General features: G+C 33.5%; 88 protein-coding genes, 6 tRNA genes and 1 riboswitch (2 of these 95 only partly in view). Of the genes, 64 read left to right on the top strand and 30 right to left on the bottom strand.

Going from position 1 to position 115,343, the window contains the following annotated elements; all coding sequences use genetic code 11:
* The 11 genes from MPR_RS13645 to fabV form a co-directional block, all read left to right on the top strand.
* Window positions 1-3,961 carry the 3' portion of a beta strand repeat-containing protein gene (locus MPR_RS13645; RefSeq protein WP_139177121.1) on the top strand. The gene continues 2,933 nt to the left of window position 1, outside the view, so the window shows 3,961 of its 6,894 coding nt (coding positions 2,934-6,894); its start codon lies off the left edge, out of view; it ends in the stop codon at window positions 3,959-3,961.
* A gap of 57 nt (window positions 3,962-4,018) precedes the next feature.
* Entirely contained in the window at window positions 4,019-5,311 is a 1,293-nt protein-coding gene (locus tag MPR_RS13640) for a T9SS type B sorting domain-containing protein (protein ID WP_041893431.1), read from the top strand.
* 8 nt (window positions 5,312-5,319) lie between these two features.
* Entirely contained in the window at window positions 5,320-6,252 is a 933-nt protein-coding gene (locus tag MPR_RS13635) for a PorP/SprF family type IX secretion system membrane protein (protein ID WP_041893427.1), read from the top strand.
* 25 nt (window positions 6,253-6,277) lie between these two features.
* Complete coding sequence (locus MPR_RS13630) at window positions 6,278-8,248, top strand: OmpA family protein (protein WP_041895550.1); 1,971 nt, start codon at window positions 6,278-6,280, stop codon at window positions 8,246-8,248.
* A 1,019-nt stretch (window positions 8,249-9,267) separates the two neighbouring features.
* Complete coding sequence (locus MPR_RS13625) at window positions 9,268-10,539, top strand: T9SS type B sorting domain-containing protein (RefSeq protein ID WP_041893425.1); 1,272 nt, start codon at window positions 9,268-9,270, stop codon at window positions 10,537-10,539.
* Window positions 10,540-10,552: 13 nt separating this feature from the next.
* Window positions 10,553-11,485: a PorP/SprF family type IX secretion system membrane protein gene (locus tag MPR_RS13620; protein WP_041893420.1), complete on the top strand. Its 933-nt coding sequence runs from the start codon at window positions 10,553-10,555 to the stop codon at window positions 11,483-11,485.
* A 35-nt stretch (window positions 11,486-11,520) separates the two neighbouring features.
* Window positions 11,521-13,512 (top strand): OmpA family protein, encoded by a 1,992-nt coding sequence (locus tag MPR_RS13615; protein ID WP_041895548.1) that lies wholly within the window; start codon window positions 11,521-11,523, stop codon window positions 13,510-13,512.
* A 299-nt stretch (window positions 13,513-13,811) separates the two neighbouring features.
* Window positions 13,812-15,092, top strand: coding sequence for a T9SS type B sorting domain-containing protein (locus MPR_RS13610; protein WP_041893418.1), 1,281 nt, complete (start codon window positions 13,812-13,814; stop codon window positions 15,090-15,092).
* Between the two features lie 13 nt (window positions 15,093-15,105).
* The gene (locus MPR_RS13605; RefSeq protein ID WP_041893414.1) at window positions 15,106-16,038 is read left to right on the top strand and encodes a PorP/SprF family type IX secretion system membrane protein; all 933 of its coding nucleotides are present in this window, start codon (window positions 15,106-15,108) and stop codon (window positions 16,036-16,038) included.
* Between the two features lie 352 nt (window positions 16,039-16,390).
* Entirely contained in the window at window positions 16,391-18,433 is a 2,043-nt protein-coding gene (locus MPR_RS13600) for an OmpA family protein (protein ID WP_041893412.1), read from the top strand.
* 174 nt (window positions 18,434-18,607) lie between these two features.
* The gene (gene fabV / locus MPR_RS13595; protein WP_041893409.1) at window positions 18,608-19,801 is read left to right on the top strand and encodes an enoyl-ACP reductase FabV; all 1,194 of its coding nucleotides are present in this window, start codon (window positions 18,608-18,610) and stop codon (window positions 19,799-19,801) included.
* Window positions 19,802-19,864: 63 nt separating this feature from the next.
* On the opposite strand, the gene MPR_RS13590 is transcribed toward fabV, so the two are convergent.
* Window positions 19,865-22,321, bottom strand: a complete 2,457-nt coding sequence (locus MPR_RS13590) for a hybrid sensor histidine kinase/response regulator (RefSeq protein ID WP_041893407.1) — start codon at window positions 22,319-22,321, stop codon at window positions 19,865-19,867.
* A 369-nt stretch (window positions 22,322-22,690) separates the two neighbouring features.
* On the opposite strand from MPR_RS13590, the gene MPR_RS13585 reads away from it, so the two are divergent.
* Complete coding sequence (locus tag MPR_RS13585; protein ID WP_041893405.1) at window positions 22,691-23,512, top strand: hypothetical protein; 822 nt, start codon at window positions 22,691-22,693, stop codon at window positions 23,510-23,512.
* Between the two features lie 60 nt (window positions 23,513-23,572).
* Here the strand turns inward: MPR_RS13585 and MPR_RS13580 are convergent, their stop codons facing one another.
* Window positions 23,573-24,712: an acyl-CoA dehydrogenase gene (locus tag MPR_RS13580; RefSeq protein WP_006258677.1), complete on the bottom strand. Its 1,140-nt coding sequence runs from the start codon at window positions 24,710-24,712 to the stop codon at window positions 23,573-23,575.
* 234 nt (window positions 24,713-24,946) lie between these two features.
* Here MPR_RS13580 and MPR_RS13575 point away from each other — a divergent pair, with 234 nt between their 5' ends.
* The 14 genes from MPR_RS13575 to MPR_RS13500 all read left to right on the top strand — a co-directional run bounded on the left by MPR_RS13575 (window position 24,947) and on the right by MPR_RS13500 (window position 34,344).
* The gene (locus tag MPR_RS13575; protein ID WP_041893403.1) at window positions 24,947-26,035 is read left to right on the top strand and encodes an anhydro-N-acetylmuramic acid kinase; all 1,089 of its coding nucleotides are present in this window, start codon (window positions 24,947-24,949) and stop codon (window positions 26,033-26,035) included.
* A gap of 347 nt (window positions 26,036-26,382) precedes the next feature.
* Window positions 26,383-27,102 carry a MotA/TolQ/ExbB proton channel family protein gene (locus MPR_RS13570; protein WP_025124723.1) on the top strand — a complete coding sequence of 240 codons (720 nt, stop codon included), beginning with the start codon at window positions 26,383-26,385 and terminating at the stop codon, window positions 27,100-27,102.
* Complete coding sequence (locus MPR_RS13565; RefSeq protein WP_025124722.1) at window positions 27,102-27,497, top strand: ExbD/TolR family protein; 396 nt, start codon at window positions 27,102-27,104, stop codon at window positions 27,495-27,497. The genes MPR_RS13570 and MPR_RS13565 overlap by 1 nt, the downstream gene beginning before the upstream one ends.
* Window positions 27,498-27,499: 2 nt before the next feature.
* A complete protein-coding gene (locus MPR_RS13560; protein ID WP_006258673.1) occupies window positions 27,500-28,315 on the top strand; it encodes an energy transducer TonB in 816 nt (271 codons plus the stop codon).
* 16 nt (window positions 28,316-28,331) lie between these two features.
* On the top strand, window positions 28,332-29,549 hold the full coding sequence (locus tag MPR_RS13555; RefSeq protein ID WP_041893401.1) for a bifunctional folylpolyglutamate synthase/dihydrofolate synthase: 1,218 nt from the start codon (window positions 28,332-28,334) through the stop codon (window positions 29,547-29,549).
* Between the two features lie 92 nt (window positions 29,550-29,641).
* Window positions 29,642-29,719, top strand: a tRNA-Val gene (locus tag MPR_RS13550).
* Window positions 29,720-29,761: 42 nt separating this feature from the next.
* Window positions 29,762-29,836: transfer RNA gene (locus tag MPR_RS13545), tRNA-Val, on the top strand.
* Between the two features lie 30 nt (window positions 29,837-29,866).
* Window positions 29,867-29,941: transfer RNA gene (locus MPR_RS13540), tRNA-Val, on the top strand.
* A gap of 30 nt (window positions 29,942-29,971) precedes the next feature.
* Window positions 29,972-30,046: transfer RNA gene (locus tag MPR_RS13535), tRNA-Val, on the top strand.
* A 30-nt stretch (window positions 30,047-30,076) separates the two neighbouring features.
* A tRNA-Val gene (locus MPR_RS13530) sits at window positions 30,077-30,151 on the top strand.
* 910 nt (window positions 30,152-31,061) lie between these two features.
* Entirely contained in the window at window positions 31,062-32,054 is a 993-nt protein-coding gene (locus tag MPR_RS13520) for a DUF6266 family protein (protein WP_041893397.1), read from the top strand.
* A gap of 140 nt (window positions 32,055-32,194) precedes the next feature.
* Window positions 32,195-32,584 carry a hypothetical protein gene (locus MPR_RS13515; RefSeq protein ID WP_041893394.1) on the top strand — a complete coding sequence of 130 codons (390 nt, stop codon included), beginning with the start codon at window positions 32,195-32,197 and terminating at the stop codon, window positions 32,582-32,584.
* Window positions 32,585-32,632: 48 nt separating this feature from the next.
* Window positions 32,633-33,019 (top strand): hypothetical protein, encoded by a 387-nt coding sequence (locus MPR_RS13505; RefSeq protein WP_235280453.1) that lies wholly within the window; start codon window positions 32,633-32,635, stop codon window positions 33,017-33,019.
* 62 nt (window positions 33,020-33,081) lie between these two features.
* On the top strand, window positions 33,082-34,344 hold the full coding sequence (locus MPR_RS13500; protein WP_041893391.1) for a hypothetical protein: 1,263 nt from the start codon (window positions 33,082-33,084) through the stop codon (window positions 34,342-34,344).
* Between the two features lie 79 nt (window positions 34,345-34,423).
* Here MPR_RS13500 and MPR_RS13495 read toward each other — a convergent pair whose 3' ends face one another.
* Together MPR_RS13495 and MPR_RS13490 are read right to left on the bottom strand one after the other, a co-directional pair.
* Window positions 34,424-34,972 carry a YbhB/YbcL family Raf kinase inhibitor-like protein gene (locus MPR_RS13495; RefSeq protein WP_041893389.1) on the bottom strand — a complete coding sequence of 183 codons (549 nt, stop codon included), beginning with the start codon at window positions 34,970-34,972 and terminating at the stop codon, window positions 34,424-34,426.
* Window positions 34,973-35,060: 88 nt separating this feature from the next.
* On the bottom strand, window positions 35,061-35,897 hold the full coding sequence (locus tag MPR_RS13490) for a helix-turn-helix domain-containing protein (protein ID WP_041893387.1): 837 nt from the start codon (window positions 35,895-35,897) through the stop codon (window positions 35,061-35,063).
* A 409-nt stretch (window positions 35,898-36,306) separates the two neighbouring features.
* Between MPR_RS13490 and argS the strand changes: the two genes are divergently transcribed.
* The 4 genes from argS (at window position 36,307) to MPR_RS13470 (ending at window position 42,691) form a co-directional block, all read left to right on the top strand.
* A complete protein-coding gene (gene argS, locus MPR_RS13485) occupies window positions 36,307-38,085 on the top strand; it encodes an arginine--tRNA ligase (protein ID WP_006265894.1) in 1,779 nt (592 codons plus the stop codon).
* A 62-nt stretch (window positions 38,086-38,147) separates the two neighbouring features.
* Window positions 38,148-39,608, top strand: coding sequence for an SGNH/GDSL hydrolase family protein (locus tag MPR_RS13480; RefSeq protein WP_041893383.1), 1,461 nt, complete (start codon window positions 38,148-38,150; stop codon window positions 39,606-39,608).
* Window positions 39,595-41,025: a LysM peptidoglycan-binding domain-containing protein gene (locus MPR_RS13475; RefSeq protein WP_041893379.1), complete on the top strand. Its 1,431-nt coding sequence runs from the start codon at window positions 39,595-39,597 to the stop codon at window positions 41,023-41,025. The genes MPR_RS13480 and MPR_RS13475 overlap by 14 nt, the downstream gene beginning before the upstream one ends.
* Window positions 41,026-41,029: 4 nt before the next feature.
* Window positions 41,030-42,691 carry an MBOAT family O-acyltransferase gene (locus tag MPR_RS13470; RefSeq protein ID WP_041893377.1) on the top strand — a complete coding sequence of 554 codons (1,662 nt, stop codon included), beginning with the start codon at window positions 41,030-41,032 and terminating at the stop codon, window positions 42,689-42,691.
* A 63-nt stretch (window positions 42,692-42,754) separates the two neighbouring features.
* Here MPR_RS13470 and MPR_RS13465 read toward each other — a convergent pair whose 3' ends face one another.
* Complete coding sequence (locus tag MPR_RS13465; RefSeq protein WP_041893374.1) at window positions 42,755-43,228, bottom strand: DUF4265 domain-containing protein; 474 nt, start codon at window positions 43,226-43,228, stop codon at window positions 42,755-42,757.
* Window positions 43,229-43,347: 119 nt separating this feature from the next.
* A complete protein-coding gene (locus tag MPR_RS13460) occupies window positions 43,348-44,322 on the bottom strand; it encodes an SMP-30/gluconolactonase/LRE family protein (protein ID WP_041893371.1) in 975 nt (324 codons plus the stop codon).
* A gap of 254 nt (window positions 44,323-44,576) precedes the next feature.
* Here MPR_RS13460 and MPR_RS13455 point away from each other — a divergent pair, with 254 nt between their 5' ends.
* From MPR_RS13455 to MPR_RS13445, 3 genes are all read left to right on the top strand, one after another.
* A complete protein-coding gene (locus tag MPR_RS13455) occupies window positions 44,577-45,704 on the top strand; it encodes an SPFH domain-containing protein (protein WP_041893369.1) in 1,128 nt (375 codons plus the stop codon).
* Window positions 45,705-45,810: 106 nt separating this feature from the next.
* Window positions 45,811-46,899 (top strand): hypothetical protein, encoded by a 1,089-nt coding sequence (locus MPR_RS13450; protein WP_041893367.1) that lies wholly within the window; start codon window positions 45,811-45,813, stop codon window positions 46,897-46,899.
* Window positions 46,900-46,901: 2 nt separating this feature from the next.
* Entirely contained in the window at window positions 46,902-47,342 is a 441-nt protein-coding gene (locus tag MPR_RS13445; protein ID WP_041893364.1) for a hypothetical protein, read from the top strand.
* Window positions 47,343-47,394: 52 nt separating this feature from the next.
* Here MPR_RS13445 and purL read toward each other — a convergent pair whose 3' ends face one another.
* Entirely contained in the window at window positions 47,395-51,066 is a 3,672-nt protein-coding gene (gene purL, locus MPR_RS13440; protein WP_041893361.1) for a phosphoribosylformylglycinamidine synthase, read from the bottom strand.
* A 141-nt stretch (window positions 51,067-51,207) separates the two neighbouring features.
* On the bottom strand, window positions 51,208-51,948 hold the full coding sequence (locus tag MPR_RS13435; RefSeq protein WP_041893359.1) for a glycosyltransferase family protein: 741 nt from the start codon (window positions 51,946-51,948) through the stop codon (window positions 51,208-51,210).
* A 102-nt stretch (window positions 51,949-52,050) separates the two neighbouring features.
* Here MPR_RS13435 and MPR_RS13430 point away from each other — a divergent pair, with 102 nt between their 5' ends.
* Window positions 52,051-52,755, top strand: a complete 705-nt coding sequence (locus tag MPR_RS13430; RefSeq protein WP_041893356.1) for a polysaccharide deacetylase family protein — start codon at window positions 52,051-52,053, stop codon at window positions 52,753-52,755.
* Here MPR_RS13430 and MPR_RS13425 read toward each other — a convergent pair.
* The 6 genes from MPR_RS13425 to MPR_RS13400 all read right to left on the bottom strand — a co-directional run bounded on the left by MPR_RS13425 (window position 52,747) and on the right by MPR_RS13400 (window position 59,068).
* Window positions 52,747-53,487, bottom strand: a complete 741-nt coding sequence (locus tag MPR_RS13425; protein ID WP_041893354.1) for a glycosyltransferase family 2 protein — start codon at window positions 53,485-53,487, stop codon at window positions 52,747-52,749. The genes MPR_RS13430 and MPR_RS13425 overlap by 9 nt on opposite strands.
* Before the next feature lie 223 nt (window positions 53,488-53,710).
* Entirely contained in the window at window positions 53,711-54,475 is a 765-nt protein-coding gene (locus MPR_RS13420; protein WP_041893351.1) for a glycosyltransferase family 2 protein, read from the bottom strand.
* A 55-nt stretch (window positions 54,476-54,530) separates the two neighbouring features.
* Window positions 54,531-55,274, bottom strand: a complete 744-nt coding sequence (locus MPR_RS13415) for a glycosyltransferase family 2 protein (RefSeq protein ID WP_041893348.1) — start codon at window positions 55,272-55,274, stop codon at window positions 54,531-54,533.
* Window positions 55,275-55,434: 160 nt separating this feature from the next.
* Window positions 55,435-57,303, bottom strand: a complete 1,869-nt coding sequence (locus MPR_RS13410; protein ID WP_082027834.1) for an LTA synthase family protein — start codon at window positions 57,301-57,303, stop codon at window positions 55,435-55,437.
* A 78-nt stretch (window positions 57,304-57,381) separates the two neighbouring features.
* Window positions 57,382-58,197 carry a 2,3,4,5-tetrahydropyridine-2,6-dicarboxylate N-succinyltransferase gene (locus tag MPR_RS13405; RefSeq protein ID WP_041893342.1) on the bottom strand — a complete coding sequence of 272 codons (816 nt, stop codon included), beginning with the start codon at window positions 58,195-58,197 and terminating at the stop codon, window positions 57,382-57,384.
* A 31-nt stretch (window positions 58,198-58,228) separates the two neighbouring features.
* On the bottom strand, window positions 58,229-59,068 hold the full coding sequence (locus MPR_RS13400; RefSeq protein ID WP_041893340.1) for an NAD(P)-dependent oxidoreductase: 840 nt from the start codon (window positions 59,066-59,068) through the stop codon (window positions 58,229-58,231).
* A 197-nt stretch (window positions 59,069-59,265) separates the two neighbouring features.
* Here MPR_RS13400 and MPR_RS13395 point away from each other — a divergent pair, with 197 nt between their 5' ends.
* Window positions 59,266-60,129: a helix-turn-helix domain-containing protein gene (locus MPR_RS13395; protein WP_041893338.1), complete on the top strand. Its 864-nt coding sequence runs from the start codon at window positions 59,266-59,268 to the stop codon at window positions 60,127-60,129.
* A 104-nt stretch (window positions 60,130-60,233) separates the two neighbouring features.
* On the opposite strand, the gene MPR_RS13390 is transcribed toward MPR_RS13395, so the two are convergent.
* Entirely contained in the window at window positions 60,234-60,491 is a 258-nt protein-coding gene (locus tag MPR_RS13390) for a hypothetical protein (protein ID WP_041893335.1), read from the bottom strand.
* Between the two features lie 636 nt (window positions 60,492-61,127).
* Between MPR_RS13390 and MPR_RS13385 the strand changes: the two genes are divergently transcribed.
* The 4 genes from MPR_RS13385 to MPR_RS13370 all read left to right on the top strand — a co-directional run bounded on the left by MPR_RS13385 (window position 61,128) and on the right by MPR_RS13370 (window position 67,779).
* A complete protein-coding gene (locus MPR_RS13385) occupies window positions 61,128-62,249 on the top strand; it encodes an efflux RND transporter periplasmic adaptor subunit (RefSeq protein WP_041893333.1) in 1,122 nt (373 codons plus the stop codon).
* A gap of 14 nt (window positions 62,250-62,263) precedes the next feature.
* Window positions 62,264-65,398, top strand: a complete 3,135-nt coding sequence (locus MPR_RS13380; RefSeq protein ID WP_006265878.1) for an efflux RND transporter permease subunit — start codon at window positions 62,264-62,266, stop codon at window positions 65,396-65,398.
* 94 nt (window positions 65,399-65,492) lie between these two features.
* A complete protein-coding gene (locus MPR_RS13375) occupies window positions 65,493-66,884 on the top strand; it encodes a TolC family protein (protein ID WP_041893330.1) in 1,392 nt (463 codons plus the stop codon).
* Between the two features lie 541 nt (window positions 66,885-67,425).
* A complete protein-coding gene (locus MPR_RS13370; protein ID WP_041893328.1) occupies window positions 67,426-67,779 on the top strand; it encodes a hypothetical protein in 354 nt (117 codons plus the stop codon).
* A gap of 104 nt (window positions 67,780-67,883) precedes the next feature.
* Here the strand turns inward: MPR_RS13370 and MPR_RS13365 are convergent, their stop codons facing one another.
* Window positions 67,884-68,345: an Lrp/AsnC family transcriptional regulator gene (locus MPR_RS13365; protein ID WP_041893326.1), complete on the bottom strand. Its 462-nt coding sequence runs from the start codon at window positions 68,343-68,345 to the stop codon at window positions 67,884-67,886.
* Window positions 68,346-68,505: 160 nt separating this feature from the next.
* Window positions 68,506-68,693, top strand: a riboswitch (cobalamin riboswitch).
* A 179-nt stretch (window positions 68,694-68,872) separates the two neighbouring features.
* On the opposite strand from MPR_RS13365, the gene metE reads away from it, so the two are divergent.
* Window positions 68,873-71,182, top strand: coding sequence for a 5-methyltetrahydropteroyltriglutamate--homocysteine S-methyltransferase (gene metE, locus MPR_RS13360; RefSeq protein WP_041893324.1), 2,310 nt, complete (start codon window positions 68,873-68,875; stop codon window positions 71,180-71,182).
* Between the two features lie 48 nt (window positions 71,183-71,230).
* Here the strand turns inward: metE and MPR_RS18955 are convergent, their stop codons facing one another.
* Complete coding sequence (locus tag MPR_RS18955; protein ID WP_235280451.1) at window positions 71,231-71,470, bottom strand: hypothetical protein; 240 nt, start codon at window positions 71,468-71,470, stop codon at window positions 71,231-71,233.
* Between the two features lie 494 nt (window positions 71,471-71,964).
* Window positions 71,965-72,798 (bottom strand): AraC family transcriptional regulator, encoded by an 834-nt coding sequence (locus MPR_RS13350; protein WP_041893321.1) that lies wholly within the window; start codon window positions 72,796-72,798, stop codon window positions 71,965-71,967.
* A gap of 79 nt (window positions 72,799-72,877) precedes the next feature.
* On the opposite strand from MPR_RS13350, the gene MPR_RS13345 reads away from it, so the two are divergent.
* From MPR_RS13345 to MPR_RS13325, 5 genes are all read left to right on the top strand, one after another.
* Window positions 72,878-73,828 carry an NADP-dependent oxidoreductase gene (locus tag MPR_RS13345; RefSeq protein WP_041893317.1) on the top strand — a complete coding sequence of 317 codons (951 nt, stop codon included), beginning with the start codon at window positions 72,878-72,880 and terminating at the stop codon, window positions 73,826-73,828.
* A 211-nt stretch (window positions 73,829-74,039) separates the two neighbouring features.
* A complete protein-coding gene (locus MPR_RS13340) occupies window positions 74,040-76,595 on the top strand; it encodes a WG repeat-containing protein (RefSeq protein WP_041895539.1) in 2,556 nt (851 codons plus the stop codon).
* A gap of 252 nt (window positions 76,596-76,847) precedes the next feature.
* Window positions 76,848-77,270 carry a CBS domain-containing protein gene (locus MPR_RS13335; RefSeq protein ID WP_041893315.1) on the top strand — a complete coding sequence of 141 codons (423 nt, stop codon included), beginning with the start codon at window positions 76,848-76,850 and terminating at the stop codon, window positions 77,268-77,270.
* Between the two features lie 350 nt (window positions 77,271-77,620).
* On the top strand, window positions 77,621-77,821 hold the full coding sequence (locus tag MPR_RS13330; RefSeq protein WP_041895536.1) for a hypothetical protein: 201 nt from the start codon (window positions 77,621-77,623) through the stop codon (window positions 77,819-77,821).
* A 218-nt stretch (window positions 77,822-78,039) separates the two neighbouring features.
* Window positions 78,040-78,240, top strand: coding sequence for a hypothetical protein (locus MPR_RS13325; protein WP_041893312.1), 201 nt, complete (start codon window positions 78,040-78,042; stop codon window positions 78,238-78,240).
* 67 nt (window positions 78,241-78,307) lie between these two features.
* On the opposite strand, the gene MPR_RS13320 is transcribed toward MPR_RS13325, so the two are convergent.
* Window positions 78,308-79,234 (bottom strand): bestrophin family protein, encoded by a 927-nt coding sequence (locus tag MPR_RS13320; RefSeq protein ID WP_041893309.1) that lies wholly within the window; start codon window positions 79,232-79,234, stop codon window positions 78,308-78,310.
* 509 nt (window positions 79,235-79,743) lie between these two features.
* On the opposite strand from MPR_RS13320, the gene nhaC reads away from it, so the two are divergent.
* The 11 genes from nhaC (at window position 79,744) to MPR_RS13265 (ending at window position 91,520) form a co-directional block, all read left to right on the top strand.
* Window positions 79,744-81,198, top strand: coding sequence for a Na+/H+ antiporter NhaC (gene nhaC / locus MPR_RS13315; protein ID WP_041893307.1), 1,455 nt, complete (start codon window positions 79,744-79,746; stop codon window positions 81,196-81,198).
* Between the two features lie 553 nt (window positions 81,199-81,751).
* Entirely contained in the window at window positions 81,752-82,390 is a 639-nt protein-coding gene (locus MPR_RS13310; RefSeq protein ID WP_006258628.1) for a peroxiredoxin, read from the top strand.
* Window positions 82,391-82,427: 37 nt separating this feature from the next.
* Window positions 82,428-82,736: a thioredoxin family protein gene (locus MPR_RS13305; RefSeq protein WP_006258627.1), complete on the top strand. Its 309-nt coding sequence runs from the start codon at window positions 82,428-82,430 to the stop codon at window positions 82,734-82,736.
* Window positions 82,737-82,756: 20 nt separating this feature from the next.
* Window positions 82,757-83,014 (top strand): DUF6952 family protein, encoded by a 258-nt coding sequence (locus MPR_RS13300; RefSeq protein ID WP_006258626.1) that lies wholly within the window; start codon window positions 82,757-82,759, stop codon window positions 83,012-83,014.
* Window positions 83,015-83,235: 221 nt separating this feature from the next.
* A complete protein-coding gene (tpx, locus tag MPR_RS13295) occupies window positions 83,236-83,736 on the top strand; it encodes a thiol peroxidase (protein ID WP_006258625.1) in 501 nt (166 codons plus the stop codon).
* 110 nt (window positions 83,737-83,846) lie between these two features.
* Window positions 83,847-86,357: a DNA translocase FtsK gene (locus MPR_RS13290; protein ID WP_041893304.1), complete on the top strand. Its 2,511-nt coding sequence runs from the start codon at window positions 83,847-83,849 to the stop codon at window positions 86,355-86,357.
* 9 nt (window positions 86,358-86,366) lie between these two features.
* The gene (gene lolA1 / locus MPR_RS13285; protein WP_041893302.1) at window positions 86,367-87,005 is read left to right on the top strand and encodes an outer membrane lipoprotein periplasmic chaperone LolA1; all 639 of its coding nucleotides are present in this window, start codon (window positions 86,367-86,369) and stop codon (window positions 87,003-87,005) included.
* 8 nt (window positions 87,006-87,013) lie between these two features.
* Complete coding sequence (locus MPR_RS13280; protein ID WP_041893300.1) at window positions 87,014-88,474, top strand: LptF/LptG family permease; 1,461 nt, start codon at window positions 87,014-87,016, stop codon at window positions 88,472-88,474.
* Window positions 88,475-88,499: 25 nt separating this feature from the next.
* The gene (gene ribB, locus MPR_RS13275) at window positions 88,500-89,633 is read left to right on the top strand and encodes a 3,4-dihydroxy-2-butanone-4-phosphate synthase (protein ID WP_041893297.1); all 1,134 of its coding nucleotides are present in this window, start codon (window positions 88,500-88,502) and stop codon (window positions 89,631-89,633) included.
* Between the two features lie 208 nt (window positions 89,634-89,841).
* A tRNA-Ser gene (locus tag MPR_RS13270) sits at window positions 89,842-89,926 on the top strand.
* A gap of 274 nt (window positions 89,927-90,200) precedes the next feature.
* Entirely contained in the window at window positions 90,201-91,520 is a 1,320-nt protein-coding gene (locus tag MPR_RS13265) for a site-specific integrase (protein ID WP_041893294.1), read from the top strand.
* A 110-nt stretch (window positions 91,521-91,630) separates the two neighbouring features.
* Here the strand turns inward: MPR_RS13265 and MPR_RS13260 are convergent, their stop codons facing one another.
* Window positions 91,631-91,885, bottom strand: coding sequence for a helix-turn-helix domain-containing protein (locus MPR_RS13260; RefSeq protein ID WP_041893291.1), 255 nt, complete (start codon window positions 91,883-91,885; stop codon window positions 91,631-91,633).
* Window positions 91,886-92,100: 215 nt separating this feature from the next.
* Here MPR_RS13260 and MPR_RS13255 point away from each other — a divergent pair, with 215 nt between their 5' ends.
* Both MPR_RS13255 and MPR_RS13250 read left to right on the top strand, forming a co-directional pair.
* Entirely contained in the window at window positions 92,101-92,508 is a 408-nt protein-coding gene (locus tag MPR_RS13255; RefSeq protein ID WP_041893288.1) for a helix-turn-helix domain-containing protein, read from the top strand.
* Between the two features lie 66 nt (window positions 92,509-92,574).
* Window positions 92,575-93,312 carry a hypothetical protein gene (locus tag MPR_RS13250; RefSeq protein WP_235280450.1) on the top strand — a complete coding sequence of 246 codons (738 nt, stop codon included), beginning with the start codon at window positions 92,575-92,577 and terminating at the stop codon, window positions 93,310-93,312.
* Between the two features lie 211 nt (window positions 93,313-93,523).
* On the opposite strand, the gene MPR_RS13245 is transcribed toward MPR_RS13250, so the two are convergent.
* Complete coding sequence (locus tag MPR_RS13245) at window positions 93,524-94,087, bottom strand: hypothetical protein (protein ID WP_052472751.1); 564 nt, start codon at window positions 94,085-94,087, stop codon at window positions 93,524-93,526.
* A gap of 322 nt (window positions 94,088-94,409) precedes the next feature.
* Between MPR_RS13245 and MPR_RS13240 the strand changes: the two genes are divergently transcribed.
* The 3 genes from MPR_RS13240 (at window position 94,410) to MPR_RS13230 (ending at window position 97,964) form a co-directional block, all read left to right on the top strand.
* Window positions 94,410-96,146, top strand: coding sequence for a hypothetical protein (locus MPR_RS13240; RefSeq protein WP_235280449.1), 1,737 nt, complete (start codon window positions 94,410-94,412; stop codon window positions 96,144-96,146).
* 313 nt (window positions 96,147-96,459) lie between these two features.
* Window positions 96,460-97,008, top strand: a complete 549-nt coding sequence (locus MPR_RS13235) for a BfmA/BtgA family mobilization protein (RefSeq protein ID WP_041893285.1) — start codon at window positions 96,460-96,462, stop codon at window positions 97,006-97,008.
* A gap of 2 nt (window positions 97,009-97,010) precedes the next feature.
* On the top strand, window positions 97,011-97,964 hold the full coding sequence (locus MPR_RS13230) for a DUF5712 family protein (protein ID WP_041893283.1): 954 nt from the start codon (window positions 97,011-97,013) through the stop codon (window positions 97,962-97,964).
* Between the two features lie 153 nt (window positions 97,965-98,117).
* On the opposite strand, the gene MPR_RS13225 is transcribed toward MPR_RS13230, so the two are convergent.
* From MPR_RS13225 to tssD, 6 genes are all read right to left on the bottom strand, one after another.
* Window positions 98,118-98,993: a hypothetical protein gene (locus MPR_RS13225; RefSeq protein WP_041893280.1), complete on the bottom strand. Its 876-nt coding sequence runs from the start codon at window positions 98,991-98,993 to the stop codon at window positions 98,118-98,120.
* Entirely contained in the window at window positions 98,986-99,465 is a 480-nt protein-coding gene (locus MPR_RS13220; protein ID WP_041893278.1) for a DUF4259 domain-containing protein, read from the bottom strand. Before MPR_RS13220 ends, MPR_RS13225 begins: the two co-directional genes overlap by 8 nt.
* Before the next feature lie 27 nt (window positions 99,466-99,492).
* A complete protein-coding gene (locus MPR_RS13215; RefSeq protein WP_041893276.1) occupies window positions 99,493-100,146 on the bottom strand; it encodes an Imm26 family immunity protein in 654 nt (217 codons plus the stop codon).
* A 1-nt stretch (window position 100,147) separates the two neighbouring features.
* Entirely contained in the window at window positions 100,148-102,169 is a 2,022-nt protein-coding gene (locus tag MPR_RS18210) for a polymorphic toxin-type HINT domain-containing protein (protein ID WP_052472749.1), read from the bottom strand.
* Between the two features lie 6 nt (window positions 102,170-102,175).
* Complete coding sequence (locus MPR_RS13205; RefSeq protein ID WP_052472748.1) at window positions 102,176-104,425, bottom strand: type VI secretion system Vgr family protein; 2,250 nt, start codon at window positions 104,423-104,425, stop codon at window positions 102,176-102,178.
* Between the two features lie 163 nt (window positions 104,426-104,588).
* Window positions 104,589-104,996, bottom strand: coding sequence for a type VI secretion system tube protein TssD (tssD, locus tag MPR_RS13200; protein WP_041893274.1), 408 nt, complete (start codon window positions 104,994-104,996; stop codon window positions 104,589-104,591).
* 1,036 nt (window positions 104,997-106,032) lie between these two features.
* Between tssD and MPR_RS13195 the strand changes: the two genes are divergently transcribed.
* From MPR_RS13195 to MPR_RS13185, 3 genes are read left to right on the top strand one after another with little or no spacing between them, the layout of a single operon-like run.
* A complete protein-coding gene (locus MPR_RS13195; RefSeq protein WP_041893272.1) occupies window positions 106,033-107,541 on the top strand; it encodes a 3'-5' exonuclease in 1,509 nt (502 codons plus the stop codon).
* Between the two features lie 2 nt (window positions 107,542-107,543).
* Window positions 107,544-108,224 (top strand): DarT ssDNA thymidine ADP-ribosyltransferase family protein, encoded by a 681-nt coding sequence (locus MPR_RS13190; protein WP_041893269.1) that lies wholly within the window; start codon window positions 107,544-107,546, stop codon window positions 108,222-108,224.
* Entirely contained in the window at window positions 108,224-109,762 is a 1,539-nt protein-coding gene (locus MPR_RS13185; RefSeq protein ID WP_041893266.1) for an ADP-ribosylglycohydrolase family protein, read from the top strand. Before MPR_RS13190 ends, MPR_RS13185 begins: the two co-directional genes overlap by 1 nt.
* 183 nt (window positions 109,763-109,945) lie before the next feature.
* Here MPR_RS13185 and MPR_RS13180 read toward each other — a convergent pair whose 3' ends face one another.
* The 3 genes in view from MPR_RS13180 to MPR_RS13170 are tightly spaced (each overlapping or abutting the next) and all read right to left on the bottom strand, a layout consistent with a single transcriptional unit that may run on beyond the window.
* On the bottom strand, window positions 109,946-112,906 hold the full coding sequence (locus tag MPR_RS13180) for an AAA family ATPase (protein WP_041893265.1): 2,961 nt from the start codon (window positions 112,904-112,906) through the stop codon (window positions 109,946-109,948).
* Complete coding sequence (locus MPR_RS13175; protein WP_041893263.1) at window positions 112,893-113,513, bottom strand: ABC-three component system middle component 1; 621 nt, start codon at window positions 113,511-113,513, stop codon at window positions 112,893-112,895. The genes MPR_RS13180 and MPR_RS13175 overlap by 14 nt, the downstream gene beginning before the upstream one ends.
* Window positions 113,510-115,343 carry the 3' portion of an ABC-three component system protein gene (locus MPR_RS13170; protein WP_041893261.1) on the bottom strand. The gene runs 74 nt beyond the window's last position, so the window shows 1,834 of its 1,908 coding nt (coding positions 75-1,908); its start codon lies beyond the right edge, outside the window; the stop codon is at window positions 113,510-113,512. Before MPR_RS13170 ends, MPR_RS13175 begins: the two co-directional genes overlap by 4 nt.

Here is a 115,343-nt window from a genome sequence, read left to right as displayed (position 1 = left end):
TAAGATTGAATTAGGTGGTGCTTTAGATAAAGATACTGTAATAAAAGTACAATCAGGTAAAGAGCTTGCAATCGAAGGTTTACATAACTTAGGAGATAAGGTTGATTCTACATCTGATAAATTAGTTGTGGCTGATGCTAACGGAGTTTTAAAACAAACTTCTACAAAAGATATCATTGCTGATGCAATTGCAAAAGGAAATGATGGAACTCCAGAAAATGAGTTAAAAGCAAAAGGAATTACTGGTACAGGAATTACTGTAACAGGTGGAACTAATGCTACATTAAAAGATGTTACTCTTGCTATAACTCCTGGTACTGCAGGACAAGTAATGATTACTTCTAAAGATGGTTTAACAACTACTTGGATTGATCAAAATGATATCCTTACAAATAACACGACTAACGAGTTGACATCTACAGGGAATACAATGACATCTATAGTTAATGGTGTTCCTTCAAAAACAGCTGATATTGTAAATTCAATTGGAAATTCTCTTGATAAAGACAATAAGTTAGTTACTACTGTTAATGATAAGGCAGGAGAAGGTTTAGATTTAACTCCAGCTATCCAAGCAGGACAAAAAACAACTACAGTAAAAGAAGGTTCTAATAAAGTTACTGTTGTTGGCACAACTACTGGTAAAAATACTGAGTATGTAGTTGATGTTGATGAGGCTAAATTAAGCTTACAAAATATAGGAGGACAGGTTACTAATAACCAAATCCAAGGAGGAAATGAAGGTGATGTATTAGTAAGTACAACTGATGATAAAGGAAATCTTATTACTAAATGGGTAACTAAAGCAGAAGCTACGACAAATAAATTAGAAGTTGTTGGTAACGAATTAGTATCTACAGTAAATGGAGTTGAAGGTAAAACAGATTTAACAGATAAGATTTCTAATGGAATGTTACAGTCTGGTTCTGTTACAGCAGATAAATTAGGAGCAGATGCTATTGATGCAGGTAAGGTTGCTACTGTAAATGCTGATGGAACGGTTAGTTACAAGGAAATTAAAGTAGGAGATATTAAAGATGCTAAGAACATTACTTCATCAACAATTACTGTTGGAGGAGAAAAAGGTTCTACATTAAAAGATGTTACTTTAGAAATAACAGCAGGAACTAATAAAGGAGATGTTCTAGTTACTGGAGATAATGGTAAGGTAGAGTGGATATCTAAAGTAGATGCCACGTCTAATACATTAGAAACTAAAGGAGATAAACTAGTTTCTACAGTTAATGGTAAGCCAGCTGAGTTAAAATTAGAAGGGGATGTAATACTTAAAGACGGTAAAACGGAAGTTTCTAAATTACAAGGAAATGATTTAGTCACTACTAAAGTACAAGATGGAGAAGTATTATCATTTGAAGGTGGTCAATGGATTAATAAAGTACCAACAGTTAACACGGATAATGTAACGAATGGTAAAGCATTAACTTCTACTGAGAAGACTATTGCTATCAAAGGCGAAGGAGCAACAGCTTTATTAAAAGATGTTCAGATTGACGTTGCAGATAATGCAATTACTTCTGCTAAGATTATAGATGGTGAGGTTAAAACAGCAGATTTAGCAGATAAGAATGTAACAGCTGATAAATTAGGAGCAGATGCTATTGATGCAGGTAAAGTTGCTACTGTAAATGCTGATGGAACGGTTAGTTACAAGGAAATTAAAGTAGGAGATATTAAAGATGCTAAGAACATTACTTCATCAACAATTACTGTTGGAGGAGAAAAAGGTTCTACATTAAAAGATGTTACTTTAGAAATAACAGCTGGTACAAATAAAGGCGATGTATTAGTTACTGGGGATAATGGTAAGGTAGAGTGGGTATCTAAAGTAGATGCTACAACTAATACACTAGCTAAAAAAGATGGTACTAATGGAAATACGATTGTTTCTACAGTAAATGGTGTGCCAGCAGAAATCGCTTTAGTTGATAAAGTTGAAAATAAAGTTGATGGAACTACAATTACAACTGTTGTAAATGGAGTAGAGTCTACATCTGTTGATTTGACTTCAGTTATCGAAGCAGGACAAAAAACAACATCAGTTAAAAATGGTTCTGATAAAGTAACAGTTGTTACAACAGGAGCTGGAACAAAAGATAAAAATACAGAGTATACTGTTGATGTTGATGAGGCTAAATTAAGTTTACAAAATATCGGAGGGCAGGTTACTAATAACCAAATCCAAGGAGGTAAAGAAGGTGATGTATTAGTTACTGTAAAAGAAGGTGAAAAAATGATCACTAAATGGATAACTAAAGCAGACGCTACAACAAATAAATTAGGAGTTGTTGGTAATGAATTAGTTTCTACAGTGAATGGTGTAGAGGGAAGAACAGATTTAACAGATAAGATTTCTAATGAAATGTTACAAGGAGGTTCTGTTACTTCAGATAAATTATCTGCAGGTGAAGGGGATGATAATAGAGTAGCTGTTGCTGATAAAGAAGGTAATGTTACATACAAAACTCAAAAAGAAATAATAGAAGGTAATACTTCTAATAAATTAGAATTAACAGGAAATAGTTTAACAAGTACAGTAAACGGAAAATCATCAACTGTTACTTTAACAGACGCAAGTATTGTTTCTTCTAAAGGAATTACAGGTACAGGAATCACTGTAACAGGTGGAGCTAATGCTACATTAAAAGATGTTACTTTAGAAATAACGGCAGGAACTAATAAAGGAGATGTTCTAGTTACTGGGGATAATGGTAAGGTAGAGTGGGTATCTAAAGTAGATGCTACATCTAATACATTAGAAGCTAAAGGAGATAAACTAGTATCTACAGTTAATGGTAAACCAGCTGAGTTAAAATTAGAAGGGGATGTAATACTTAAAGATGGTAAAACAGAAGTTTCTAAATTACAAGGAATAGAGTTAGATGCGAAAGATCCTAAAGTTGGAAATGTATTAGTATTTGATGGAGATAAGTGGGTTAATAAAACACCAAGTGTAGATGCTTCTAATGTTGGAGAAGGTAAAGCTTTATCTTCTACTGAGAACACAATTACAATCTCTGCTAATGGAGCAACGTCATTGTTAAAAGATGTTCAGATTGATGTTACTAATGGAGCTATTAATGAAGATAAATTAGCTACTAATGCAGTTACTTCTGATAAAATAAAAGATGGAGCTGTAACGACAGATAAAATTACAGGAGGAGATAATAACCAAGTATTAACTACTGTAGGTACAGGAGAAAATGCTAAAGTAGAATGGAAAAAACCAACTGTTAATACAACTGATATTACAGGAAAAGGTAACTTAACATCTGCTACAGAGGAATTACTAACTGTTAAAGATGGTACAGGAGTAGTGCTTCAGAATGTTTCTTTAGCTGTGAATGAAGGAAACTTTAATATTTCTAATATGAAAGGTGACTTAACAGTTAATAGAATAGAAGGAGGTAAACCTAATCAGGTATTAGTTACAGAAGGAGATAAAGTAACTTGGGTAGATAATAAAACATTTGTTCAAGCAAACCAAGAGAAAGTAGTAGTTAAGCCAGCGGATGGAAAAGTAAATAACAGTAATGTAATTGTTACTCCTGGTACGAATCCAACAACAGGTGAAAAAGAATACACAGTAGATGTGAAAGCAGCTATGCCTAAAGTATTCTATATGCCTCCAGTAATGTTTGATACGTCTAAACAAGGAAAGGGAAAAACAAGAAACTTATACAATGAGTATGTAGCTATGTTCGGTGGTGCGGGAGCTATAGTAGATACACCTATTGAGGGAACAAGACCTCCAATGGTTCAGTCTGATGCTAGTGCAACTATCCCTGTATACAAGAAAGAAGATTTAAACTTCTTTGTACCATACTATGATCCTGCTGTATTCACTAATGTGAAAGTAGATAAAGATGGTGTATTGACTTATGATATTATCAAGAAAGCAAAATACGGAGCTTTCATGACTGTGGTATTTGTAGTAAAATAATAAACCTAAATAACTGTGCTAGTCTCGCACTAGCACAGTATTTAAAAACTGAAAACTATGCAATCAAAAAAAATATATAAATCAGTTGCCTTATTAGGTTTAGCATTGCCAGCTACAGTAGTAGCACAGCAAGCTAAGAAAGACCAAGTAATGGTAAACCAAGGAAAGATTTCAGTAGCAGAAGGTGGTGTAATGTCTACTATCTATGATTTTGACAATACAAAAGAAGGGTATGTAAAGAATGATGGAACGGTTTATTACTACAGCAACTTTAACAATGACAATATTTACGATCACAGTACAAGTGCCAAAGGTTCAAAAGCTGTGTTCACTCCTTTTGAAGAAGCAAAAGGAGCTCAACATATCACAGGAAGCCAACCTTCTAATTTCTTTGATGTAGTACTAGACAACTCTACTAAAGACATGGCCTTTGACCTAAAGAACGAGGCTAACGTAAGAGGTAGTGTAGACTTTAAAGACGGTATCATTAAGGTAGACTCATTAGCAGGGATGCTAACCTTCCACCAAGGAGCGAAAGCACTTAAGCCTACAGATAGAAGCCATGCAGAAGGATATGTAGAGAAGATAGGTAATGAGGAGTTCCAATATCCTAAAGGAGATAAAGGACTATACCGTTATGCTAGAATCACTGCTCCAGATCATGTAAAGGATGCGTATGAAGGGAAGTATAACTTAGATGATAAGAACTTCTTTAGAGCGCGTAGTGCAAAATCAGGAGTGATTAACTTACTAGATGAGCGCGAATACTGGACAGTAGATAAAGGAAGTGATAATAGTAAAGGAGACATCATGCTGACACTAAGTTGGGATGAGCGTACTACACCTAAAGAGTTATTAGTGAACCCAGAGAAAGAATTACACATCGTACGCTGGGATGCTAAGCAACAACTTTGGGTAGACGAAGGAGGAGTAGTAGATCTAGAGAAGAAAGAGATCACTACGCCTACTAGTGTTAAGGGGTACGGATTCTTTACATTAGCTACTGTGAATACAGACTTGATCTTAGACGGAGATATCGTTATTTATAACCTTGTTTCTCCTGATGGAGATGGTAAGAATGATTACTTCATCATAGATAATATCAACAGATTCCCTAATAATACAGTAGAAATTTATAACCGTTGGGGAGTTAAGGTATTTGACACGAAGAGTTATGACAGTGCAGGTAATGTGTTTAGAGGATACTCTGATGGACGTGTTACTATAAATAAAGGTGAGAAATTACCTACAGGTACTTATTTCTACATCGTGAGTTATGAGTATAAAGACGCTAGCGGTTCGCGTATGATTAAGAAATCGGGTTACCTACATTTAGAAAGCAATAAGTAAGAGAATATATGAATATTCAACAAAACATAAAGAAAATCGGAATCAGCCTATTCGCCTTAGGCTGCTTTTCTCAAATGCAAGCTCAACAAGATCCACAGTATACACAGTATATGTATAATGCTAATATGATCAACCCTGCTTATGCAGGTAGTAGAGGAACGCTGAACGTGTTTGGGATGTACAGAACACAGTGGGTAGGACTAGATGGAGCACCTAAGACAGCGAATGTATCTGTGTCTACACCTCTTGGAGAAAGTGGATTAGGTCTAGGAGTGAACTTTACGAATGATCGTCTAGGAGCGATGGATGAGAATAATATCTCTGTAGATTTAGCTTATGCTATTGACTTAAATGCTGATTATAAATTAGCATTCGGTTTGAAAGGAACAGCTAATCTATTAAGTGTTGATTATACAAAGCTTAATATCCACAATCCTACAGACCCTGTAAGTCAAGAGAATCTAAACAACAAGTTTAATCCAAATATTGGAGCAGGGGTTTATCTATACTCTGACAAAGCTTATGTAGGGTTATCAGTTCCGAACTTCTTGACTACGGATCGCTACGATGATAATGATATCACGACGATGCGTCAGAAGATGCACTTCTACTTAATGGGAGGGTATGTATTCGATGTGAGTGAGAATTTATTGTTTAAGCCAGCCGCTTTAGTTAAGGCAGTAAGTGGAGCACCATTACAAGTAGATTTGACAGCTAACTTTTTGTTGTATGACAAGTTTACTTTAGGAGCGGCTTATCGTTGGGATGCTTCAGTGAGTGCATTGGCAGGATTCCAGGTAAATGATAATTTATTTGTAGGATATTCTTATGACTTTGAGACTACTGCGCTTCAACGTTATAACTCAGGATCACACGAGATCTTCTTAAGATTCGAATTATTTAACCGTCGTAGTACAATTAATGCTCCTCGTTTCTTCTAATAAGAGAGGACTTAAGAAAACAAGTATGAAAAAACAGCTATTGAAAATAAGCTTATTGACAATGTTGCTTTTCGTAGGTATTAGTACTTATGGACAGAAAGTAGCAGAGAAGAAAGCGGATAAAGAATATCAAACCCAAGCTTACGTAGATGCGATCAAGATCTATGAACGCATAGCTAGCAAAGGATACACCAATGCTGATATGCTGAAGAAGTTAGCGGATGCATATTACTTTAATGGAAAATTAATAGAAGCAAATCAGTGGTATACTGAATTGTTTGAAGGTCAATACGAAGATAAAGGTAAAGAAGTGTTACCATCAGAATATTATTATCGTTACGCACAGACACTAAAAGCTGTAGAGAACTATGATAAGTCAAAACTGATGATGGAAGAGTTCTCTAAACTAGAGGCAAACGATTCTAGAGCACAGCTTTTTGAATCTAGTAAAGACCGTTATCTAAAAGAGATAGAAAATAACTCTGATCGATACGAACTAAAGAATATAAGTGTGAACACTGCATATTCAGATTATGGAGCAGCTTTATTAGGAAATCAGTTGATTTATACTTCTGCTCGTAATACAGAACATCAGTCAGGAAAGAGATTACACGAATGGACGAACGAGAGTTTTACAAGTTTATACAGTAGTGTGATTAATGCAGACGGTACTTTTGAAGAACCAGTGAAGTTTGCACCTGAGTTAGACACTAAAGTAAATGAAGCAACAGCTGTATTTACTTCTGACGGGAAGACGATGTATTTTACACGTAATAATACAAGTGTAAAAGGGAAGAGAAGATTAAATAAAGAGCATTCAACTTTATTAAAAATATATAAAGCGACTTTATCAGAAGAAGGTAAATGGGAGAATGTAGAAGAGTTGCCGTTTAACTCGGATAACTATAATACAGCTCACCCAGCTTTAACACCAGATGATAAATGGTTATACTTCTCTTCAGACAGAGAAGGTACTTTAGGACAATCTGATATCTTCAGAGTAGCATTATATCCTACAGGAGAATATGGTAAAGTAGAGAATATAGGGAATAAAGTAAACACAGCAGGTAGAGAGACATTTCCATTTATATCTAAAGATCACTTCTTGTTCTTTAGTTCTGATGGACACCCAGGACTTGGTGGTTTAGATGTATTCGTGACGAAGATTAATGTAGATGGAAGTGTAGGTCAAGTGACAAATATGGGAACACCTATTAATAGTAGCACAGATGATTTTGCATTCTATATTGATAGTAAGACACGCAAAGGATTCGTTAGTTCTAATAGAGTGAATGGTGTAGGAGGAGATGATATTTACTTCTTTATGCAGAAAGTATGTCACCAGAGTCTAGAAGGTATTGTGTTTGATAAAGATACTCAAGAGGTATTAGCCAATGCTAAAGTAACTGTGTATGATAACTCATATAAAGTAATCGGAGAAATTATCACTGATGATAAGGGATATTATAGAATAGATGATCTAGAGTGTAGAGGAAAGTATCGTCTAAAAGCAGTAGCGGATAAGTATAATACTGAAGAAGTAAGTGTACAATTAGACGCTGTAGCTGGAGGAGTTAAAAAACAAGATATTCCTTTAGAGAAAACAGAGAAACCTATTGCTAAAGATGATGATCTATTTAAGAAATTAAAACTGAATCCAATCTACTTTGATTTTGATAAATCAAATATTCGTAGAGATGCATCTATTGAATTAATGAAAGTGGTAGAAGTATTAAAAGAGTATCCTACTATGAAGATAGATGTTCGTTCTCATACAGATAGTAGAGGAAACGATGATTATAACTTAAGATTGTCTGATCGCAGAGCGAAGTCTACAGTACAGTGGATTATCAGCCAAGGTATCGAAGCAAGCCGAGTGACAGGACAAGGATATGGTGAGACACAATTACAGAATAAGTGTAGTAATGGAGTACCATGTACAGTAGAAGAACATCAGTTAAATAGACGTAGTGAATTTATTGTTACAGAATTGTAATATAATGACTTAAGTCTACGTTTATACTATATTATAATTGTTCTTAAAAACAACAAAACAATTTTTTTTTCGACCGATCCTGCTGTAGGATTTAAAACTAACAGCATTAGCCACTAAAAGCTCCCGTAAGGGAGCTTTTTTTATTTGTAGTATTTGCATTGACTATGTTTATCATTTTTGCCTTAAGCCTTGTTATCAGTACATCATCGTGCGATATACTATAGTATTAGAGGTTAATTTGGATGTATTAGACATAAGTAGTATGGTAGCGATCTATTATGAGATTGTGATAATATAATTGATCATATTCCATTTGATACGATGTTTATAGGCTATTGATGGGGTAGTGGTCGCATACTTTTATCCCTTTTTTATGCGAGCAGTATCCCATAACTATGCGACCACTATGCGATCACTGTTGATTAGAAATGTCTCGTCCTACTATAGCTGTACAGTTTTTTTAGGACGAGGCACCTCTTCTTTTTTTTAACCTAATGTCTTGTTAGAGAGTTTTTTATTGGTGGCTTATTTGGTGTGAGAGACATAAAAAGATAAAATATTTCATTAGTTAGAAACTTATGTTCTGTTTACTTAGGGGGATTTCTATATTTTGTTAGCCTTTAGTTTATGGATTTATGCTGAGCAATGTTTTTTAGGGTTTTAAGTGATTGATTGTTTGAATATTAATGTGCTAACCTGTTTGTAAAGCTGTTTTTAGCTTTTTTATTTGGTTTAAGAGTTTGAAAAAGAATGTTTTTCAAATATTTAAATTGTATTAAACAAGTTTTTTGTGTGATTAATAAGCTTTTTTGGATTCAATATGGGGATTGTTTTGATTTAAAATCATTAGAAGTAGAATTTTTTTATTAATAATTGTTTAATCTATAGAATGTTAAAAAATGTTTTTTAATTGATTATTAAATGTTAATTTTATTTTTAATTTTGTTATTTGTTATAATGTTTGCTTTTAGTATGTGTATATCTGTAAATTTTGTATAAATAAGTGTAAAAAAAATGATATGAAAAAAGAGGGTGTATTGAAGTTTGTACTGTTTTCTAGTGTGGTTTTGTCTTTTTCTATGGCATCAGCACAAGAGAAAGCAGAGCTTTATAATACAGGAAAAATGTCCGTATCTGCTAATGAAGTTTTATTTGTAAGTGGAGAGTTTGTTAATAGTACCCAAGGAGATTTTGTAAATTCTGGAGATATCTATTTTTTAGATGATTTTAGTAATACAGGAGCCTTTGTTTTTTCACGTTCAGTTAAGGCAAGTCAGGTATTCTTTGAACAATTGAGTGAAGCTAAAGCAAAACAAAAGATATCAGGGGGAGCAAATTCCACTTTGTTTGAAGATGTAATCTTTAATAGTAATGGAATAGATTTAGAGAATGAAATAAGTATTGCTGGTAAAGCTTATTTTGAGCGTGGTCATGTAGTTGTAAATACTCCATTATCAGGAAGTATTACTTTTTTAGAAAGTTCAAGTGTAGAGGCTGTAGGCGATGAGAGTCATGTAGTTGGTATGGCTGATCTAGATGCAAAAAAAGAAATGGAAATGCCTATAGGTGATGGAACATATTACCGTCCTATTACTTTAGGAGAGAGTAGTGGGTTACAAAATTTATTTCAAACTCAATATAAACGTGTAAATCCTTTAGAAGGTCGAGCACATACTGTTAAGAATGCGATTGTAGATATAAATAATGAGGAATATTGGGAAGTAAAGAATGAAGCAACTAATGGGGCTATCATCTTAACTTTAAGTTGGAATGAACAAACTACACCATCTTTTTTATTGACTAATCCGGAGAAGAGTTTACATATTGTTCGTTGGGATGATAAGGGGTTGAAATGGATTGATTTAGGAGGTATAGTTGATGTGTCGACTAAGACTGTAAAAACTCCTGTTGTAGTGGATGCTCAAGGTGTTTTTACATTGGCATTAGTGGATGCAGATTATAATTCAGAATTAAAGATCTATAATGCAGTTTCACCTGATGGAGATGGAAAGAATGATTATTTTATTATAGAAAATATAGATAAGTATCCTAATAATTCGGTTCAGATTGTAAACCGTTGGGGAAGTAAAGTTTTTGATACGACTAAGTATGATCCAACTGGGGATGGTAATGTTAATGTATTTAGAGGTAAGGCGGAGGGAAAAGGAGTGTTGTTAAGTGGTAATTTACCTTCAGGAACGTATTATTATATAGTGAAGTATGAGGTTCAAACTGCAAAAGGATCAGAATGGATAACAAAGACAGGCTATTTACATTTAGAAAATAACTAGAAAAAAGATTGTAATGAAAATAAGAAAAGGTATACAACTAGGAGTATTATTCTCGTTGATGATGTTAGGAGCGTCATCAGCATATGGACAACAAGACCCACAGTACACGCATTATATGTATAATACATCTAATATTAATCCAGCTTATACAGGATCTCGAGGAGTGTTAAATGTATTCGGTATGTATCGTACGCAATGGGTAGGATTAGATGGTGCGCCACAAACGGCTAATATTTCTATTGATACACCATTGGGTAATAATGGATTGTCAGGAGGAATTAACTATACAAATGATCGTATAGGAGCAATGTCAGAGAATAATTTCTCGTTAAACTTGGCTTATGCAGTAGATTTGAATGATACTTATAAGTTGGCATTTGGGTTAAAGGCAACAGCAAATTTGTTAGATGTAGATTATACTAAGTTAGATATTTATGATCCTAATGATCCAATGTTCTTAGAGAATATTAATAATAAGTTTAATCCAAATATTGGAGCGGGGTTGTATTTGTATTCAGATAAATCTTATTTAGGAGTATCTGTACCAAACTTCCTGACAACAGATCGTTCAAAGAATGAGGGAAAGGAGTTGATGCGTCAGAAGATGCACTTCTACTTAATGGGGGGATATGTGTTTGAGTTGAATCCGAGTTTGAAGTTTAAACCAGCGTTCTTATTAAAGACAGTAGAGGGAGCGCCTATGCAAGTAGACTTGACGGCGAACTTCTTGATTGTAGATAAGTTTACTATTGGAGCTGCTTATAGATGGGATTCATCAGTTAGTGCATTGGCAGGATTCCAAGTAAACGATGGGTTGTTTATTGGATATTCTTATGATGCGGATACATCTAAATTATCTAGATATAATTCAGGTTCGCATGAGATCTTTTTAAGATTTGACTTGTTTAACAAATACAACAAAGTTAGTACAGCTCGTTTCTTCTAAGAGCGATGCAGATGTTGAAAAAAAATTATAGGTTTATGGAGAAAATACTATCTAAACAAATTACAATAATCTTATTGTTGTTTGGTATTACTGCGATAGCACAGAATATTAAAACAGCAAAATATGGAGATCTTTTATTTGAGAACTTATCGTTTAGTGATGCGATTAAAAGTTATGAAGCAGCAATAAAAAGAGGAGAAACTAGTCAAGAAGTTTATAGAAATCTTGCAGATGCTTATTATAATAATGGGATGTATAGAGATGCTAATAAATGGTATAGTAAGATACTAAGTAGTGCTGAAGTGAGTTCAGAATTTGTTTCTGCTGATATTTATTTTCGATATGTACAGACGTTAAAAAGTGAAGGGGATTATGTAGAGTCGGACAAGATTATGGATTTGATGGCAGATAAGTTTAAAGAAGATCTTCGTGTTAAACTATATCTTGCAGATAAGAAATATTTAGAGACGATTAAGTTAAATCCTAGCGCATTTACTGCTACATTAATGGATAATGTGAATACAACGTACTCTGAGTATGGTGCAGCTATGTATAAAGGACATATTATATTCGCATCATCTCAGAATAGGACGGATTATTATCCAGGTATTCACAGTTGGACTAATGATCCTTTTACAAAACTGTATGCAGCACCTGTTTATATAGATGGATATGTAGGAGAGTCTAAGCCATTCTCTAAACAGATAGAAGGGAAATTAAATGAATCTACACCTACTTTCTCTCTTGATGGACAAACGATGTATTTCTCTAGTAATAATAGAGATCCATTAAAGAAACAAGAAGGGATTATTAAAGTAGAGCTATATAAAGCTACTTTAGATAGTAAAAAGAAATGGTCTAATGTAGAACGTTTGTCATTTAACTCTTTGAATTCAATTACAGCGCATCCTGCTATTAGTCCAGATGGTAAGTGGTTATATTTCGTATCAGATCGCGAGGGGTCTTACGGACAGTCAGATTTATATAGAGTAGAGATATTAGAAAATGGAAGTTTTGGAAGTCCTGAGAATTTAGGAAATAAGATTAATACAGAAGGGAGAGAGAGTTTTCCTTTTATAAGCACAAATAATGTATTGTATTTTGCTTCTGATGGACGTCCAGGATTTGGAGGATTAGATATTTATGGAGTGAAGATTAATGAGGATAATTCATTTGGAGAAGTAATTAATCTTGGGGATTCAGTAAATAGTAATTATGACGATTTTGCTTTTTATCTAGATCCTAATTGTAAGTTTGGTTTTATGACCTCAAATAGACCTGATGGAGTTGGTAAGGATGATTTATACTTTATCCGTGAGATAGATGGTATAGATATGGAACTCTACCAAAGTATAAAAGGTAAGGTATATGATATTTTAAGTTCAAATGGAATATCAGGAGCTAAGGTGTCTTTATATGATAACAATCGCAAGTTAATAGAAGAAGTATCTACAAGCGCTCAAGGAGAGTATGAGTTTAAGGATAAGTTAGGTTCTGTTAGTTTTACTGTAGGTGTGGATAAAGAGGGATATAATACAATAGAACTTGGTTTGCCAGCATTAAATAAAGCTAATGGAGCTGTACTTGATTTTGGATTAGAAGGAGGTTCTGGTGCTTCTGTAGATACAATGATACCAGGAGTAGAAATTAAGAAAGGGGACGACTTATTTAAAGTCTTAAAATTAAATGCTATTTATTTTGATTTAGGTAAATATAATATTCGCCCTGATGCAGAAAGAGAACTATATAAAATATTAGAAGTGTTAAGGAAGTACCCAAGTATGCGTATCGATGTACGTTCACACACAGATATTTCAGGATCAGACGGATTTAATTACCAATTATCTCAAAGACGTGCAGAGTCTACTATAAACTGGTTAGTAAATAGAGGAGTTAGTCGTAGTAGGTTGACAGGTAGAGGCTTTGGTTCTTCTATGTTAGTTAATGATTGTTATAGAGGGGTTCCATGTCCTGCGTATAAACATCAAGAGAATAGAAGAAGTGAATTTGTAGTAGAAGATTTGTAAAAACAATAAATAATATGAAAGCTCCTAAGTTTATAGGAGCTTTTTTTATTCTTCTAAATTAAGAATGTATTATTAATAATCAATATGATTTTTTTTTGAATTAATTCTTTATTTTATGCTTTTATTTGGCTTTAAAAATATCTTTTAACTTTTTTAGTAATTTATTTTATAATAGTTAAATAATATTAGTTAGTTTTTTATTAAATTGTTAATTTTGTTATGATTTTGTGGTTGGAGTTTATCAGCCATAATCTATAAAAATGTTTATGAAAAGAAAATTGTAACTAATAAAAATGTTTATGAAAAGAAAATACTTGAATTTAAGAAAATTAACACCTGTACTTGTATTCGGAGCTTCTTGCGTAGTACAAGCGCAGGTGAGTACTTCTCTTAATTTACATAATAGAGGAGATGTTTTTGTCTCACCAGATGAGATGTTATCTATCAAGGGGGCATTCAGTAACACTAAGGATGCTACCTTTATAAATAATGGAGAAGTTCATTTTTTTGATGATTTTACCAATGAAGGTAGCTTTATGTTTTCAAAATCAACTAAGGCTAGTAAGGTTTTCTTTGAACAGTTAGAAATAGCCCAAGCTAAGCATAAGATAAGCGGAGGAGAGAATACAACTTTCTTAGAAGATGTGATTTTTAACACAGAAGGACTAGATCTGACTACTGAGATTAGTATTGCTGGAAAAGCGTTGTTTGAACGTGGACATGTTGTTGTTAATGCGCCGTTATCAGGAGCTATCACTTTCTTAGAAGGTTCAAGTATTGATAAGGTAAGTAATGATAGTCACGTAGTTGGATTTGCTGATCGTGAAGGTAAACAGGAACAAATAATGCCTGTCGGAGATGGGACCTATTATCGTCCAATTACATTTGGAGAAAGTAAGGGAGCTAAAGATTTGTTCCAAACACAATATAAGCGTTCAAATCCGCTAGTAGGAAGAGCTCATTCAGAGAAGAATGCGATTGTAGAGATAAATAATGCAGAATATTGGGAAGTTAATAGTAAAGTATCAGATGCAGGAGTTATCTTGACATTGAGCTGGAATGAACAAACTACACCTGCTAGCTTATTGTTAACTCCAGAGAAGAATTTACATATTGTTCGTTGGGATGTAAGTAACTTAAAATGGGAAGATGTTGGAGGGATTGTGGATGTATCGACGAAGACAGTAAGAACACCAATGACTGTAAATACCAATGGTATTTTTACACTCGGAATTGTAAACGGTGATTATAATACAGAGATTAAGATTTATAATGCGGTATCACCTGATGGAGACGGAATGAATGACTACTTCATCATTGATAACATTGATAAATATCCAAATAATAGTGTTCAGATTGTAAACCGTTGGGGAGGTAAGGTTTATTCGACAAATAACTATGACCGCAATGGTGACGGAAGTATGAATGTGTTTAGAGGCGAAGCAGAAGGAAAAGGAGTGTTGTTAAGTGGTAAGTTACCATCAGGAACTTACTATTATATTGTTAAGTATGAGGTTCAAACTGCAAAAGGATCAGAAATGATAACTAAAACAGGTTATTTACACTTAGAGAATAATTAGAAAAAAGATTGCAATGAAAATAAGAAAAGGTATACAACTAGGAGTATTATTCTCGTTGATGATTTTAGGATCGTCAGCAGTATATGGACAGCAAGACCCACAGTACACGCATTATATGTATAATACATCTAATATTAATCCAGCTTATACAGGATCTCGAGGAGTGTTAAATGTATTTGGGATGTATCGTACACAATGGGTAGGATTAGATGGTGCTCCACAAACGGCTAATATCTCTATCGATACACCATTAGGTAATAATGGATTGTCAGGAGGAATTAACTATACAAATGATCGTATAGGAGCAATGTCAGAGAATAATTTCTCGTTAAACTTGGCTTATGCAGTAGATTTGAATGATACTTATAAGTTGGCATTTGGGTTAAAGGCAACAGCAAATTTGTTAGATGTAGATTATACTAAGTTAGATATTTATGATCCTAATGATCCAATGTTCTTAGAGAATATTAATAATAAGTTTAATCCAAATATTGGAGCGGGGTTGTATTTGTATTCAGATAAATCTTATTTAGGAATATCTGTACCAAACTTCCTGACAACAGATCGTTCAAAGAATGAAGGTAAGGAGTTGATGCGTCAGAAGATGCACTTTTATTTAATGGGAGGATATGTTTTTGAGTTGAATCCGAGTTTGAAGTTTAAACCAGCTTTTTTATTAAAGACAGTGGAGGGTGCTCCTATGCAAGTAGACTTAACAGCGAACTTCTTGATTGTAGATAAATTTACTGTTGGAGCTGCTTATAGATGGGATTCATCAGTTAGTGCATTGGCTGGCTTCCAAGTAAATGATGGGTTATTTATTGGATATTCTTATGATGCGGATACATCTAAATTATCTAGATATAATTCAGGTTCGCATGAGATCTTTTTAAGATTTGATTTGTTTAACAAATACAACAAAGTTAGTACAGCTCGTTTCTTCTAAGAAGGAATAATAGTAGAGCTGCTTTTAAGGAAAAGAGAAAATTGATAAAATATTACAATTAATTACAATAAAATAAACGATATAGTGAATATTAGGAATGTGTAAGTATGTTTTTTAATGTTAAAAAATATGTACTTATTCGTGATTTGGTGTTGTTTGTTTTTAAAAGGTGTAATTTCTGGATTAGAGGTGGTAAATAGATAAAATGGATTTATGACACTGTTTAATTTTGAATATTTTCTTTTTGTATAATTTTGTGTCAATGATTTTAAAAAAGCTTTTTTTAGAAAAAAACTTCTTTAGAATACTTATAAAAGACAGCTAACTTGGTAAAAAAAGTACATTTAATATTATGAAAAAAAATATTTATAAGTTAGGGATAGCGACTCTATTCGGAATGTTTTCTACATTTGGAATAGCACAGGATTCCTATATAAAGAAAGCAAATTCTCAAATAGAGAAGATGGCCTATGCAGAGGCTATCAAGACCTATGAAAAGTTGCTTTCGAAGAAGGGAGAGAAGAATACAGAGATTTTATCTAATTTATCGAAAGCATATTATGAGAATGGAATGTATTTAGAAGCAAACCATTGGTATAGCATTTTGTTCGAAGATGTAAAAACTCCAGAAGGAATTACTGATATTGATGCTTTTTATAAATATGTGCAGACAATTAGAACAACAGGGGATTACGTTTTAGCAAATGCTAAAATGGACTTGTTGGCTGATAAAGCACCTGAAGATGGAAGGGTTAAGAAATATTTGAGTGATCCAAATTATTTAGAAGAAGTTAATACTAATAGAGACGGATATAGAATAAAACTACTAAATAGTATAAATACTGCTGGTTCAGAATATGGAGCTGCTTTATATAAAGGAGAAATAGTGTATTCTTCTTCAACTAACCAAAAAGGTAAACATAAAGGTAAACATGGGTGGACAAACGATCCTTATACTAAATTGTTTTCTGCTCCAGTGCGTATTGATGGTTATATAGGCGATGTGAAATCGTTTGCAAAGAAACTAGATGGTAAGTATAATGAAGCAAATGCTATTTTTACAGCAGACTCTAGAGCTATGTATTTTTCTAGTAATAATAGGGAAGATAAAAATGTACGTTATTCTGATAAAGTTTTAATGGTAAGTTTATATCGTGCTTATTCTTTAGGGCAGAATAAATGGGGAGATGTGGAGAAATTAAGTATTAATGTTGATAATGCTAGTACTGCTCATCCTGCACTTAGTCCTGATCAAGATTGGTTGTATTTTTCTTCAGATAGACCTGGAGGTTATGGACAATCAGATTTATATCGTGTAAGGTTATTTGGAGATGGTACTTTAGGTACTCCAGAAAACTTAGGTAACTTGATTAATACAGAAGGAAGAGAGAGTTTTCCTTTCGTTAGTTCAGATAATGTATTATATTTTGCATCTGATGGGCATCCTGGTTTAGGAGGCTTAGACTTATATGGAGTACAGATTTATGATGATGGATCTTTTGGTGAAGTAGTGAATTTAGGAAATTCTATCAATAGTTCTTATGATGATTTTGCGATGTATTTAGATCCCGAAGCTAAATTTGGATTTATTACTTCGAATAGACCAAATGGTAATGGAAAAGATGATCTTTATTTTGTGAAAATGAAAGAAGGCACTGAGTTGAATATCGCTCAAGAAATTAGAGGTAGAGTGACTGATAAAACGAGTAAACGCCCAATATTAGATGCTTTTGTATTCTTATATGATAGTAAACATAGAATGATTGAAGAAACCGAAGTTGATAAACGTGGTGAGTATTCGTTTAAAGACGTTAAGGTTAATAGAGATTACTACGTTGCGGTTAAGGCTAAAGGGTATAAATCAGAAGAGGTGTCTGTAGAAGATGTTAATAGAAATGATTCTATTGAGGTTGACTTTGAATTAGAAAGAAGTAAAACATTTTCATCTATAGATTACCCTATATATGATGATGGTAATGAATATACAGAATCTAAAAGAAATAATCAAGGTCATCCAAGAATCGGAGATGATCTAGGTAAGCTTACTGATTTAGCACCAATATATTTCAATAATGATAGTTCTGTTATTAGAAATGATGCACAATTAGAATTGTCTAAAGTGGCATCTATTATGATGACTAACCCTACATTGAAATTAGAAGTTCGTTCATACACTTCTAGTGTTGGTCCTGATGAGTATAACTTAAGATTATCAGAACGTCGTGCAGATCAGACAGTAGATTGGTTAGTGCGTCAAGGAGTAAATAGATTGAGATTAAGAGGTGTAGGTTATGGAGAAAGAGGAATTATCAATCGTTGTAAAAACAATGTTCCTTGTAGTGAAAGAGAACACCAAGAGAATAGAAGAAGTGAGTTTATAATCACAGATTTATAATAGATTAAAAGGTTGGATATATTCCAACCTTTTTTTTATCACATAATTAAAGTTTTTTGTTGGAGGTGAAGTGTTTGTAGATGTGTTATTTTATAATAATAAATATGTATTGTTGTGATAAAATGCGTAATTTGCAACTTGGTTTAAATTCAACTAAGTAGAAAAAGATTTATAATGATTATACAACCTAGAACTAGAGGATTTATTTGCTTAACTTCTCATCCTGAAGGATGTGCTGAGAATGTGAAAAAGCAAATCGAGTATGTTAAGTCTAAAGGACAAATAGTAAACGGACCTAAAAAGGTATTAGTGATTGGAGCTTCTACAGGATTTGGATTAGCTTCACGCATTTCTGCTGCTTTTGGTTCTAATGCAGCTACAATTGGTGTATTCTTTGAAAAACCAGGTACAGAAGGTAGACCAGGTACAGCAGGATGGTATAATTCTGCAGCTTTTGAAGAGCAAGCTAAGAATGCTGGTATTTATGCAAAGAGTATTAATGGAGATGCTTTTTCTGACGAAATTAAGAAAGAAACGATAGAGCTAATTAAAAAGGACTTAGGTCAAGTAGATTTAGTTGTTTACAGTTTAGCTTCGCCACGTAGAACTCATCCAAAGACTGGTGTAGCTTATGCTTCAGTATTAAAACCTATCGGAGAACCTTTCACTAATAAAACAGTAGACTTCCATACAGGTGTTGTATCTAATATTAGTATTGATCCTGTTAAGGAACAAAGTGATATTGATAACACTATTGCTGTAATGGGGGGAGAGGATTGGAAATTCTGGATTGAAGACTTAAAAGCAGCGGGTGTTTTAGCAGATGGAGCTAAAACAGTTGCTTATTCTTATATAGGACCTGAATTAACTTACCCTATCTATAGAAATGGTACTATAGGTATGGCTAAAAATGATTTAGAGGCTACGGTACCAGTAATTAATGATTTACTTAAAGATCTTAATGGTGTATCTTATGTTTCTGTAAATAAGGCTTTAGTTACTCAATCAAGTTCAGCTATTCCAGTTGTTCCTTTATACATTTCTTTGTTGTACAAAGTAATGAAAGAGAAAAATATTCATGAAGGATGTGTTGAACAAATGCAACGTTTATTTGCAGATCGTTTATACGGTGGTAATTTAGCATTAGATACAGAAGGACGTATTCGTGTTGATGACTGGGAAATGAGAGAAGATGTGCAGTCTGCTGTAGCTAAACTATGGGAAGAGGTAACTTCAGAGAATATTGAAGTTATTTCTGATCTAGCTGGATATAGAAAAGATTTCTTTAACCTGTTTGGGTTTGAGTTTGATTCAGTTGATTATACATTAGAATCAGATGAGCTAACAACTGTTGCTAGCTTGAAATAAGAGACAAGATTATTGTTATATATAAAGCCCCTTAATACGAATATTAAGGGGCTTTTTGATTAGTTATTCTTCTAAGTGATTCTGTTTTATCTGAGTAAGGATTAAGTTTATTTTATCTTCCAATACCTCAATATAGTTTCTTAGCTCAAGTTGAGTTTCGAAAGTTATTGTTTTATCTTCTAGTACTTCTAGAAGTGGTATAATAGATGTGATTTCGAGTTGTCGGAACATAGGTAACATCTTATGAGCTATATTTCCGATTTGTTCTAAGTCAAAATCTTCTTCGGCATAATGCATATCTAGTAGGTTCTCTCCTGTACTTTCTATAAAGATGACAAGTAGATTTCTTAATGCATTAAGATCATCTCCAATGAATTGTTTTAGCGTATTCGTATTATAAGAAGTACTAACTGTTGTTTGATTATTAGCGTCCTCATTGTTCTTTTCTTTAGTTCTAGAACTGTTTAATTGATATTCAAGATTAAGTATATTAGAAATCAGAATTAGTAACTCTGTAAGCTGTAAAGGCTTCGGGTGTGCAGAAGCAAACCCTGCTTGAGTGAATTCTTCCATTGTAATATCTCTTTTACCAGAAAGAGCTATAACAGGAATGGTCTTAAAATCAGTATTTTTCTTTAAATGATTTATAAGCTCAAATCCGTCCATCTTAGGCATCTGAATATCACTAAGTATCAAATCATATTGATCTTCTTTTAAAATAGCTTCTATAGATGTAGGATCGAAAGTGATGGTAACTTTATTAAATAAAGGAGAAAGAATCTCTTCCATTAATTGAAGTTGAACTTTGTCATCATCAATGACTACAATGTTGATTTCATTTAAGGAGTGAAACACAGTTTGTAGGTCATTTGAATGTACAGTTATATTTGCATCTTCTTCAGCCTCTATAATAGGTATTGTAAAGGTGAAAGTAGATCCTTCATTTAATACACTGTCTACATGAATAGTCCCACCTAATAATTCGATCATTCTTTTAGAAATATTAAGCCCTAGTCCAGTTCCACCGAATTTCTTTTCTATTCCGTCATGAGCTTGCTGAAACTCATTAAAGATGTTTTTAGTTTGATTAGAAGCTATTCCTATTCCAGAATCAGTAACTTTAAATATAATGTATTCTTTTTCTCTAGTAACGCTAACGTTAACTCCTCCTTCTTGTGTAAACTTAATCGCGTTAGTGACTAAGTTTGTTAGTATTTGTTTTATACGATGAGGATCAGAGACAAAGTTACTATTTAAGCTTTCTTCAGTTGTCCAATTAAGCTTTATATTTTTGTTCTCAGCATTAGGCACTAGTATGTTACAAGTGTTGTCTACTAGTTCTTTAGGGTTGAATGCTTTCTGTTGTATACTTATTTTATTATTCTCTAACCTAGAGAAATCTGTTAAGTCGTTGACTAAATTCGTGATATACTTAGAAGAAGACTTAATGTTGTTGACGTACTTTTGTTGTTTGTTATCAAGGTTTGTTTGGTCTAATAAATCAGTAAAACCAATAAGTCCCCCTAGAGGAGTCTGTAGATCATGAGTTACTGTAGCGAGTAACATAGACTTACTGCGCAATAGTACTTCATTCTCTTTATTTAATTTCTCTAAAGCATTTCTGTATTCCTGTGTTTGATTGATATCTCTAATGATAATCCAGCCTAGTATTAAAACTACGATTAGTGCAGTCCCTCCGATATAAGCGATATTGGTAGAAGCAGCGCTAATTCTAGATTTTGACTCATTGATCTTTTGATAAGATAGTGTAAGTATATTTTGTTCTACATTCTGTAGGATACCTCTTAGCTGATCTGTGATAATCTTGTTTTCTTTCAGTAAGCGTTGTTCTTGGTTGAGTAAGTTATTTTGTTTGTCATTGATTTTTTCTTGTGTAGCGATAAGGATACGTTCCATCGCATTGATAATAGAATCAGATATACTAGGATAGTTAATAGTTGTTTTAATAGTATCGGTATGATCTCCTTTGAATAACCTTGCCCAACCACTTCTTTTCTCCTTTTCTTTACTTTGGATAACGATAGGTTGTATGTTTTTCTCTATTTCTTCACGGATATTATAGATTTCAGAGAAAGCCTCAGTGTATTTGTTTTCAGCAGAAAGATCTTTTCTAGCTTTGATGATATTTTCAAAACTAACTTTTTTACGTGAGAGTAAGTCTTTGACAGAATCAAGTTTGACTACTGTAATAGGATCTTGTACATGAGTTTGCACTAAGTTAATTTGCTTAACGATGGTATCGAGCTCTTTATAATAGAGCTTGATATCTTTACTGTCCCCACTTAATATTGCCGTTCTGCTATATGCCTCACTACTATAAAGATTATTAATAGCACTAGTTACTAAGAAGATTTTATTGTTTTCTTCTACCACATGCTCTTCGGGAATAGTGAATTTCTTTGCTTCTTTATAGATATATGCACCTGAGAAGATAGCAGCTACAAATAAAGTGAAGTATAGAAAGAGAATCTTAGCTTTTATAGATTTAGGTGGCTTCATGTATTGATATAGTTTGGTGTAAAATTACAAAAGAGTGTTCAATGATTGTGTTAAAACGAATAGTCTTTAAGAAAGTTTATTTTTAACTGTTTTTGTTTAAGTATATCTTTTTTGGTATTAATGTTGTTTTTTGTTTTGTATTTAACTTTTTGTTTGTATTTTTGGTTTAGGTGATTAGCGATGTTTATTGCCTTTTAGTTAGAATCGTACAGATTAAATTATATGAAAAAGAGAAAAGAAAATTCTCACGAATCAATGTTTAATACGTTTTAAACAAAGACTTACTATCTACAGTAGGTCTTTTTTTTGTTTATAAGATATCTTTTTATTCTTAAATACACTATTTTTACATGGCGTAAGTAGAAGATTATGAGTACAGTAAAATTATATTATAGCCCTTTCCATCCCAAACAAAGTGATGCTAAAATCATGTTGTTTGCTTTAGGAGTAAGTGTATTCTTATGTCTAGGTGTTATTGGTAGTTCTTATTGGTATATGTCTTTTAAGGAGAAGCAGTCTTTCTGGGAAGGAGGAGGATGTGGTTTTGGCGGTGATGGACTATCATTTAATAATGACTTAGCTAACACTGTTCAAGCTTATTATCTATTAACAAGTCCAGTAATTGATTATGTACCTGTAGAAGAGATTCCTTTAGGAATGTATTTTGAAGGGCCTAACGTTAAGTTTAATAACCAAATGCCTGCTGATATTACACAAGTAGGAGTAGTAGGAGGTAATATTATAGAATATGATACTAGTATTACAGATATAACTGCTAGTCCTGATAAAGAAATAATTACTGCTTCTGGTGAAGAAGTTAGTTCTAACAGTGCGGATACTAATATTGAATACATGGAGGAAGAGTATGGTAAACCTTTTTTTTCTTTGATAATAGAAGCAAGTCCATATGAAGGGGAAGAGGCTTTTAGAGCAAATATGATTAATAAACTTAATTTAGATCATTATTTAAATCAAGGTGAGCAGTATCGTTTTAATGTGAACTTTACAGTAGGTATAGATGGTGTACTCTCAGATATTGTTATTCAGAGTGTACAGGGATATCTACCACCTTATTTAAAGAGAGATATTATAGCTGTATTTCAAACAATGCCTCAGTGGCAACCTGCTTCTCAGAATGGCAGACGTGTCCCGACAACATTTAAATTACCTATAAAGATCAATGTACAATAAATAAGAAAAGGCTATTAACACAAGTGGTTAATAGCCTTTTTTATAAGGATTGAGTATTACTTATTTAGCAATAGCTCTAGAAATAACGATCTTTTGAATCTCAGAAGTGCCTTCATAGATTTGAGTGATCTTAGCATCACGCATCATTCTTTCTACGTGATATTCTCTTACATATCCATTACCTCCGTGGATTTGTACAGCTTCGATAGTTGTATCCATTGCTGTTTTAGAAGCGAATAACTTAGCCATAGCACCAGATAATGAGATATCTTGACCTGCATCTTTCTCAGCAGCAGCTTTGAAGCAAAGCATTCTAGCAGCAGTGATTTGAGTAGCCATATCAGCTAATTTAAATGCAACCGCTTGGTGGTTGATAATTTCAGTACCAAAAGCTTTACGCTCTTTAGAGTATTTTAATGCTAATTCGTATGCACCTTGAGCGATACCTAATGCTTGAGATGCGATACCGATACGTCCTCCGTTTAATACATTCATTGCGAATGCAAATCCGAATCCGTCTTCTCCGATTCTATTTTCTTTAGGAACCTTTACGTCTGTGAACATCAATGAATGTGTATCAGATCCTCTGATTCCCATTTTTTGTTCTTTAGCTCCGATTTCAAAACCAGCCCATCCTTTTTCAACGATGAATGCATTGATTCCTTTGTGTTTTTTCTCTACATCAGTTTGAGCGATTACGATATAGTAGTCAGCTGTACTACCATTCGTGATCCAGTTTTTAGTACCGTTTAGTACATAGTGATCTCCCATATCTACAGCAGTAGTTTTTTGAGATGTAGCATCTGACCCTGCTTCTGGCTCTGATAAACAGAATGCACCGATTACTTGTCCTGAAGCTAGAGGTACTAGGTATTTTTGTTTTTGTTCTTCACTAGCATATTTTTCTAATCCAGCACATACTAATGAGTTATTTACTGACATAACTACAGCAGCAGAAGCATCTACTTTTGCAATTTCTTCCATAGCTAATACATAAGATACGCTGTCTAGACCGCTACCTCCGTATTTAGGATCTACCATCATTCCTAAGAATCCTAGTTCACCAAGTTTTTTAACTTGTTCTGTTGGGAATTTAGAATGTTCATCTCTTTCAATTACACCTGGTAATAATTCTGTTTGAGCAAAGTCGCGAGCAGCTTGCTGAATCATCAATTGCTCTTCTGTAAATTTAAAATCCATTTATAGTCTCTTAATTTTTTAGTTGTTCTAATTTTTGTAGCTCTCAAATATAATTGATTTAAAACAATTATTCAATTTAGATTCTGTTTAAATTTGATGCATAAAATGATTATAATTTATTTTTGAACGAAACAATGTTTGTTATTTTAAAGAACTTGTATTGATAAGTGAATAATGTAACGAATATTGTACTTAAACCTTTGTAGATTATAGTAAAAACCCAATCTTTATACTATGAATAAATACCAATATAATATCATCGGAGTTATGTCAGGTACTTCATTAGATGGAATAGACCTGGCTTATATCACTTTTAATTGTGAAAGTGGTAAGTGGAGTTTTGAGGTTCACTGTACTGATACTGTCGCTTATAGTGCTCAGTGGAAAGAACAATTAAAGAATGCAATCGATCTAGATAGTAAACAAATAGAAATATTAGATGTACGCTATACTACCTATTTAGCCACTGTGATTAATCAATTCATTAAAGATAAAACGATAGAGGATATAGATGCTGTATGCTCACACGGGCATACTATCTTTCATAAGCCTGAGCTAGGCTATACCTTACAGATAGGGAATATGCCTATATTAGCTGACTTAATACAGCAGAAGGTAATATGTGACTTTAGAGTACAAGATGTTCTTTTAGGAGGACAGGGAGCACCTTTAGTACCTATAGGAGATCGCTTGTTATTTAGTGAATACGAAGCTTGTCTTAATCTGGGAGGATTTGCTAATATTTCTTTTGAAGGAAGGCTTAATTATAGATTAGCCTATGATATTAGTGCAGTGAATACATTGCTTAATGAACAAGTGGCCAAACTTGGCTTAGAGTATGACGATAAAGGAATGCTTGCCTCAGAAGGAACGATTAATGAAGACCTGCTAAGAGAATTAAATGCACTTGATTTTTATAAGCAGTCTGCACCTAAATCATTGGGGATAGAGTTCTTAAATGCTTATATAAAACCTATTCTTAATAAATACACCTTATCTGTAGAAGATTATTTAGCTACGCTAGTAGAGCATATTGCTATCCAAATTGCAGCGGGTATCGGTGTTAAAGAAGGACAGCGTGTATTAGTAACAGGAGGAGGAGCTAAAAATGATTACTTAGTTAGTAGGATTAAGGCACACGCAAAAGGTATTTTGTTTGAAAGACCTTCTGATGAAGTGATTGATTATAAAGAAGCAATAATATTTGGTTTACTAGGAGTATTAAAATTGAGAGATGAAGTGAATGTCTTAGCTAGTGTTACTGGAGCCAAGTATGATCATAGCTCAGGTAGAATTCACGAGGTATATACACAGGTAAATTAGCTTATTCAGAAGATGAAGATTATGTTTGCATTGTATTGTATACGAGTGTATTAATTAGTGGGTGATAACCCTAGGATAATGACTAGCATGAATGTTATATAAAGAATATAGCGTTTATGTATAATTATACATACAAAACATTTTATCTTTGAACTCATTTTGAACTATAATGGCAAATGATTATAAAGACAAAATCTCACTTTTTTTGATATTTTGAATATTAAATCTCATTTTTTTTCGTTATCATGAAGTAAATGAGATTATAGAATGAGAATAATCTATATCGATTTTGCACAATATAGAACAACAGAAAAAAGACTTTTAAAATTTTAAAACTCAGATTATTTATGTTTCATTTCTTACAAGTGGATACAACAGCAGTAGCACAGAAATTAGCTAATGCAGCAGAAGCTGGAGAAGCAGCCGTTAAAAAAGAACTAGCTCTTAGCGAGATTATCTTTAGTGGTGGGCCGATAGGGCAGGCTATTATGATTATTATTTTTATCATGCTATTCATGGCTCTGTATCTATATTTAGAGCGTTTCTTTGCTATAAAAAATGCGTCTAAGATAGATGATAACTTTATGGCTCAGATAAAAATGTTCTTATCTCAAGGAAAGATAGATCAAGCTAAACTTCTATGTGCAAACACAAATACACCTGTATCTCACCTAATCGGAAAAGGAATATCTAGAATAGGGAAGCCTCTTCAGGATATTAATATTGCGATAGAGAATGCAGGGAAGTTAGAAGTGTATAAGATGGAGAAGAACATTAATCTATTAGCAACATTATCTGGAGCAGGACCAATGACAGGATTCTTAGGAACTGTAGTAGGGATGGTGATGGCATTCCATGAGATGTCTACAGCTAGCTCTGCTCGTATAGATATGAGTGTATTATCAGAGGGGATTTATACTGCGATGATGACTACAGTATTTGGATTGATTGTAGGTATTGTATCGTATGTTGGGTATAATCATTTAGTGAGTAAGATAGATAAGATTGTACATCAGTTAGAGGCAAATGCAGTAGAGTTTTTAGACCTATTAAATGATCCTGCATAATGAACATAAGAGGTAGAAATAAAGTATCCGCAGAGTTTAATATGTCGTCTATGACAGACATCGTATTCTTATTGCTTATATTTTTTATGGTAGCTATTACTACGATGACCAGTACTAACGCACTAGATTTAATACTTCCTAATTCTGATGGTAAGGCTGATGTAGTGGAGACTGTAGCTGTGAGTGTAGATGATCAGTCTAACTATTATATCAATGAGCTAAAAGTAATGCCGGAAGAACTAGAAGAGGGACTGAAAAATAAATTAAATACAATAGAAAATCCTAATGTAGTATTGCATGTCGCTAAAGGTGTACCTGTAGAGGATGCAGTATTTGTGATGGATATTGCTTATCGCAATAATTATAAGATTGTATTAGCAGTGGAACCAAAGTAGGTATGAAGATATTACAAACAGAAAGTGAAAAAAAGGCTTTTGCAATTACTTCAACAGTTTTTGTACTTCTTTTTTTGTTGTTTTTCTTTTATAAAATAATAACTCCTGTTCAGGAAAAAGAACCTTATTTATTAGGTGGGGAGATTGCTATTAACTTTGGGAATAGCGAAGTAGGGAAAGGGGATGTACAACCAACAGAACCTATCGCTATGGAACCAGAGCCTGAAGTAGCTACTCCTGTTGAGACAACAGCTGAGCCTGTTGTTACTCAAAATAAGGTAGATGTTCCTGTAGTAAAGAAAACGGAGGATAAGCCAAAAGCAAAAGAAGAACCTAAAAAAGAAGTTGTCAAACCTAAACCTGATCCAAAACCTAGTCAAAGTACAACAGATGCTCTAGCTAGCCTTATTAATGGGCCGAAGACAGCTGGAGAAAAGTCTGAAGGACAAGGGAACTCTACTAAAGGAGGAGATCAAGGAAAGCTAGATGGAGATATGTACTCTAACTCTACTTATGGTAGCGGTAAGGGGAATGGTAGTGGTAACGGTACTAGTTGGGGACTGAATGGACGTGCATTAGCCAATAGAGGACAAGTAGTACCTGAGTGTAATGAGGTAGGAACTGTAGTAGTGGAGATAAGAGTAGATAAGAGCGGAAAGGTTGTATCTGCACAACATACTAAAGGGACAACTAACTCTGCTAAATGTCTTACAGATGCAGCTATTGCTACTGCCAAGACATTTAGATGGAAAGCAGATGACAACGCACCGAATATTCAAGTCGGATTTATAGTTATTAATTTTAAAGTAGGACAGTAGTCCTATTTTTTTGAATATGAATTATCAAGAAACCTTAGAATGGATGTTTAATCAATTGCCAATGTATCAACAAAAAGGGGCAATAGCTTATAAAGCAGATTTATCCAATACAATAAAACTAATCAATCATTTAGGCAATCCTCAAGATAGCCTAAAGACGATACATATAGCAGGTACTAATGGAAAGGGGTCTACCTCTTCTATGATCGCTTCTATTCTACAAGAAGCAGGATATAAGGTAGGGTTATACACTTCTCCACACCTAAAGGACTTTAGAGAGCGTATCAAGATCAATGGGGTAGAGATATCAGAGTCTTTTGTGATTGACTTTATCGGACGTAATAAACCCTTTTTTGAAGAGAACTCGTTGAGCTTTTTTGAGATGACAGTAGGTATGTGCTTTGAATACTTTAAACAGGAGCAAGTAGACGTAGCTGTAATTGAAGTGGGAATGGGAGGTCGTCTAGATGCGACTAATGTTATAAACCCATTGATTTCTGTAATTACTAATATAGGTAAGGATCACACAGCATTCTTAGGAGATACACTTGAAGCTATCGCAGGTGAGAAAGCAGGTATTATAAAGAAAGGTGTGCCTGTAGTGATAGGAGAGTATAATGAGCATACACAACCTGTATTTATAAGTAAGGCAAAAGAGATGTCTGCAGATATCTATTTTGCTCAAGATACTTATATAGACAACACATTAGTCTCAGATCTAAAAGGAGATTATCAGAAATCTAATATCCGAACTGTAAGACAAGCCATAGAATTACTAAGAAAATCATTCGAAATAACAGAAAAAGCCGAAGTAGAAGGGCTTCTTCATGTAGTACAGAACACAAAATTATTGGGTAGATGGCAAGTTTTAGGTCAGAATCCGAAGATAATTACAGACACTGCACATAATTCTCATGGGTTAACTATCGTGATGAATCAGCTAAAACACGAAAATTACCGTGATTTGTATGTTGTTTTTGGTGTGGTGAATGATAAAGATTTAGATTCTATTCTTCCTTTATTGCCAAAAGAGGCAAAATATTTTTTTGCTAAGCCAGATAATTTACGCGGGCTAGAACCTGAGATTTTAGCTGCTAAAGCGAGTGAGTTTGGTTTGAAGGGAGAGGTTTGTAGTTCAATACCAAATGCTTACGCAAAAGCGAAGGAGGTAGCAGGTGCTGAGGACTTGATATATATAGGGGGGAGCACATTTGTGGTAGCTGAAATTTTATAAAAAAAATATTCAAAAAAGCTTGCAAAGTAAAATCACAGTCGTATATTTGCACCCGTAATCAACAAACGATTACACGTTCTTAAAAAGGAAATGGGCGATTAGCTCAGTTGGTTCAGAGCACCTCGTTTACACCGAGGGGGTCGGGGGTTCGAATCCCTCATCGCCCACCATTTTCAAAATATTGTTTTTATCCAAAATTGTTTAAATACTTAGGGCGATTAGCTCAGTTGGTTCAGAGCACCTCGTTTACACCGAGGGGGTCGGGGGTTCGAATCCCTCATCGCCCACAACAATACCAAGTTATTTAAAATTCTTTTGGGCGATTAGCTCAGTTGGTTCAGAGCACCTCGTTTACACCGAGGGGGTCGGGGGTTCGAATCCCTCATCGCCCACAATAACACCAAGTTATTTAAAACATTTTTGGGCGATTAGCTCAGTTGGTTCAGAGCACCTCGTTTACACCGAGGGGGTCGGGGGTTCGAATCCCTCATCGCCCACAAGACAAGTTTGTTTAAAAATAATATTTTGGGCGATTAGCTCAGTTGGTTCAGAGCACCTCGTTTACACCGAGGGGGTCGGGGGTTCGAATCCCTCATCGCCCACATCCTAAGCTTCACTATACAGTGAAGCTTTTTTTTTGACCTAAAGTGATTACTGTTCTTTCGTTTATAGGGATTACTATGCTGTACCACTCTTATGAGTTTGATCTTAGAGATGTGATATACTTATCATATCAGTAATCTTCTTTTAAGGTCTGCTTGCTTAGAAAAATATACACTCCCTTTTTTATTATTCTCTTCTTCGTAGAGCTATATAGCCTTCAGGAATAGCTTTTCTAGATCCTTTTTTAGCCAATACTCTATTGATATTGCCTTTTGTATGAGAGAAAGGTAAAAAACAACTACACTTTTTTTGTGCCTCTTTTTTGTTTATTGATTTGTTTTTCAGTACTATACGTTTTTTAGTATTGATGTTTTGTTTCACATATACATTGTTCTATCCCTTTGTAAGTCTATGTTTTCCTTTAGTCTCTCGACAATTAGTGGACTATAACCCATAAATGGTGGACTAGAGAATTATTAGTCGACGAATGCTTCTCTTGTAGATAGAGTGTTGTTCATGAAGTAAAAGTGTAGCTAGAGTTACTATAAATGTAAATCTGCTGTAATGGATTATTTGTTAATTGTTATTTTAAAAAGATTATTGTTGTTGATACTTGATAAATAGTCTTTACTTTTTTTAAAACCCAGAATAAGTGATAGACATATAAATGAAAAATAGGTCTGAATTAGCTCTAAAAGCATACTATAGTGTGTTTTTAGAGTTAATGAAAGAGATCTGAAGTAGAATTGCTTTGTAGTATTTGGTCAATGTTTAATCTGGGTAAAAGCTATTTGATTAGTTAAATAGTTGTGTTACTGTTTTTTATATCTTGTGATAAGAAAAATAGAGAGAAGACAATTGTGATTAGCCTTGATAAACTAATAATATCACAACTAAACAACATTAATTATGGCTGAGATAAAAGATGGAATATTAGGAGGTGTACATGGTACAGTGGGCACGGTAGTAGGATTTATGTGGAGAGGACGTTATTTTATACGTTCTAAGCCTCGTAAGTCACATAAACTAGCGACAGAGGCTCAAGTACTCCAACGAAGTAAATTAGGGGTTGTATCTAGCTTTGTGAGTAAGTTTAAAAACTTCGTAAATGAGCATTACCCACAGGCTGTACTGAATAATAAAATGGCGACAGGAAAAGAGCAACTAATCTCTATGCTGATGAAAGAAGGAATCGTTAAGGTAGAAGGCGAACCGTGTATTGATATTGCGAAGGTATTAGTCTCGATGGGGCCACTACCACCAGCAGTCATAAAGAAAATAAATCAACTGAAGACAGGACGCATAAAGGTACAATGGGATAATAGTATCACGAATGTATTGACTAAAGATACGGATAGATTATCTATCGTAGCCTATAGCGAATCGTTAGATGTGGTGACAGAGATAAGATCAATCGCGAAGAGGGAGGATAGGTATATTCACTTTGATCTACCTAAGGAGTGGAAAGAAGGGAAGGTTCATTTCTGGAGTGTGTGGAAATCAGCAGATGATAAAGTGATCAGCACAAGTGCCTACCACGGGATAACACAGTTAGGAGAGCATACTGAGCAACTCACTGAAGAAGGGGAGCAAAGCATAGAGGTGAAAGAAGAGGTGGTTGTGAATGAAAAATTAATAGCTGAGCAAGAGAAGGTGATAAAGTCAAGTGTGTCTACTAAAAGAGTAGATGTAAAAGAGAAGGAACCACTAGATATAGAACCACATAAAGAGCCTGAGAAAGTAGTGCTCACAGAGAATAGACCTAAGAAGAAGTGGGCTCCACCTGGCTTCTATGGAAGTGAGAAGAGCAGGGATAAGGAAGTAGCACCTCTAGATGAAAACACAGGAGAAGAACCTCGGTCTATACTAGAAGCGATGCCTCCTTCACAGAATTCTGATTAAGAGTCCGTTTTTATGATTTGTGGTTAGCTAGATGATTTTACTGATGTTATCAAGATGTAATCTATCTCAGAAATAATATTTGGTGAGATAATGAAATATTTTGACAGTTTTTATTAAATAAAGAGTCTTATTTTTGAGTTATGAAGTATATGTATTTATATCTATTATTACTGATTGGGATGCCTTGTATATATGGGCAGGCTGTTCTGCCTAAGCCTAGTTTTACTAGTTCTGCCTCTATACTTTATCTCAACAGTAATCCTAAAATGTATTTAGAAGATCCTCAGGTGAGGTTTTTTACTAGTTTTAAAACCAAGCATACTCCTGCTAAGACTAATAGATATGAAGAGAAATATGAGTTAGAAGAACTGATGTACAATAAATATCGTTTATTGAACAGGAATATTAAGTTTAATAACGGAGTAGCTGTGGATGTGTCTCCAGATAATGGGTATGTAAGAGAGTATGATCAGGATTTATCCTTTTTACAGAACCTATTTCTCGATCTTCTTATCGGAATATTGCCTTAATTGTAGTTGTTCTAATATAGTTGTATTATGGGTAAAGTGTGTTTTTATTTGTTGATTTTACTAGGGATGCCTTGTGTATATGGGCAGTCAGTTCTATCTACTATTCACTTTGCGAGTCCTGCGTCTATAATATATTTAGAGGGAAATCCTGAGCTGTATTTAATACATGCAGATGTGAGGTTCTATGCAAGCTTTAAGGTGAAAGAGAAGTCCTCTGTGAGAGATAAATATGAAGAGATGTATAGTATAAGAAGATCTATGATGGATAAGGAGCTAGAGGAAGAAGAGAAGGTGTATGTGAGAGTTCCTTCTAAACGAGCATTTAATAAAGAAATGACAGGTTGGTTAGATAAAAAAGAAAGAGCAGAAGTAGTTCGCAAAGGCTTTGAAAAAACTTTAGGTAGAGTATTAGCTAGGGTGATGGGAGGTAGATAAGATGGTAGTGTTGGTAGATAAAATAGAAGTAATAGCTTGTTATGTTTAAAAATAGAAGCAATATGTTTAAAAATGTAGACAATATCTTTAGAAGATTTAGCAATGTTTTATTAATAAGTTTAGTGTTTTGTTGTTTCTTAGGATGTAGTCAACCACCTAAAGATGGTCATTATAAGGCTGTTTCTTTTAGTAAAGTAGATAATAGCCTAATGTTTGGAGCTACATTAGGGTATATGGAGTTTATCGCTGAGGTAGTTCCTTATCTAAAAATAGAAGATGGTGATGTAATTACTGATTTTCCAATAAAAACTAGGGAATCATTGGAGAATTTTAAGAGTTTTACGGGAGCTACATATAATGATGGACGTTCTCTATTAGATAGTATTTATAAAGTTCAGTTAAAGAATGATACTCTTATGATAACGTTTCACTATGTAGGTACATCTCAGCCGACTAAAGATTTTGTATTTAAGTACTTACCTATATCTAAAGAAGAGTATGATGAAGGCGTTAAGAAGTTGTTTTTGAAACAAGAAGAGGTTAAACATAGCTTTACGACAATGGACTTGTCGAATTTAGATTATACACAAAAAAGACCAGCCTATCTGAAAGATTATAAAAGTATGGTAGCTATGGAGAATATGTTTTCTTCTGGGGAAAGTACACAGTATACAGATCAAATATATACTTCTTATAGAACGGTAGACCTGAGAACGTATAAAGATACTACGTACGATTATAAAGAATTCCAAATAAGCAATAGTGAGGTAATTAATAAGAGTGTTGCAAATATTGATGATTTGGTATTTAATGATTTTTATGTCTATGTAGATACTAATATGGAGACACAAGGTATAGTGCTTGAAAAAAAAGAATGGGATAAAAAGTCTATAAAAGAGTTGTTCGTTAAGCTAAAAGAGAAAAATAAAAATGCTGAACTGAGTTTCTTTGGGCTTCCTCAAAAAGATAAAGATGGTGAAATTAGTAATATTGCCCAGCAATTAGCTGTGAAATGGAAGGACGATCTAAAGAGTGTTACTCTAATCATCGACGATATTCCTGAAAGTATTAGAGATACAGAGCTTTATAAAAAAGCATTTATTACTGAGAAGGATAGTTCAAAAAAATTAATTGATAATTGGATGTACTATCTGAATTTAATAGAGCAAGCAAATGTCAAGGTATATATTATATCACCTAGTTTTGATGAGGTTATTAAAGGAGATGATGAATATCATAGACAACAGAGCTTTCATGGGGAACCTATTTTGAAAGTGTATGAATATGTATGGAGAGGGTATTATGAGTGGCAAAATAGTTATTAGTGGATGGACTCTGTAATAAAAAATAAGCAAAGCGACTTCTGGTGTATCAGGAGTCGCTTTGCTTATTTATAAATATGTATTATCGTTTATAGTACGCTATAATACTCGCTTTTGCGATGGTGTTTGCCCATAAGTTAAAGCCTACAATGGCAGGAGTAGTATTTCCATCTAGTCCTAGTTTATCCGTTTTAAGGGCATGTACTGTTATGATGTATTGGTGATATCCATGATCTACAGGAGGACATGGTCCACCAAAACCTTTTATTCCATAATCTGTAAGGCTCTGTATAGTACCTTTAGGTAATAGAGGAGAGTTGACTTTCCCTGCATCAGTTACTAGTTCGTTTATATTGCTAGGAATATCAAAGACTACCCAATGCCAAAAACCACTTCCCGTAGGTGCATCTGGATCATACATCGTGATGGCAAAGCTCTTGGTATCTTTAGGAGCATTGTGCCAAAATAACTGAGGAGATTGATTCTCTCCATCGCATCCAAAACCATTAAATTCGTGTTGTTTAGTTGTTTCTCCACCTAGATCTTTACTAGATAATGTAAAGGTGTTCTGTCCAAAAACACTAGTCGATAGTGTTAGTACTAGCCCGATTATAAAATTTGCAGCTTTCATTGTGTTATGATTAAATGTTTAGGGCAAATTTATAGTAAGGTCTATAGTAGGAGTTAGCGGGATTGGGTCAAAAAATGTTGCTAGAAGCTCATTGTTTTTGACTTTGTTTAGGAGTGATATTATACTTGGATTTATACGCTTGTATAAAACTAGATACATTCTCATAACCTACCTTTAGATAGATTTCTGATGCAGTAGTTGCATGCTGTGTAAGTAGGGTATGTGCATATTCTAATCTTCTGTTTTGAAACCATCTGCTAGGAGAGTCGCCATAGTGTTTTTCAAATTCTCGTTTGAAAGTAGATACGCTCATATTGCACAGAAAGGCTAGCTCAGATAGAGTGAGTTTGTTTAAGATATTCTTTTCTATTGTCTGTGTGAACTTTAAACTTTTATTATTGTTGTTAGTTATAAAGGATTGAAGAAATGCTGGTCCATTGATCTCAATGAGGTATAGCATGATCTCTTCTAGTTTTATATTTAGTAATCTCTTTTGGATAGAGGGAGATAGTTTAGCTATATCCATTAGACTTTTTACAAAGTGCTTACTGAAGTTATCGTAGTTAAAAGTATGGATAGAGTGAGTACTTTTATTTTCTACTAGTTCTATCTTGTATTTAGAGATAAAGTTAAGTATCAATTCATTGTCAAAGAACAAGAGGATACTTCTGTAATTAGCTGTATTAGATAGTTTTTCGGTCATTAAACAATGACCAGCTTTCATAAGGATGAATTTGGAGTTATCTAGTGCTTCAAAAGAGTTGTCAGACCATACTTCCTTTGTTCCTTCAACTAAAAAACTAAAAGTGTTTTGATTTAAAATTACTTGTTGTTTAGAGATCTCCTGTCTAGTATGATAATCAAATATAGTTATCTGTTCAGTGACATCAGTGATGAAGTCGTTGGGAAGAAGAATGCTTTTCATACTATCAGTTTTAGGCTATGTAGGTCTTTTTATTTCACTATTATAAATAGGTTTTAATAGGTAGGGTAAATGTAGTGAAATAAGCGAAGTGAAAAGAGGTTGAATAGTCAAGGAGAATGTAATTGTATTTATGAGGACTTTTTATTTAAGCAGTAGTGAGGAGATTGATGTTACTTTATGAATATTGTAAGCAGAATTTTGATAAGGCTGTTAGATGCTTTAACAATTGTTTGTTTATTTTAAAGGAGGAAATGAGGTTGTTTTTTGAGATAAAATATTGTATTTTAGACAGTTGTTTTTAAGATGGGAATGGTAATAAATTCTAAAGGAAATGTTTAAATTCCTTCTATACTCTTCTTGAAATGAAGAAATATAAATTATCTTTGCTCCTTTAATTAAATTAATCAAAATGACATTAAATCAGATTTTAACTCCGCAGATAGAGAAGGCGATTCAACAATTATACGGTGCTACTGTAGATAAAGTTGAGTATCAGGCGACAAGAAAAGAGTTTGAGGGTGATATTACTGTAGTTATCTTTCCTTTTCTAAGACAGATAAAAGGAAACCCAGTAGAGATTGGAACGAAGATAGGTGAGTACTTAGTAGAGAATACTTCTGTAATAGAACGGTTTAATGTAGTAAAAGGTTTTTTAAATTTAGTTGTTTCAGATAGTTACTATATCGATTTCTTTAACGCAATACGCAGTGAAGAGCACTTCGGATATGTAACTCCTACACCTGGTGATAAGTCTGTATTAGTAGAATATTCTTCTCCTAATACGAATAAGCCTCTTCACTTAGGTCATGTTAGAAATAACTTATTAGGATATTCAGTAGCTGAGATATTAAAGGCTTCTGGTAAAAAAGTTTATAAAACACAGATCATTAACGATAGAGGTATCCATATCTGTAAGTCTATGTTGGCTTGGCAGAAGTATGGTAATGGAGAGACTCCTGAGTCTACTGGACTTAAGGGAGATAAGTTAGTAGGAAACTACTATGTGAAGTTTGACGTGGAGTACAAGAGCCAAATCAAAGAATTAATGGCTCAAGGTATGTCTGAAGACGAAGCTAAGAAAGAAGCTCCAATCATTAAAGAAGCAAAACAGATGCTTGTAGATTGGGAACATAATAAACCTGAGGTTATTGAATTGTGGAAAACAATGAACCAATGGGTTTATGATGGTTTTGCGGTATCGTATAAAAACTTAGGGGTAGACTTCGATAAAGTATACTACGAAAGCAATACTTATTTATTAGGTAAAGATGAGGTAGAGAAAGGTCTAGAGCAGGGAGTATTCTTCAAAAAAGAGGATAACTCTGTATGGATAGACTTATCAGAAGAAGGATTAGATGAGAAGTTAGTACTTCGTGGAGACGGTACTTCTGTATATATGACACAGGATATCGGTACAGCTATACAGCGTGTGAATGATTTCGGCGATGTAGGAGGTATGGTATATACTGTAGGTAATGAACAAGATTATCACTTTAAAGTTCTGTTTTTAATTCTTAAACGTCTTGGTTTTGACTGGGCTGAGAGTTTATATCATTTATCTTATGGAATGGTAGAGTTACCATCAGGTAAGATGAAAAGTAGAGAGGGAACTGTAGTAGATGCAGATGAACTAATCCAAGAAATGACTGACACCGCTAAGTCTATCTCAGAAGAATTAGGTAAACTAGAGGGGTACTCTGAAGAAGAGCGTACTCAGCTATTTACTACAATAGGCTTAGGTGCATTAAAATACTTTATCCTAAAAGTAGATCCTCGTAAAGGGATGATGTTTAATCCTAAAGAATCAGTTGATTTTGCAGGAAATACAGGACCGTTTATTCAGTATACGTATGCTCGTATCCAATCTATCTTAAGAAAGGCAGACTTCGATTATACATCAGAAATAAAAGGTATCACATTAGACCCTAAAGAGAAAGAATTATTAAAGTTATTAGAGGAGTTCCCTGTAGTGATTCAGGATGCTGCTCGTACACATAGCCCTGCTCTTATAGCTAATTATGTATATGAATTAGTAAGAGAGTATAACTCTTTTTATCAAACGGTATCTATTCTAGGAGAAGAAGATGCTGTGTTAAAAGCGTTTAGAGTACAATTGTCAGAAAAAGTAGGAATGGTGATTAAGGATGCGTTCTCATTATTGGGAATCGCTGTACCAGACCGAATGTAATCTTATATTTTTTTGTGAAAGTAGAGAAATCATACCTATACCAGTCACTTGCCATTATAGTAATGGCAAGTGGCTTTTTTTTATTCTTTAAAGGAAATTTGCCTAAAAAGTTATTTAGCGAAGAGGCTCTTCCTACAAGTAATATTGTAGTAGATAGTCTGATGCTAGAAGCGCTAGAAGGCATAGAAAAAGAGAAGCTAGTAACTAAAGATAGTCTAAAGACTGAAAAAACAGGAATAGATGATGAGAATGTAATCATCGTTCCAGAAGATGTATTTACTAGTGATGAAGATTCGGGTTCTTTTAAAGGAATGGCGTATCTGGAGAATTTCTTTGCAAAACTGTATGCTTTAGAACAACAAAAAGGAGCACGTGTTCGTATAGCTTATTATGGAGACTCGATGACAGACGGAGACTTAATCGTACAAGATCTGCGTAAGAACTATCAGAGTAAATATGGAGGTATGGGAGTAGGTTATGTACCTATTATGTCTGAATCTGCACAGTCTAGACTATCTGTTATCCATAAGTATTCGAATAACTTTAAGATGCAATCTTACTTAAATGTCAAAAATCCACAGAAACCATTCGGGGTGTCAGGACAGGTGTATTTCGTGAAAGATACAGTTAAACCTACTTGGGTGAGTTATACAGCAGGTAAAATGCAAAATATGACAATGCTTTATAATCCAACACTTTATTATGGAAGTTCTAATAATAAAAGAGGGGAAGTAGCAGTTATTATAAATAAGGATACTATTGTCAAGAAGTTAAGTATCAGTTCAGAATTAAATAAACTGAAGATAGCTGATGGTAATATTAAAGATGTTAAACTACTATTTAAACATGCTGATTCTATTCCGATATATGGTGTAGATTTTAGTGCAGGTGGTGGAGTACAGGTGGATAATTTCTCTAGTAGAGGTAATTCAGGATTGCCACTATCGTTGTTTAAAGTGAGTTTAATGCAGAAGTATCAAAAGAATTTAGATTATAGTCTAATTGTATTACACTATGGTGCTAATGTTTTAAACTACGGATCTCTAGATTACTCATGGTATACGAAGAAGATGGGGAATGTGGTGAAACATTTAAAACAATGTTTTCCTAATGCTAGTATTCTAGTAATATCTACTGCGGATAAATCATCTAAAGTAGAAGGTGTGATGAAGACAGATGCTGCTGTAGAACCACTGATGAAGGCACAGAGAAAATATGCTATGGAAGCTCATGCTGGATTCTTTAACCTATACGAAGCTATGGGAGGAAATGGTTCTATGGTCAAATGGGTAGAAGAGGTACCTGCAAAAGCGAATAAAGATTATACACACTTTAATCATAGAGGAGCTTCTGATATCTCAGGTAAGATCTTCGCTAGATTAGAGGAGGGGTATACAGATTATAAAAAGAAACACACAGGACAAGTGCCTGTTAAGAAAGTAGATTCTCTTCAGCAACCAGATAAAGAAACTGTTGTAAGAGAAGATAGTTCTAAACAAAAAATAGAAAATGAAAAGGAATAAAATTGCTGTTTTTGTTGTAGGTATTTTATTTCATATTGGTTCTTTTGCTCAGGTTAATTCACTTCGTACTAATGAGTTTAGTGATGAAGAGGTAGAAAATGTGAATGAAGAAGGAATAGGAAATAAGATCTATTACGCAGAACAATTAAAAACTTTCTTTGAGAAAGTTCAGAAGATGACTCGTTCTAAGGAAGGGAAGATAAACATTGTTCATATAGGTGATTCTCATATTCAAGCTGATTTTTTTAGTGGAAGAATGAGATCTTTACTTCAAGATAGATTTGGAAATGGGGGATTGGGATTTGCCTTTCCTTATAAATTAGCTAAGACTAATGGTAACTCTCTTGTTAGGTATTCTTCTAATGCAGAATGGAGTAGTTACAGAAACATATTTCCTGTAAAGGATGCACAGGTAGGATTAAGTGGAATAGCGCTTTCTACGAATAATAGTAATGCTGTTATAGAGCTAAGTGTACGTGATGCTTCGTATGGTTTTTCTCGTATGAAAGTTTTTACACCTTCTAATAAAAAGGAGTTTAATGTAGGAACGGCTAGTCAAAAGGTTTTCTTAGAATCAACTGCGCCTAAGAAGATTTCTCATCAGATTAAAAGAGGAGAGTCTTTAGGAGCTATTGCTAATAAGTATAACACTACTATTACTGAGATTAAGAAAGCGAATAATATGAAGACCAACACTATTCATGCAGGTAAGAGACTTAGTATCCCTACTAAGCAGAGAGAATCTGTGGCGGTGTCTAACAATATGTTTAATGAGCTATCTGGAGAGAAGAATGATGTATTCTATACCTTTGAGTTAGGAGAAGAGTTAGATCGTATCTATTTCTACTCTAATCAACAGGCTGAAGCGTATGACTTAAATGGTGTGGTACTAGAGAATGATAAGCCAGGTATACTATATCATACTATAGGTGTGAATGGGGCGAGGTTCTCTGATTATACTAAATACGATTTGTTCTTTAAGCAACTTAGAGGATTAGAGCCAGACTTAGTAATTGTATCTATGGGAACTAATGAGTCCTTCGATAGAATGAGTGGAAGAGATTTTCAAGAGCAAGTCAATATGTTCTTAGCTAAGGTAAAGAAAGTAGCACCTCATGCAAGTGTGTTATTGACTACACCTCCACCATCTTATTTCTCTAAAGATAAGCCTAATACTGTAGCAGCAGAATTATCTAATGAATTAATCATTAATGGAATAGATGGGAAGTATGCTATCTGGGATTTATATTATAATCTAGGAGCAACACTAGGCTTGTCTAGTTTAAGAGAGAACGGAATGTTATCAAAAGATCTTGTGCACTATACCGTGAAAGGGTATGAATATACAGGAGATTTATTCTACGAGGCTCTTATCGATGCTTATAACCAATTTGTCAAACAAAATAGTGCTTTTTAATTAAATGAGTCTATTTAATATTGAAATACCAAGTATAACTATTGATCAAGTAATCAACTGGTTTACTTTTAATCCTAAAGAACCTTTATTATTTAATTCAGGTCTGTTCTTAGGAATATTTATTGTGTTTTATCTCTTCTATATCTTGATGAGAAAAACCTTCCACATTCGCTTATTGTATGTGACCTTATTCTCTCTATTCTTTTATTATAAGTCTAGTGGGATGTATTTTATTATCTTGATAGGATCCTCTTTAATGGATTACTATTTTGCTAATATTATTAATCATACCTTGAATGCTGCTAAGAAGAAACTACTCTTAACGATTAGTATTGTTGTAAACTTAGGGTTATTAGGTTACTTTAAGTATACAAACTTCTTTTTAGATGGAGTTAATTTCTTTGCGAATACGAAGTTACATTTAGATGATATTATACTACCTGTAGGGATCTCTTTCTTTACGTTCCAATCTATTAGTTATATTATAGAGATTTATAGAAAAGAGATAGAGCCAACGAAGAACTTTTTAGATTATTTATTCTTTATTTCGTTCTTTCCACAGTTAGTGGCAGGGCCTATTGTTCGTGCAAAAGACTTCTTGCCACAGATATATAAGAATATTTATGTGTCTAGAGATTATGTGAATGAAGGGTTGTTATTAATTATCGGAGGGTTATTGAAGAAAGCAGTTATTTCTGATTATATCTCTATTAACTTCGTAGACCGTGTATTCGATGCTCCAAATAGTTACACAGCATTTGAAAATCTAATGGCATCTTATGGATACGCTATTCAGATTTATTGTGACTTCTCAGGATATTCAGATATGGCTATTGGTATAGCATTGTTGATGGGATATAGATTGCCAGTTAACTTTGATGTACCTTATCAGTCTATGTCTATTACAGAGTTCTGGAGAAGATGGCATATATCGCTTTCTACTTGGTTAAAAGATTTCTTATATATATCAGTAGGAGGAAATAGAAAAGGAAGTTTTGGAGGGTATTTCTTTCCAGGATTATTCTTTGCAGGTATCTTAGGATGGGGAATTTACTATATGAATGAAAGTATTATTCCATTAATCCTAGCTGTAGCATCTATTGTTGTCTTTGGTTTAACCTTCTTGTTAGCAAAAGACAAAAAGAAAAATATGTATACTAACTTTAACCTATTAACGACTATGTTATTAGGAGGGTTATGGCATGGAGCTAGTTTGCGTTTTATTGTGTGGGGAGCCTTACACGGTATTGCTTTAGCGATACATAAGATTATCATGGAGCTGTTTCCTAGAGCCAAAGGAGTTAAACCTAATTTCTTGTGGAGAATATTCTCTATATTCTTAACGTTTAACTTTGTAACGTTTTGTTGGATATTCTTTAGAGCGACCTCTTTTGATACAGCATTAAATGTTATCAATAATATTGCAAGTATAGAGTTTGATTGGGAAGCTTGGACTACTATTGCTATGGGGTATAAAAATGCGTTTATGCTGATCGGTATCGGATTCGTATGGCATTATATACCTAAGTCATGGATGACAGTGCCTCATCAGATGTTTAATGTTGCACCAATGTTTGTTAAGGCAGTAGTACTAGGCTTTGTGTTTTGGATTGTTTATGCAACTGCAACAGCAGGACCACAGCCATTCATTTATTTCCAATTCTAAAATAAGATAAATAAAAATGCCCGATTCTAATGAGTCGGGCTTTTTTTGTATTATCAATAAAGATTATTTCTGTCTTAAATCAGCACTGTGTTTAGGAGACAATAGAGGTTCTGCGAACTCTATTACTTTTTCTTCTTCTAAGGCTCCTAAGATAGCATATACATTTCGATAGTCGGTTTTGCTAGGAATGTTAATCACGAAGTATTGCTCACTACACACTTCTATCTCTGTACCTGAATAAAGAATCTCATTGTATAGGTCTTCTCTGTTATACTTTTCTTTTTGAACGATAACTTGCACAGTAGAGTTTCCTGAAGCAGTATCTACATAACGATATGTAAGTGTGTTTTCTGTTTCGTCAAATTCTGCATAGATAATATCATCACATGAAAAATCAGGTCCATAAAAAGGAATATTATCAACTTGGTATAATCCTTTTTCTTTATCTATGGTCTTTCCCCAAAAAGTCTCGACCGTATTTTCTTCTAAGACATCACTATAATATCTAACTAAGATTTGTTGATATTGCTCTTCCATTGTGTACTAATATTTGTTCTATTTGTTTTAATCATTGGATAGATACATTATATGTTTCTATTCGCTGTCAAAGATAAGGCAAACTGTAAAATATTATACGAAAACAGTTGTTTTTGTGTTTAGTTTCGCAATTTAAGTTTGAGTAGTTTAGTATTAGTTGTGATATATAATGTCTTAAAGTCATCTGAGAACACACAATTAGTAGCTAGTTCTGAGAAGTGTACACGAGCGATTAGTTCAAGGTCTTTATTGAATACCCATAAACCATTAGGTCCTGCAGTAAATACATTGCCAAACCGATCTGACTTAATGCCTCTTGGCTTATCTTCTACTTCGCTAATAAACGGTGTGTAATCAAATACTTTAGCCGTTTCTGATTGTATTTTGTTTTTACTTAAAGGATATTGATATAGATAGTCTTTCTTTTGGTCTGAGTAGGTGATATAAAGAAGTTTATTATTAGTAGATAATGCTATTCCTTGTGGTGTTAAATCACTTTGAAAGAGCAATTCTAATTTATTTTTATTTGTGATTCTATATAAGCCATAAGTAGAGGTGGCTTTTTTCTGTTTTGATTTACTTTCTTTAAGAATGGTATCCGTAAAATAGATATTACCTGCGTTATCTTCTGTAAAGTGAGAAGGAGTTTGCAGTTGATGTTTTTGAGGATTATTGATCCAAGAGGTGAAGTTAAACTTTGGTTCCCTAATAATGGCACTCATTTTAGCTATTTTATCTTCTCCATAGAGAAAGAGTGTAAGTTCTCCCTGATTATTAAAGTGTAAAGCACTTGAGTTTAGGTCTCCATTCTTTGTGTTTTGACCAATAAAATCAATGGCTTCCAAATATGTTTTAGGCTCGTTATAATGTTCTTTCCAATAGTGTATTTTCTTATTGGGGAAGTCTGTAAAGAGCAATAAGTTTTCTGCTTGAATCCACAAAGGTGAATCAGCATATTGAAAACCTTCAGCGATTACTTCTATATGGGCGTTGTCATCAAATACTAATTGCGCTATAGGATTAATGATTTCAATTTTACCTATACGTTTACCACTTTTAGTTTGTGTGTTATTATGTTTAAGATTCTTATTCATAATAAGTTAATTGATAATTATAGAGATAAATATAGTGAAAAATGTAATATAAGGTCTTGTCATAATAAATTTAAATACAGTCTTTTTACTGTATAGATATTATATCTTTTTTCGAAATATAGATAAATACAAATTCTAAAGTATTGTTATATGAATAAGTGATTTCGTTTTTTTAAAGAATACTTTGTGATAATTATAGAATAAAATCTGTTACATTTACTTAGATATAACTACTAATAAGAAAAAGAAAAGATATGAACTTGTTTAAAAAATTAGCTGGAGAATTCATTGATATCATTGAGTTCTTAGATCCAACTCAGAATACAATTGTACATCGTTTTGAGCGTTATCAAAACGAGATAAAGAATAATGCAAAGTTAGTTGTTCGCGAAGGACAAATGGCTGTGTTTATCAACGAAGGACAATTAGCTGATGTTTTTAGTCCAGGTACACATACTTTAAATACGCAGAACTTACCTATATTAGCGACTTTAAAGGGATGGAAGTATGGTTTTAATAGTCCTTTTAAAGCAGAGGTTTACTTTGTAAGTACAAAGACTTTTATCGATCAACGTTGGGGAACTAAGAACCCGATTATTCTAAATGATAATCGCTTTGGAATGATAGAAGTGCGTTCTTTTGGTACATATACATTTAAAATAGCAGACCCAGGTAAGTTTATTAAAGAAATTGTAGGTACATCAGGAACCTTTACTACAGATCAAATCAATGATCAGTTGAGAAGTGCCATTGTTACTCGTTTTACAGATTCTATTGGTGAAGCTAATTTACCTATTGAGACGTATGCTGCAAACTTAAATGAGTTGTCTACTGCGATTTTCGCGTATATGAAAGACGATTTTGAAGTTTATGGTATGGATGTTACGAAGTTCTTAATTGAGAACGTATCGATGCCAGAAGAGATTAAGAAAGAGATCTTTGAGTTGAGTAGATTGAATCATGTTGATTTGAATAAGTTGATGCAGATGAAAGCAGCTAAAGCAATGGAGGCAGCTGCTAATAATCCATCAGGTGTAGCAGGAGCAGGAGTAGGTATGGGAGCAGGGTTCGCTATGGCTAATCAGTTTGGACAAGCAATGGCGCAAGGACAAACGTCTACTCAACAACAAGCACAACAACCTGTAACAAATACACCTCCACCTATCCCAGGTGCTGTAGCAGTAAGTTATTTTGTAGCAGTGAACGGGCAGCAAGCTGGACCTTTTGATTTAGAAGGATTAAAACAGATGACAACGAATGGACAGTTACAAAGAGATACCTTAGTTTGGAAAAATGGAATGGCGAATTGGGAAAAAGCAGGAGAACAAAGTGATTTAAACGCTTTATGGGCACAAACACCACCTCCGTTACCAAATATGTAATAAGATAAAGAAAGGTGCTTCAGAGGCTTTAAATCTTCTTCAGCACCTTTTTTTGTATAGGATTAGAATAAAGAGAATGTTAATAGCTATTTAATTAGAATAAGAAGTGTCATCAGGAGAAGAGATAAAATTAAATACATCAGAAGCTACGCCATGTAGCTCATGTGGTGGGCCAATGACCTATAAGCCAAGTGCTCAAGCATTAGTATGTGAGTACTGTGGTACTGTAAAGGAAATAGAGCAGGGGGAAGGAGAACTGAATGAGCATGATTTCGTCCGCTTTATGGAAAGCTATGAGAAAGAGAGTTTTAGTACTACGAAGGTTGTAGAATGCAGTAGTTGTCATGCTACTTCTACTGTAGATGAGAACTTGAAGTCGATGGCATGTCCTTATTGTGCTAATCCTTTGGTAGAACAAGATATACACGAAGAAAGATATATTAAGCCAGAGTATGTATCTCCTTTTGCTGTGGATAGGAATCAAGTATCAGGTATATTACAGAAGTGGATAAAAGATTTATGGTTTGCACCTAATAAAATACAGAGAGGAATATTCTCAGCAGATAATTTAAGAGGTGTATATGTACCTTTTTGGACCTATGATATGCAAACTCATACTGACTATAGAGGGGAGCGTGGAGATGCTTATTATGTGACAGTAGGTAGTGGTGAGAATAAAAAGAGAGTACGTAGAGTTTCTTGGTCAAGAGTAAGTGGTAGAGTGTCTAACTTCTATGATGATATCTTAGTGACAGGAAGTAAAACACTTAAGATGGATTTACTTAATTCTATCTCTACAGGTTGGGATCCTAAAGGTGTACAAAAGATAAAATCTGATTTTTTAAGCGGGTTTATTACAGAGAAATACCAAGTAGATTTAAAAGAAGGATATGATAAGGCTAGAGATATCGTTTATCAGTATGAGCGAGAAAGTGTAAGAAGAAATATAGGAGGAGACGAGCAGCGTATACATAATATGAATACAGATTTGTCAGATATTACATTTAAGCATATTCTTTTGCCTTTATACGTTAGTTCTTTTTCTTATGGCAATAAGCAGTATACTTTCTATGTCAATGGAGTAACAGGTAGAATCACAGGCGAACGACCATACAGTACATGGAAGATTGCTTTTGCAGTTTTATTAGGATTGATTGTATTATGTTTCTTAGTGTACTTGTTTAAAGATGCATAACTATGAAAGTAAAAAAAGTAGTAATAGGATTATTAATATTTTTTGTAGCTGTGATTTTAGCGTGGTTTGGTTACCTTTCTTATCTTGAGCGATCAAAACAACCATCCCTACTTTCAGGAAAAGAAGAAATCATTGAAGTGATGTATGTGAATTGGGCTTGTGATTGTGCAGATTTTATTGATACCTCTTTTTTTGTAGAAGGGTATGAGATAGATGAAAAAGATTGTATTTTTATAGAACCAAGTACTGGAAACTTGGCAATAGATAGTGATTCATTATACCATAAACAGTTTGATTATTTTATTAAACTAAAAGGGCAGTACTATATTGATAAAGGTGTACCTACTTCTTATGAACGCAAAACAGCAGAACCAATGATGACGGCAGATAAAGCAAGGGTATTTAGGTATTCTTCTTATGAATTTGTAAGAAAAGAAAAATGATATAAATAACAAAGCCTCCCATTAGGAGGCTTTGTTGTATATAAGCTATATGTTATTTAGCGTTGTTTTCTTCGATCCACTTACGTGCATTAACGAATGCTTCCATCCAAGGAGAAACTTCATCTTTTCTTCCTTCAGGATAGTTAGCCCAGTGCCATTGGAACAATGAACGCTCGATATGAGGCATCATTACTAAGTGGCGTCCTGTTGTATCACACATCATCGCTGTGTTAAAGTCAGAACCATTAGGGTTAGCAGGATAAGTATCATAAGCGTACTTCGCTACGATATTGTATTGATCTTCTGTCTCAGGTAAGTTGAATTTACCTTCCCCATGTGAAATCCATACTCCTAAAGTACTTCCAGCTAAAGTAGAAAGCATTATAGAGTTGTTTTCTTGGATTGTTACAGATGTAAAGTTACTCTCGTGTTTTTGAGAGTCATTGTGTTGCATCTTACCGTGTACCTCGTGCTCAGGGTTGATTAACTCTAACTCCATAAACAACTGACATCCATTACATATACCTACAGATAAAGTGTCTTGACGAGCAAAGAAGTTTTTCAATGCTGTATTCGCTTTCTCGTTGTACATAAATGCACCAGCCCAACCTTTAGCAGATCCTAATACGTCAGAGTTAGAGAATCCACCTACAGCTCCGATAAATTGGATATCTTCCAATGTTTCTCTACCAGAGATAAGGTCAGTCATGTGAACGTCTTTTACATCAAAACCAGCTAAGAACATAGCATTAGCAACCTCTCTTTCAGAGTTACTACCTTTTTCACGGATAATAGCCGCTTTAGGTCTTGGTTTAGAAGCGTCAACTACAGGTTTTTTACCGTCAAACTGAGCAGGGAAGCTGAAGTTTAAAGGTTGTACTTTATAGTTGTTATAACGATCTGTTGCTTTGTTATTCTTCGTTTGTTTTTGGTCTAATAAGTAAGACGTTTTAGCCCAAGTATCTCTGATAGCAGGCACGCTAAATGTAAAGTGATCTGCGCCGTTAGTGAATGATACTTGCTCATCTGTAGTTACAGTACCTATCTTAGTAGCGATAACACCTTTAGCAGCTAAAGCTTGTTCTAAAGTAGCATCGTCTTTTGCTTGAACGATAAGTGCGATGTTCTCGTTGAATAACGCTTTTACAGTATCTTTTTCGTTAAGAGCAGTTAAGTCATACTTAGCTCCTAAGTTTACATCAGCAAACGTCATTTCTAAAAGAGAAGTAACTAAACCTCCACTTCCGATATCGTGTCCAGCAGCGATTTGCTCATTCGCTACTAATTCTTGAATAGCATTAAATGCATTCTTAAAGTAAGTAGCATCAGTGATAGTAGGAACTTCTTGACCTATTTTGTTTAATACCTGTGCAAAAGAAGAACCTCCTAATTTGAAGCTATCTTTAGACAAGTTGATATAGTAAATAGAACCAGCATTTTTCTTTAAAGTAGGTTCTACTATTTTCGTAATATCAGTACAGTTAGCCGCTGCAGAGATAATAACTGTACCAGGAGCGATTACTTCGTCATTAGGGTACTTCTGCTTCATTGATAAAGAATCTTTCCCTGTAGGGATGTTGATTCCTAATTCGATAGCGAAGTCCGAACAAGCTTTTACAGCTTTGTATAGACGAGCATCTTCTCCAGCATTGTTACATGCCCACATCCAGTTAGCAGATAAAGAAACGTTCTTGATTCCTTCTTTAAGAGGAGCCCAAACGATATTAGATAAAGCCTCTGCGATAGCGTTTCTACTACCTGCAGCAGGATCTATGATTGCTACGATAGGAGCATGTCCTACAGTAGTAGCGATACCTTCTTTACCTTTATAATCAAGTGCCATAGCACCTAAGTTGTTAAGTGGTAACTGTAATGGACCAGTACATTGTTGTTTAGCCACACGACCACCTACACAACGGTCCACTTTATTTGTTAACCAATCTTTAGAAGCTACAGCCTCTAATTGTAATAATTGGTTTAAGTATTCTTCTACTTTGTTTACAGAGTAATCTAAATCAGCATATACACGGTTGATTGTTTTATCATCCATGATTGTTTTAGGAGAACTACCGAACATATCTTCGATAGCGAAGTCCATAGGTTTATCACCTTTAGTTTTAGACTCTATCGTAAAGCGGTGATCATTTGTAATCTCACCTACAGTGTACATTGGAGCACGTTCTCTCTCCGCAATCTTTGCTAAAGTATCGATGTCTTTTTGACCGATAACTAATCCCATTCTTTCTTGAGACTCATTCCCGATAATTTCTTTAGCCGATAGTGTAGGATCTCCTACAGGTAGTGCATCTAAGTTGATGTTTCCACCTGTTTCCTCTACTAACTCAGAAAGACAGTTTAAGTGTCCACCCGCACCGTGATCGTGAATAGATACGATAGGGTTGTGTTCAGCTTCTACCATCGCGCGGATAGCATTAGCAGCACGTTTTTGCATTTCAGGATTAGAACGTTGGATAGCATTTAACTCAATACCTGAACCAAAAGCACCAGTGTTAGCAGAAGATACTGCTGCACCTCCCATACCGATTCTGTAGTTCTCACCACCTAAGATTACCACTTGGTCACCTTCGGATGGTTTGTGTTTTAATGCTTGGTTTAGTTTACCATACCCAATACCTCCGGCTTGCATAATCACCTTGTCAAATCCAAGTTTACGAGCGTCTTCTTCATGCTCGAATGTAAGGATAGAACCTGTAATTAATGGTTGCCCGAATTTGTTACCAAAGTCAGAAGCACCATTAGAAGCCTTGATTAAGATATCGATAGGCGTTTGGTATAACCATGCTCTTTCGTCCATTGCTTGTTCCCAAGGGCGGTTCTCTTCTAAGCGAGAGTATGACGTCATATAGATAGCAGTACCTGCTAAGGGCAATGAACCTTGTCCACCAGCTAAACGGTCGCGTATTTCTCCTCCTGATCCAGTAGCAGCACCATTAAAAGGCTCTACTGTAGTAGGGAAGTTATGCGTTTCTGCTTTTAATGAGATCACAGAGTCAAACTCAGTCTCTGCGTAGAAGTCAGGCTTGTCTGCTGATTTAGGAGCAAACTGAGTCACCTTAGGACCTTTTACGAAAGCAACATTATCTTTATAAGCCGAAACAATATCATTAGGATTTGTTTCAGATGTTTTTCTAATTAATTTGAATAGAGAAGTAGGTTGTTCTTCTCCATCAATGATGAATGTACCATTAAATATCTTGTGACGACAGTGCTCAGAGTTAACTTGAGAGAATCCGAATACTTCAGAGTCAGTTAACTTACGTCCAAGTTTAGTAGATAATTCATTTAGGTAAGTAATTTCTTCTTCATTTAAAGCTAAACCTTCTTGTGCATTGTATTTAGCGATGTCTTCAATGTAGTTAATTGCTTCAGGAGCAATGTTGATTGTAAAGATGTCTTGGTGAAGTGCATCAAACTCTTGTAATAACATAGGGTCAAATGCGTCACTGTCTTCAGCTTTTACGAATTCCTCAATACGGATAATCCCATTGATTCCCATATTTTGAGTGATCTCTACTGCATTAGTACTCCATGGAGTAACCATCGTAGCGCGAGGACCGACAAATTTAGCATTGATTGTTTTCTCGTTAATGTGCTTGGCATTGCCAAATAACCAATTTAACTTTTGGATATCTTCATTAGATAAGTTGTTCTCTACTTGTACAGTGTAGAACTTTCTCGAAGGGTTTTCGAAGAAATGAATCATTACGTTAAGAATATTTAGTTGTTGTTGTAATGCACAAAAATAGACTAAAAAAATAAGATTTTAAAACTTAATATTTTATTGTGTAAAAAAGTAAAAGCCTTTGTTTTTTGACAAAAACTTTAGGGTAAATTATAGTGATGATTAATCTATTTTTTTATATCTCATCCAGAGAAAAAGGACTCTTTTAAAGGACGCTAAAGCATATAGATACGTTAGTGTAAAACCAGCTTTGCCTTCAAAAAAACCTCCTCGTATCAGACCTCTATACATAAAAGTACCAAAAGGGTTAGTAAAGAAGTATATTTTATATACTTTCTTATTGTTTAAAAAATCAGAATAACTAAGTACTTGTTGATAAATATCTAATTCAAAATGAAAGTTGTCAAATGATTGATCTACTATTGTAGTAATGGGAGCTTTCAGGTCTTTAATACTAGCAAAATAAAGTTTGTGGTCAGCTAGTGATAGACTATTAAAAAGTAATAAAGCAGGCTGTTTTTGAAAACCTCCTTTTCTTATGTTTTCTCCTAAGAACTGTATGTACTCTCTTTTTTTGATGTAAAGCGTAGTACTCTCATTACTATTAGCGATAATGTTATTGATCTCTTCTGCTAGCTCTGTTGTGAATTGATAATGCATCGGCATAAACGCAAACCAAGATACTTTTAGCTCAGTTAGCTTGTTGTGTAAGGATTGAAAGAGCTCATTTGTATCAACGCATAAATAAGTAATCTGTACACTATACTGATTGGTATGATCTATATAGTGTTTATCTTGTATAGGTAGTATCAGAAGAACATGATCGATTTGTTTAGGAAGATTTTCTATCCAGTTTTTTAGATCGATATTATTCTGATATATACTCAGTATTGTTAGGTTCATAATTATTCTTACTCTCTATTTTAGTATAATGTTTTTATTATTTGTTCTGTTGCTTATTTAAAAAATGTATTTTTGTGTCTTATATTATGTTAATTACTACGTATGAGTAAACTACCTATCTTAATGTACCATAATGTTCAAGAGGATTCAGAACAATTAAAAGCTCATTCTATTCATTGTTCATCATTAGAAGACCAATTGAAATACCTTGTTGAAAATGGTTATACTACTTTTCACTTTAGCGAATTAGAGACTCAAGCTGCTCTTCCTAAAAAGAGCATTATCATCACTTTCGACGATGTAACAGTTAATCAGTTAGACTTTGCTGTTCCTTTGTTAGAGAAGTATAATTTAAAAGCGACCTTTTTTATTCCTTTTCATTACTTAGGGAAGACCGACCTGTGGAATAATGGAGTAGAACCCATCATGACAGCAGAACAGTTAAAATCTCTTCCTGCTATTATAGAGTTGGGATACCACTCTTATAAACACCATCATTATGCGGGATTAACACTAGATGAGGTTAGACAGGATTTTGAAGACAGTGTTGAGGTAGTGAAGGAACATAACCTTACTGTTTATCCTGCTTTAGCTTATCCGTATGGTAACTTTCCTAGAAAAGATCCAGCAAAAAGCGCTTTTTTTGAAATATTAAGAACGTATAAGATGAAATATGCTGTACGTATCGGCAATCGAATTAGTCAATACCCTTTTAGTAGTGAATATGAGATTAACCGTATTGATATTAAAGGAACGGAAAGCATGTTTGGCTTTAAGTGGAAATTAAAAGTAGGCAAGCTATTTTAATCCCTTTTGTAACAACATTAGTTTTAAATACCTAGCGAATACTCCGTAAGCGTCTAATGTAGCTCCTGCTAGTCCAGCCGTTTTATCTAGATATCCTCTCTTTATAAAATAGATGTGGAAAAATCTGTAAAATGGCTTGAACGCTAGGTGATAATAAGATACTTTCTTTTTCTTTTTAAACTGTTCAGAGGCTTGGAACCAAGAATAAGACTCTTTTTTTGACATATAGTGAAATATTCCTTTATAGGTCAAATGCACTACATGATTTTTAAGAATCCCTGTTTTACCCTCTGTCGTATGCAATTTTTCGTGTACTTCACCTGTGAAGTGCACTCCTTCGTTATACACTAGACGCGTTACCTTATCTGCTTTGTGAAATAAAAACTCATTGATAAAAAAGTGTGGAAATCTAAGCTTAAAGGCTTTGTATTCTCCAGGGTTTTTAATGACTTCTAGTATTTCTTTTCGCAGGCTATCTGTCACTCTTTCATCTGCATCAATAAATAGAATCCACTTACCCTTAGCATAAGGAATAGCGAAGTTTTTTTGTGTAGAGAAGTTGACAAACTTATTTTGCAATACTAGACAACCCATATCAGTAGCTATCTGTGTAGTCTTATCGTTACTATAGGAATCTAAAACTATAATTTGGTCTGCAAAATCTACAGACTTAATAGCATCAGCAATATATTTTTCCTCGTTATAGGTAGGTATAATAACACTTAGATTCATAACGTTCCATTGTTTATGTAAAAATACATGTTAAAGATATGTAAATAATGTATTTTTATATCAATGCCATTCGTCTAAGTTTAATGGTTTTTGATTTTTGAGAGTAATAATTGTTAATTTATAATAAATTATTTTAAATATAGAAGTGGTGAAAGCCAATATTGTTGTGACTTTTATTTAAATTATTGTGTTTAGATAAGAATATAAAAAATATGTAAGTAGTCTATTTTTCGATGTTATTTCTTAACATCCATAGTTTTACATATCGTAGAAAAGTAGAGTAACTACCTAAAAAAGATAAGATAAGACCTGCCGTTCCATCTCTATATCCTTGTTGTATAATGTAGTGTTTAAAAAAGCGGAAACACGGTTTGATCATAAAATGGTATAAGTTTAGCTTACCCGTTTTACTGTCATAATCTCTAGCTTGTAGACTTGCGTATTGATTTAGTTTCTGAATGTGATTATCAAATCCTCTGTACGTATTGTGGTATAGTTTATTCTTTAAATAGCCTATTGATCCATCTACCTTTAGGGATTCATGGACAGCGTTTTGGTACGTACATTTGTTTTTATTAAAAAGGCGGATAACCTTGTCTTTCTGATATCCAGAATAATGTATTGCTTGGTTAAAGAAATAGTTTGATCTATAGACCCAATAAGCCTCATGGTCTTTTAAGCTATTACTAGTTATAAGAGTTTGTATTTCTTGTTTGAGTTCACCTGTTAGTTGTTCATCTGCATCTAATAGTAATATCCAATCATTTTTAGCCTTAGTTAAGGCAAAGTTCTTTTGATTAGAGAAGTTGTCAAACTCGCGTTGTATCACAGTAGCTCCTAAGCTTTCTGCAATGCTAACAGTATTGTCAAGACTATAAGAATCTATAACTATAATTTCATCCACAATGTCTCTTGCAGACAAGATACATTGTCTAATTCTGTTTTCTTCATTTTTAGTTGGAATTAAAAGAGTCAATTTATTAATCATTATAACAATTTAAATGATGAATGCGTTTAATAAAAGTAACATAATTAGACCAATTTTATTGTTTATGTAGGTTAATTAATTTAGTATACTTCATAAATGAAAAGAAAGATTGAATTAAGGCAAATGTAAGTCCATCTATTCCATTAAAAATCCCTTTTTTAAAGAAGTAGCATTTAATAAAAGAAGCAGCTCCATTCAGGATAGGTTTATACCAAGAAACCTTTTTCCCTTCATTAAATAATTGTTGGGCTGCCCAAGTAGAGTACTGATTTTTTTTATCTATAACTTGTTTGTAAGAGCTCCATCCATAGTGTAAAATGTGGACATTGATATTCTTTTCATTTGTTGCTATAATATGCTGGTGAGCCATATGGTTTGAAGGATAGGCTGTTTTTTTATTAAAAAAACGAATCTTTGAGTCCGGGTACCACCCCGAGTAATTAATTAATTGTTTTCCTAAAAAGTTCTTGACTCTGAATTTATAAGCATCGTAAGGTTTATTCTCGTAAGATTTTTTAGAGATGAAAATTAATGCATCTTGATCCAAAAATTCATCAGCATCTAAGTTCATAATCCAATCATTTTTACAATATTGTAACCCATAAGTTCGTTGAGGACCGTCACCTAGATATGCTTGAGAATAAACTTTTGCTCCTTTACTTTTTGCTATTTCTACTGTTTTATCAGTACTGTTTGAATCTATAATGATTACTTCTTCACAATATTGAAATAATGAATCCAAACATTTTTCAATGTTTTTTTCTTCATTAAAAGTTATTACAAGTCCACTAATTTTCATATAAATAATGTTGAGAGAGTTCAAAAATAATTGAATATTTATAAAATAATGTTTTTTTTATATTATTTAGCAAAATATTAGTTTATTATAAAATAAATTTGAACATAAGGTGATAATAGAGAAATAAAATATCCCTATTACTTCAATAGGGATATATAGTTTATTTCACAGTCAATTGATTATTTTTAACTCTAGAGTTAAAGGACTGTATATATGCTTTGATGAATTTTTCCATCTCTTCTCTTTTTGCAGTCTCTGTATTCATCAGGTTCTGCTTTAGTAGAGGGTCTTTTTTCCAGTTGTATAGACCTAAAGTTTTCTTCCCGTCGAAGGCTAAGTAGTAATCTCCTTTTTCATAGTTATAGATATTGTCTAAGTAGTTCACCACGAAGTCTTGATCAGACTTATAAGATTTACCATAACTTACGATTTTTGTGTTAATCTGTAGATAATCCATTAAACTTGGTAAGATATCGATCTGTTGGAAGTTTTTCTCTACTTTTTCAGTTGTTATACTTGGGTCATTAGGAGCAAAGAACAGAATAGGAATACGGAATTTACCTACATTCGTCTTCCATTCACCTTCTATAGGTTCAGCACAGGTATGGTCTGCAGTGATGATAAAAATAGTATTGTTATACCAGTCTTTAGTCTTTGCAGTTTCAAAGAACTTTTTAAGAGAATAATCAGCATAGGCGATAGACTCGTGTATATCTGCTTCTCCTTTAGGGAACTTACCTTTATATTTCTCAGGGATAGTATATGGGCTATGTGACGAAATCGTGAATAGAGTTGTAAAGAAAGGCTTCTTGAATCGGTCTAATTGTTTGATGTAGAATTGTAAAAACTCTTCATCAAATACCCCCCAAGTTCCGTCAAAGGCATCAGGACCTTCATACTCATTCTTTCCATAATACTCATCGAATCCTGCTACATTAGCATATTGGTCGAAGTTTTGACTACCGTTGAACGCACCGTGGAAGAACGCAGTGTGATATCCATTTTCTTTTAATATTTTAGGTAGTGTATATACATCGTTTAATGCATAGCTAGACGAAATGAATGTTCTATTCATTAAGCTAGGAATACTAGAGATAGACGATGGTACAGCATCAATAGATACTTTACCATTAGCGAATGCATTTTCGAAGAAATGACTATTCTGCGCTAACGAATCCATAAATGGAGTCAATCCTCTATGCATCGTTTCTCTACCAAAACTTTCTACGATTAACAAGACAACATTCTTTTTATTAATACTGTCATATTTAAACTCTTGTACAGGATTAAACACATGGTCTAGTTCAGCCTCAGTATAGAAGTTTACTTCTTCTAAGCTTTCGTTTTTACCCATTGTTTTTAATACTGAGAATGGAGTGTTTAAGACTAGAGCTGTATTTTTTAATCCTCCATATTGAGATGCATCTACTAGACGAATAGGTTTGCGTTGTAATCCCCCGCGACCTAATACAAGCATGATTCCTATTACTAATACCATCACTACAGTATCTTTAATATTGAATCTACTGCTTTTGATTTTGTAATCTATCTTTCTGTAGATCAACCAGAATATCACGAAGGATAAGAACATATAGACTGGTATCCACCAGTAGTCTACAATGAAATTCTTTAATAATCCTGGTAATTCTTGTTCCATACCAGAGGCAGTGATAAAGGCATAAGAACTACGTCTGCTGATAAATCTAAAGTATTCGTAGTCTACGAAGTTTAGACATAGTATGAATATATTCACTAAGTAGAAACTGTAAAATAAGAACTGCTGATACCCTTTGTTATTTTGAAATTTACCAGGGAATAGATGTAGTAAGGCGAATACAAGATTAATAAAACCTAGTGCCGCTAAGTCAAATCGAACACCTCCAAGGAATATCTTTAGATCCCAAGGATCTAATAAGTGTGAATTGTAAAAATAGAAACCTACTCTACATACTTGATAAAAGAAGAAGATTAAAAGAAATCTTTTAAAGAATAGGATACAATTTTGAGAAAATAATTTACTCATAATCAATAATAAAAACTTTTTTTAATAAATAAAAACAGAGCACAAAAGTACTCTGTTTTATGATAGTAATGGTATATTTAGTATTTATACAGCTACATTATATTCTCTTAAAGCATCGTTTAGAGATGTTTTAAGATCTGTAGATGGTTTTCTCTGTCCGATGATTAACGCACAAGGCACTTGGAACTCACCAGCAGGGAATTTCTTTGTATATGAACCCGGTATCACTACAGATCGCTCTGGCACATATCCTTTTATTTCTTTAGGAGTATCTCCTGTTACATCTATAATTTTAGTAGATGCTGTTAACACTACATTAGCACCTAATACAGCCTCTTTCCCTACGCGAACACCTTCTACTACGATACAACGCGATCCGATGAATGCATTGTCTTCAATAATAACAGGCGCAGCCTGTAGAGGTTCTAGCACTCCTCCGATACCTACACCACCTGATAAGTGAACATGTTTACCTATCTGAGCACAAGACCCAACTGTAGCCCATGTATCTACCATCGTTCCTTCATCTACATAAGCACCTATATTCACATAAGACGGCATAAGGATAACACCTGATGAGATATAAGCCCCATGACGAGCCACAGCATTAGGCACTACTCTGATTCCCTTCTCAGCAAAATTCTTCTTCAGAGGCATTTTATCGTGGTATTCGAAGATACCAGCTTCTAAAGTTTCCATCTTTTGGATAGGGAAGTATAGCACTACTGCCTTTTTTACCCATTCATTGATTTGCCATTCTGTTCCCTTAGGTTCAGCTACACGCAATTTACCACTGTCAATCAGCTCTATAACTTCACGAATAGTATTTTGAGTGTTTTGATCTTGTAATAGTGAGCGGTCGTCCCACGCTTTTTCGATTACTTCTTGTAAGTGCGTCATCTGTATTAGATTGAGGTTTGTTAATATATAATTATTGAATGGCTTTGATTACAGCCATTAAGTCTTGTTCTGCTAATCCTTGTTCACTAGCCTTTGCATACGCCTGTTCTGCAGCTTGTGTCAGTGCAGTATCCCATCCTGCATCTTGTGCTAGGCGAATGTCCTTTAGCATAAATTTTAATGGAAATGCAGCAGGATAGTTATCTTCTAGTATAGCAGAGGTCTTTATCTTACTCATACCAGAGCCACATGCACTATCATTTACGATAGCAGTCATCATCTCTCTATTTATTCCATTCTGTTCTGCGAATAGTACAGTCTCTGCTAGCCCTTGTACTACCACAGACATATAGTAATTAATTGCTAGTTTAGCTTTGCTACCACTACCTGCCGTTCCTAAGTAATAATGGCTTTTACCCATTGCTTCAAAAAGAGGTTCGCAAGTCAAATGATCTTCTAGATCACCACCTACTAAGAATAAGAGCGTACCATCTATAGCAGGCTTTACACTTCCTGATACAGGAGCATCTAGATAGAAAGCCTCTTTCTCTTGTACTTGTTGATATAGTTTCTCAGCTAATGCAGGCGATATTGTACTACTGTTAACGAATGTTTTTCCCTTTAGATCCGTAGTGAGAATTTGCTCAAAAGTACTTTCTACTATTTTATCATCAGGCAGTGTTAGAAAGATAATATCTGTCTTAGCGATAAAATCTATCAGGTCTTCTATAGGAGTAGCTCCTTCAGCGATAAGCGGAGAGGTTTTAGCATTGTCTCTTCTATAAAAGTTTAGCTTATAACCTGCCTTTAAAAGATTGTGTGCCATAGGGGTTCCCATATTTCCTAATCCTATCCATCCTATTGTTTTCATATCTTTTATTTTTTGTGTTGAGGTTATTTTAATGATAAAGCAAATATAATGATATTTTTTTTTGAGAGTCGTTTCTCATGCTATGGAGTTACAGATTTTATACGAATAAATGTAGTGAGGCAATGAGGTACAAGAAGTATCAAAAAACGAAATTATTCTAAATAACTTTCTATTTTTGCCTATCAGCTAGACTAGAAATGAAGAATATAAAATGGGAAACCTTAGATCGCTTAAAGAATAGTTTCAAAGAATTAGAGACTCAAGAGCACTATATCTATATGCCATTTATTAATCTAGCATACTATCCAGCAGAGCCTTATCGATCTAATTATTATGGAATAGGGCTTCTAGAAGAGGGAGAAATTACCTTCTATATTGATCTTACAGAGTATACTATCCACGGGCCTGCTATTATTTTTGCAGATACTACATCAATTAAGAGATGGGACAAGACTCGTCGTACTTATGAGATGATGACAATCTTATTCTCAGAAGATTTCTTACAAGATAAGTTAGTAGAGAATAATGTACTCGCTTCCTTTTCGGATTTATCCAGTCTAGGAGGTTGTGTCACACAGTTAGATTCTAAAGAATTTGAGAGTTTTAAGGCTATGTTTAAGGTCATAGATCTCTATCATAATTCAACCAACTCTTTCCATACAGAAGTAATCAGAGGCGTGATCTACAGCATGATTCATGAAGTAGCCTATCTATATGAGAAATATGGTAATGTGACCAAAAGTCTACATAAACTTGCTCTCAAATTTAGAGAAGCAGTAGGTAAGCACTGTAAAGAACATAGAAGTGTACAGTACTACGCTGATTATCTCCATGTACATCCTAAATATCTAAGTCAAGTAATCTCTTCAGAAACGGGATTGACTGCTAGTGAATGGATTCAAAATCAAGTCATCTTAGAAGCTAAAATCTTACTACAAGACCAGAGTCTCTCTATAGGTACTATCGCAGAGATACTTCACTTTAGCGATCAGAGTACCTTTGGCAAATACTTTAAGAAGTATAGCAGTATAAGTCCTAGTGCTTATCGTCATAATCTATAAGAGTAATTAGTTATTAAGAACACTGCCTCCTTTTTATAGATAAAAGTATTGCTCTTTTATAGCGTATCACATTCTTGTTATAAGAAATAAGAATGCATTACCAATTAATCGAAGTCCATCGCTTCCTTTTCTTTAGTTCCCCATTTTGTTAACCTATTTATTGAATGTTGTGAATGACCATCTAATGATTCATAATCTAGTACTGTGTTTTTCTCTAAATGAAATGATTGGAAAATACCGGGAGAATAAAAGAAGTATTCCTCGACAAAGCCACTCTTAGCTCCACCATTATCGGGGTATTCTCCACGAATTGTCGAGGGAATTAGTATAAATGCTAGGTTATATAGGGGTTTAGAGCACATAGCTCTTAGGGGAGTAAAAAATAGTATTTATGTTAATGTATTGATATTTAATTCTTTAGAGGTTTTTGTTCTTGAAAAAAAGCAACTATCTTTTTTATTACTTATGGATGAAATGGCCTTTTTAGAGCCTTATTTAGAAAAAAGAGGGATTATAAAAGTGTTTTCTTGCTATAAATAGATGGTAAGAAGTAGATAATTTAAAAAAAGTGTTTCCTGTTTTTGAAGGGCTATAAATAGAAGGTGTAACTCGCTCATACTTACTTATTGGCTAAAATTAACTTATTTAGAACGATTATAGTTAAATGTTTGAAAACCGACATTTTGAACATCTATACCGTGTTATGGTGCTTGTATGCTAGTGCGCATTGATGGAATTTTGCCTCATGTTAATAGTAGCCTAGTGGCTGTGTGTTTTATTCTTTTATATGCTAGTGCATAGTGTAGTAGGGAAGAGAGATAATGTGAATTGTACTTAAGGGAGATACTTCTTGATTTCTATAATCTTACCTTTTGACTAAAAAATCTACTTTTTACCCCTTTACCTCATTTTGTTTAGATAATACATTTGCCACGTGTTTAAATAGAAATAGTGCTACTACTTAACGCAATAGTTCAATCAATAATAAATAGTTAAAGATGAAAAAAACATCTACTTTTTTAGGTCTTACTACAATCGCCTTATTATGGGCATGTCAAGATAAAAAGCAAGAAGGAGAATGGGGCGGAGATGGTCAAGTCGAGCAATATCCAGTACTTTCAATAAAAACAGAACAAGCCAATTTATTTACAGATTATCCAGTGGTGTTACAAGGGATAAAAGATGTAGAATTGCGTCCAAAGATTGATGGTTTCGTTGAAACGATCTACGTGGATGAAGGGCAAACAGTCAAAAAAGGACAACCCTTATTCAAAATCTACGCTCCACAATATCACGAAGAGAGTGTGGCAGCGGTGGCTTCGATAAAAAATGCTGAGGCAGAGTTAAACAACGCTCGTATGCAAGTAGCTAAAGCTAAACCACTAGTGAACGAAGGTATTATCAGTAACTATGAACTTGAGTCTGCAGAATATGCTTTAAGAAGTAAAGAAGCACAACTAGCACAAGCAAAAGCGAATTTAAACAGTGCACAGGCTAATGTAGGCTATACGCAAGTGGTAGCTCCTTTTGATGGAGTTATAGGATTAATTCCTTATAAAGTAGGAGCATTGGTAAGTAGTGCTTCACCAGAACCTCTAACTACAGTATCTGAGATAGGAAGTATCAATGCTTACTTCTCTATGAATGAAAAAGAGTTTATCGACTTTATGCAAAAAGGAGGAGAACAGACTCTTGAACAGAGACTCGCGAGTATGCCTGAAGTATCTCTTTTATTAGCGAATGGAAGTGAGTACAATCAGAAAGGAAAAATAAATACAGTAAGCGGACAAGTAGATCCTCGTACAGGTAGTGTGAATTTCAGAGCTGTGTTTACTAACCCACAAGGAATATTGAGAAGTGGAAATAGTGCTACCATCCGTGTACACGAGAGTGTAAGCGAGGCTATTCTAGTTCCTCAGAAGGCGACTTTTGAGGTGCAAGGGAAGCGTTTTATTTATGTGGCTAATGCAGAGGGTGTAGTGACTAGCACAGAAATTACGATTATGGAGAAGGTGCCTTCGAGTCAGTACTTCGTAGTGACAAATGGGTTAAAACCAGGAGACAAAATCGTAAGTGCAGATATAGGAGGACTACGTGAAGGAATGAAGATTAAAATGTAATAGAGGATAGCATTATGTTGAAAAGATTTATAGAAAACCCTGTGTTATCTACCGTGATATCTATCATTATAGTAATACTAGGGTTGTTAGGACTATTCTCATTACCTATCACACAGTATCCTGAGATAGCACCACCTACAGTACAGGTGACTGCTAACTACCAAGGGGCAAATGCTGAGGCGGTAATGAAGAGTGTGATTATTCCATTAGAAGAACAGATTAATGGGGTAGAGAATATGGCGTATATGAACTCAAAAGCGAGTAATGATGGTTCGGCTGTTATTACCATCACTTTTACACAAGGAGCAGACGCTGATATGGCAGCTGTGAACGTGCAGAACCGTGTGAGCCAAGCTATGAGTCAATTGCCAGAAGAGGTAATAAAACAAGGGGTGACTACAACCAAGAGATTGAGCAGTGAGATATTCAGTTTCTTAATGTATAGCTCTGATAGTAGATATGATCAGGCATTCTTAGAAAACTATGCTCGTATCAATATTCTACCTAAGATTAAGCGTATTAATGGAGTAGGGGATGCTTCTATCTATGGAGGACGTGAGTACAGTATGCGTATTTGGTTAAAGCCAAATGCAATGGCTTCTTACGGACTTACGCCGAGTGATATCGTGCAGGCATTACAGGAGCAGAACGTAGAGGCTGCGCCAGGTAAGGTAGGGGAGAATAGCAGACAGAGTTTTCAGTATGCTTTAAAATATACAGGTAGATTAGAAACACCTGAGGAGTTCGGAGATATTATTATCCGCTCTAATGGTACAGGTAAGATATTGCGCCTAAGTGATGTGGCAGAGATAGACTTAGGAGCCTACTCGTATGCGATGACCATGACTGCTTATAAACAGCACGGTACTTATATCGCGGTAAATCAGGTGGCAGGATCTAATGCCCATGAGATTATTAAGCAATGTGAAGAATTATTAAAAGAAGCAGAAAAAGACTTGCCTGCGGGTGCGAAATTCGAAGTATATGCAAATTCTAATGATTTCTTATTAGCCTCTATTGATAAATTGATAGCGACTTTAATAGAAGCATTTGTATTAGTGTTCATAGTAGTATTAGTGTTCTTACAGGATTGGCGTTCTACTTTGATACCTGCTATAGCGGTACCAGTAGCTATCGTAGGTACGTTCTTTTTCTTGAATCTATTTGGCTTCTCTATTAACTTATTGACTCTTTTTGCTCTTGTACTGTCCATCGGTATTGTGGTGGATGATGCTATTATCGTAGTAGAGGCAGTACATGCCAAGCTATATGAAGGGGCAGAGACAGCGAAGAAGGCTACAGTGAGCGCGATGAGTGAGTTGACTACTGCTATTATTTCGATTACGTTAGTGATGTCAGCTGTATTTGTACCTGTTACATTTATCGAAGGATCTGTAGGGGTGTTTTATAAAGAGTTTGGTATCACATTAGCTGTCGCTATTTTGATTTCGGCTATTAATGCCTTGACCTTGAGTCCTGCGTTATGTGCTATTATGTTGAAACCAGAGTCAGGTATACACGAGGAGAAAAGAGGTTTTGTCAATAGATTTAAATCTGCTTTTAATAGTTCATTTGACAGAATGACTAATCGCTATGTAGGTGTATTAGGCTTCTTGAATAAAAATAAATGGTTGTCATTAGGAAGTATCGTTGTATTCGGTGCCTTGTTTGTATTCTTAACGAAAACGACACCAACAGGATTCGTACCTAATGAGGATAGTGCTTCTATCTATGGTAATATTATCTTAGCTCCTTCTACTTCTCTTGAAGAGACTGAGCGTATCTCTAATGAGATAGATAGTATCGCAATGAGTATACCTGAGGTGAAGTTCACTTCACGACTAGCAGGTATGGACTTCTTCAGTGGGAATGGTAGCTCGTATGCTGTAGAGTTCATTAAGCTAAAACACTGGAAAGACCGCCCAAATCCAGAGCAAAATATTCACAGTGTAGTAGGACAGTTATTTGCTAAGACAGCGCATATTAAGGATGCTAATGTGGTATTCTTTGCGGCACCTACACTACAAGGATTTGGTAACAGTTCAGGATTCGAAGTACAGTTACAAGATAAGACTGGTGGAGATTATAAGAAGTTTGAAGAAATAATAGGAGGATTCTTAGGAGCGTTAAATCAACGTCCTGAGATTATGTATGCCACTTCGTCTTTTAATACGAACTTCCCACAGTATGAAGTGTCTGTCAATGTAGCAAAAGCAAAAGAGGCAGGAGTAGGAGTGACAGAGATTCTGACTACACTACAAGGGTACTTAGGAGGGATTTATGCAACGAACTTTAACCGCTTCGGTAAGCAGTATAAGGTAATGATACAAGCAGATCCTAACTTCCGTGAGAATAAAGAGGCTATCGATAAATTATATGTGAAGAATGAGCAAGGGGTAATGTCTCCTATCACAGCCTTCATTGATCTGAAGAAAGTGTACAGTCCAGAGTTCTTGACGCGCTTTAATTTGTTTAATTCAGCTTTCGTGAATGGTAGCCCTAATCCAGGTTTTAGTTCTGGAGATGCTATTCGTGCGATAGAAGAAGTAGCAGCACAGACTTTGCCACAAGGGTATGGTTTTGAGTATTCAGGATTGTCAAGAGAAGAGAGTGGTAGTGGTAACCAGACTGTTATTATTTTCGTGTTGTCTATCTTATTCGTTTACTTCTTATTAAGTGCTCAGTTTAAGAGTTATATACTTCCATTGGCAGTATTGTTCTCTTTACCAATAGGGTTAGCAGGAGCTTTTATTTTCGCTAAGCTATTCGGAATAGAAAACAATATATTCTTACAGATTAGTTTGATTATGTTGATTGGTCTATTAGCGAAGAATGCTATTCTGATTGTAGAGTTTGCGCTACAGAGAAGACAGTCAGGTCAGTCTATTGCAGCAGCAGCTATTGAAGGAGCGCGTATTCGTCTAAGACCTATCCTGATGACTTCGTTTGCTTTCATATTTGGATTATTACCGCTGATGATGGCGACAGGAGCAGGAGCATTGAGTAATAAGTCAATTGGTACAGCTGCGGTAGGAGGAATGTTGATTGGTACACTGATTGGGGTATTAGTTATTCCTTCATTATTTGTTGTGTTCCAGGCGTTACAAGAGAAAATAAGTGGAGCTCCTGTACTAGAAGAAGAAGAGTAAGTGTAATTATAAAGTGAGAAACGTATAAGTGTATCTATGGATGCGCTTATACGTTACACAATGACTTAAGTCAATGCGATAAATCAGAAGAATCATGAAATGGACATATAAAATATATATAGGTGCTCTAGCTATAGGGATGTTGGCTTCATGCCAATCCACACAGAGTTATCAGCACTTAGATATTGCTGCAAAAGAGCTTTATCGAGATACCCAAGAAGGGGATACATTAAGTATAGGCATGATGCCTTGGCAGACTTTGTTTAAAGATGCAAAGCTACAAGAGCTAATAACAGAAGGAATAGAAAATAACCTAGACCTGAAGATGGGGATAGAAAGGCTACATGCTTCTGAATCGTTATTAAAACAATCTAAAGCTGCGTTCTTACCTGATTTAAGTATAGGGGGAGGAGTGAAAAGATCAAGATTAGCTTATCCTCAAGGGTTTGGTTTTGTAAAGAATGCGACACAGTATGATGTATTCGCTAATACTTCTTGGGAAATAGATGTATGGGGAAAATTAGCGAGTAGCAAGCGTGCTGCCTATTATAGAATGCTTCAGTCTGATGCAGGACAAAAAGCTGTGCAGACTCAGATAGTCGCTCAGATAGCGGATTATTATTACCAATTATTGGCGTTAGATCAACAACAAACTATTATCGAAAAGACGATAGTGAATAGAAAAGTAGATGTTGAGACAATGCAAAAGTTGAAGGAGTCCAATGTAGTAACTGGTGCGGCTGTGGTACAGAGTGAAGCTAACTACTATGACGCTGAGGCTGCACTACCAGGGGTAAAACGCCAAATCAGAGAAGTAGAGAATGCATTGAATGTTCTATTAGGAAAACCTGTAGGTACAATAGATAGAGCTAACTTAACTGTACAAGAACTACCAATAGAACCAAGTATAGGGATACCTGCACATCTACTAAAGAATAGACCTGATGTGATGGCAGCTGAGTATGAGTTGGCAGCGTATTTTGAAGATGTGAATGCGGCTAAGAGAGCATTCTACCCTTCATTAAATATCACAGGAGGAGCGGGATTCTCTAGTTATGAGTTTAAAGATTGGTTTACATCTACAGGATTGTTTGCTAATATAGCAGGAGGTTTATTACAGCCTATCTTTAATAAAAGACAAAACAAAACAAGATTAGAGATAGCAAAAGCGAGTTATCAGGAGAAAGCATACAACTTCCAAAAAACAATGTTAGTAGCAGGGCAAGAGGTCTCTGATGCACTATATGCTTATGAGATGGCAGGTGAGCAACTGACTATGAGACAACAACAAGTGGATAAGTTAGCCTTAGCTGTTGATTATACGAAGAAGTTATTAGTGTATCATTCTTCAACGAATTATACAGATGTATTGACTTCAGAACAAGCACACCTTTATGCACAATTAGCACATAGTAATGATCAGCTATTAGAATGGCAGGCCATTATTAAGCTTTATAAAGCATTAGGTGGAGGTTGGAGAGAATAATTTTTTCCATTTATATATAGAGTAATGAAAGTGATACTATAGTGTAATCAATCTCTATAGTAGATTATTAATTACTTGACTCAGTCTGTTTATCGACATTTTACTTTTAGATAGTTAATCATCGTGCTAATTTGGGAACTATTTATAAAATTATATTGTGTCAATAGATTGAGTCTTTCTAGACAAATAATCTTTGTCGATTTTTTACTACTTTTTAATTGAGAGAGCCACATCGTGAGATGTGGCTTTTTTTTTGTATAATATTTTAACGTAATAAGGGATTAGTAAATAAGTGATAATGTATTTTTTGATTTGTTTTTTGAGCCCAAAATATTTGTTATGTTGTATAAATGAATTGATTAATATTTGAATAGTAATATGAATTAATTTGACTGTTTTTAAAGGTTATTGTTATTTGGATGAAGTATTATGAAGAAAAACAAAATATAAACATCAAACACAATAATGAACAAAAAAACTAAGATTTTAACCTTATCTATTTTGACTATTCTATTAGCATGTCAAGATAAGAAACACACAGATGAAGGTGATTATACCAAAAGGAACTACTGAGTTAATATTGCCATTTAATGCTGATAAGAAGAATGTAATTCCATGGGATGTTATGACGGTTCTTAAGGCTAATAAAGTTGAAACATTTGAGGCTAGTGAATTAGCAACTCATGTTATAGAATACGGAAAACCGTTTGTGGAAGGAGTTAGCCCTGGAACTCTTAAAACTTTAATAAAAACTAAAGATGGTCAAAACAGTGTGGATTTTGATTGTGAATATACTGGTCTTCATGGTAATATCATTATAGATACAGGTAAATATTATAACTCTAAGATTACTAGTACTCCTGTTCCAACAAAAGTTGAAATATTGAGAAAATAGAAAAAGATAATTGATTTGTTAGGCAGTAAATTTTAGGAATGACTTAGATAAATTTATCTAAGTCATTCTTTTTTTATGTAGTTAGTAAGGGAAATAGGTTAAGGTTAAAAAGAGATATTATGTGTGTTCTTAATTTCTCTCATCACAAAAGAACTATGTGTACTTCCTATACTATCTACCATGGCTAATTTATTAAATACAAAGTCTTGGTAATGCTTCATATCATTAGCATATACTTTTAGGATAAAGTCAAAATCTCCTGATATATTATAACATTCAACGACTTCATCTATAAGCATAATATCTTCAACAAACTTGTTATTGATAAAACGCTCATGTTGTTTGAGTTTAATATTGCAGAATACAATAAAACCTTTATTTAGCTTTTCAGCATCTATTAAAGCAATATATTTTTTGATAAAACCTTCTTTTTCTAGTCGTTTTATTCTCTCAAATACTGGGGTAGCAGATAGGTTTACTTGTTGAGCAATCTCTTTTGTTGTCAGGTTAGAATTATCACACAGTATTCGAAGTAGTTTTAAATCGGTCTCGTCTAGGTTATGCATCAGAATAATATTTTGTTTTAGTGGTACCAAATGTAATGATAATAGAATTAAAATCTTATAAAATAGTTTGTATGGTTATTTATTCTTAATTATGGTTTGTTTGTAATGGTTGTATTCTGTAATTGTATATTTGTTTAGAATTTTAGATTGTTCTTAAAATACTTCATCAAGCGAAAATAGGTTTTACTTAACTGTAGATTAAAAGGGAATCGTGTGAGAATCACGAGCTGTCGCGCAACTGTAAGTAACATTGAATATACTAGTCATATTATGCTCACTGATATAAAATCGGGAAGGGCGATTAGTGTAGTTATAAGTCAGGAGACCTGCCATTTTTGAATTGACAATGCTTTCGCGGTAAAGAGCTATAAGTCAGGTTTGATGCTATGATACACTGTTTCTATATCATGTAGAGATGGTATACTATAGCTATACCTTATCTATTAGAGTTTCCCCACTACCGCGTATTGCATTAAGAAGAGAGAACTTTTTAAGTGATTAATTAACCATTTTAAAAAGTTGTGAAAATGCAAACACAAGTATTAGGCTATCCGCGTATTGGTAGCCAAAGAGAGCTGAAAAAAGCAAATGAACAGTATTGGGCTGAGAAAATTGAAAGAGAAGAGTTAGAACAGGTTGCACAAACTATTCGTTATCAAAATTGGCAATTACAAAAGACAGCAGGTGTCACGTTAATCCCTTCTAATGACTTTTCATTTTATGATCAAGTATTAGATTGGAGTTTAACCTTAGGGGCTATTCCTAAAAGGTATCAACCTCTTCGTACAAATGAAGAACTGTCTTTACTAGATTTATACTTCGCAATGGCTAGAGGGTATCAAAAAGGAGGTTTTGATATTACAGCTATGGAAATGACAAAATGGTTCGATACTAACTATCACTATATCGTACCAGAGTTTTATAAAGGACAACAGTTTGAATTAACTTCACTAAAGGTAGTAGATGAATATAAAGAAGCCAAAAAGATTGGTATAGAGACGAAGCCTGTTATCTTAGGGCTTGTTTCTTATTTATTATTAGGTAAGGCAAAAGAACAAGACTTTAATGTATTGAGCTTAGCAGATAGTTTATTACCAGTATATATTGAAATAATAAAACGTCTGACAGATGAAGGAGTTCAATATATTCAAATTGACGAACCTTTTCTAGTTCTTGATTTAACAGAAGAACAGAAAACTGCAATTACATCGTTTTACAATACGATACAATCTACTTTTCCAGATCTTAAAGTAATTGTAGCTACTTATTTTGGAGGGCTAGAAGATAATACTTCCTTGGCAGTAGCTTTACCTGTAGAAGTATTACATATTGATCTAGTGCGTAATGAAGAGCAGCTAGAAGAGATACTTAATAAGGCTCCGTCTAGTTTAAAGTTGTCACTAGGTGTGGTGGATGGTCGTAATATCTGGAAGAATGATTATGAACAATCATTAACATTGATAGATAAAGCTATTGAGCGAAGAGGGAAAGAGACAATCATCATAGCAACATCGTGTTCTTTACTTCACAGTCCTATTGATTTAGAAGGGGAGGTGAAATTAACATCAGAAATCAAGCAATGGCTTGCTTTTGCTAAACAAAAGGTTCAGGAAGTAGTAGATTTAGCTAAGTTAGCGAGTGTTGTAGATAGAGAGAGTGTATCAGTTTATCAAGAGAATAAAATAGCTCAACACAATAAAAGTACATCTGCATTAATACATCATGAAGCAGTCAAAAAACGTGTACAAGGAATTACAGAACAGGATGCACAACGAAAAGCTCCGTTTAGTACAAGACAACCCTTACAACATAAAGCATTAGACCTTCCTTTATTTCCAACAACAACAATCGGTTCATTCCCACAGACGACAGAAGTAAGACAGTGGAGAGCTAAGTTTAAAAAAGGAGAGCTTACAGAGCAACAGTATGAAGATTTATTAAAACAAGAGACGGCTAGAGCTATACAGTGGCAAGAAGAAATAGGGCTAGATGTATTAGTACATGGAGAGTTTGAACGCAATGACATGGTGGAGTACTTCGGAGAACAGTTAGAAGGATTTACTTTTACTCAGAATGGTTGGGTACAGAGTTATGGAAGTAGATGTGTGAAACCTCCTGTTATTTATGGAGATGTGTATCGCAGTAAGCCATTAACAGTATTTTGGTCTGCTTATGCTCAGTCATTGACTAAACAAAAAGTAAAAGGAATGTTGACAGGGCCAGTGACGATATTACAGTGGTCTTTTGTACGAAATGATATCCCAAGGTCTGAGACTTGTACTCAAATAGCTTTAGCAATTAGAGATGAAGTAGTAGATTTAGAAAGTGCTAATATTGAAATCATCCAGATTGATGAGCCTGCGATAAGAGAAGGTTTACCATTGCGTAAAGCAGCATGGGATGGTTATTTGGATTGGGCTGTAAGAGCATTTAGAATTTCTGCATCAGGAGTGAAGAATGAGACACAGATTCATACTCATATGTGTTATTCTGAGTTTAACGATATTATACAGCATATTGCAGCTATGGATGCAGATGTGATTACGATAGAGTGTTCTCGTTCACAGATGGATTTATTAGATGCTTTTGCAGCATTTAAATACCCAAATGAGATTGGGCCGGGAGTATATGATATTCACTCTCCACGTGTACCTACAGAAGAAGAAATGTTGTATTTAATTAAAAAGGCAGAAAACTATATACCAACTAAGCAATTATGGGTAAACCCTGACTGTGGATTAAAAACGCGTCATTGGGAAGAGACTGAAAAAGCGCTTATAGCGATGGTGAATGTCTCTAAAAAACTGAGAGAAGAAAGTTTAGTAGAAGCTATTTAATAGAATAAGGCTCTTGTTGATCAACAAGAGCCTTATTTATTATTTTAGTTAGAAAGATAGACGAATGATTCTATCTAATTTATCCCTGTCTATATGAGGAGAAAATTCATTGTATAATTCATGCTTAAGTAGTGATACGATAGCAAAGAAATCTGAAGTAAGCGTTAAGTAGTATTGTTCTACTTTTTCTACTGATTGGTTTTCTGCTATTTTGATCTGATGACTTTCAGTCATTAGATTACCTACGTGAACTAAGATTTTATCAAAGGTCTCTGCTGAGGTATGCATTTGAAGAAAACCAAACTCAAAGATCAGATCGTGTAGGTTATTAACTTCTTTCTCTATCTTCTTACCTGTAGATAAGTGTGGACTAAGAGATTCTCGTTGTAAGATTGTATTTAGTTGCGTTAAGAATTGAAAGAAAACTTCTTGTTTCTTTTCAAATACTAATAAGTGACGTTCTCTAGACTCTTCACTTTTAGTTTGTCCTTGTAATAAGAGAACAGTAATAATAGCTGTAATTACAACTCCTAATAATGTACCAAAGAACTGACCAGGAAGAGAAGCTAGCTCAAATATTTCAAAAGTTATGGCTACGATAAAGAAGATAATTGTACTTGTTATAATACCTACTCTTGGCTAATTGATTTTGTTTTTCATAAAGTCTTTTTTAAAAAAGCGTTATAATGGTTTGATGAATAACAGCATAACCTTTTTTAAGAGATAGAAAAAGGAAAAGCTTATTCAGAATGAAATTACAACTATTTCTGATATAAAAAAGATTATCTTTTTTGATATGTCTTTCTATAAGCCGACATACTCATACTTTCATGTTTCTTAAAGAATTTGTTAGCATGACTCTCATCTGTAAACGTAAATTCAGAAGCAATCTCTCCTATTCGATGGTCACTGAATAACAGGCGATGTTTAATCAGCTTAAGTCTGTAGGAGATAATATACTGCTGCATAGTTTCTCCACATTGATTTAAAAAATAAGAACCGATATAAGATGGTGCAAACCCAAACTTATCACCGATAACCTGAGCTGTGAGTAGCTTTAAGTCATAGATATGCTGTTGAATATAAGCGATGATATCTAATATGCGCTCATCCTTAGTTTCTAAGTTTTTAGGAGTATAGTGCATTAGATTACGAGTAGCGATAATCATGATGGCATTAATATATTGTCTCTGTAAATCACAGTTATAAGCTTTAGGGTTTTGTATACTCTGGATTAAGTTTTGTACTATTTGATATATTACTTCTTTATCTTCCTCATCAGTTATGATAGAAGTAGATAGATGTGAAGCGTAATAAAGGACACATTCTAGGTGGTTAATAGTTAAAGCACTAGACTGTTTAAGATATTCGTCATTAATACGTATAACTAAGAATTCAGATTGCTTAGTTAGATCAAAAGAGTGTTTGTCTTCAGGTGTAATTAAGTATAGGTCTCCTTTCTTAAGTTTATTCTTACTATTATTAACGATGTGGTAGCCTTCTCCAGATATTACAAACACGAACTCGAAAAAGTTAAATAATCTATTCTGTAGAGGGCAAAAATCAAACTTTTCGCAGAATACTTCAAAAGGTTGATATATATTTTCTCTTGCCATATATATACTGATTTATAATTAAAATGTACCTATTAATAAGCTTGGTATCAGTTTATTTTTGTGTAAAAGTAATTATTATATGAAAGCAATTGTGTTAAAAGAATTTGGAGGTGTAGATAAGCTTCAAATTCAGGATATTGATATTCCTGTTTTAAAAACCGGAGAGGTATTAGTCAAGGTAAAGGCATTAAGTGTAAATCCTGTAGATGCTCTGACTAGAGCAAATAAAGTAGAGATTGCAAATCTCTTAGAGCAGTATGATCCTATTATTTTAGGATGGGACTTCTCTGGAATTATAGAATCTGTAGGCGAGAATGTCAAGGAGTATAAAGTAGGAGATGCAGTTTTTGGAATGGTTAATTTTCCTGGACATGGTAGAGCTTATGCAGAGTATATCGCTGTCTCTGTAGATCAAATAGCATTAAAGCCAAGTAATATCACACATGAAGAAGCTGCCGCATCTACATTAGCTGCGCTAACAGCTTGGCAAGCGTTTACGAGTTATGGAAAACTAAGACCTAATGATAAGGTACTAATACATGCTGCAGCTGGTGGTGTAGGACACTATGCTGTGCAGCTGGCTAAGCATTTAGGGGCGTACGTGATAGGTACTTCTTCTGCTAAGAATAAAGAGTTCGTATTAGGCTTAGGTGCAGATGAGCATATTGATTATAGAAGTGTGCAGTTTGAGGAAGTATTATCTGATATAGACTTCGTTTTAGAGGCTATCGGAAGAGATAATATTCAGAAGTCTGTCAGGGTGCTTAAAGAGTTTGGGTCTATAGTTGTTTTACCTTCAGGATCTACGAAAGAGGATGAGGCTGCTGCTAAGGCAAAGCAGTTACACGGCAGTCACTTTATGTGTGTTTATTCGAGTGCTCGAGATATGAAAATTATTGCTCACCTCTTAGAAAAAGGTATTGTTAAGGCTCATATTAGTCATGTTTTTGACTTCGAAGACATGGATAAAGCACATTTATGTATAGAAAGTGGTAATACTGTAGGAAAGGTAGTTGTGTGTATTTCTTAAAATAAATATAATAATCAAACATAAAAGATGGTATAATTATAAAGTATATCATCTTTTTTTGTTTTTATATATTTTATTATTTAGTGTTTTTGATATGTATATTGTTGTTTTTTTGGGTGTAATTACTAAATAATGTTAATTTTTTATATATTTGGATTAATGAATTTGTTTGATTCTATATGTTAACTATTCAAATAATCGTTATACTTTTATGAAAAAAATCACCTTACTTATATTAATAGGCTTCTTGTCATTTTCTTGTAGCAATGATGACAATAAAAAGAGCGATAAACCTAAAGAAGAGAAACCAGATTATCAACCTAAAATACTTATCCCTTTTGAAGAGCGTGGTTTGTGGGGATTCAGAGATCCGCAGGCTAATGTTGTGGTAGTGGTACCTCAGTATGAAGCTGTAAAAGACTTTGACCAACATAAGATAGCAAGAGTAAAGAAGAGTAAGTTATGGGGAATAATAGATATGTTAGGCAAGCCTGTGATCGCTCCTACGTATAATGATATTAAAGATTTTAGTATACAGGGATATGCGACTGTGGTAAGGTTGGAGAAAAGCGGAGTAATTAATACGAAGGGAGAAGAGAAAATAGAACCTTTATACGATGAGATTACAGGCTACTATGATAAGCAGTATGTAAAGGTGATGATAGAGCAGAAGTATGGTATCATAGACAAGGATTGGAAATTAGCAATCAAGCCTTCTTATACTAAGATTCGCGATTTTGGAACAGAAGGAGTGAATGCAGATCACATCATCGTAGAGCAGAATAAGAAGAGAGGTCTGATTAATAAGAATTGGAAGGTATTGGCGAATGCTAAATATGACAGTATTACTAAATTCGATACTAGAGGCATAGCGATGTTAATCGACTCGTTAAAGATGGGGATGATTAACACAGAAGGAAAGATTCTAGAGCCTAAGTACGAAGAGATTAAAGAGTCTAATGATGAGGTAGAAGTTACTTATAAAGTAGTTTTAAAAGAGAAATGGGGGCTGTTAAATAAAGATTGGAAAGAAATTATAGCACCTCGTTTTGAAGCAGACTTTAAGATATTTGAGTTTGATAAATCAGGTTATGCCAGATTACATGTAGGGGAGAAGTGGGGATTCATTGATAAGAATCACAAGGTGATCTTAGAGCCGATATACGATGAGATCACAGAGTTCGACGAACAAGGTTTTGCGCGTATTAAAGTAGGAGAGAAGTGGGGCGTGATTAACAGAGAGTTTAAGGTATTATTAGCTCCAGAGTATGATAATATCACTGTGTTTAACGCAGAGGGTTTTGCGCGTGTCAATCAGAAAGATAAATGGGGAGTGATTAATAAACAATGGAAAGTAGTTCTACCTGTGATGTATGATAATATTGGGACTTTACTACCTTATGATATGACAATCCTAACACTAGACGGTAAACTAGGGCTAGCGAATAAGAATTGGGAAGTTGTATTACCTGTGGATTATAAGGATATCAATGTGACAGAAGACCAAGGTACGGTGAGAATCTATAATGATATACCAGGTATAGAAAGAGCTATAGGGTTATTCCATTTAAAAACGTATAAACGTTTAGAACCAACCTATGAGCGAATAGATAACTATAACTCTTTTGGCTACGCATTAGTACAAAAGAATGAGATATCTAAGAACTTAATAGATAAAAACTTCGAAGAGCGATTAGATACTTATTATACTGAGATATATCCCTTTAATGAAGCAGGAGTGTTTAAAGTACTTAAGGCTCCTTATATAGGAGTATTTGACTCTAGAATGAATATGTTGGTAGAACCGACTAAATATACAGATATAGATGAGTTCGCAGAGGATAATCATGCAGTAGTGTCTTTTGGTAATAAGAGTGGACTTATTAATAGACAGTGGAAAGAAGTTCTAGCTGTAGAATATGATGAGATATCTACGCCAGACAAAGAGAGTAATAGAAAGCTTACTATTCACACTTCTTCAGTGACCATGTATAATGTCTTTAATCAGAACGGAAAGATCTTAGAGGATAACTATAAAGAGATAAAGTTTGACTATGCAAACAAAGTCATTTTGTTGAAAGGGATGAATGATTTACATGGCTTTGCATCTGTTAATCTAGTACATATCACTTCTCCTGTTTATGAGAATGAGTTAGACTTCACGAATGCTCTAGTAGCTAGGATGAAACAGAATGGGGTATGGGGACTGATTAATAAACAAGGCATCATTGTTATAAACCCGATGTACGATCGCATCAGTGAGTTTAATAATGAAGGCTATGCCTATTTAGTAAAAGGAGGTCTATACGGATTTGTAAATCATGTAGGGCTTACGACTGTGCACGCTAAATATGAAATACCTGATTATGCTTTGACTAGAGATAAGTTAGCAAAAGTGAGAACGAATGGATTATTGACTATTGTTAATTATGAAAATGGTATTGAGTTATTTAAACCAGGTCAGTATACAGATGTAGAAAATTTATTTAAAGGCTATGCTGCCTATTTAGAAAAAGGTAAGTGGGGTATCGTAGATAAGTTACAAAAGGTAGTATCAGTAGCGAAATATGATAAGGTAGAGCGCTTCACTAAAGATAATACAGCACGTATTATGTTGAATAACTATGTAGGCTTTATGAATGATAAAGGGGTAATCGTTTTAGAACCGACTACTTATAGTCATATAGGAGAGTTTAAAGATGGTAAAGCTACCGCGATAAAGAATGGCGTAGCAGTACTTATTGATATAAATGGAAAGGAAATATAGGGTTGTATTAAAAGCACTTTTGTATAGATGCAAAAGTGCTTTTTTATGGTCATAAAAGTCAGTGTTATAGTGTAGAAGGAATAGAGAATGAAGATATTCCTTTGTTGATTAGAATGATATTGCCTAATTAATTGATAAATAGAATTAATCAATTGGCTGTTAATTTGTTATATTCCTCTAAGTATCGTAAATTTAAAGTAATAAAAAGGTGACTTTTTTATAAGCCTATTGTCTAACTAAAATCTGATTGTTATGAAACAAAAGGTTCCAGTTGAAGAGATTATGACTAAAGAGCTAATCACTCTTACTTTATCTGATAGTTTATATGATGCAGAGAGATTGTTTAAAAAGCATAAAATAAGACATATCCCTATCGTTAAAGGTGATAAACTAATAGGGGTACTCAGTTATTCTGACTTGATAAAAATCAGCTATGTAGATGTAGTAGAAGACGAGTCAGTGGATATGCCTTCTGTTGTTTATGATATGTATTCTATAGAGCAATTAATGGCAAAAGTGGTAGTAAGTGCTCTTCCTACAGCAACTGTAAAAGAGGTGACAGAAATATTGTCAAAGCAGAGTTATCACTCTATTCCGATAGTTGACCAATTAGGTCATTTAAAAGGGATAGTGACTACGACAGATTTATTAAAATATTTCCTAAAGCAGTATTAGTGTAGTAAAAAGAAGATAGGTAGTACCTATCAGGATAGTATAAAGCAGGGTAAATCGGTCGAAAAGAATTTATCTTCATATTTAATGAACTTTATTCATGATTAGTTATGAATAGAGTTCATTTTTTTTATCCCCCTATTTATAGTGTAATACACATTTTGTGAACTTATGAGGAAGGATAGTGTTTTTATATAATACTTATGTATGTTTATTGATAATGCTTTATATATTAAGATGTAAAAGTTTATTTAATGTATAAATGCTTAAAATTATAATAAAATATCATTTATTTTTGTGTTTTGCTATTGTAAGTGCTAATTTAGCTCATGTGTTACAATAGTATTACAAATATGAAAAGAAGAACAATGTTTGACTTTGCCAAAACGATATTAGAGAATGTAAGTTTTGATCCAAAGTTATTTTATAAGGAATTACAAAAAGCAATTCAGAACTTATTACCATACGATTTAGATCAGTTAACACAATGGGTAAATGGTTATGTTCAAGAAAAACCTGAACTACATCAATCTTTAGAATTACTGAACGCATAAGATAAAAGCACTTCCATAGGAAGTGCTTTTTTTATAAGATCAACTCATTGCAGAAAATGAAATTATTGAAATATTTATTTAATAAAATTCAGTCAATTTATTCAAATTATGAGAATCAATTATTAATTGCTAAAATTGTATTAAAGTCTGAGGGAAAAACGGGAAATGCTTTTCAAAATGACTATGTTTACTATGTAGTAAGATAAAAAATAAAAGATATGAAAACACGTTTAATGTTTGATTTCGCAAAAACTATACTTGAGAATGTAAGTTTTGATCCAAAGTTATTTTACAAAGAACTTCATAAAGCTATTAATCATTTATTGCCTTATGATGTAGATAGATTAACGAAATGGGTGAATGGTTATGTTCTAGAAAAACCAGAACTTCAAGAATCTTTAAATTTAATTAACGCTTAAATATAACTAAAAAGCACTTCGAGAGAAGTGCTTTTTTTATAGATATAGGTTAGGTGTGCTTTATATATTAAGTAACGATATAGTTCTTATCAGGTGTCATCAGTTCTGGTAGAGGCATTTCTGATATTTCGCTTAGTGAGTAAGCTATATTAGCACACATTTGATCTAGAGCAAGGTCGTTTTCTTCTTCTCCGAATGGCTCTGCTATCTCTGCTACTACAGCATCTAACGCGATAAAGGTATACGCTACGAAGGTAACAAAGAACGGCATAGTCCAGATAATAAGGTCAATTAGTCCAAACGGAAGGATAAAGCAGTACACATAGACTGTCCTGTGTAGAATAACAAAGTATACAAACGGAATCTTCGTATGAACGATGCGCTCACAGGCTCCCAATACTATGGATAGCTCATCGATATTCTTGTCTATTCTAGCTTGTGTGATCGTATCTAGTCTACCTGCACGCTGCTGTGCAGCTATCCATTTCGTTAATTCATTAAGAATATACGCAGGTTTAAATTTCTTAGTCAGCATTTCTTGATACACCTCTTCTTTCAGATACTGACGTATTATTTCATAGTCTGTTTTTTCTCTCAGTTGTTTATTTAAGAGATAGCAGAAAGCAATAATAAGTTTGATCCCTTCTTGTTTTTCTTTTTTAGAGAACGAAGGACTTTCATCTATATAGTTTTGAATCTGAAAGGCAAGCGATCTAGAGTGTATTACTAGGCTTCCCCATTGCTTCCTTCCTTCCCAGAAGCGATCATAAGCCGCACTATTACAAAATCCTAAGAATATCGCTAGCGAAATCCCCACTAAGGCAAACGCTCCTACATTAAGAGGGATTATTACATCAGGAAATAGGTAATGAGCAAAATAGACAATCCAAGAGAATATAAAGATAGCCAGTAGCGTTGGAAATATTTTTTTAAGGACAGACCCCTTCCATATAAAAAGCATTTGTATGATATGCTTTTTGTGTCTTACTATCATATTGTTGAGTTTTGATATAAGAGCAAAGTTAGTTTGGGATTCAGTCTTAGACAAATAATCCTTGTGAAATTAATACTGTGGATAGTTAAAAAAAACAAATAAGGCATTGAATATGAAGTATGAGTATACACGGTCTGCTGATAAGTAGCACTGTGATAGGTGCATAAAAAAGCTACTTATTGTAGATAAGTAGCTTAATATGATGTCCTCTAAAAACATCAAAACAACAATATTTTATATCTAAATGCGTCTCTTCTTTAGAGATAGTACATAAAGATTACATATAAATTACTTTAGATGTATGTAGTAAATATAGAGATTAGTTTTGTTTTTAACAATTTTTTTAAACCTTTAATTGAATTTATTAGCATTCTTTTTTATAATAAACTATGAATCAGTAAAGTAAAATGTGTATTTTTTACAACTATATTGTAATATGTTTTATTTTGCATAAGATATAACTGTAAAATCGTTACTTTCGCATCAAAATAAATTTAAGATTTAAGTAAATGAGTAGTAAACACGACAAAGTAGAGAAACCAATCACGTTATTCCAATCGCTAATTCCTGTTGTTATTTTGGTAGGATTATTAGCTATTAATGTGTTTGTATTCCGGGATGACGCCTTGTCTGGTACGAATCAGTTTATTTTATTAATAGGTGGTTCTATAGCTACTGTTGTGGGGATCTTTAATCATGTAAGTTATGATAAGGTGATCACGCAGATTATAAATAATGTTAGAGATACCTCTAGTGCCATCTTTATCTTATTATTAGTAGGTGCCTTATCAGGTACTTGGCTTCTAAGTGGGATTATACCGAGTATGATCTATTACGGGTTACAGATATTGCATCCCGCTATTTATCTACCAGCCTGTCTGATTATTACTTCTATTATATCTATTGCTACAGGTAGTTCATGGACTACATCCGCTACAGTAGGGATAGCATTAGTTGGGATAGGTAATGCGATAGGGATGCCTATAGGGATGATAGGAGGAGCTGTGATATCAGGAGCTTATTTTGGAGATAAGTTATCTCCATTATCAGATACGACTAACCTTGCTCCAGTGATGGCAGGTACAGACTTATTTACCCATATCAGATATATGCTGTATACTACAGTACCTACTTATATTGTTACGTTAGTGCTGTTTTCTGTTTTGGGAGTATTATATGGTCATGGAGGAGATGTAGATACATCAGTGACTTTACAGGCTATAGCAGATACATTTAATATTACACCTATATTATTTATAGTACCTGTATTTGTAGTCTTTTTGATCGTTAAGAAAGTACAGCCTATAGCAGCACTATTGATAGGAACACTATTAGGAGGAGTATTTGCATTAATCTTCCAGCCAGACATCGTAGTAGCGGTATCAGGTGGAGATACATTTAATTTTTATAATGCGTATAAAGGTGTTATGCTAGCACTGACTACAGATATCAGAATCTTGTCGCCATTAGAGAGCCTTAACGGCTTGTTTGAAGCAGGAGGGATGGCAAGTATGTTGAATACAGTTTGGTTGATTCTATGTGCTATGTTTTTTGGTGGAGCGATGGAAGCTATTGGAGCATTACAGAAGATCTCGATGGCTCTGTTGAATATTGCTAATAATGTATTTGGGTTATTTGCTAGTACAGTAGCCAGCTGTTTAGCGATTAATGTGATGACATCAGATCAGTACTTATCTATCGTGGTACCAGGGAAGATGTTCTCAGATGCTTATAAGGCCAAAGGGTTGGCACCAGAGAATCTGAGCCGTACATTAGAAGACTCAGGGACTGTGACATCAGTATTGATTCCTTGGAATACTTGTGGAGCATATCACTCAGGAGTATTGGGTATTCCTACGATGACTTATCTACCGTATGCATTTTTTAATTATTTGAGTCCATTTGTGACCTTATTATATGCAGTATTTAATTATAAAATTAGAAAGATAGTGAATAAGGCGTAAGAGATACCTTATATATTATAGAGAGAAGGGGCGATAAACTTAGGTAATACTAAGCTTATCGCCTTTTTTCATTGCTTGTTTTTTTATTCATTTTTGGGGTGGTCGGCTTGTGATAGGAAGGTTATCGCATAGTGGTCGCATACTTTTAGCCCTTTTTAATGCGATCACTATGCGATCACTTCTGTAAAAGTGAATAAAAGACGAGGAAATTAAAGGCTTAGACGAAGAGGTGGAAATTATTTTGTTGCACAACAAAATGGGCAGAAGGAAATATAGGAGAAATAAGTAGGTTTATAAACGAGGTGATATCGTATAGGTTACGTAAAGATTTCGTTTTATTAATATTATTATAACATGCTAAGATTTCATAGTTCTATATAAAATGACTATCTTTAGACATGTCTAAACTAATCAATAGACAATCCAATGTAAGTATAGATTTTATTTATGTTAGAATAAAAAACAATAATCAAGATTAATAGATTATCGTGTTTACTAGCCTTACATTTGTAAAAGAAATCAAGAAGGATTATTAACTTTAAAATAAATTATTATGTCTTTAGTAGGTAAAAAATTTCCAAACATCACAGTAGACGCAATGTCTGAAATGGGAGATGATTTAAGAATCAACATTTTCGAAGAAGCAACAAAGAACAATAAAAAAGTATTATTATTCTGGTACCCAAAAGACTTTACATTCGTATGTCCTACAGAATTACACGCTTTCCAAGCAGCTTTACCAGAGTTTGAAAAAAGAAACACTATGGTGATTGGAGCTTCATGTGATACTAACGAAGTACACTTCGCTTGGTTAAACACAGCAAAAGACAATGGTGGAATCGAAGGAGTTACTTACCCAATTATCGCAGATACTCAAAGAAACTTATCATCAGTATTAGGAATCTTAGATGTAGAAAACGAAGTATATAATGAAGAATTAGATTCAGTTCAAATCGAAGGATCTAACGTTACATATAGAGCTACTTACTTAATCGATGAGACTGGAAAAATTTTCCACGAATCAGTAAACGATATGCCATTAGGAAGAAACGTAAATGAGTACATCAGATTAATCGATGCTTACGCTCACGTACAAACTCATGGTGAAGTATGTCCAGCTAACTGGGAAGAAGGAAAAGATGCAATGAATGCTGACAGAAAAGGTGTAGCTGAATACTTAAGCAAACACTAAGAAATAAACCAGGTTACTAACCCAAAATTTAAAAAAAATGCTTTTAGAACTAGATAAAGATAATTTACAAGAAATTGTAAATTCAAATGAAAAAGTGGTTGTTCAATATGCTGCATCTTGGTGTGGTAATTGTAGAATTATGAAGCCTAAATTCAAAAAATTGGCAACAGAGAAAGAAAACATGACATTTGTAATTGCAGATGCTGAGAACTTCCCTGAGTCAAGAAAATTGGCTGATGTAAGCAATTTACCAACTTTTGCTACATTCGTAAACGGTAAATTAGTTAACCAAACTCAGACAAATAAAACTGAGGTGTTACACGAATTAGTAAACGAAATTGTATAATTTCATAAATCTGATATAGAATGAAATTACCAGTGATAAGACAGTTATCTCAATTCATTGCAGATAATGACCAAGATTATATTATAGAAACGCTAGAAGTATTAGAAAACCTAACAGAAGTGCCTTCTCTTAAGGATGAGGAACTAGATGTGATCGGTGAACTTATTTCTAATATGTATGGGGCTCTAGAGGTTCAGAAACTTGTAAAAGAAGGAGCTACCCAAAAAGAAGCGTTGAATACCTTTATGCAAAGAGTTTTAGGATCGATAGATAAATAAAACTCTCTTTATAAAATTTTTAAGGACTGTACTCAAAGTACAGTCCTTTTTTTGTTTTTAGGGTTAAATAAGACTGTAGTCCAATTCTATAAGACTGCATACGAGAGCTTCATTGATTATATATTTATTACATTTAGGTTTTGCTAATATATCTATCAGTATTTAGCATTATATTCTATCGAATTTTACTTATTTTTGTGTAACCTAAAAAATAAAACAATATGGCGACTGTAACATTAAAAGGTAATGCTATCCAAACTATCGGAACATTACCAGGATTAAATACAAAAGCTCCTGAATTCAATTTAGTAGGAGGAGATTTAGCTGATAAAACATTAGCAAACTATAAGGGAAAAAGAGTAATCTTAAACATCTTCCCTAGTGTAGATACACCTACATGTGCTACTTCTGTAAGACATTTTAACCAAGATGCTTCTAAACTAGAGAATACAGTAGTATTATGTGTTTCAAGAGATTTACCTTTTGCACAAGGGCGTTTCTGTGGAGCTGAGGGTATTGCGAATGTAGAGATGTTGTCTGACTTTAGAGACGGACAATTTGGAAAAGATTATGGGGTGCTGTTTACAGACGGACCTTTAAAAGGATTGTTGTCTAGATCTATTGTTATCTTAAACGAAGAAGGTACAGTAATCTATACAGAACAAGTGGCTGAAACAGCTGATGAACCAAATTATGAAAAAGCGATCGCTGCTTTAAAATAAGGGTTTTATATACATAGACTGCTAGTATATTGAATGATTTACTAGCAGTCTATTGTTATAAAAAGAATTAGGTTGAAAACAATATAGCCATATTGTCAATAAAAAAGGAAATGGAAAAAGAAAATACAACAAAAAAGAAAACTACAAAATCAACGAGTACGGCCAAACGATTTGATACAACGATACATATCAATAGCCGATTCTTAATCACTATACTGTTAATCATCAGTGGTATCGCACTAACGTTGAGTTTTATATCCTATTTAATCACAGGGATAGAAGATCAGAGTAACTTAGAATTATTAGGAGATAGACAGGCTGAGGTGGCTAACTGGTTAGGTAAACTAGGGGCATATCTAGCTCACCTTTTTGTATACCAAGGTTTCGGAGTAGCGTCTTTCTTTTTTGCAAAGTTATTAGTTCATTCAGGTATTTATGCCTTTTTCACTATACCAGCTAGAAGAATCAAGAAAGTGATTTTCTGGGACTTGTTCTCGATGTTATTACTGTCTGTTTTCTTAGGCTTTTTCTGGAGCAGTAATCCTCTTTTAGGAGGAACAGTAGGATATGAGTTAAATCTGTATTTTGTAGATTATCTAGGTACAGCTGGTACGGTATTGTTATTGTTGTTCTTTGCGATTGCTTTTGCGCTGTTTAGATTTAAATTATCACCTACTTCTATTCGTCAAGGATTAGAAGGATTGCCAGCGTTCTTTAAGAAGTTTAAAAAGAAACATATAGAGACTCCTGCTGACTTCGATAATAATGGACAAGCAAATCAGGTAAATGCAGAACCTGTAGCAGTAGCGAATAAGGAGGTAGAAGCACCGTCTGCTAAGCAGGAAACACCTGTTAAAGAAGAAGACTTTAGTTTCTATGAGCAACCAGAGTCTCCTAAGTCTGCTATAGTAGAACCTAAAAATATCAAACCGACGATAGAACATAGCTCTGAGTTAGTATTAGATCATAAAAATCCAAAGCCAAACGTAGAGAAGGCAGAATCTGTGACTGCAAAGGAAGCAGGTGCTAATGACTTCGTTATTGAAGAAATAAAAGACGAAGGAAGTTTAGAAGAGAATCTAGCAGCTAGATTAGTTCAAGACTTTGGAGAGTTTGACCCTACATTAGAGTTGTCTAATTATCAGTTTCCTTCTATTGAATTATTGAAAGAATACAGTGGTTCTGGAATTACGATAAATCAAGAAGAATTAGAAGAGAATAAGAATAGAATCGTAGACACCCTACGTAACTATAAGATCGATATTGCTCAGATTAAGGCTACTGTAGGACCTACTGTTACACTATATGAGATCGTGCCAGAGGCAGGTATTCGTATTTCGAAGATTAAGAACTTAGAAGATGATATTGCTCTTTCTTTATCTGCATTAGGTATCCGTATTATTGCACCCATACCAGGTAGAGGAACCATAGGTATAGAAGTACCTAATAATAGCCCTTCTATTGTGTCTATGAGAAGTGTGATAGCTTCTCCTAAATTCCAAAGTGCTGAAATGGAGTTACCAGTGGCACTTGGTAAGACGATTTCGAATGAGACTTTCGTAGTAGATTTAGCTAAAATGCCTCACCTTCTGATGGCAGGGGCTACGGGTCAAGGTAAGTCTGTCGGGTTGAATGCTTTATTGACATCACTTCTATATAAAAAGCATCCAGCCGAAGTGAAGTTCGTATTAGTTGACCCAAAGAAAGTAGAATTAACTTTATTTAATAAAATAGAACGACATTATTTAGCTAAATTGCCCAATTCGGAAGATGCTATTATAACAGATAATACGAAAGTTATTAATACGTTGAACTCTCTGTGTATCGAGATGGATAACCGTTATACGCTATTAAAAGATGCAATGGTTAGAAACATCAAGGAATACAATGAGAAATTCAAACAGCGCAAGCTAAATCCTGAGAATGGACACCGCTTTTTGCCTTATATCGTATTAGTAGTGGATGAGTTTGCAGATTTGATTATGACAGCAGGTAAGGAGGTAGAGACCCCTATTGCACGTTTGGCTCAGTTAGCTCGTGCTATTGGTATCCACTTAATTATCGCTACACAGAGACCATCTGTAAACGTTATTACTGGTATTATTAAAGCGAACTTCCCAGCACGTGTAGCTTTTAGAGTTACTTCTAAGATAGACTCTCGTACAATCTTAGATCAGCAGGGAGCTGATCAGTTGATCGGTAGAGGGGATATGTTGTATACACAAGGAAATGATTTGGTGCGTGTACAGTGTGCTTTCGTAGATACTCCAGAGGTAGAAAAATTGACAGAGTACATAGGGGCACAAAAGGCGTATCCAGAGGCTTATATATTACCAGAATATGTAGGTGAGGAGGGAGCTAGTAATTTAGATGTGGATATTAGTGAGAGAGATCCTCTGTTTAAAGATGCTGCAGCTATCATCGTTACAGCACAGCAAGGGTCAGCTTCATTATTACAAAGAAAGTTAAAACTAGGTTATAATCGTGCAGGTAGATTAATTGATCAGCTTGAGGCTGCAGGTATTGTAGGGCCATTCGAAGGAAGTAAGGCGCGTACAGTGAATGTACCAGATTTGATGGCTTTAGATCAGTTTTTTGATAATGAAGAAAACAACAATTAAAGAAATAGAATGAGAAAGATTATTGCACTTATAGGGATAGTACTATTTGCTTTTTCAGCAAATGCACAAAGTAGTCAACGAGCTAAGAATTATCTATTAGAAGTAACGAAGAAGATAAATGGGTATGAGAATATCTCAATAGACTTTTCTTTTAATCAAAAAGGGGCGAGTAAAGACTTCGATGGCAAAGGACATCTGGATCTAAAAAAAGACCTTTATAACCTTACTTTTATGGGGATAAAGAAGATATATGATGGCAAGAAGATATACACTATCTCAGATGAAGATGAGGAAGTGACAGTCTCTAAGTTTAATGAGAAAAATGCAGATGGAATATTGCCTTCTCAGATGCTGACTTTTTTTAATCAAGGATATACGTTTCAGTGGGATATCTTACAGAATGTAGATGGTAAGAAGGTACAGTATATTAAGCTAATACCTACAGATAAAAAGTCTGTTATAAAAGAAGTATACCTAGGGATAGATACAGCAACGAAAGATATCTATAACAAGATTCAAGTAAATAAAGACGGTTCTAAATCAACACTGACGGTTAATTCTTTTAAAACAAATCAGTCAATGTCGAAAAATCATTTTACCTTTACACAGTCGTTGTACCCTAATTATTACATCAACAATATAGATTAAAGATTTAAGTGAAAATACTTGACCGTTATATTTTAAAAAGCTTTATAGCAACACTGCTAACAGTGTTCGCTATATTATACTTTATTTTTATCCTACAAGGGGTGTGGTTATTCATCTCAGAATTAGCAGGAAAGGATCTGGATTTGATTGTGATTGTTCAGTTCTTACTGTTCTATTCACCTAAGATGGTACCCTTAGTATTGCCCTTGTCGGTTTTATTAGCATCTATTATGACCTTTGGTAGTTTTGCAGAGAACTATGAGTTTGCGGCTATGAAGGCTTCAGGGATCTCACTTCAGAGAGCGATGCGCCCATTGTCTATATTCATATTTATATTGGCAGGAGTGTCTTTTTGGTTTGCCAATGATGTTATTCCTAAGGCTGAGTACAAGTTTTTAAACCTTCGAAAAGAAATTATTCAAACTAAACCTGCTATGGCAATAGCCGCAGGACAGTTTAATGATTTGGGACAAGTCAATATTAAAGTGGATGCTAAGACAGGTGATAAAGGTCAATACTTAGACAATGTAACGATGCATGTCAAGTCTAGTTCTGGTTATGAGAACAAGACTGTGATAAGATCTGTTAACGGGGAATTAGAGACAGAAGAAACATCTAATATCTTAAAACTTCACTTATTCGATGGTAACTACTATGATGATGTAATAGCGAAGAATTATGAAGAGCAGAAGAAAGAACCGTTTATCAAAACTTCTTTTGAGAAATACACGATGAATATAGATTTGAGTAGTTTTCAAGATGAAGGAAAAGATGAAGATAAGATTACGAATACCTACGGTATGCTTAATATAAAAGAGCTGAACTATACGATAGACTCTCTTCAGAGATCGATGAATGTAGAGAAAGCATCTAATACAGATAACTTAACTTTGAGATTAGGAAATCTGTTATCTATGGATCGTCAACCTGCTAGTAATGATACTATTGCTAGAATAGAAGTAGCTGATACAGATCTATTAAAAGGATTTTCTTATGATAATCAGAGTAGAATATTACAAGCTGCTATAGATTATACAAATAATATAAGCTTTAATACAGAGAGCAATGATCTGTCTATCTTAAATCAAGTAAAGAAGATAAACGATCACTGGTTAGCGCTGTATGAGAAGTTTGTGATTGCCTTTTCGTGTTTCTTGATGTTCTATATTGGAGCACCGTTAGGAGCTATTATTCGAAAAGGAGGAATAGGGTTGCCAATCGTATTTGCAGTAGGTATTTTTATTACCTATCACTTTATAAATACTTTTGGAAGAAAGATGGCTCAAGAGGATGGTATTCTCCCATTCTTTGGAGGGTGGATAGGATCTCTAGTTCTTACTCCATTAGCAATATATCTAACGTATAAAGCAACAAGAGATAATGGAGATGTTAGCTTTAGTCTATCGTTAGATACATTTAAAGATTTATTTGTTGCTTTAAAGTCAAAAAGACAACAAAAAAAGAAATAATACAAAACAACAAAATACAACTATAATGTCAGATAATCACATTCAATTAAACACTATCGAAGAAGCTATTGAAGATATCAAAGCTGGAAAAGTAATCATAGTGGTAGATGATGAGGATCGTGAAAACGAAGGCGATTTTATCGCTGCTGCAGAAATGGTTACTCCAGAAATGATTAATTTCATGGCTACTCATGGACGTGGACTTATTTGTGCTCCCCTTACTAAAGAGAGATGTCAAGAATTAGACTTGCATCCGATGGTAACTAATAATACTGTATTGCACCAGACTGCTTTTACAGTATCTATAGACTTAAAAGGACATGGATGTACGACAGGTATCTCTGTATACGATCGTGCTAAGACAATAGAATCATTAGTAAAAGAAGAGACTACAGGAGAAGATCTTGGTCGTCCAGGACATATTTTCCCATTGATTGCTAAAGAGGGTGGTGTACTGAGAAGAACAGGGCATACTGAGGCTGCAGTGGATATCTCAAGATTGGCTGGGTTTAAACCAGCAGGTATCTTAGTAGAGATTTTAAATGAAGATGGTTCTATGGCTCGCCTGCCACAACTAGTAGAGGTAGCGAAGAAATGGGACTTAAAAATTATATCTATTGAGGCTCTTGTAGCTTATCGTATGAAGCACGATAGCTTAATCGAAAAGAAAGAAGATTTTGTATTAGATACGAAGTATGGTTCTTTTAGACTAAGAGCGTATCAACAGAATACAAATGGACAAGTTCACATTGCATTGACAAAAGGGGAATGGAATGCTGATGAGGCTGTTTTAACACGTATTAATTCAACGATCGGTAATAATGATATCTTAGATGCCTTAAGTGGTAAATTAAGCATTCGTATGGAGAATACGTTTGCTAAGATAAACGAAGGGGATAAAGGAGCGATCTTATTCATTAATCAAGAAGATCACAATGCAAGTCTTTTAAATAGATTAGCTGTGCTTAAAAACTCTGGAGCGAAATTAGATCTTGATACAGCTAAGTTATCAGGAGATGAAAAAGACTTCGGTATCGGAGCGCAGATATTACATGACTTAAATATTTCTAAGATTAAGTTGTTGTCTAATTCTGCTCAAGGTAAAAGAGTGGGGATGACAGGATATGGTCTAGAAATCACAGAATATATCAATTACTAATAGTATAATTAGTTTTTAGAGGAAGAATAAGAAGGTCTTGATAAGTTTTTTACTTATTAAGACCTTTTTTTATTCTTTATAAATATTTCATGCCGAGAGAGTTAGTTTTATTGCGAAAAAAAAGTGTTTTTTTTAGTATATATTTTTTTGCAGAATTGAAGGAAGTGTCTATATTTGCACTCGCAATACGGAAGTAATGCAGACCACTGGAGAAATGGCAGAGTGGTCGAATGCGGCGGTCTTGAAAACCGTTGACTGTAACAGGTCCGGGGGTTCGAATCCCTCTTTCTCCGCGAAATTATAAATAGTAACTTTTTAAAAGTTATTAAAAAAGCAAAAAACCTATGATTCACAATGAGTTATAGGTTTTTTCTTTTTTTAGGGGTATTACATTATTTTTAAAAGTGCACCCAAAAAAGTTACAGATTCGGTGCACAAAAAAATTTCCTAGTGATGTGCACCTTTCAACTTAACGAACCCTTACGCCAAAAGGCGCCAGAGAGTTTTAAACTGTGATTTTGGAACGTTTTAATTCGACATTTATTAATATTTAAAAACAGTTGAATTATGTTAGAAAAACAGTTGTCAATTAATTTCTTTCTCAAACCAAGTAGGAAGAAAAGTGATTTAAGAGGTGTTTACCTAAGAATCACAGTAGATGGTATTCGCAAAGAGACTTCACTTAGTCATAGATGGGATATCAAAAGATGGAACCAAAAAGCAGGTCGTGCTAATGGCACTAAAGAAGACGCTAAAACCTTAAACTACCTATTAGATACAATTGTATCTAAAATTACTAAGTACAAATTAGAGCTATTAAGTAATGAATTACCTATTACTGCTTCAATTCTTATGGATCATATACAAGGTAAAGGGACTAGTAGGATTAAAGTTTTAGAAGAATTCCAAAAGCACAATGATGAAGTTTTTAAACTTGTACCTAAAGAGTATGCTATTGGAACACATGAAAGATATGTAACAGCTAGATCGCATGTTGGAGAGTATATCCGTTATGTATATGGTAAAGAAGATATAGAGTTTAGAGAACTCAATTATGAGTTTGTAATTGGCTATGAACACTATTTAAAGACTGTTAGAGCGTGTTCTAACAATACGGCTATAAAGTATATATCAAACTTCAAGAAGATTGTTTTACGGGCTGTTGCTAAGGGAATAATATCTTCTAATCCTTTTGTACAATACAAACCTAAAAAGACGAAGCTCAATAAGAAACCATTAAGCAAACAAGAACTATCTATTTTAGAAAACAAAGAGTTCCAAAATGATAGAGTAAGTACGGTAAGAGATGTATTTGTATTTCAGTGTTATACTGGTCTTGCTTATATCGATGTATTTCAACTAAAGAAAAGCGATATTACAAAAGATGAGGAGGGCAATTTGTGGATAAGAACTAACAGACAAAAGACAGATGCGAATATAACTATCCCTCTACTTCCCAAAGCAATAGAGATAATGGAAAAGTATAAAGATCATCCTGATTGTATTGGTAAAGATATTGTTCTTCCAGTTCGTTCTAATCAAAAGATGAATGAGTACTTAAAAGAGATTGCTTCACTTTGTGAAATTAGTGAGTTAAACACTCATAAAGCAAGAAGAACTTTTGGAAGTACGGTAACTCTTGGCAATGGTGTACCTATTCATGTAGTCAAAGAAATGTTAGGACATCACTCTGTTAAGCAGACTGAGGAATACGCTCTAACAGAAGAAGAAGCTATTAAGACTGAAATGCAGATTTTAAAAGGTAAACTTGAAGGGAAATCAAATAAGCAAAGTGATAATTACACAGATTTACTAGAGAGTTTAAAAAAGCTAAACCCTGATAAATTAACCCAACTAACTAATTTTATTAATCAGTTAAATGGATAATAAAAACTCCCTTAAATTCTCTACTCTTTCTAACAATTCAACTGTTGTATTGCAAGTAAGGAATTTAAGGAAGTCAAGTTTCAACCTTTTTAATGAGTAGAAGTTTACTTCTACTCATTAAAAAGGTTCTCTATCTCTTTTCTGTTGTAATAATACGAACCAAGTATTTTGCGATACTGCAATTTACCACTGATTCGAAGAGTTTGTAGCGAAGCTGGCGAGATATTTAGTAATTGTCTTGCTACTTTAGCCTTTACCCATTCAAGAGAGGTTTCTTTGTTTTGCTTGACTAATAGATCTTTTAATTCTCCAATGATTGTTTGAGCAAACAATCTTAAATCGTCTTTTGTAATTTGACTTTCCATGATAGTTGTTTTTTTGGTTAAACAACTAAACTAAAATCAAAACAGATTTCACTTTGTTTTTGGCAGTTTTAGAGTCTATTTGGCTATGAATTTCCTATTAAACAACTATAATATTCTCATATAGGGATATCTTACCGATTATTTTATAACTTTACAATTCAATCTTTTTAAATCATTGGCTTTATCTTTGAGCCTTCTTAACTCAGCTATTAATTATGGAACATAAAATACATCAAGGAAGAAATGTAAAGCGTTTTAGAGAAATGCTTGGAATCAAGCAAGAGGTTCTTGCTTTTGATTTAGGAGATGATTGGAATCAAAAAAAGATATCTCTACTTGAACAGAAAGAAGTCATTGATAATTCATTACTACAACAGATCTCTAAGGTGCTAAAAATACCTGTAGAAGCAATTGAGAACTTTGATGAAGAGCAAGCGATTAATATTATTTCAAATACGTTTAATGATGAGGCATTTATTGGCAATTCAGGAGCGATTTTCAATATCAATCCTATGCAAGAAATTGTAAAGCTTCACGAAGAAAAGATTGCCTTATATGAGCGTATGCTTAAAGAGAAAGACGAAATGATGAATCGTTTAGAGAAGTTGATTCAAACGAAGTAAATAGACTAAAATTTAAAAATATACGACACAAAGCTTAACCTATGGTTAGGCTTTTTTGTTAGAATTATGGAAAACCGTATTTTAAAAACGCTAATTATTTATATGTTTGAAGATAAAATAAGTAAAAATATTATCATGATAAAAATAGGTGCTTTAATTGGAGTTGTTTTATTGTTCGTTGGGTGTGGTAATAAAAACCAAGAAGAAGGTAAGCAGTTTGTTCAAGAACAAGAAGAAGTGTTTACAGAAGTAAACAATCAAGACAATTGGAAAGTAGTAAATGTGGAAAATTATCCTAATTTCAATAAGAGTACAGTATACATTGAACTAAAAACAAAAATCTCTGAAAATGAATTAAAAAAAATTGGTGAAATAATTAGAAACATGTATTCTGCATCTAATCTATATGTTTTTTATAGTATTCAAAATGGAGCAGAAACTTGGGCATATACGCACTTTAGACCTTCTTTAGAGCTAAGAATAATTGGATCAACTATTGAACAAGATGCTAAAATAGAACAATCAGAAGAAGTAAAAGGAGAAATTCTTGGTAAATGGAAAAGTCATAATAGCTTAATGGGATCTGTTTTAATATATCATCAAATAGATAAAAAGAAGTATATGACAATAAAATTTTTTGATGGAGGTGAGTCTGTAAAAAAAATAAAAGTCCTATCTCAAAAAGGAAAGACAAAGTTGACTGATAATAATGGATTCGGAGAATATTATATATTAGAAGATAATGGTAATTTAGGAATGTACGGCGAGAATGGTAAATTTGATGAAGCTGTAAAATTAGAATAAGTAAACAACAAATACCCATTATATATTGGACATAAGAAAAAGCTAGAGTACATATAATTTTGTACTCTAGCTTTTTTGCTTCTTGTATTCTCGTAATTAATACTCTTTTCTCTTTATCAATTTTGCGACCTTCGGGAGAAAAACGAGTGGTCTTTGATACTGGAAAATTTTCAATTTGTAAGGACAAAGACACATCTCGATAATTCTAACGTCATTTCGTTGTGGATAATAGCTCCTCAGAATCTTTAAGATAACCTCGTTTATGGATTAACCAACAAGCATCTAGTAGCTTATATAAATAGATAGGAGGAATTTGGTAATATACTTCAAAAATTTGCTTTTCTTTTAAAGCATCTTGTATATAATCAGATGAAAAATAATCTAAATCTTCTAGGCTAACCATTGTAAAAATATTCTTGAAGGTCATATAAGGATTTAAGTACTCTTCTAATGTGAGAGAGCCTAAGTAGAAATCATTAAAATTATCTGTTTTAGGGACAGTTAATTTTCGTTTTTCAAATCCTTTAGGCTTTTTAAAAATAGTATAACATGCTCTAAACATAGAATGGAGTATGAAAAATCTATATACCATATCCCCAGCAGTTCCTTTATACCGTTTTTTTATTTCTAACACATAATATGAATACTCATTTAAAAATGTCTTATAGCTTTCTAAGCTGTAGGAAGAAAACATCTCTTTAATAATTTTATAAGGGCATTTGATGCCTCTTTTAGTCCACAAATGTGATTCTAAGGGGATTTTGATTGCTTTCATAATTCAAGTTTTTTAAGGTTTATATAAAAGTACCTTCTTACATATTGGTAAACTATTCTATATCAGGGATAAAATATGCATTTAATCAGCCTGAGTATTATCTTGATCAGTATTTAGTTCAACAATGCAAGTCATTAAATCGATGAATATGCGTATCATCCCAAATCAAATAATACTTTCTTTATAATTTTTTAGATTCATAAAAATGAACTTTTTGTAGAAGATATACTATTCGCATCACAAACTATAATATCTTTTAATTGAATAGATTACCTTAAATCAAGGTAGGAAATTGCAGTTGTTAACCTTAAATACGGTAATTATGAAATCAATCATTAACAAGCTTGAAAGCTTAAAATTATCAAGCGAACTAAAACATGAACTTGAAGAATTAATCAAAAAAAAATTAGTGGGATTTATTTTTTATTCACAGAATAACTTGCTCAATCATTCTATTATTACCCTTTGTTTTTACGATATTGATGAACTAAATTATATTCGTAAAAGCAAATGGATTACTAAAGGGATTAATCACTACCAAGTAAATATTTATTGCTTATGTATCAAAGATTTTTATCAATCTGATTCTTTTCAGAATATAATGTATTCAATATTAAACTTCCAAAAAGAAAATCTCACTTATGGTTCTTTACTTGATGCCGAACCTTTGTTTAGTTTGCATCAATCCAAACAGAAAGAAAATGATTTTGAAAAATATATTTCTAAATGGTTTGCTAAGCATTACAAAAGAAATACTAAGTTTTTAAAGTCCTTAAAAAAGGAGTTGAAAACTAATCTTATAAATGAACAATCTGCTATGCTTGGTATAAAACAAGTAATACAAGATACAAAAGAAAGAGTTCAACCTATACTATCAGGGAGTATTCAGTATAGTAATGCTTCTTTTCTAAATTTTGTGTTTACTCATTGCTATCCTGTTCAAGATGTTTTTGAAGAAAACTTTGACTTTTATGCAGAAGATATGGTTTCATTATTTAGAGAAGAGCTAAAACCAAAGAAAATTACTGAACAGACAGAACCCAAAAAACAACTGACAATAGGATATTTCCTTAACATAGCACAGTGTTTTTTAGAAGCTATGTACATAGAAATACCACATCGAATACTAAGTAAGTATAGATACATAGTAAACAAACAAAAATTACTATCATTAGATAGCCCAGAACAAATAACGGAAATACAAGAGGCTCTTGAGGAAAGAGCAAGAAAGGCTTTAGAGAAATATAAAAAGGTGAAGTCATTTTATCTAATAAAAAGAAGAGCTAATGAGCAGGTACTCTTAAGTTCTGAGCCCCCAACTCCCTGTAAACTACATCTACTATTAATAGCAAGTGTTGAGACGTTGCACATCAATGAAGAGGGAAATATAAGACAATACGTTTCTTTTCATACTGAAGATTTAGTTGATGTAACCACAATCTTAATAAAAAAATCAAATTGGCATTTACATATACCTGTATACCATTCTTTCTTTAGAACAAATCTAACAGAGAATAAACTGTGGATTGGAGCACCACTAATAGCTGAGAATCCAGATTTAGAAACGTTCCCATTAAGTGAACTTAAACTAAAATTTTGGACAGAATGTAAAGCAATGGTTAAACCTATTGTAAAAAGGCTCAGTTACCAAATAGAGGACTGTCAGAGCGATGCAGATGTGATTTTATATAAGTATACCTTACAGCAACTTGCAATGGCTATACTTTTTGCTAAAATGGATTATATGCCACAAGTACACACTATAAGTTATCTATGGCGCTTAATTCAATGGTATGCCCCAGAATTAAATCTTGTTATTGACTGTGATAAGGAGATAAGAGAAATACTATTTGATAATTATACAAGTCTTAGAAATTATCCTAATATCAAATTCCCAACTGTTAAATACACAGAAGAACAGTGGAGCAGAGTTTATTATTTCATTTGTAAGATTTATGAGTTTGCTAAAGAGTGTTATCTACAATATGAAAAAGGCATATCTGATTTTGAGTGTAATAAAGGATTAAACAATATAGAAGAGGTTTATACACAAAATTAATTAATAAAAAGGAACTGACTCTATTTGGCTAAATATGTCTTGCAATATTCTGAATTACATTGATTTACTTTGCTTTAGGATGTATTAAAAGAGTAGTATATCACTACTCTTTTCTTTTACGGTAATATATGGTTTTGAAAAAAGCAAGCGGGACTTGGGCAGAGCCCTAGTCGCTTGCCTTTTCACTAGCGTTGCAAAGGGGTTGAGTATACTTAAGGTATACTCTGGGGCTTTCAGCCTTTATAAAGATGGGATTTGGGTATACTTTAGAGTATACTCTTTTTAAAATTAATGAATTTAAAAAGGGATTAGTATGAAACAGTTAGACACAAATAGTATTCGCTTTTCAAAACCAGTCAATGAAAAGCTTGAAAAACTTGCTTTAGGATTTAAACGAAGTAAGAAAGAACTTTTCATTCAGATGGTTGATTATTTCTATCGAAGTAAGAAGGATCCATCAGACTTTGGTGATGAAGTTTTAAAGAAAGAATTATCCTCTGGAATCAGTAGGATAATCTCTTTTATAAGGCAACAGGAAAAAGATTTCTTGTTGCCAAGCTTTACTGATATAGGTATTTTGAAAGTTGCTATCACTCACAGTAATGATAAATTAAGCAAGATTGATAATTACTTGACTAAAGAAAGTGAAGTAACCTCTTCTATTTTAAAGAATACTCAAAACTTACTTACAGGTATTAAAGTATTAATCGCTTATCAAAAGCAAAAGGAAGAGCTCAAAAAGCAGTTTAGTGAGCTTTTAGAATACTACATCCTCTCTCGTGAGGAAATGGGATGGACAACAGCTAATGTCAAAAAGGAACAGCTTGTTGAGCATGTAAGAAAGTCATTAAACAATATGTAGTTATGTTTATAAATATTACTAATTCAGAAACTGGAAGCAATAAAAGTAGTTCTGCACAACTTGTTGAATACTTAGAGAAAGAAAACAAACTAAAGGCTGATAACATAGAGAAAGAACTATGGTTTACAAATGACAGATACGATGTGCCACATCAAGAAGTAAGAGTTAAACTTGATAACAACGTAGCTAAGCTTAGTAAAACAGACGATAAGTTTTTCTTAGTTAATATAAGTCCAAGTGAAAAAGAAATTCTCTTTTTAAAACAGAAGTATACGGAGGAATTATTACAGCAGAAACTAAAAGAATATGCTATTGCTGTTATGGATGCTTATGCCTTAAATTTTAAAAAAGATAGTATTACAAGTAGTAAAGACCTTCTTTGGTTTGGGAAACTTGAACACTATAAGTATTACTCTAGTTCTGATGACAAAGTAAAAAATGGAGAAGTAAGTGTTGGTGAAATTAAAGAGGGTGAGCAAATGCACTTACAGATTATAGTTAGTCGAAAAGATATAACCAATAAGATAAAATTAAGTCCTAAGAACAACTCAAGAGGTAAAAACCCTGAGCACTCTGCTAAGTTTGGACAGTTTGATAATCTTGCTTTTAAAGAAAGAAGTGAGAAGATTTTTGACAGTATGTTTAATTATCAAAGAGAACTTAAAGAAAAATTAGCGTATTCTATAACTATGGATAAAGGGAGTGTTGAAGAAAAAAAAGTATTGAACATCTTGATGCAGATTGAAGATAAACTAAACGATTCTAATAAAGAAGAATATTTTAGACTTATAGATAGTGTTTCATTAGACATATCATTAGATTTTAAAATATTTGAATCCAAAGGTGCTGGATTACTTGCAAGTTTATTAACTACAGAAAATAGTGAGTATATTGAGAACATCCAATTGTTTAAAAAGAAGAAATTGAGAAAAAGTATAGATCTAAAAATTAGGTAACTTAAAATATCCAAACAACAGCTGGGGGGAGGAGGGTGTGAGGGTGTTACACTTTCTATTCTCCATCATTATTTACTATAATTTGCTTAGATTTAAATATCCGGATTTTATAACTAGTTAAAAAAAGACCTAGTTATAAACTAAGTCTCTTTATTATTTATTGATTGTTAGCTCCATTTCTATCTGATAAAACATATCTTGATGAAGATGTTCTATTAAGTTTAGTTTAGCAGACATAATTTTTGAAGTACTCTTTTCTAGAAGATAGCTTATTTCTAAAGCGAACCTAAAATTAGTTAAATCTACTCCCATCTGTTCATAATAAGGCTTTAAGATCTTTATGTGTTCTGACTTTTCGTCTAATACTATTGTTAACCCCATATCCATTACTTCGCCTTCTTGCTTTAATGTACTTAATTCCATCGTATAGAAATACTTAAGTTCTGCTCCTAACATCCTTGATATAAATGAGTGCACAGAAGTATTATAATTATAATATGGTATAGGAGGAGAGGTTATTTCATATATCTCAGGTAATAACAACAGATACTGTAGGTTATTTCTAAATGAATAATCAAAATCTTTCAGCCCTCTTTCATAGTTCTCTATAAATCGTTTTCGATTTCTATCTTCTGGGATTAACTCTAGTAGATGTGTCTTTTGCCACTTCTTCCAGTCTTCCCATAGGCTATCCATATTCGTAACAGCAGTGACTTTACCTCTAGTATTTCGTTGAACCTCTATTACCTTAGTTATATCCGCAAGTAATAAACTCTGTTCTAAATGAGGTCTCATTTGATCAGATTCTGTAATTCCTTTTATTGTTTTAAGCTCTATAGTATTGAATATCCTATCATTCTTTACCTCTTGCTTTAATACGAGATCAGATATGGTTTCTAGTGAAATTATAGGGTTTTCTTTCCCCATCTTAAAGCTATTTTTTACTCTTAAGTTATAATCTTCTGAGAAGCTTCCTGCATATAATAGATATTGTGATTTTCCGAATAATAAATCTGATAGTTTACTCATATTGTTCTTTTATGCATTGTTTCCATTGCTCCTCAATATTTTCATCAAACTCCAATACATCCATAAAGCCATACTTTTTAAAGTGTTTCTCTAATTTATATAAAATATCTACTTGATAATTAAACCAACTATCATAATCCTCAGAATCTTCCCAAAGCTCTCTAAGTTCAGAATGAGCTTTAAAGAAAAGTAACTTTTTACTTGCCTTTAATACGATTTCTTGCAAATAAACAATATCCATATCATCTATCTGAGGTAATGAGAATTTACTGTCTATTAAACCTAGTTTACCTCCCAAAGCTTCTAATATAGCTAAAGAAATAAAGCTTTCTTCATCATCAATAAATTCTTCCTCCTTAATAATTTGCTCCAGATAAGGATATAATAATTCCTTATCTGGAGATTCGTTTAATTCTGAATACCAATCCATAGCAGTATCGTTCTCAAAATTTTTATATCCCCAAGCTCCCATATTTAGTTTACTTATTACATTATAATTCTATTCATAGAGTCTTGCTAAGTCATATCCCATCTCCTTAGACAGCTCATAGTAACTCTTATTAGGATCTAATCCTAAATCTTCATATAGTTTTGTTCGCATTTCTGGAAAATTGCGTAAGTTTAAATTTTCAAATTCTCCACTATAAAATTCTCCGGATATTAATTCTTCTTTACCTTGTTGGTACACACATTCATTTGCTAATACTTCAGGATATTCAAAACTCCAACTAATATCAAATTCTTCTGCATCTATATAAGGAGTATCTATATATAATTCACCTCTTAACAACCGTACTTTACCATAACTATTTCCAATTATTTCAGGGAACTCTATTGTTTTATAATCTATCTTTTGATGTCCAATTTTTCTCCATTCTATTCTAGTATATTTAGATTCTAAACTATAAATAAAAATTTCATTGATTAATACTTCTAATTTTTTTGGTAATTCAGGAGTATCATAAATACCTTTATACATTCTGATAACTTGACAACCTCTAAATGAATTTAAACAGGATTCACTATCCTGTTTAAATTCACTGTTGAAATATTGCTTATCTACATCAAACAATATAGTTCCAAAAATATATTTATCAAAATCTTCTAATTTTAAATAGAAGATATCTCCATGATTTAAAGTTTCTTTTTTCATATTATGGGCATTTTATTAATTTGCTAAAAAAGTTGAATTTTGCCTTTCCTAAGGCGTTTATTTTATTTCGGAATTCAGCTCCTGCTTTTAAGACCTTAGTTCCATGTTTCATAATGAAATGTTGTTCTCTAGCAGCAGTCTGAAAAGCATTCCACTTACCAGCGTCGAGTGTTTTACTTGTATAGCGTGTTGGATCTAAACCTTTTTCTTTCATATGCTGGGCAAATCGAATCCCCTCATCTTGAAAACTTTTACCAACATAAACAATTTGATCAGTAGTTTTATCAACTATTCCATATATCTCTGTTTGTTTCTTTTTAAGAATATTAAAAATAGAATTCTCAAATTTAACACCATTATGCACTAAGATATCTAGTGATGATACAAAATAATTATGGACTTCTTCTACCTCTAGATTATAAGTAATAAAGTCTCCTGATATTTTACTTATTCTTTGTATAGCTATAATTTCTCCTTTAGCATTAAGCAATAAATCTCCAGACTTTAAATCTTTGACTTCTATCCAATCTAAATGTGTCTCAGACCAAAATCGATGAGAAGAAGTACATTCTATCACTTCGTTTTCTAGATGTAGCTGATATAGAGATTCAGTATGACTTATATATACCTCTATTATAGGTCTTAATACCTCTGTTCTTGATGCTAGATCGAATGCTAGAACACAATCTCCAATCTCTAAAGTTTCAATAGGAGCATAACCTCTAGACTCATCTATTCTAACTAATGTTCCTGCAGGAAAACAATGTTTGTACTTAAGCAAGTCATCCCATGTCTTAGCTACTTTCTCTGCCGCTTCTTTAGCTGCTTTGGTAAGGCATCTTTTTGCATTATGTACTAACAAAGCAGTCCTCCCTACAAAATAAGTATGGAAGTTCCCTACAGTAAAGTTATAAACTTTCTTCGGTTCATAGTTAAATTCTACTTTATTTATCGTCAGTGGTTCATTATCCTTTGTCAACACTTTATGACCTTCTTCTAGCTCAGAAGCATCTACCCATCCAGTATCTTCTACATAGAAAGGATGTATAGCTGTAGTCTCTATCACCTCCTTATCTGTATAGACACTCACAGTATGGTCACTCTCATTAACCATGATATCTATCACAGGCTGTAGTGAGATAGTCTCTGTCTCTTCATCATACGCCCAGACTAGGTCTCCAACTTCTACATCCTCAATATTCTTTAATCCAAACTCTGTATGTACAGGAGTACCCTCTGGGAAACAAGCAAAAACACAAGTTCTTAATAATTTCTTAGCTACATCATCTATACTTTTCTTTAGTGCTTCTCTACTAAGAGTTTTAAAACCTGCCTTCCCTAATTGTTCTAGCGCTTTCTTCTTGATTACTCTACCAGCTACCTTAGTACCGGCTTTAATACCTGCTTTCATTCCCACTTTGGCTCCTTGCATAATAGCTGTACCTGCTCCGAAAGAAAGAGCTCCTGCTACTATAGACGCGACGTCCCATACTAGAAACCCTGCATTTAATACTGCTCCAAAGGTATCACCTGTTTGTATAGCGTTGATCATATCTCGTCCACTTCCCCAGATAGGAATCATCCCTTCGAAGAATCCTGCTTCACCTACGCTATCCCCATTACCACTGTCATCTAGCTCTTTCTGTGCTTGGTCTTGTAAAATTTGTACTTCAGTAGCTGCATCATCAGGTAAGGGGACTTGCCCACTGGTCATAAATTCTATTGTTCCGCCTATCATACACTTACAGGTACTTTTACCTATTAAGGTATGTACATGGTTGACTTTGACCTGCCAGGTATCTTGCCAAGTCATCGGCATAGTCACAGGATTACATGCACCACCTGTGATCTTACATACCTTAAAGGAAGGTATATTAGCGGCAGGTAACCCATCCATATTCGTCGCTACCTGACAGCCATGTATCTTAACCTTATTATTAAACGTTGGAGAAAAGTAGTTAGGTGCACCACCTTCATCACACATCATTAAGGCGTCTTTAGTGATATATTCTAATTCTTCCATAATAATTTACATAACATTAGTATCCCCTGAACTAATTGTAGCACTAGGTCCCGCTGTCACATCTAGTTCACCATCAGTTTCGATAGCCATATCTGATCCACTATAAATACTAAATTCTCCACTTTCCGCATCAAAATTGATATTACCTTCTTTAACAGTCCCACTAATGCCATCAGTATCTATGGTTATGGTATTTTCTCCTACCATAAGCACAATACTATTCTTTGCATCTATAATGATATTTCCAGCTGAATCTGCTTTAATTATTGATTGCGCGGGTTGTTCTTTAGTTGCCCCTACATTTATTATATTAGTACTTCCTGCATTTATAATGTGATTTTGATTTGCACTAATCATCGCAGTACCTGCTCCATCAAAAGACATATTTACTGTTCCTTTATCATGAAGATTTACGCTTCCTTTATCATCATTGAATTTAAGAGCATTACCACTCTTACTGCTAAAGCTTCTATTGGCATTACCTTTACCACCACCAGCTCCTGTTCCTCCATGAAACAATCCTCCCATTACAAAAGGTCTATCTGGATGATTACCTACAAAACTTATCATCACTTGATCCCCCTCTTCTGGTATAGCTACAAATCCTCTGTTAGAGCCTACCTTATCACTACTACCTGCATCTGGTGTCATCACACGAATCCACTCCGTACTTTGACCTCCATACTGCCAATCAAATTGTACTTGTACTCTTCCTTTTCCTTGTGGATCAGCATTGCTAACTACTGTAGCTATCTGTTGTTCTGCTGTAGGGTGATTAAAATCTATACGAGGGATAAACCCTGTTTGTGCATCCACAGCTTCAAAATACCCATGATATTTACCTAGCGTGTCTACTGTATGGGTAATATCAGTGATCATAAGAGTAGTGAAGTGATTGCTTTTTTTAGTTAATGGATCTAACATATCTAACTCTACTATACAACCTGGATATAAAAAGGGCACTGTTGTTACTCCTGAGGTTATAAACACATTAAGTCCTTCACTACCTACAACTCCTTTCTGAGCTTGTAACACATCTTGATCTGTAGAAGCTTTCATTGGAGCTAACTGCAAGGAAGGTGCTGTGAATATACCCTCTGATTTCTGATAAGCTACTTTGGCTAGTGTTCCCTTTACATCTAGTTTAGTTTCGCCTGCTGCACTTAGCTTTTTATTGGTATAACTATTATATCCATATAGTTGTCTATTAACATGACGAGCTTGCATGCGTATTTGGATATCTTCTACATCTCTACCATATACTAGCTGTATAGGTTCTTCCCCTTGAGGTAAATCTCCAAAATACAACTGTTCTCCATCATAAAAAAACTGTTCTCCATAAGCCTCTGCCATACGGGCTAGATAATTATAGGGAGTTTCATTATACTGACAAGAATAAGATAAATTATAATTCTTGCTAGACTTTACAAATGACTTATATTTACCTTCACTCTCATAACCTTCTTTTAAAATACTTTGCACAATAGAACTAAGAGGATCTGGCTCTGAGCCACCAAAACTCTGGATATGAGGAGCCATATCAAGTAATATCGTAGGACTGTATCCTTTTAGTACAATATAGCCACGACTTCCATGAGCTTGTTTAAAACTTACATCTGTAACTATTCCTATAAAATCTCGCTCTGGTTTTTCTTTGATATTTTTATAGTTTAAAGTCACTAATATGCGTTTTCCTAGTAAATCTTGTGCTTGACTCATTTGATAAGTCTCTTCTATACCAAGAGCATCATGACTGAGTTCTAGTGTAAATTCATGATGTTTTTTGACACTTTGTTTAAGCTCAAAGCTTTTATAGTTTAAAAGACTTACTCCTTCCACTACTATAGTTAAATCAACCAGGTGATTCACCCCTGGTATGAAGTGATTTAATATAGCAGCCGCATTACTAATAGCACTATTACCTGTATTAATATTACTGATTTGACTTAAACTCTGTGGTGTATCTACTGTGCCATTTATTCCTTGTATCTGATGTTGATATGCTGATGCCTTATTCATCACACTACCAGCAGTTCCATAGGCAGTAGAGGCAAAGCCTGCTACCTTTTGAGCTTTAGCTAAATTCTCTGCTGCTTTCCCTTCTATACCTTTAACTAACTCTTGTGTATGACTAAGTAGTTTTTCTTCTACTAAACCCTCTATCTTTTCTGTTGCTTTTTCCTTTAGAGACTCATTTGAAGCATCACTTATTATCCCCTTGCTTTGACCTGGGATTCCTTTAAAATTCTCTTTCATAGCAATTTTCTTTTTCTTCTTTGGTAAACAATTTAAAAAATAACAAGCTTGACAATCAAAGCTTAAATTAAAAGACAAAACAGAGCTTGACAATCAAAGCTTAAATTAAAAGACAAAACAGAGCTTAATAATCAAGCTCTGTTTTGTTTATCCTAAATTTTAATTATGCGCTTGGCCAAGTTCCTTGGTATGCTGAATTTCCATAATCGATAGACTCTGCACTAACTACAAATGTGATATACATACTGTTTGAGTTAATTGCATCAAAATCTAAATTGTGTTGGATTACATATCCATTTGACCATTTTAAAGTAATAAGTGTCCCTTCTTCGTGAGATTTATTAAAAGTAACTTCTCCAACTGTTGGTTTATACTTTCCATTTAGTAAACTCTCTAGAATATCAGATTTATCTGTGGCCTCTACAGTGATTGTGATAAGAGCATTAGATGGATCAGATGCTACACGTCCTGATACGTCTACTGTTCTAGATACTCCATAATCTAATTTTAATACTTTTTGCGCTTCTCCGCCATTGAATTTTAAGATAGCTCTTGAATTGTCTTGTGCCATAACATTTATTTTTTATGAATTATTTAATTCAAACTTATAGACTTAAAAAACAATAACACAACTTTTAGATAACTTTTTGAAAAAACAGGGGGATTCTACTGTAAAAAAAATGTTAAAATAGTATTTTTAAGACATTTCATCTTGTTTAAAAAACACAATCAGACATTCTTAAAAAAAATGTCTGATTAGTATCGAATGATCATAAAAGTGCTAACGTTTTAAGTATTGAATTTTTAAAAAACGTAAAGTAGAGGTGTTTTAAAGAGAATAAGATGTTGTAATTTTAAAATTTAAACCTTACATATAAGTTGTGAAATTGACAAGATAGGTATTTAAACAGGTTCTCTTAAAAAGTAGAAACTGCAAAAATTGTTTTATAGTTTTCAAACTTTACACTTTAATTTCTTTACTAAAAGAACATTCTAAAACAGCTTTACATTGCTTTTTATAAGACAATGGCAAAAATTACTTCACTAGTTTACAAGAAAGAAAGCTAATATACAGACTGAAAGCTTTAAAAAGGATTTTAAGGCTATTCTTGACATTTTAGTGTCAAATAGTGGGTCATTTCTTAATATAAATCACTTTAGATTTCACTTTGTAAAATTAGTGGATTTAGTAATCGAAAGGTAACAGCAAGTTATGTTTTGAGGCACTCGAAATTGAGATTCGTGCTTTCAAAACGACTTGCTCTTGCAGAGGGCTAGAAAACTACTCCGAAGTCGGTAGTTTTTTGCTGAAATAGTAGATAGACTCAAAATATTGAGGGGTTTACGGATTTCCGTAATAGAGATTAATGAAATTATATTATGTTTGATTTGATAACTATTTCACTATCCGTATTTTAAAAAAGACTATTTTGGTTTGGATAGTTTAGTAAGTATCTAATTGTTAAAAAACTAATTATATCTGTAGCGTGTTATAATCAACACGTATATAGTTGTGGTTTTACAAAACAGCATAGTATATTACTTCATGAAGTAATGATGTTATTTAACACCCTTCTATAAACAGAGTGCAATAGAAACTAAGAATTATGTTAAAAAAAATAACCCTTAAAGGAGAACAAAAAAAAGTTCTTTTTCTACCATCAAGTAATCCTATACAAATAAAAGGAGTTGCTGGTAGTGGTAAAACTACTGTTGCTTTATATAGAGCAAAGCATCTTTTGGAAACGGAAGCAAATCTTTTTAACGAAACTAAGATTGTAATATTTACATATAACAAAACTCTTGCGGCTTACATCACTGCAATCAAACCTTATATAAATGGAGGTTATCAAAAAGATAATGATGAAATTAAACCAAGAACAAATGATGGTTTAAATGTTCAAATAATAAATTTTCATAGTTGGGCTTATCATTTCGCGGGTATTCAATATGACCAAACAATAAAGCAATGGAAGCAAATAGAATTAATAGAAAATATTATTAATACTATTACTTCTGATTCTTCTAAAATTTTAGAGAAAAGTGCTGAATTTTTTCTAGAAGAAATATCTTGGATGAAAGGTAAACTTTTCAAAACTAAAGACGAATATCTTGAAGCTGCTAGAACAGGCCGAGGGACATCCGACCGTGTTACTAAAGTTGACAAAGAAGTAATTTGGATTGTATTTGAGCGATACAATCAAGAACTTAAGCTATTAGGAAAAGTAGATTTTGACGACTATGCTATTCTTGCATTGAAAAAAATTGAGACTGATCCCAATTTTGTTCCTCCGTATTCTCATATCATAATTGATGAAGCTCAAGATTTGAACAAAGCCCAAATTTTAACAATTTCAAAATTAGTGGATGAACAAACAAATAGTTTATCAATTATTGCAGATGCTGCACAACGAATTTTTAAAAGTGGTTTTGTATGGAGTGAGGTAGGAATTAACGTAAGAGGAGGGAGAACCATTGAATTTAAAAAGAATTATAGAAATTCTGTCCATATAGCAAGAGCAGCAATTTCATTATTAGAGAAAGAACAAGATAAATCTGAATTCACAACAATTGAAACAGCAACGAGAGATGGAGAAAAACCAAAAATCGGTTACTATCTTGATTTTTTAGAACAAATGAAAAATGTAAATAATCAACTGAAATCACTAAAAAGTAATAATCAACTACATAATACAGTTATTCTTCACAGAAGTACCAGTGGCGTAAACAATATCAAAACATACTTAAACGACAACGGATTTTCAACTGAATTAGTAAAATCCAATCTCCCTGTAGATTATGGAAGCGAAAGTATAAAAATATGTACAATGTCTTCAGTTAAAGGTCTTGAATTTAATAATGTTTTCATTCTTGACCTAAATGATGATATAATTCCATATCCACCTGGTTTTATAGAATCTGATGACGAGTATCATATTTCCACAGAACGAAGATTGCTTTATACTTGTATGACAAGAGCAAGAAATACTCTTTTTCTTTTCAGTAGTGATAATTCAAATCCTTCTCGATATTTAAAAGAAATTGATACCTCATTGTTAGAAGATATTTCACCAAATAAAACAACTCAAATTATTGATGATGATTTACCTTTTTAATTATGGAATTTAAATCAAACTATTTAGAATATCAAAAAGATATTGAAGAAAGAGGAATTGAATATTTAATTCATTTTACACCCGCAATTAATTTATTAAGTATTTTTGAGCAAGGTAAATTGTTGTCAAGGACATTACTTGAACAATTTGATATCGATCAAACAGATATTTTTGATTATGTAGAATTCACTGATAATATTAGATTTGACGATAAAAACTATATAAATTTATCAATTCAGCACCCAAATTCATTTCTATTCAACCGTTTCCGCCAGAAAACGGCCAACGAAAGTCATATATTTTGGTGTGTGTTAAAAATTGACAAGAAATATATTTATCAGACTGAAACATTATTCTCTATAACTAATGCAGCAAACAGTTTTAATAAGAGAAATATAGGTGTCACTGGAGATATAACTAAATTCCAAATGTTATTCTCAAATTCATTAGAAGTTGTCACTTCTTATAATTCAAAAACTGTTTCAAGGAATGACTTACCTGCAAAATATCCAACAGATGAACAAGCAGAAGTTTTGGTTAAAAACGAGATTTTGGTTTCTGACATTATTCAAGTTTGTTTTAAAGATGAAAATGACTTAGCAATGGGAAAAGCTGCTTTAAGTGATTATAATACCAGTAATTTTGTAGTGGATACTTCACTATTTACAAATACGAGACTATAATGAAACCAGAAACAAAATATAAAGGCAGTATTAAATTATCCGCTATTGGAGATGCTTTAGGATGGATCACAGAATTTGAAAAACACACACAATCTATCAAAGAAAAATTTGGTGTAGAAAGAATCGATAAATTTTACACTTGGCAAAAGACTGTTGGAGGTAGATTTTATGGATATAAAGACAATATTAAGGCTGGTTCATATTCAGACGACACACAACTTCTTTTAGCTGTGGCAAGAAGTATAAGATCTAATGGTAATTTAGACCATAATTATTTTGCAAAAATTGAACTTGCTAATTGGTTAGATTATGCACGAGGAGGTGGACGTACAGTAAAAACAGCAGCAGAGAAAATTCAAAGAAAATCTGTACAATGGTTTAATAACTTTTACCATTTTAAAATAAATAATGGCGAAATAAACGATTACAGACAAAGTGGAGCAAACGGTGCGGCAATGAGAGTCCTACCGATTGCATTAGCCAATCTTGGAGATATTGATAAAATTAAAGAAGAAATTTTCTGTAATAGTATTATTACACATGGCCATCCAAGAGCATTATTAGGTGCGATGTTATATGGTTATGCTATTAATCAGATGATTGTTATTAGACCTGAAGATTTTAACTGGGAAAATTATATTACTCAAATAGGGTTAGATTTTCCAAAAAAATTTGAGTTGTCCTTTTTAAATAAACCAGAATTGAAAGAGTGGTTAAAAGAATGGAATAAATCAAGTAATAAATCTTTTGAAGTAGTTTATGAAGAAGTATTGATTGAAACACAACAATATTTAAGATTAGTTTATCAAAATATAAAACAAAATATATCTGTTCAAGAAACTCTTCAAAAACTTGGCTGTTTTGCTTTAGCTACAAAAGGTTCAGGTACTTCAACTGTAATTGCAGGAATATATTTAGCTACAAAATTTCATAACCAACCTTTACTATCAATTATTGAAGCTGTTAATGCTTTAGGTTCTGACACCGACAGTATTGCCGCTTTCGCAGGTGGTTTAGTTGGAGCCCTTCATGGACACAATATTATTCCAGAACAATGGAAATGTGTGCAAGATATTGAATATTTAGACAGAACCTCAGAACGTCTTTTAGCAATTTCGGAAGACAGACTAGTAGAAGTTCATGATAATTTTCCAACTCAAAAAAAAGTTCTTAATAATCCAAGAACAGATGATTTTATATTAAATCAAGAAATTGAATTTATACCTTTAGGATATGGTAAAATTATAAATATTGACAGACAACACACTCTTACTAAAGGAAAGTATAATTTAATTATTGAAGCAAATTTAGACTTAGGTCAAAGTATTTTGGTAACTAAACTTTTCAATGATTTAAACTTTGAAACAAAATTAAACAAAGAAAAATCAATATCAGATATTGAACATATTATCCAATTAGCTGCAATAAATCTAAAACCAGGAGTATTTGATAAGTTTAAGGACTATTTATCCAAACAGAAAAGAATATCCAAAGACCAACTAGAAATGCTTAAAATAATAATAGAAAATGAATCATAAAAAGGTTATCGCATAACATATTTGGTTCAGAAAATGCGTGATATAATTATGTGTTTTTTAGGAGGAGGGAGTAGCTTTAAGATAGGAACAGTGCTTCAATAATAAAAACACACTACCATTAGCATAATTTACTATCATAATGGTAGTGTATTGATTTCTTAGTGATTTTTAAAAATAAACTTTTTAATTCATTAATTCAGCTCTGACTCCATCATCATTAGCAACTAATCTCCATAGTTTTACATCTATATTATCATTTTCAAGTTTCCTTTGAAAGAATTTTGCTTGATTGATATCATGAGTTCCCATCAAGACTTGAAAATCCTGATCTACTATGTAATCTCTAAGGAGGTCAAATACTCCTGAAGCGTGCACAAGATCATGATGTTGAGTTGGATCATCTAATAACAATGATTTCCATGGTGTCCATTTATAGGTACTTGCCATAGAAAGCATAAATGTTAATTGTAAGTCTGTTGCTTGGGCTTCGCTAGCTACTTCCATTACACTAACTTGCTTTTCATGAAGTTTAATTTCTACTTTTGCTTGTGATTTATTTCTATGCGAGTAACTGTCTAATTTGGTATCCATAAAGCGAGGATTTACCACAATTTTTTTTAGTAAAGAAACCCACAACGGGTTTATGGCTTTGATTTTATCATGTACACCATCAACTTCTTCACCAATTTTATGATATAATTTTTCAAGGGCAGCTTTTCTTTCTCTTAAGAAAGATAATTCACCATTTATTGTTGCTAATCGTTCTCTCATGTTTGATAAATAGGCTTGCTCTTCTTGGCTCTCACAAATTTCTTTAATTTCTTTATCCAATGTGGCAAACTTCTCTGCTGCATTCCAGCGACCAAGTTCATCACTCATCTTATTTAGATCTGCTAATCCTTTTTTAATGAGTCTATCATTAAGTATTAGTTTATTTTTTCCTATATTAAGATTATCCAATGAAGGCGGTTCAATTAAGTTACTATCTTTCCATTCTGCTAACATTTCATTCTGCTGCCCCTGTAACTTCGAAATTGCCATATTTAGGTCTGTGATTTGTTCTTCGACTTCTCTTTTAACCTTCACGATTTGCTCACTAGCCCTATTGTTGTCAGTTATTTTTAATGTTGTAGCTTCAATTTCTGTTGCTATAGTAGAAATTTGAGAGTCTAATAAATCTGTGTTAATTAACGAAAGAGTTTGATTTATCTTTTCAATTTCTGTTTTTACATTTTCAAGAGATACCTTAAGCGTAATGACATTTATTTCACTAGATTGAATTGTACCATTTGTTTGGTCTCTAGCCGTTATTAGTTTACTTAATTCTTCTGAAGAAGGTTTTTCTCCAAATTCTGTTTTATCCTTAACAATCTTCTCTATATTTACTTTGTTTTTTTCTTTTTTACCTTTTAGCCATTCTTTTGCCTCGGTAATATTATTACTGTCAGGGAATCTAGGTATGCATTTTTCATTAATAAATTCTTTAGCATTTTTTAATTTATCCTCATTTTCAACTAAATTTTCATTGATTTTACTTAATGTTGTTTTTTCATTTTGTATCTGTTGTTTTTTAGTATCAACTTCTGTTTTTAATTTATTATTTGTTTCAATTTCACTACTGATAATAGGATCTATTTGTTCTAATGCCAAAGCTATTTGTTTTGAAAGTTCATCAGGTTCATATTCTGCGTTACAAACAGGGCATTTCCTCTGATCATCAGGTAAATTTGTTGCTATAATTCCTACTGCACCAAGAATAGCATCGGAAGCATTTTTTAGAGAATTAAGTTTGGTTTGGCTTTCATTAAATAACTTTTCTATTATTACTAAATCAGTTTGAAAATCCTCTATTTTTTTCTCATAATGTGCTTTTTGTTCTTTTTCAGTGCTGATGATCTCTTTTAATTGAGTAACTTTTTGCAAATGCATATTCCAATCCTCGATTACCAATTGTAGTGAATTTAATTTCCCTTGCTTTTTTAGTGCTTCTTCTTCACTCTCTTTAATAGAATTGAACGTAACAATTTTTTGATTTAGCTTATTAACAAGTTCGCTCTCTGATTTTAATTTCTCTATTTGTTCAGAAATATATTCGGAGATTGACTTGATAGATTTTTCTGTCGATGCTAATTTTACTTCTTCTTCTTTCTTTTTATCTAATAATCTTTTTGATTTTTGTAAGTCTTTCTGTATATCTTTCTGTTCATTAAAAGTATCTTTGAGTGTAGCCAATGAATTCTTTAATTGTGAGATATCTGTATTTGCTTTATGTATTATTTCTGTTTTTCCAGCAATCTGCTTCTGCTTTTCCGCTATTTCTGTGTTATTACTTTCAAAAAGAGAAATTTTGCTTTCAAGGTTTGAAAGATTAAATAAACGCTTTTGATTATCTTCTTCTAATTTGAGTATAATGGAGTTTACAAGTCCTCGATAGCTAGCTACAGCATCTGGATTTTGATCAATATTTTCCGAATTTGATGAGCTATCAAATTGTTTATGAACACTTTGTACTTGGTCAATAATTTCATTTAAAGGCTTGAGGACGTAGTTTAACTTTGCATTATCACGCTCTTCTAATTTACCTTCAAAAAAAGAAATCCTTTGTTGCTGTTTATCCTTCTCATCTTTTTTATCATTTATTGTTCTCGTAGCAGCATTTAAAGTATTGGATTTTGTTTTTGAGATGGCGCTTAAGTCCTTTCCGATTGATAACTTATCCAACAAATCTCCTGCCTGAGAAGATTCTCCTTTTTGTATAAACCAGTTATTGCCACGTTGCTCTATAAGATGTGTAAGTCTTAAAAGAAAAGGTATATCATTTATAGAGTGACCAGGAAATAATAAATCATGATTTCCTGATATTTTGGGGTCTAAACCTTTTTGATAATTAACCTCACAGTAATTTCCATTATCAAAATCTAATCTGACATCCACGCCATTTTGTGTGTCACGTATCAATGATAATGGTGGATTTGTTAAACGTTGAATAGAACCAGTAAGTGCAAACTCTATAGCTTCGAAAAGAGTTGTCTTTCCCGTTCCATTTGGAGCAAGAAATATATTAGCGCCAGAACTTAATTCAATTTCGACATTCTTGCCAAAACGTCTTGCGTTACTTATAGTTATTTTTTTAAGATGCTTCATTACTTTCTGATTGGTTATTTATCAATATATTAAAAAGGTCAAAACTTGACATGCCAGAACTAAATGCCTCTCGCCACTTGATTTTTTCCTCATCATTAAACCATGCGAATTCTTGTTCTAAGACTGAAAAAGCTGAAATAAGCGGATCTTGGCCTAAATCCAACGGAGTTGGAGCATCAACTTTTGTGATAAATGTTCTTTCGACAAACGATTCTTTTGTTTCATCTGGGCGTAATACAAATTTTCGACAAAAAACTTCACTGGCCTCTATCCTTAAACATTCTTCAATTGAGGGCTGAGTTCCTTCTGTCCATATGATAGCAAGATAGATATCAGCAGTTTCAGGATCTAAAAGTAACTCTTTGCATAATGCAGCCCATTGTAAGACATCTTTTAGATGGTTATCTGAATTAATACCTACTACAAGTAGCGTTTTGAGAGATGGTTCGGAAGTTTCTATAGTACGAAAAAAGCGAATTAGTTTTTTGTTTTGAAGCTTTTCAGAAGCTACCTCGATCATCTCTTCTTCAATTGTCCCTTGACTTTTTATTGAAAAACGAGCTTCAATCTGGTGATGGATATAGTATGCAAATTGGTCAAAAGTCATGATATGTTATTATTTAAAGTTTCAATAAGTGAGTCGTTATAAATTTTAAGTTTTTGTTTTAGATAGGTTTTAAGTTCATCAATACTTCCTTTTTTGATAATTGAATTAAAGATTCGGTTTTTGGTTATTAATAATTTCGGGTTATTTCCAGCTGCTAAGGAATGATCAATTTTAACTGAGTCACTAATTGATTGTTTGTAAATCTCACCTTCTGGTTGTTCACTTTCTGAAAGAATTAGAATATCATATGTTTCTTTACCAATAAGGTCATCTATTGACTCCTCCTCATCAATTCGTCTAATTTTTCTTGTCTTTCCAGCGGGTCCACTCCACCAACTCAATCCTATAGCTCCAATACTTAATCCATCTTCGGTTTTCATAATACCTGCATCAATAGAACCTAAAGCCACTGAAATAAGTAAGCAGGTAAATAAAGCATCTGCTATTAGTAATTTTGTCTTTGGACCTATTCGTAAGTGCCCCAATATTTCCTCTCCTTCAGCATTAGGATGTACAATTCTTTTTAAAAGAGGGATTAGTATTGATTCATCTTTAGTTATAATATCTTGCCAGACATTCCAGCGTACTTCAACTGCATCTCTTAACTCTGGTGATTGGCTAGTCACCATTTGGGATATTCTCCATGATATTTTTTCAGAAACTAACTTCCATGTTTCTTTAGTCATTTGATGATTCATTTCTTTTGCAAAAGCCTCACGTTCTGCATGAGTATTCATAATCTTACCTCCACTAGCATTAAATGAGGCATTATTATTGGAAATGCGAATTCCTTCAAAATCATCTTCCCGAACTCCGAATGTCCCTCCAATTTTATTTTCAATATATACTTTCCATCCATCCCAATTTGCACAAAAACCGTTTACATTTCCATCTAAATGAATTGCCAGTTGAAATATACTTTCGTGAATTGGAGTAAGCGGGTCATTTACTTTTGCAATATTAATATTTAAGTTTCTACTCCTTTCATTTGACCAGAGTAACGGTATTGTTTTACATGGTCTTTCTATCTCAGTATTACTTTCTAAATCATGGATACCCATAATCTGCCAATTATTATCTATGTGATCAATTTGTGTCCAAATTTTGATATCTGAGCGAATATATTCTTTGAGTTGGAATAATAAATTTCGAGGGGAAATGGCACCTGAAAATGTAGTATTATCAATAGTGTAGGAAAGGATTTTTAATCGTATTTCTTGTAGTTTATCCGAGATAAATATTTCTTTCAATTTGTCTTCTGTCTTACATTCAATATCAGATTCCAATCCCGAATTTTTTATTTTTAGAAACGTCAAGGCTTTTAAAATGTGCTCCCAATTTTCAAATTCACACCATGTTGTTAACCAGTCAAAGCAATTTTTTATATTTGTATCTGTACTTGCTTGAGTTTGTAACATATCAGCAGTTGTAACGGCTGGTTTTATTTGGACTTCGCATAAATCTTTTAAATTTCTTATCTGAAGACCGTTTTTAATCTGAGTATTTAACTCTGGTAATTCAATCCAAAATTCTCTCTTAGGACTAATATTAGAAATGTCAATATCCTTACACCAATTTGCCAAGCTTTTTAAGGTTTCATCCAAAGGCGATAAATCCCGTTCTAAATCTTTTCGCTCACCTCTTGAATATTTATTTCTAATACATTCGTCATTTTTACTACCAAAATCCCCTGATGTTTGTCTTTTAATCTGTATATGAATTTGTGAATTTTTGTCTTTTTCGATAACTATATCATCCCATGTAGATATGTCACCTTGTTCTGAACCTATACTCAAATAATGGCTTCTACCTAATGCAAAATCAACTAGC

This window comes from Myroides profundi (genome assembly GCF_000833025.1).
GTDB lineage: Bacteria > Bacteroidota > Bacteroidia > Flavobacteriales > Flavobacteriaceae > Flavobacterium > Flavobacterium profundi_A.
The sequence above is the reverse complement of the archived record's forward strand: the minus strand, read 5'-3'. Positions and strand labels throughout refer to the sequence as shown.

Coding starts and splice junctions, on each gene's coding strand:
- MPR_RS13640 (WP_041893431.1), top strand. CDS start 4,019: ATGCAATCAAAAAAAATATATAAATCAGTTGCCTTATTAGGTTTAGCA.
- MPR_RS13635 (WP_041893427.1), top strand. CDS start 5,320: ATGAATATTCAACAAAACATAAAGAAAATCGGAATCAGCCTATTCGCC.
- MPR_RS13630 (WP_041895550.1), top strand. CDS start 6,278: ATGAAAAAACAGCTATTGAAAATAAGCTTATTGACAATGTTGCTTTTC.
- MPR_RS13625 (WP_041893425.1), top strand. CDS start 9,268: ATGAAAAAAGAGGGTGTATTGAAGTTTGTACTGTTTTCTAGTGTGGTT.
- MPR_RS13620 (WP_041893420.1), top strand. CDS start 10,553: ATGAAAATAAGAAAAGGTATACAACTAGGAGTATTATTCTCGTTGATG.
- MPR_RS13615 (WP_041895548.1), top strand. CDS start 11,521: ATGGAGAAAATACTATCTAAACAAATTACAATAATCTTATTGTTGTTT.
- MPR_RS13610 (WP_041893418.1), top strand. CDS start 13,812: ATGAAAAGAAAATACTTGAATTTAAGAAAATTAACACCTGTACTTGTA.
- MPR_RS13605 (WP_041893414.1), top strand. CDS start 15,106: ATGAAAATAAGAAAAGGTATACAACTAGGAGTATTATTCTCGTTGATG.
- MPR_RS13600 (WP_041893412.1), top strand. CDS start 16,391: ATGAAAAAAAATATTTATAAGTTAGGGATAGCGACTCTATTCGGAATG.
- fabV (WP_041893409.1), top strand. CDS start 18,608: ATGATTATACAACCTAGAACTAGAGGATTTATTTGCTTAACTTCTCAT.
- MPR_RS13590 (WP_041893407.1), bottom strand. CDS start 22,321: ATGAAGCCACCTAAATCTATAAAAGCTAAGATTCTCTTTCTATACTTC.
- MPR_RS13585 (WP_041893405.1), top strand. CDS start 22,691: ATGAGTACAGTAAAATTATATTATAGCCCTTTCCATCCCAAACAAAGT.
- MPR_RS13580 (WP_006258677.1), bottom strand. CDS start 24,712: ATGGATTTTAAATTTACAGAAGAGCAATTGATGATTCAGCAAGCTGCT.
- MPR_RS13575 (WP_041893403.1), top strand. CDS start 24,947: ATGAATAAATACCAATATAATATCATCGGAGTTATGTCAGGTACTTCA.
- MPR_RS13570 (WP_025124723.1), top strand. CDS start 26,383: ATGTTTCATTTCTTACAAGTGGATACAACAGCAGTAGCACAGAAATTA.
- MPR_RS13565 (WP_025124722.1), top strand. CDS start 27,102: ATGAACATAAGAGGTAGAAATAAAGTATCCGCAGAGTTTAATATGTCG.
- MPR_RS13560 (WP_006258673.1), top strand. CDS start 27,500: ATGAAGATATTACAAACAGAAAGTGAAAAAAAGGCTTTTGCAATTACT.
- MPR_RS13555 (WP_041893401.1), top strand. CDS start 28,332: ATGAATTATCAAGAAACCTTAGAATGGATGTTTAATCAATTGCCAATG.
- MPR_RS13520 (WP_041893397.1), top strand. CDS start 31,062: ATGGCTGAGATAAAAGATGGAATATTAGGAGGTGTACATGGTACAGTG.
- MPR_RS13515 (WP_041893394.1), top strand. CDS start 32,195: ATGAAGTATATGTATTTATATCTATTATTACTGATTGGGATGCCTTGT.
- MPR_RS13500 (WP_041893391.1), top strand. CDS start 33,082: ATGTTTAAAAATGTAGACAATATCTTTAGAAGATTTAGCAATGTTTTA.
- MPR_RS13495 (WP_041893389.1), bottom strand. CDS start 34,972: ATGAAAGCTGCAAATTTTATAATCGGGCTAGTACTAACACTATCGACT.
- MPR_RS13490 (WP_041893387.1), bottom strand. CDS start 35,897: ATGAAAAGCATTCTTCTTCCCAACGACTTCATCACTGATGTCACTGAA.
- argS (WP_006265894.1), top strand. CDS start 36,307: ATGACATTAAATCAGATTTTAACTCCGCAGATAGAGAAGGCGATTCAA.
- MPR_RS13480 (WP_041893383.1), top strand. CDS start 38,148: ATGGCAAGTGGCTTTTTTTTATTCTTTAAAGGAAATTTGCCTAAAAAG.
- MPR_RS13475 (WP_041893379.1), top strand. CDS start 39,595: ATGAAAAGGAATAAAATTGCTGTTTTTGTTGTAGGTATTTTATTTCAT.
- MPR_RS13470 (WP_041893377.1), top strand. CDS start 41,030: ATGAGTCTATTTAATATTGAAATACCAAGTATAACTATTGATCAAGTA.
- MPR_RS13465 (WP_041893374.1), bottom strand. CDS start 43,228: ATGGAAGAGCAATATCAACAAATCTTAGTTAGATATTATAGTGATGTC.
- MPR_RS13460 (WP_041893371.1), bottom strand. CDS start 44,322: ATGAATAAGAATCTTAAACATAATAACACACAAACTAAAAGTGGTAAA.
- MPR_RS13455 (WP_041893369.1), top strand. CDS start 44,577: ATGAACTTGTTTAAAAAATTAGCTGGAGAATTCATTGATATCATTGAG.
- MPR_RS13445 (WP_041893364.1), top strand. CDS start 46,902: ATGAAAGTAAAAAAAGTAGTAATAGGATTATTAATATTTTTTGTAGCT.
- purL (WP_041893361.1), bottom strand. CDS start 51,066: ATGATTCATTTCTTCGAAAACCCTTCGAGAAAGTTCTACACTGTACAA.
- MPR_RS13435 (WP_041893359.1), bottom strand. CDS start 51,948: ATGAACCTAACAATACTGAGTATATATCAGAATAATATCGATCTAAAA.
- MPR_RS13430 (WP_041893356.1), top strand. CDS start 52,051: ATGAGTAAACTACCTATCTTAATGTACCATAATGTTCAAGAGGATTCA.
- MPR_RS13425 (WP_041893354.1), bottom strand. CDS start 53,487: ATGAATCTAAGTGTTATTATACCTACCTATAACGAGGAAAAATATATT.
- MPR_RS13420 (WP_041893351.1), bottom strand. CDS start 54,475: ATGATTAATAAATTGACTCTTTTAATTCCAACTAAAAATGAAGAAAAC.
- MPR_RS13415 (WP_041893348.1), bottom strand. CDS start 55,274: ATGAAAATTAGTGGACTTGTAATAACTTTTAATGAAGAAAAAAACATT.
- MPR_RS13405 (WP_041893342.1), bottom strand. CDS start 58,197: ATGACGCACTTACAAGAAGTAATCGAAAAAGCGTGGGACGACCGCTCA.
- MPR_RS13400 (WP_041893340.1), bottom strand. CDS start 59,068: ATGAAAACAATAGGATGGATAGGATTAGGAAATATGGGAACCCCTATG.
- MPR_RS13395 (WP_041893338.1), top strand. CDS start 59,266: ATGAAGAATATAAAATGGGAAACCTTAGATCGCTTAAAGAATAGTTTC.
- MPR_RS13390 (WP_041893335.1), bottom strand. CDS start 60,491: ATGTGCTCTAAACCCCTATATAACCTAGCATTTATACTAATTCCCTCG.
- MPR_RS13385 (WP_041893333.1), top strand. CDS start 61,128: ATGAAAAAAACATCTACTTTTTTAGGTCTTACTACAATCGCCTTATTA.
- MPR_RS13380 (WP_006265878.1), top strand. CDS start 62,264: ATGTTGAAAAGATTTATAGAAAACCCTGTGTTATCTACCGTGATATCT.
- MPR_RS13375 (WP_041893330.1), top strand. CDS start 65,493: ATGAAATGGACATATAAAATATATATAGGTGCTCTAGCTATAGGGATG.
- MPR_RS13370 (WP_041893328.1), top strand. CDS start 67,426: ATGAAGGTGATTATACCAAAAGGAACTACTGAGTTAATATTGCCATTT.
- MPR_RS13365 (WP_041893326.1), bottom strand. CDS start 68,345: ATGCATAACCTAGACGAGACCGATTTAAAACTACTTCGAATACTGTGT.
- metE (WP_041893324.1), top strand. CDS start 68,873: ATGCAAACACAAGTATTAGGCTATCCGCGTATTGGTAGCCAAAGAGAG.
- MPR_RS18955 (WP_235280451.1), bottom strand. CDS start 71,470: ATGCATACCTCAGCAGAGACCTTTGATAAAATCTTAGTTCACGTAGGT.
- MPR_RS13350 (WP_041893321.1), bottom strand. CDS start 72,798: ATGGCAAGAGAAAATATATATCAACCTTTTGAAGTATTCTGCGAAAAG.
- MPR_RS13345 (WP_041893317.1), top strand. CDS start 72,878: ATGAAAGCAATTGTGTTAAAAGAATTTGGAGGTGTAGATAAGCTTCAA.
- MPR_RS13340 (WP_041895539.1), top strand. CDS start 74,040: ATGAAAAAAATCACCTTACTTATATTAATAGGCTTCTTGTCATTTTCT.
- MPR_RS13335 (WP_041893315.1), top strand. CDS start 76,848: ATGAAACAAAAGGTTCCAGTTGAAGAGATTATGACTAAAGAGCTAATC.
- MPR_RS13330 (WP_041895536.1), top strand. CDS start 77,621: ATGAAAAGAAGAACAATGTTTGACTTTGCCAAAACGATATTAGAGAAT.
- MPR_RS13325 (WP_041893312.1), top strand. CDS start 78,040: ATGAAAACACGTTTAATGTTTGATTTCGCAAAAACTATACTTGAGAAT.
- MPR_RS13320 (WP_041893309.1), bottom strand. CDS start 79,234: ATGATAGTAAGACACAAAAAGCATATCATACAAATGCTTTTTATATGG.
- nhaC (WP_041893307.1), top strand. CDS start 79,744: ATGAGTAGTAAACACGACAAAGTAGAGAAACCAATCACGTTATTCCAA.
- MPR_RS13310 (WP_006258628.1), top strand. CDS start 81,752: ATGTCTTTAGTAGGTAAAAAATTTCCAAACATCACAGTAGACGCAATG.
- MPR_RS13305 (WP_006258627.1), top strand. CDS start 82,428: ATGCTTTTAGAACTAGATAAAGATAATTTACAAGAAATTGTAAATTCA.
- MPR_RS13300 (WP_006258626.1), top strand. CDS start 82,757: ATGAAATTACCAGTGATAAGACAGTTATCTCAATTCATTGCAGATAAT.
- tpx (WP_006258625.1), top strand. CDS start 83,236: ATGGCGACTGTAACATTAAAAGGTAATGCTATCCAAACTATCGGAACA.
- MPR_RS13290 (WP_041893304.1), top strand. CDS start 83,847: ATGGAAAAAGAAAATACAACAAAAAAGAAAACTACAAAATCAACGAGT.
- lolA1 (WP_041893302.1), top strand. CDS start 86,367: ATGAGAAAGATTATTGCACTTATAGGGATAGTACTATTTGCTTTTTCA.
- ribB (WP_041893297.1), top strand. CDS start 88,500: ATGTCAGATAATCACATTCAATTAAACACTATCGAAGAAGCTATTGAA.
- MPR_RS13265 (WP_041893294.1), top strand. CDS start 90,201: ATGTTAGAAAAACAGTTGTCAATTAATTTCTTTCTCAAACCAAGTAGG.
- MPR_RS13260 (WP_041893291.1), bottom strand. CDS start 91,885: ATGGAAAGTCAAATTACAAAAGACGATTTAAGATTGTTTGCTCAAACA.
- MPR_RS13255 (WP_041893288.1), top strand. CDS start 92,101: ATGGAACATAAAATACATCAAGGAAGAAATGTAAAGCGTTTTAGAGAA.
- MPR_RS13250 (WP_235280450.1), top strand. CDS start 92,575: ATGGAAAACCGTATTTTAAAAACGCTAATTATTTATATGTTTGAAGAT.
- MPR_RS13245 (WP_052472751.1), bottom strand. CDS start 94,087: ATGAAAGCAATCAAAATCCCCTTAGAATCACATTTGTGGACTAAAAGA.
- MPR_RS13240 (WP_235280449.1), top strand. CDS start 94,410: ATGAAATCAATCATTAACAAGCTTGAAAGCTTAAAATTATCAAGCGAA.
- MPR_RS13235 (WP_041893285.1), top strand. CDS start 96,460: ATGAAACAGTTAGACACAAATAGTATTCGCTTTTCAAAACCAGTCAAT.
- MPR_RS13230 (WP_041893283.1), top strand. CDS start 97,011: ATGTTTATAAATATTACTAATTCAGAAACTGGAAGCAATAAAAGTAGT.
- MPR_RS13225 (WP_041893280.1), bottom strand. CDS start 98,993: ATGAGTAAACTATCAGATTTATTATTCGGAAAATCACAATATCTATTA.
- MPR_RS13220 (WP_041893278.1), bottom strand. CDS start 99,465: ATGGGAGCTTGGGGATATAAAAATTTTGAGAACGATACTGCTATGGAT.
- MPR_RS13215 (WP_041893276.1), bottom strand. CDS start 100,146: ATGAAAAAAGAAACTTTAAATCATGGAGATATCTTCTATTTAAAATTA.
- MPR_RS18210 (WP_052472749.1), bottom strand. CDS start 102,169: ATGGAAGAATTAGAATATATCACTAAAGACGCCTTAATGATGTGTGAT.
- MPR_RS13205 (WP_052472748.1), bottom strand. CDS start 104,425: ATGAAAGAGAATTTTAAAGGAATCCCAGGTCAAAGCAAGGGGATAATA.
- tssD (WP_041893274.1), bottom strand. CDS start 104,996: ATGGCACAAGACAATTCAAGAGCTATCTTAAAATTCAATGGCGGAGAA.
- MPR_RS13195 (WP_041893272.1), top strand. CDS start 106,033: ATGTTAAAAAAAATAACCCTTAAAGGAGAACAAAAAAAAGTTCTTTTT.
- MPR_RS13190 (WP_041893269.1), top strand. CDS start 107,544: ATGGAATTTAAATCAAACTATTTAGAATATCAAAAAGATATTGAAGAA.
- MPR_RS13185 (WP_041893266.1), top strand. CDS start 108,224: ATGAAACCAGAAACAAAATATAAAGGCAGTATTAAATTATCCGCTATT.
- MPR_RS13180 (WP_041893265.1), bottom strand. CDS start 112,906: ATGAAGCATCTTAAAAAAATAACTATAAGTAACGCAAGACGTTTTGGC.
- MPR_RS13175 (WP_041893263.1), bottom strand. CDS start 113,513: ATGACTTTTGACCAATTTGCATACTATATCCATCACCAGATTGAAGCT.